The sequence below is a fragment of the Oceanobacter mangrovi genome (genome assembly GCF_019740315.1).
GTDB classification, from domain to species: domain Bacteria; phylum Pseudomonadota; class Gammaproteobacteria; order Pseudomonadales; family Oceanobacteraceae; genus Oceanobacter; species Oceanobacter mangrovi.
This window is the reverse complement of sequence record NZ_JAHXZR010000001.1, coordinates 228,937-344,279: the sequence shown is the minus strand read 5'-3', so window position 1 is coordinate 344,279 and position 115,343 is coordinate 228,937. Positions and strand designations below refer to the sequence as shown.

Below are 115,343 nucleotides of genomic sequence, written 5' to 3'. Positions count from 1 at the left end.
GGAAACCGCTGGAATCGCCGAAGCCAGCCTGCTGGTGATTGCCATCGACGAGCAGAGTCAGGTACTGAAGCTGGTGCGTTACGTCAAACGCCGTTATCCCAACCTCAAGGTGATCGCACGGGCGTTCGACCGGGGCCATCATTACCAGTTGCAGGATGCCGGGGCCGACTTTGTGATCACCGAAACCTACTACTCAGCACTGGAAGCTGGCACCCAGGCCTTGCGTATGCTGGGCTACAGCGATGCGGTTGCCGACCAGCGCAAACGTGCCTTTAACCGCACTGAAGCCCGATTCCGCGAACAGCTGTACCTCAGCTGGCGTGATCAGGGCGGTAAAAGCGCCTTCACCGATCACTATCGCGGGCTGGTGATTAACCTGCAGGAAGCGCTCTACCACGCCATGCAAGAAGCCGATGAGCAGGAAACACCAGCCGCCGCCGAAACCGTTCGCACACCTGTGCCTGCTTCCGAATACGTCAGCAGCAAGGATTTATCGGCCGCCGTCGAAGAAAAGAACGCGGCTGTTCAGGACTAGCAGGCCTGATTGGCACGGCCCATCCTGCAGACCACGTCAGACCTGTAGGTTGGGCCACGCCCAACGATGTGCTGATGGGCACGGCGCATCCTGCAAACCACGTCAGATCTGTAGGTTGGGCCACGCCCAGCGATGCCCTGATAGGCAGCACAACACCTGCTGCATGCCTGTATCCATTCTTCCTGCTTTCCGGATTACCAGATTCCTGCTGACAATCTCGCCATCTGTTTTATATATGAAATTATGATTTACATATGGATTTATAAGGTCATAATCAAATCCCATATACGAATACTAGCGTTCAAATATGAACGCACTAAAAGAGCGAGACAGCCATGACTAGTCTGAATATCGCCATCAGCGGCGCAGGTATCGGCGGCATTACCGCAGCTCTGGCACTGCAAGCGCAGGGTCACCAGGTCACTCTGTACGAGCGAGCGAAAGAATTCTTCCGCATCGGTGCTGACATCAACCTCACACCAAACGCGGTTTATGCCCTTGATGGTCTGGGCCAGGGCGTCGCCGAAGCACTGCGTAAAACCGCCGCGCAGCCAAAATTCCGCATCAGCCGCCAGTGGGACACAGGTGAAGAAACCTCCCGACTGGAAATGGCCGATGCAGCGATGGAAAAATACGGCGCACCACAGCTGACCATTCACCGTGCCGACTTGCTACAAGCGCTGGTTGATGCGGTGGGCGACAACATTCGTTACAACCACCTGACCACCAGCATCAGCCAGGATGAAACTGGCGTTACCCTGACATTTGCTGATGGCAGCGAAGCGCAGCATGACCTGCTGATTGGTGCCGACGGCATTCATTCGATTACCCGTACCACGCTATTTGGCCAGGACGCACCGGAGTTCACCGGCCTGGTGTCCTATCGTGGCGTAGTGCCAGCCAGCAAGCTGAACGTGCCCAACCTGGATTCCTTCACCAAATGGTGGGGTTCAACGCCGGACATCCAGATCGTGACCTTCCCGCTCAACAAGGGCGAAGACACCTTTGTATTTGCCACCACGCCACAAGAAGGCTGGGAAGAAGAATCCTGGACCTGCCCAGGCGACGTTGACGAACTGCGCGAAATCTACCGCGACTTCCACCCGGAAGCCTTTGCGCTGGTCGACGCCTGCGAATCCATTACCAAGTCTGCGCTGTACGTGCGCGAACCCATGAGCCAATGGTCACAAGGCCGCATCACGGTGTTGGGTGACGCTGCCCACCCGATGGTGCCTTTTATGGCTCAGGGCGCCTGTATGGCAATTGAAGATGGCGTGGTGCTGGGCCGTTGCATGGCCAACGTTGATGTTGCTGGCATCCCGGCAGCCCTGCAGCGTTATGAAGACGCCCGCAAGGAACGTACTGCCAATGTACAACGCGGTTCCCGTGGCAACGAGTGGCTCAAGAAAGGCGGTAACGCCGACTGGGTTTATGGCTATAACGCCTGGAAGGTAGAGATCTGATTCGTCTCTCACATTGAGGAAAGCCTGATGCCTGCGGATACCACCCCAACTAACGCAAGTTCGATGAACGCCACAACAACCAACAGCAACGAGACTGCGACTCCCCCCGAGCACTCGGTGCCTGCGGTTCAGCGTGCCATTCGTTTGCTGCGTTATATCGGTAGTGGCCGCAGCTGTCGTAACCTCACCAGCGCCGCAGCCGATCTCGCCATCAACCGCACCACCTTGATGCGGTTGCTGGCGACGCTGAAGGATGAAGGGCTGATTGCAACGATTCCTTCAACTACCAGCAACAGTCAGGGCGGTTACCGCCTGAGCTGGGGCGTGCTGGAGTTAAGCCAGGGCATGAATCAGCAGCAGGCGTTGCTCGACCAGGCCCAGCCGGTGCTCGAACAACTGGCTGAACAGTGCGGAATGTCGGCTTACCTGGCCGTCGCCGACGGTGGCTACTCACTCTATCTGGCACGGGCCATTGCCCGCGGCAGCCTGGTCAGCAACCTCTCCACCGGCACCCGCTTGCCACTCTATCGAACCTCGGTTGGCCGCGCCTTATTGGCCGCCATGACCGTTGAGGAAGCCAGCCAACGGCTGCAACAGCTACCGCCTGAGCACACTGCCGACATTGCGCCTACCCAGGTGTTAGACGAATTAACCCGCGACCGCGCCGCCGGACTCAGCTGGAGCCTCGGCCGTTACGAAGCCAACGTGGGCTCTTGCGCCATCGCACTCTGCCCCCAAGCCAACCAGCCCATCGCCGCCATCAACCTGGTCGGCCCGGGCCAGCGTTTTGTTGATCAACCGGAAGACGTCGCGGACGCACTCAGACGCGCTGCGGCAGAGATATTGGCGGTGATACCTGGCTAGAAAAACCTGAATCAAGTCATGTAAAGAAAAATTATAAACGTAAGCACACCATCATTATTAGTAATTGATGTAAAGTACTGCCATACAAATGAACCATTGATGGTACCGCTTATGAAAGGATTTCGCTTCCCAGCCCTTTGGGGCTTGCTGATGCTTGGCGCATTTACGTCATCTGTTCAGGCCTCCCCCTGTGGTAACCCCTCAGACCAATCCTACTCCACCGCGTGGTCCGGAATTTCATTCAGTACAGCGCTGGGCAATGCTGGCTTCAGCGCCTTCGATTACAACGCGGATGGTGTTGATGATCTGTTGCTGTCATCTGGCCATATGTCGTCCAGCCTGGTCAGCGAATACTGGTTCACCCTGTTGTCATTTGATACCGACACCAACGACTATCAGGTGGTGTGCCAGTCCAGTGTGTATACCGAAGAGATAACCAAACTCACCACCTTTCAGAGTGATGCAGGCACCTACGTCAGCCTGATTGCCATCGACGATGGCTACATTGATATTTTTGATCACAACCTTGGAATAAGTGTTGGCCAGGTTTCCACCTCGAACAGAAGCGTCAACGATTTGCTGGTTGCTGATATCGACAATGATGGTGAGCGAGAATTTGTCGCCCTGACAGACAACTTCACCATGATCTTTAACCTCAACAGCTACGAGCTGGAGCAAACCCTGTCCTGGGGCGGCAGCGCTTTCGGGGTCGGCCATATCACCACCGATAGTGAACTGCAGCTGGCGATCAGCAGTGGCGTTGTCCTGACAATTCAGGGGAGTTCAACTGAAGTAACGTGGGACTATACCGCCACGGGGTTTGCCAGCTCCCTGTTGGAAGTCGGTGATATCAACAATGACGGCTTTGATGAAATTCTGGGTGTGAATACTAGCCTGACCGCATATAGTGGTATATCGATGGGGAGTATCTGGTCTGTCCCCCCTAACAATATTCGGTTTGAAGCCCTCAGTTTATATGACCAGGATAACGATGGCGCGTTGGAGATATTTACGGGTGATGACCAGTGGGGAGAGTTATACATCCTGGACGGTGAGAGCGGCGCCACTCTGGTTGATATTCCAAATGACAACCATGGCGTCACGGACATCATCGCTGGCGATTTCAACGGTGACTCCAGTCTTGATGTCGTCTGGGGTAGTGGCTATTCAAGCAGCGGCGCTGATTACCTTTATATCTACACCCCTGAGAGTAGCAGCCTCGAATGGCAAAGTGGTGAATATTCCGGTCCATACCTTTCGATTGACCTTGGGGATATAACCGGTGATGGTATCGCCGACTTCATTTATGCCTCCATCGACAGCGAGTCTGGCTACAGTTCAGGGATATTACGTGCTATCGATGGCACTACTCTGACAGAAATCTGGACCGCAGATAGCCAGGTTTTTCCTGAAACCGCTTATTTAGATATTCACGATATTAGCATCGCTGACATCGATAATGACAGCACTCCGGAGGTTCTGGTCGCAACTAGAAACGTGTCTGATGGATATCTTTATGTAATTGATGCTGCAACAGGTGCTCTGGAAGCTGAGGTACTTGTCGATGATGATTTACAAGCTATTTATTCAATTAAATTTGACGATATTGATGATGACGGTCATAAGGAAATTCTGCTGGGTGGTGCCAGTGGCAAAATATTCAAGCTGGATGCTGAAACCCTGACACTGACCGATCAATATATAATCCCTGACATTTCAGACCCGATATGGCTTCTTGAATCTGCGGATATTAATTCTGATGGCATAAATGAAATAATTGCTATTACAGACAATCTCGTCGTGATTGATCTGGCTGAAAGCACTATTCATTCCACCGCACTGGAACCAGCAGCCATTTCGATTATTAATGACGCCACTACCGACGAGCCAATTGTTTATCTGGCAACAGAAAGCGGTGCGCTGGGTCAGCTGAACGAAGATTTTAGTAGCAGCACCCTGATCAAAATCTGTGATGATTCCCTGCAAGCGATCGAAGCTATTGATGACCAGACCCTGGCAATCATCTGCGATGGCCAGGTTGGAACGTTTGACCTGACAACCAACACGACTTCCTGGCAAGAAGACACCGGCGATACCGAATATCTGGGGATTCATGATCGCCTGCTGGTCCATCACGGTACCGATACAATCCAGCTGTTTATGGCTGGTATCAGACCCACACTGCTGGATACCTCCGACAAGACGTCGCCATTAATCGCCGGAGATTCCTCTGAAGCAGGCCCCTATAACGCTCCGCTGCACGGCCAGTTCAACGCTCAGGACAACAGCGCTGAGGCGGTCACCTATGCCATCTATCACCAGCCAGAAAATGGCGCGGTCACCATTCCGGATCCTTTGGTCGCTGAATTTATCTACACTCCGACCGGTGACAACCTGGATCCGGTTGAATTTGATTATTTCATGACCGACGGCACCGACTATTCCGGCCTGGGGACCGTAACCATAGACCTCAGCAACACTGCACCAGTCTGCAGTGATGACGAGTTCTCATTACACTGGAACAACGTCTTGCAAGCATCCATGGCGGCTTCTGATGATGACGGCGATGATCTGACCTACGAACTATTGAGCCGACCAGCATATGGCACTGTCACTCTGGCCGATCAGAGTTCGGGGGATTTCACATTCACCATCAGTGATGCAGGTTTCAACTGGCAACAATTCAGTTTTTGGGTGACTGACGGCCAGGCACGTTCTTCTCGATGCTGGATCCAGATATTTATTACCAATGCTGACCCAACAGCCCCGGATCTGACTCTGGATACTGACTTCGCCACTGGTCTTTCAGCCCAGCTCAACGGCACCGATGCAGACGATGACGCGATTATCTACCAACTTGAAGCCAATGCTGCGACTGGTAACGCGTCCCTGACGGAGGATGGCTTGCTGAGCTACGAGGTATCAGGGGAAGACGCCAGCTATCAGGATACCGTTCAGTACCGGGTATACGATGGCCGTAACTGGTCTTCCATAGGTACGGTTTATATTAACGTCACCGGAACCGAGACAGAGGATGGTTCGGACGACAGCTCTGATGATAGCTCTGGTACGGAAACAGGCGACGGCTCTGATTCAGGCTCCAGTGATAGTTCAGACACGGATACAGGCGACGGTTCTGACACAGACTCCGGTGATACTTCTGATACCGATACAGGCGACAGCTCTGATTCAGACTCCGGCGATACTTCTGATACCGATACAGGCGACAGCTCTGATTCAGACTCCAGCGATACTTCTGATAATGATTCCGACGCCAGTGATGACACATCCGATAGCAATGACAGCCCGGAGAACCCGGATAGCAGCAGTTCATCATCCGGTTCTTCAGGCAGCGGCGGCGGTAGCCTGTCAGGCTGGTTCCTGCTGGTGATGTTTGGCTTGCTGCTGTTGGCACGCCAACGATCATCACAAATTCGCCCCGGCTAATGGCGTATAGCTGAAGCCTTGATGCTCTCGTAAAAAAGCCCGGCAACTGTGCCGGGCTTATTCGTTGAGACAATCCTGTTACCGGGCAGTTATCACGCCATAAACGGATAGTCGGTATAACCGACGGCGCCCGGGGTGTAGAAGGTATCTGGATTAGGAGTATTCAGCTCAGCACCGGCTTTCACTCGTGCCGGGAAGTCCGGGTTGGCCAGTATGGCGGTGCCAAAGGCAACGGAATCCACTTTGCCAGCGTCAATATCTGCAGCAGCTTCCGCAGCGCTGTAACCCATATTCACCATCAGGTGACCCTGATAATCAGCCCGAACCGGGGTCAGCACATCAGCGGATTGCAAGCCCATAAAATCGGTACGCATCACGTGCAGATAGGCCAGTTGGTAGCGATTCAGTGCTTTGGCCAGCCAGCTGATCCAGGCTACCGGATCGGCAGTTTTCATGCTCTGGAAGCTGTTCAATGGCGACAGTCGCAAGCCGACTCGACCGGCACCGATTTCAGCAGTCACGGCGTCCAGCACTTCAAACAGGAAACGGGCCCGATTTTCAATCGGGCCGCCGTATTCGTCGGTACGCTGGTTGGCGCTTTCGCGCAGGAATTCGTCGATCAGGTAGCCGTTGGCGCCGTGCACTTCAACGCCGTCGAAGCCCGCCTTGATGGCATTGGCGGCTCCTTGGCGGAAGTCATCAACGATGGCAGCGATTTCGGCCTTGGTCAGCTCGCGCGGCACACTGTAAGGCTGTTTGCCTTCCGGTGTATGGGTTTCGCCTTCGATAGCGATGGCGCTGGCCGACACCGCTTCCTTGCCACCATTGAATGATGGGTGGGCAGCCCGGCCACCGTGCCAGATCTGCATAAAGATCTTGCCACCTTTGGCGTGTACGGCATCAGTGACCTGCTTCCAGGCTTCTACCTGCTCGTCTGAATAGATACCCGGGTCATCGCCGAAGGTGGAAGTATCCGGAGTGACCATAGTGCATTCGGTAATCACCAGACCCGCACTGGCGCGCTGACTGTAGTATTCCGCCATCAGTGCGTTGGCCAGATGGCCTGGTGCACGGCAGCGGGTCAATGGTGCCATCACAAAACGGTTGGCCAACTCAACGTCGCCAACAGCAACCGGGCTAAACAGGGAATCCAGATTCGACATGATCGTCCTCCAGTGGAATGGGTGGTAGTCTATGAACAGAGTCACTATATGGGTCTGAGACTGACGTTTTCATTCACAGTTTGGGTAACAGTGCGTTCAGCTGGCGGCCAAAATGATTTTTGTCAGGCTGTCGATTCCGCTCCGCGGCCACCACTTGCGTCTTGTCTGCCATAGCGGCACAGTGCGGGCAAAATAACCGCCAGTCGCAAAAGGAGACAGCTGATGAGCAAGAGTATACGAGCCTACCAGAATCACACCCCAAAACTGGGCGAACGGGTATTTGTGGATATCTCTGCCGTGGTGATTGGCGATGTTGAACTGGGCGACGACAGCTCGGTGTGGCCGCTGGCGGTGATTCGTGGCGACATGCACCAGATCCGCATTGGTGCCCGCACCAGCGTGCAGGACGGTGCCGTGCTGCATATCACCCACGCCTCAGACTACAACCCGGGCGGTTATCCGCTGATCATCGGCGACGATGTCACCATCGGCCACCAGGCCATGCTGCACGGTTGCACCATTGGCAGCCGGGTCCTGATCGGCATGAAGTCGATGATCATGGACGGTGCTGTGGTTGAGGACGAAGTGATCGTTGGTGCCGGAGCCACTGTAACCCCGGGCAAGGTGTTGAAAAGCGGTTTTGTTTACATGGGCTCGCCCGCCAAGCCGGTGCGTGAAATCACCGACAAAGAGCGCAGTTTCTTCACTTATGGCGCAGGTAATTATGTGCGTTTGAAAGACAAGCACATCGCCGAAGGCTACGACCGGGAAGATTGATTCGCGGTGAATGTGGGTTGTCCAGGCATGCCTGGACCCTACGCATGGATTACGTTGTACCCGGCACCGTTCGTAGGGTCACGACATGTCGTGACAAATATCCTGTCCAATATGGCCTGCAGCATGATACCGAAGCGCCCCTTGGCAGCGCCGCTGCTGGCTCGTTATAGTGTTGCCTCCACTCACGGCCACGGAGACCCACATGACGACCGAAATCTGCATGTTCCCCATCCCTGAGTGTGTCACCTTCCCCGGCACCGTTTTTCCCCTCCACGTATTTGAGCCGCGCTATCGGCAGATGATCCAGCATTGCCTGGATACCAACGCGCTGGTCGCCATTTGCCATACCGAAAAAGTCGTCAGCCTCGGTAAACCCAACGACAATCTAAAAGAAGCGCTGAAATCAAATCAGGCCACCTACAAGCCCTACCCGGTGTTTTCCGCTGGCCTATGTGAGTTGATCGAAACCACGCCGGACGGTCGACTGTATCTGAACGTGCATATCGAACAACGCTTCAAGGCGGTTGCAGAAAAGCAGACGCTGCCGTTTATGGTTTACGAGTGTGAGCCATTCGAAGATCGCCCGGCGACCGATGACGAAACAGAGCTGGCGGCCCAGCTGATGGAAAAGATTCTGGTGCGGCTGCAAGCGCTGGCGCAGAACGAACCAGCCATGCAGCAAACCTTTGCGCCAGCACGCTGGCAGGACAAAACGCCACAACAATTCAGCTTTGAATTATTTGGCTCGCTGTCGTTTGGTGCCGAGAATCAGCAACAACTGCTGGAAATGGACTCAGCCGCCGAGCGACTGGCCTTTGTACTGGAAATGCTTAATCAGATCGAACATCCGGCCTAGAGCGGGAATGCAGGCATCCTGCCTTCATAACAGCCTGGATGCGGGCGAGACGCCCGCGCTTCGTGTCAGAAGTTAATGCTTACCGCCGCCGCAACACGACGACTCCGCTTTAACCTCAACAGCTTCGGTTTTTGCTGCACCACCACAACAGGAAGATGCTGACTTAACCTCAACAGACTCCGCCTTGTCAGCACCACCACAACAGCTGGAAACCGGCGCGGCCACTGCTTCGGCGGCGACAGTGCCACAACAGGAGCTGGCAGCAGGTTTGGCAAGCTCAGGCGCTGGCGTGCTGCAACTGCTATCGCTACCACAACAGCTAATCGAAACTTCTTCACCGGTTGCCAGGCTATGACGGGCTTCGCGAATAATCCGCAGCGCCGAACGAATCACGATAATCGCCACCAGTGTCGCGATAATCCAGTCCGGCCACGGCGAGTTCAGCGCCGTCACCAGACCCGCCGCCACCAACACACCGACGTTGGCGATCATATCGTTACGGGAACAGATCCAGCTGGAACGCAGGTTGATATCGCCACTGCGTGACTTCCACAGCAGACCAAAACAAGCCGCGTTCACAATCAACGCCAGCACCGCAATCACCCCCATGGTTTCCGCTGCCGGAATCTCGTTCTGGGTAATCCGCCAAACCACGTACAGCAACACCCCGATCCCCAGCGCCAGCTGGAACGAGCCGTTCATCAGCGCGGCGCGGGCCTTTTCGGTATTCCCTCGGCCGACAGCATAAAGACTCATGCCGTACACCAGCGCATCCGCCAGCATATCAAGCGAGTCGGCCATCAGACCGCTGGAACGGGCCAGCCAACCGACACCAAACTCCACCACAAACATCGCGGCGTTCAACAACAACACCGTCCATAACAAGGTTTTCTGGCTTTGATCTGTGGCCGATGGCCCACAACAACCGGACATAGCGCCCTCCTCTCAGGCGAACCTGTTCAATAATTAACGCCATGCTAAACCTTCGAGTAACTTTAAGGTCAAGTATGAGTCTGTGTGATTCACACACAATCATCAGGCCTGAGCGCTGACTATTTTTAACGTCATGCGATTCACAAATCCGGCTGATGTTTATAAGGTCTGGATCGATGTCCGTTGCGTTTTAATTTTGGGGAGTCGCCATGAAAATCCGCCAGCTGGCCGAGCGTACCGGCCTGCCCAGCCAAACCATTCGCTATTACGAGGATATTGGCCTGCTCCCGGCAGCCAAGCGTGGTGAAAACGGCTACCGCAGTTATGCCGAGCACGACGTTGAGCGGCTGATTTTTATTCGCCGCTGCAAGGCGCTGCACATTCCGTTGGCCGATATGAAACGGCTGGTGGCGCTGAAGTCTGACCAGGCAGCACCGTGTGGCGAAGTCGATCGCATTATTCGCAACCAGCTGGTTGAAGTGCAGCACCGCCTCGACGAATTACGCCAGCTCGAACACACCTTACAGGCGTTAGCCAACAGCTGTCACAACGACACCATTTCGAGCTGCGAAATATTGCAGCGGCTGGGTACGGTGGAAACAGCTTGTGCGTCGGATGACCCCTGTAGCGAGGCTGGCAATCAGCAATGTAGGAGCGAATTTATTCGCGATAATGACTGACACCACGCCGTCAGGCGCAACGCGTAATACACCAAATCGGCTCGGTGTAATACGCCTGCGGCTATTACACCCTACGAAGCTGTAGCTAGATAAACGAGCGCAGCGAGTGCCATCTAAAACAGCACTGTGCATCGGATGGCGCAAGCTTATCCGACCTACACCCGATAGCCTTCCTCAGCCAATACCTGCTTCACCAGCGGCCGCTGGATCATTGCCTGATAATGCGCCTGACAGGCGTCTGGCAAGTTCATACCCAACCGCACCGCCCAGAATTCGTTGTAAAACAGCGCCGCATCCACCACTGAAAAACGCTCATACACCCACTTGCCCGGCGTGGCTTGCAGCCATTTGGCGACCTGATGAAAACCGTTCATCACCAGCGTACGGCCCTGCCGTTCAATCGCCTCGCGATCATCTTCGCGCAGCATATAACGGTCGGTAGTGAACAGCCGGGTGAAGCCATGTCCATGCATGTGATTCACCAGATAATTCAGGCGGTCGAGTGCCACGGCCTGAGCGTCCAGGCCTTCCGGCAGCAAACCTTTCTTTGGATACTTTTGCCCCAGCCACCAGGCAATCGCTACAAAATCCGTTAACGCGGTGCCGTCGTCCAGCACCAGAGCTGGAATCGTGCCCTTCGGATTAATCGCCAGATATTCCGGCTTTTGGCCATCGCCCGCTGGCAAATTCAGCACATGAGCCGCAAACACCAGCTCCAGCTCTTCCATCAGAATATGAATACCCGTCGAGCAGGAGCCCGGGGTCATGTAGAAGGTCATCATCGGCGTGTCTTCCTCACACAGCTAACTCAAACCCAGGCTGTTGCAACCCTGAAGCCAATTTTCGTGGCCTTGAAAAGACAAGCAAGCCTTTGATTTATCGAATGTTTCAATCACCACAGACTTGTGCAGGATCACACAAGCGACGGCCCAAAACCGGCGCTTGTGATCTTTCGCCCCTGTCGCTGGGCAACATTCGTTAACCAGCCTTCAGGGCAGTCTGGCTTGCCAGCTCGGCGGCAAGCGCTGCACCAGCTGACGCCGCGCGGCATGCCACCAGGCCGACAACAACAGCAAGGCAGAGCCCATCACCACCCCCACCAGCGCCGCACCGATCTCGATACCGGTATCGTCCAGCAGCTGATTCAGCGCGTAGATCACATACCCCAGCGACGACACCATAAAAGCCCGGCGGTCGATCACCAGCGACAGCACCACTAACACCAGATAGGCAACAATCACAAACAGTGCCTGCGACGAACTGGCACCGTCGTCAAAGAATCCCACCCCCAGAAACAGCGGATGCACAATCAGTGGTGCCGCCAGCAAATGCAGCCAGAAGGCGACATCCGCCCGATGCGTCAGCCGTTGGCGGTCGGATAGATCCCACCACATCGCCAGCATGAATACCGCCAGACCGGCCACCAGAAACAGCAGCCACTGAGTGTCTTCTGGCCAGACTTTCATGCCCAGCCCGATCAGATACAACATCAGCGTCGCAGTGCCCGCCGCCACCGTAATCGGCACCCGGAAACGCCACCAGTGCAGCCCAACCAGCAAGGCCAACACCAACAGCGGCCACACCGACATATCGTCACCAAGGGAATGCTCGCCATAGCCGAGGCCAAACACCGCGCCGCCTGCAAAACTCAGTAACAAGGCAATCGCAGGCAAGGCCATACGCCGCTTGCGCACAAAAAACTCCGCCAGCCCCCATGACAACAGCGCCACCAGCCAACCACCGGCAACCGTGTCTGACACCAGCCAGAAGGCCGACACCAGCAGCACCATGCAGGCGATCACCACAAACACATCATTAAAGCCCGACAACAGCCGGAAATTTTCCTCGTCCACCGACGGGCTCGCGCGCCGCTGCTCGACCATAGCGCGGAATCGCTCCACCGCCTGCTGATTAAAAATGCCCTGCTGAACCGCCGTGTTCAGCTCTTCATCCGTGTACATAAACGCCGTTCCTCTGAAGCTGTTCTCTGAAATCTGCCCATCACATCAGCCCACGATGGTACTGACACTGCAGCGTAAATTCAGCCGATCACTACTGACATTGGCTGTCAGGATCACTCCGCCATAGTGCTGTTGCGTTAGCCATCCGCTACGACCAACGATTGCAAACAACCAAAAGGAAACAAGACATGGAAAACCAGCAGCACAACTTCCACAGCCGCTACAGCCGCCCGCACAACGTGCTCGAACAGGTACGCTTTCGACTCGCCGAGGGTATCGACAGCCTCGATTTTCTGGCTGCCAACGAGCCAGTACAGGCATGGCTGCGCCAGCAGCCAGGCTTCCTTTATCGAACCCTCTGCCAAAACCCAGACAGTGGCGAATGGATTGATCTGGCCTACTGGGCCGACGCAGAGACTGCCACTGCCACCAACAGCCAATTCATGCAGCAGGATGCCAATCGCGAATGGGTTAGCATGATCGATCATGGCAGTATGCAGATGCAGCACAGCGAAGTGCTGTTTGCAGAAGCAGGCACGCCAGCCTGACAGGCTTGATGAGGTAACCGATGCATAAATCCGAACGGCTGTTTCAGCTCACCAACCTGCTGCGCGGCCGTCGGACTGCCATTACCGCCAAACAGCTGGCTGAACGGCTGGGCGTTAGTGAGCGCACCATCTATCGGGATATCCAGACCCTCGAGTTATCCGGCATCCCGATTGATGGCGAGGCCGGAGTCGGTTATCGCATCCGCTACGACTTTGAACTGCCGCCACTGATGTTCGACCGCGAAGAAATACTGGCGCTGGTGCTCGGCAGCCGGATGGTGAAATCCTGGGCCGACCCGCTGCTGGCCAGCGCCGCCGAACGCTCACTGGCCAAAATCAACGCCATCCTCCCGGCTGAACTGAAAACCCTCGCCGACCAGCAAAGCCTGCTGGTACCCGACTTCCGCGACCCCAAACTACCAGAAACCATTCGGCTGTTGCGGATCGCCATCGAACAACAACGCCAGATCCGGCTGCAATACACTCGCGCCGATGGCGAAATATCACAACGCACCATCGACCCGCTGGGACAGGTTTATTGGGGCGGCAAATGGACCGTGATTGGCTGGTGCCATAAACGCCAGGACTACCGCCAATTCCGGCTTGATCGTATCCAGACTCTGGAGCTACTCGACGCTGTATTCGAAACCAGCAACAGCCACTCGCTGGCGCACTTTCTGAGCCTGATTGAAAAGCCGGAGCCGTAAGGCATGGAAAATCCGTAAGGCCTGGGTAGATCAGTATGATCTGTGGTGGCGTGAGCCGAATAACCAGCTTATTCGGCTTGAATTATGAGCCGAATAGAAGCAATAATCGGCTCACTGAACAAAAAACGAGCAAGCCGATGTCTGAGACCTGGATCTGGCAACAACCTGACTGGCCGAATTTCGACTGGGATAAAAGCCTGATCGAACCCCGCTTGCGCCAGCTCAGACAACATCTGGGCATTCTGATCGGCCATAGCCAGTCCAATCTGGCAGACCAGCAAGAACGAACGCTGGATACCCTGCTGGGCAACATTCTGGCGTCTTCAGCCATCGAAAATGAAATACTGGACGCCCGTTCGGTACGTTCATCACTGGCCAACAAACTGGGCATGGATAGCAACCAGCCGTACCCGGTATCGGATCGTTCCGAAGGCATCGCCCAACTCATGCTCGACGCCATTGAAAACAGTCACGAAACCGTGACCGTAAAACGACTGTGCACATGGCACCACTGGCTGTTCCCGCAAACCGAAGCGCTGTTGTTATCCCGGCCGATCCTCGTTGGCCAACTGCGAGGCTCGGAACCGATGCAAGTGGTTTCCGGACGACTCGACAAGCCGACCGTGCATTACGAAGCCCCACCACGTGACATTCTGGAGCAGCAGCTGGACAGCTTTCTGCATTGGTTCCAGCAAAGCCTGACTGACCCGCTACTTGACCCATTGCTGCGAGCAGCCATCACCCACTTATGGTTTGTAACCCTGCACCCGTTCGATGATGGTAATGGCCGCATCACCCGCGCCCTCACCGATATGGCACTGGCACAAGCGGACCACCAAAGTATTCGCCTGTACGCCATGTCAGCCGCCATCCTTGAACGCCGCCAAAGCTACTACGACATACTTGAAAGCACCCAGCGCGGTGACATGGATATCACTCCATGGCTGCTGTGGTTCTTCGACACACTGGAACAAACCCTTGATCAGGCACTGGAAAGCATCGACCGGACCCTGAACAAACGCCGCTTCTGGATGAAATTCCACGACGCCGGGCTGAGCCCCGAGCAAATCAAGGTACTCAACCGGCTATTGGACGGAGGGGAAAAGGGATTCGAGGATGGAATCAGCTCCAGCCAATACCAGAAAGTGGCCAAGGTGAGCAAAGCCACCGCCACCCGACACCTTGCCGACTTGCTCAGCAAGGGGTGTATAGAGAAGTTGCCGGGTGGTGGGCGGAGTACCAGGTATCGGGTTACAGATTCCTACATTAGCTAAACCTGTTCAACCAACAAAAATATGCTCGCGGTGATAAGCCAAAAACTCACTATCAGGCCAGAATTTGCCCGGCTTCTGAATCGTTTTTCCTTCATAAGCAAGCAGCGCTGTTTTGAGGAAATCGTTATCCGAATGCTGTAGTTGAGAAGATATTTGCACCGTTAAATCGTCATCTAAACAGATCAGACCACGATCAAATGCTTTGTCGTGCAAGACTGATAAACACAGTCCGTTGCGGGGGTTTTTACGCTGATTAGTTTCGGCACTCCAAGGCACAATATGGCTAGCGACAAGTAGCTGAGGAATAGCAACGCCACTGATACAACATTGGCCACCATAAGCACTTATCACCGCATTACGAAAAGCTCTTTGCCCAACTCGTCTTTTAGCTTTGGTAATAACGTCTTCCCCGGAATAGTCCTGATCGTTGGGATTAGGATCACCCTCTTCTTCGTCCTGCTTTACGCCAGTTTCAAAAAATCCATGGGCTTTCTGTATTTCATCAGCAAACGTATCCCAGTCGTTGGTCATTTCAACCCACATGGCTTTATCTGCCGCTGATGAACTCGCGAGTCCACTACGTCCCGATGCTATAAAGGTTGGGTCAACGCTGGCGATATTTGAAAGTTTCATCGCCAGAGCAGACGGCGTTCTGCCAATTTTCGCAGCGAAGAAATTAATTTCTGGGTTACTGGTATGAAAGCGTCCGAAGGGGATTCGACAATACAGATCGTATGCGATTAGGAGTTGTTGACGGGTCCATCCGTTTGACTTTGCCATATTACTCACAGCTCAAAACAATACTGAAATGGTAATCCACAAATTGATTTACGCTAACCCTCAATCCTCATCAACCACCTCAACCACACCTACCGCCTCAGTCCTGGTGACGACGTAACCGACTGCTTTAACGGTGGTGAAGCCGCTTTGCAGCACGCTGCTGCCGTCGTTGTTGGCGACCAGGGTCCAGACCTGTTCCGGGGTTTCTTGCATAAAGGTCATCACGCGATGGTGTTCTGAACCGTCCATGCCGAGCAGGAAGCCATGAAATCCGGCCTGTTCGTCGAAGGGGTTGGTCATGGGGCAGTATTCTTCGATGAATTCGGCAACGGTGATGGTTTGCATGGTGGTCTCCTGCGTGAGGGTTGGGCGATGAAGCATTTATCAACGAGACCTTACGCGAAATTATGCGCGGCGTCCGGTTTCTGTCGTGTTGAATTTTCCATTTAATCAACAGCCTATATATGACACATTTATAGCTTCCAGGGGCTGTCATTCCTGTCTGGTGGTTTGTTCCGTTGAACCTGCAGTCCTGATCAGGGCCAGATGACAGGAACATGGGAAGTTTGTTGGCAAGGTGTGCCTTGCCTCTACGATGGAGCTTCATTTCATTCGTCTCAACAGACACAGGACAGGGATATGTCGGATTCACAAACAGATCTGCAAAGCCGCCTGTTTTGGGGGCTTTGGCACAATTCGCCAGACAATATGTTTATCCTGCGGGTGCAGCCGGATGACTATTATGTGATGGGTACCAATCAGTCGCTGGCGGATACGGTTGAGCAGTCCATCCCGGATATGAACGGCAAGCCGCTGCGCAGTATTCTGACGCCGGAATTTCGCGATTTTGTGGTACCCAATTACGACCGCTGCGTGAAGCTGAACAAACCCATTCAGTATGAAGAGGAAGATACCTTTTCCTGCCCGGGGATTACCCGTTACTGGAGCACCATGCTGTCTCCTATTGGCGGCGCGGATGGCAAGGTGGCGTATATTTTCGGGATTTCTCGCAATGTCACCGAGCTGAAGCGGGCGCAACGTCAGGCCCAGCAAGCGGCGATGGAGGCCGACAAGGCCAACCGGGTTAAAACCGCGTTTCTGGCCAATATGAGTCATGAACTCCGTACACCGTTAAACGGTATCCGTTCTGCTGCTGAATTGCTGATCGATAATCCCTCCGCAGAGGAACGTAATGAGCTGTGCCGGCTGATTGGTTCGGCAACGGAAGCAATGACGCGTCTGACCAGTGATGTGCTGGACTATGCCCGGCTTGATTCCGGTGTTTTACGAATGGAATCAAAGCAGTTTTCAGTGCAGAACCTGTTTGCTGACGTGCAGCAAATACTGCAGATCCAGGCCCGCGACAAGGGGCTGGATCTGCGCTGCGAGCTGGATAAAACCTTGCCACCCTTGTTGCGTGGAGATCCCGGCAGGATCAAGCAGGTGTTGCTGAATCTGGCCAGCAATGCGGTCAAGTTTACAGATGTCGGAACGGTACGACTGAGCTTGCAGGCGGGCCCTCGTGAAGGTTCCGTACAAACCTTGCTTGGTGAGGTAGCCGATAGCGGTATTGGCATTAGGCGAGCCGATCAGGCCCGTTTATTCCAGGCTTTCAGCCAGCTCGATGATTCTACCACCCGGCCGTATCAAGGCACCGGGCTGGGTCTGGCGATCAGTAAGGATCTGGTCGAAAACATGGGCGGCCATATCCATGTCGAAAGTGAATTTGGCAAAGGTTCCTGTTTTCGTTTCCAGGTGCGCTGTGAAGTACCAGAGCAACAGCCATCATTCCTGGTTCGCTCACCGGAAGTACGCCCGGATCAGCGCAGCCTGAAGGGCCTGAAAGTGCTGTTGGTTGAGGATAACTACATCAATCAGAAGGTCTCTACCCGGCTGCTTGAGCGCGAAGGTATGCGGGTGACTCCAGCGATTAATGGCCAGGTAGCGTTACAGCTGTGTCAGCAGCAGTGCTTTGATCTGGTGCTGATGGACTGGCATATGCCAGCAATGGATGGTTTGCAGGCCACCCGGGAAATTCGGCAGCTGTCGCTGCGCTGGCAGCAAATTCCGATCATTGCGCTGACGGCCAATGCGATGGAGTCGGATCGACGGATTTGTCTGGATGCGGGAATGGATGATGTGATCACCAAACCGATGGACAGCGCTGAGTTGTTTCAGGTTATTCGTCGGCTGGTGTTCAAGGTCGGTAACGGTCGTTAGGTTTTATTCGCGTGGGTTGCATGGCCCGCGCTGTATGGAGCCCGGAATGACGTGGCAGGGCCGGTTTCTGGCAAGGCATGCCTTGCCCCTACAACGCCGCATGGATTCCGGGGCAAGCCCGGAATGACGTGGAGGGGCCAGCTGGCCTACAGTGCATCAGAACTCAGAATCCTGCGCCAAAACGCAGCGACCAGATATCCAGTTGCTGGCCATCAAACATCAGCCGTTTGAGGCCGCCATCCAGTCTGTAACGATCACTCAGCTGGAAGTTCAGACCCAGACCCAGCAAGGGTGCAAAGCCTCCTTCAAAGCTGGCATTCAGCTCACTGCGACTGCTTTCAACCTGGCCATGCCAATAATACACGCCAATGGTTGCTGCCAGTCGGAGGTTGTCCGTCAGTGGTGCCAGCGGAATCGGATTCAGAAACACCTGATTGAGCATAAAGCCGTCGCCACCGACCGGATGATAACGACGCAGTTGTTGCTTCAGCTCCGCCGGATTAACCGTGCCGTCGAGGCTGGTGTCGGCATCACCCATATCGAGATAACTGAATTCAGCAGCAAAGCCCGGCATATATTCATAACCAATACCGAGATTGAGTACTCCACGGCTGGTGTCGTAGTTGGTGATTTCGACGTCCTGACCGCTGTCTTGCAGACGGGTCTGTAATTCACCTTTGCTGAGGCTGCTGTGCGCCTGGCCGATGCCTATGAATACGTAGCGGTTGTCAGAGAAGTCCGAGGCCTGGGTTTGGAGTGAGGTCACAGACATCGCCGCAGTAGCTAACGCGCCGCCACAGACCAGAGCCAGGTTGTGCAGGCATTTTTCAGGCGAGCGGCTTGCTCGCTCTGTATGCAGGCAGGCCGCCTGTGCTCCCAGATGCACTCCCGGAGATCGAGGGGAACGGCGCGCTTTACGCGCCGCTCCTGCAAGACCCAGCAGGCCAATCAGCGACAGCCAGCCCATCGCGCCACCGCTGCTTTGGGCAGAGTTATCAACACCATTCAGTTCCTGTTTATCGGCATCCAGAATGGAGACGGAACCCGGATCTTCAATTGAGCGGTTAGCCATTCCATCCGCATCGTTCGGACCACCATCTTCAATGGTGACCTGTACACAGTGGTAGCCTTCGGTCAGACCTTCTTCCCAGCTGTCGCCACCCGGAGGCGGACAATAGCCCGGTGTACCTGCTGCCGAGTGCAGTTTGTTGTTGTCATCAACCACAAAGTTACTCCAATGTCCGTTCATGTATTTGCGGTAGGCAGCATTGGCTGGAATCGCACTGACTTGCGGGAACACAACCTGCACAACCTGCCCTGCAGTTGCCAGTTCATGAATCTCAAAGTCGAATACACCACCCTCAGACTGATAACTTGGATCACTGATCAACTCATCCAGACTATCCATTTCACTGTCATACAAACGAGTGCCGCCACCACTGCCGAGCAGTGCAAAACGGCCCAGACGACAACGAACACCCGGATCACATTCCACCAGATAGCCATCGGTTTGATCAGCCAGTTCTGGTAATACATTCATGCGATTAATGTTGTCGAGGTAATCAGGAATACCGTCATGGTCACTGTCGCCAGTGCCTTCGGTTGCGTCATCCGTTCCGTCGCCATCACTGTCGTTACTGGCGAGCAGCTCTGGCAGCGTCGCAACCACACTGAAGTACAGATCCTGGGTAGTGGCGGCCAGCGCGCTGTCCATCACGCGCAGCTGCACGTGATAGAGACCATCAGAGAGGCCAGCAGGATCAAATACCAAAGTGCTGTCTGTGCTGCTGCCGTCGGTGTCAACCAGCGCAGTGTCTGTGCCGCTCCAGCGATAGCTGTGGCTATCACCACTGTTCGGATCGATCACCGTTGCGGTAATCGTCGCCATCCCTTCATCACGGGCAATCAGGCTGGTGCTGACGCCGGACTGGGTGAGGTTCAGATCAATGGAGGGTGCCACATTACCTTCGATGATCATCACCGTGATGCTGGTGTCTTCTGCCACCCCGGAATTGATGTCGTAATAATCCGGGTTGGCTGGCGCATAACCGCCTGCCAGATCATCCGCGTTGGTGGTGGCGTCATTGAGGCTAATAACCAGGGTTTCATCACCTTCGGTGATGTTGTCAGCAACCAGAGGTACGCTCAGACTGACTTCCATCTCACCCTCGTTGAAGACAACACTGCCGTCCACCAGGTCATAGTCATCGCTGCTGGCCGTACTGCTGCTGTCGATCATGTAAGGCACTTCGAACGGGTAATCCGGCGCCTGACCGTTCAGCTCGAGTCGAATGACTGCTGTTGAACCTTCAACACCAACGATATTGCTGCTGAAAGACACCAGCGGACGGATCCTCAGAGTCTGCTCAGCGGTTCCTTCGTTACCCTTATTGTCGCTGGCACGCCAGGTTACGGTGTATTTACCCGGAGCCAGATAACCGGTACCCGTGCCCAGCATGTCATGGCTGGCGACACAACAGTCACTGCCATCCACGTTATCCACCGCCAAACTGGTATCGGTAGCACCTTGTAGCAGCATGCTGGTGGTCACTTCGGTGAACAGACCAGTGGCGTCGATGGTCAGGTCGGCCGGAGCCGTCAGCACCGGCGCGGTTTCGTCGAAGTAGTCATCGGCATCGGTTGGATCGGTGCCGTCCGCTTCTTCGTCAGCATTGCTGATGGTGTCGCCGTCGGCGTCTTCCAACGCATCACTGTCGTCGTACGGATCGAAGCCATATTGCTCTTCGTAGTCGTTCGACATGCCATCGTTGTCAATATCCGGGTCTTCGCTGTCTGGAATACCGTCGGTATCGAAGTCACCAATCACGGTCAGTGTGAAGGCTGCCAGAGAGCTGCTGTTATTCACCGTCGCACCGTCGTCAACGGTGATGACAATGTTGCTGTAGTCCCCTTCATCGCCGACGGCCGGGTTTGCGGTCACCGCACCTGTGCTGCTGTCGATGCTCATCCAGTCCGGCTGGCCACTGAGGCTGAAGGTGAAGCTGCTGCTGTCGACGTCAGTAACGGTCGGCGTAAAGCTGAAGGTCGCGCCTTCCAGTACGCTGCTGGCTGGCGTGCCCGAGATTACTGGCGCGTCGTTAACCGCGTTGATGGTGATGGTCACGCTGGCAGTGTCGGAAGTACCGGCTTCGTTATCAGAAATCTGATAGCTGAAGCTGTCGCTGCCGTAATAATTCTCTGCTGGCGTATAGCTCAAGGTACCGTCGCCGTTGTCGATCAGGCTGCCGTTGGTCACATCAGTGATCAGCGTCACGCTGGTCAGATCCAGGCTGCCGTCGATATCACTGTCGTTGGCAGCGACGTCGATCAGCAATTCGGTGTCTTCATCGGTGGCGACGCTGTCGTCGTTGGCCAGCGGTGCATCGTTGACCGCTGTAATGGTCAGGGTGACGGTTGCCGTGTTGGACCACTCACCCAGATCATCCATAACCCGGTAGCTAAAGCTGTCGCTGCCGTTGAAGTCTGCTGTTGGCGTGTAGCTGATACTGCTGTCCGCGTTGACGGTCACAGTGCCATCAGTTGGACCAGTTACGATTGCAACGCCATTGATTGTGCCATCGACGTCAGTGTCATTACCCAGCGCGTTGATGTTGTGAGTGGTATCTTCCAGCAAGGTTACCGTGTCATCGTTAGCCACCGGCGCGTCGTTCACGGAGGTGATGGTCAGGCTGACGGTGGCGATGTTGGACGTGGCGTCTTCGTTGTCTTTCACCACGTAAGTGAAGCTGTCACTGCCGTTGTAGTCGGCGGTTGGGCTGTAGGTGATTTCGCCCGTAGAGTTATCCACAGCCACAGTGCCGTGAGTCGGATCGGCAATGATCGTAACCTGGCTAACATCCAGGGTGCCGTCGACATCACTGTCGTTTGCCAATACGTCGATCACTACGTCAGTGTCTTCGTCGGTAGTTGAACTGTCGTTAGCTGCGACCGGTGCATCGTTAACCCCACTGATGTTAATGATCAGGGTGGCGACGTTGGAGGTCGCGCCGTTCTGGTCATCAATCTGGTAGGTCAGGCTGTCGGAGCCGTTGAAGTCGGCGTCCGGGTTATAGAGGATTTCCCCACTCACCACCGAGGCAGTACCGTGCGCTGGCTGACTAACAATCGTCAGAGTCGCGGTATCGACACTGTCACCGCTATCCACGTCCGTGTCGTTGTCGGCAACATCAACGGTAACGTCTGTGTCTTCATCGGTCTCAACCGTATCGGAAACAGCCACCGGAGCATCGTTCACTGAATTAATCGTCACAGAGACCGTAACATCACCGGTATTACCCGTGTAGATATCGTCTACCGCGTAGGTGAAGGTATCAGTGCCGTTGTAATCCGTCGCTGGCGTATAGGTGATCACACCATTGGCGGTGTTCACACTGGTTGAGCCATGAGATGGCGCATTGGTCACGGTAACGCTGGCGGCGTTCAGCGCTGAGTCTGAATCCGAGTCGTTAGCCAGTACGTCGATGGCAACCGCGTTGTCTTCATCCGTGGTAGCGCTGTCAGCAGTGCCGACCGGTGCGTTATTAGCCACGGTGAAGTTCAGGCCGCTGCTGTCGCTAATGCCAGCCCAGGCATTACCCAGGCTGTCAGTAACGACACCAGCATCTGCGAGCAAGTAATAACTGTGAGTCGGCGTAAAGTCAGCGCTTGGCGTGACTGTCAGTACCATGCCCGCCAGAGATACCTGAGCAGAACCCACTGCCAGTGACTCCACCAGGGTATCGCCGTCGGCATCATAAATGGACAGCTGGCCAGAGCCGACTACCACAGTTTCGGAGAAAGTCAGCGCGATCAGGCTGTCATATTGCACCGAGCTGGCATCGTCTGCGGGTACTGAGCTGCTAACCGTTGGCGCAGTACCATCGTAGGTCAGGCTGAACGCGGTTGCTGCTGTGTTGGCCGTGCCGCCAGTATCCGTTGCAACACCGGCCGCAATATTAACGGTCACTGCACCATCGGCGGCCGGGGTGATATCAGCCGTGAAGGTGATGTTGTCGCTGCTGGCCAGATTGCTGGCAGTACCGTTGGTAACACTGATGTCTGTCGCCGCAAAACCGCTGACGGCTTCACTGAAGGTGATGGTCACCGCAAATGGCGAGCTGGCAGTCGGATCAGTTTCGGAACTGCTGATGGCGACCGTTGGGGCAGTCGCGTCATAGGTGATGCTGAACTGGCTGGCAGCCGTGTTGCTGTTACCTGTGCCATCCGTGGCCACGCCGGCATTCACATCCAGAGTCACCGTACCATCTGCGGTTGGGCTAACAGTCACGGTATAAACACTGCTACTGGTAGCAGCAAAGTTACTCAGGCTGGCGTTGCTGGCGCTGATATCGGTAACCGTAAAGCCAGTGACGTCTTCACTGAAGGTTACGGTCGCGGTGAACGCCGCATTGGTGGTGCCGCTGGCAGCTGAAGTAATCACAACGGTTGGTGCGGTAGCGTCATAAGTGATGCTGAATTGGCTGGCAGCCGTATTGCCGTTACCGGCACTGTCGGTTGCCACAGCTGCATTCACATCCAGCGTCACCGAGCCATCGGACAGCGGCGAAATTGTCGCTGTATACACACTGGTGCTGGTCGCAGAGAAGTTACTCAGGCTGGCATTAACCGCTGAGATATCCGCCACCGTAAAGCCGGTAACGGCCTCGCTGAAGGTGAAGGTCGCTGTGAAAGCGGCGTTGGCCGGATCGCTGACGGTCGAGCTGATCACCACCGATGGTGCGGCGGTATCAATGGTAAAGGCTGTCATGGCCAGCGCAGAGCTGCTGTTGCCCGCACTGTCGGTCACGGTCAATGCACAAGTGGTGTAAGAACCATCCGCAAGCGCACTGCTGTTATCCGACGCTGTCAGGGTGATGGTGTGATTCCCCGCGGCAGAGAGCGTTGTGGAACTTGAGGTACCACAGCTACCGGTGATCGCCAGAGTACCCACTTCAGAGGTACTGAAGGTGTAGGACGGCGTGTTGTCGTTACCTGGTGTGGTTACTGCCGTCACCTCAGCCAGCACAGGTCCTGTACTGTCCAGCGTTGCCGTATCCGTCACGGCAGTTGCGGCGTTGCCTGCAGTGTCCGTCACAGTGACAGAGAGAGTCAGCGTGCCATCGCTCAAGCCAGACAGATCCAAACTGCTAATCTGATCGGTCGCCGTTGCCAGCGTGCCAGAGCCGGTAACATTGGTGCCACCACCGCTGGAGCTGATGCTGTAGCTGTAGGAGGCCCCCACTTCGCCACCCGCAAAGGTAAAGCTGACAGAGCTGGCTTCGGAATCATTGATTGAACTGTCATCGAAGCTGACGCTATGACCCGTCGGTGCAGTGGTATCCAGCGTTGCGGTATCCGTCACGGCGGTTGCGGCGTTGCCTGCGGTGTCAGTGAGCACTACAGACAATGTCAGAGTGCCATCACCCAAGCCGGACAAATCCAGGCTGCTGATTTGATCAGTGGCGGTGCTCAGCGTGCCGGAACCCGTCACATTAGTGCCGCCGCCGTCAGACGAGATGGTGTAGCTGTAGGAAGCGCCCACTTCGCCTCCGGTAAAAGTAAAGCCAACGGTGCTGCTTTCAGAAGCATTGATTGGGCTGTCATCAAAGCTGACGCTGTGGCCGGACGGCGCTGTGGTGTCCAGCGTTGCGGTATCTGTGACTGCAGTCGCGGCGTTGCCTGCGGTGTCAGTCAGAACGACAGACAAAGTCAGTGTGCCATCACCCAGGCCAGACAAATCCAGGCTGCTGATTTGATCCGTGGCGGTGCTCAGCGTGCCCGAACCCGTCACATTAGTGCCGCCGCCGTCAGACGAAATGGTGTAGCTGTAGGAAGCGCCCACTTCGCCACCTGCAAAGGTAAAGTCAACAGAGCTGGCTTCGGAATCATTGATTGAACTGTCATCGAAGCTGACGCTATGACCTGTCGGTGCAGTGGTGTCCAGCGTTGCCGTATTCGTCACAGCCGTCGCAGCATTGCCTGCGGTGTCAGTGAGCACCACAGACAATGTCAGTGTGCCATCACCCAGGCCGGACAAATCCAGGCTGCTGATTTGATCAGTGGCGGTGCTCAGTGTGCCGGAGCCGGTGACATTGGTGCCGCCGCCGTCAGACGAGATGGTGTAGCTGTAGGACGCGCCCACTTCGCCACCTGCAAAGGTAAAGTCGACAGAGCTGGCTTCGGAATCATTGATCGAGCTGTCATTGAAGCTGACGCTATGACCTGTCGGTGCTGTAGTGTCCAGCGTTGCGGTATCCGTCACCGCGGTTGCGGCGTTGCCTGCGGTGTCAGTCAGAACCACGGACAGAGTCAGCGTGCCATCGCCAAGGCCAGATACATCCAAACTGGAGATTTGGTCCGTTGCGGTCACCAGTGTGCCGGAGCCGGTGACATTGGTGCCGCCACCGTCAGACGAAATGGTGTAGCTGTAGCTCGCCGTCGCTTCAGCGCTGGCAAAGGTAAAGCTGACAGTGCTGCTTTCAGAAGCATTGATGGCACTGTCATCGAAGCTGACGCTATGGCCGGATGGTGTGCTGGTATCTGCACTGGCGTTACTGGTATCTGCCGTGGTGGTGGTGTTACCGGCGTTATCCGTCGCGGTAGCGGCAATATTCAGGTTATCACCGTTGGCCGAACCGGCGGTCAGCGTATAGGTTGCTGTCCAGCTACCGGAACTGTTGCTGGCAGCAACTGCGCTACCACCACCAAAGGCTGAGAAATCAACTGTCAGGCTGGCAATGTTGTCGCTGTTGTTGTCACCAGTGCCGGTGTTATTCCAGCTGGCAGTGATGGTATCGCCCGTGATAAAGACGCCGCTGTTGCCACTGGCACCCGAGATGCTCAAGGCACCATCGGTCAACGTGGGGGCGATGTTATCCGCTGTAGCGCTGGTGGTATCAGGCGTTGTTTTGGTATTGCCCGCGTTATCCGTGGCAGTCAGCGAGACATTCAGGTTGGTACCGTCGATAGCACCTGCTGTGATGGTGTAGGTCGCCGTCCAGCTACCGGCGCTATTGCTGGCAGAGACCGCACTACCGCCACCAAAGGCAGAAAAGTCCACGGTCGCAGAGCTGATGGTATCACTGTTGTTATCGCCGCTGGCGGTGTTGTCCCAGCTGGCGGTAACAGTATCGCCGATTTTGTATGCACCACTGGTTCCAGAGGCCCCCGAAATACTCAGGTTGGCATCCGTCACGGTTGGAGCGATGTTATCAACGGTGGCGTTGCTGGTATCTGCGGTGGTGGTTGAGCCGGTGCTGTTAGTGGCGGTGACCGAGACATTGCGATTGCTGCTGTCGATCGCACCACTGGTGATGGTGTAGGTCGCCGTCCAGGTTTCCGAGCTGTTGCTGGCACTGACGGCAGCGCCACCACCAAACTGGCTGAAATCAACCGTAACAGCGGTGATGCCTGAATTGTTATCACCGCTGGCAGTGTTATCCCACACGGCAGTCACGGTATCGCCGACTTTAAAGGCGCCGCCGCTGCCACTGGCCCCGGAGATACTGATGTTGGCATCGGTAACGGCTGGAACATTGGTGGCGGTCAGTTGGCTACTGGTGGCTGCACTCAGGGCACCCGAACTGGCTTGCAGGTTGAAAGTCTCACTGCCAGAGCCGGAGGCTGTATAGGTCAGCACCAGTCCGCTAAAGGTCGCCACGCCCGAGCTGGGGGTCAGGGTCACGGTCGTATTGGTGCCATCGCCATCGCCGGTGCCTGTTATGGTTGCCGAACCGGCACCATTCACTTCTGCCAGCACAATGTCCGTACTGTAACCGGTATCCAGTGTGTTATTGGCATCCAATGCCTGTACCACAGGAACTGTGCTAAATGCTGTGGCGACACCACTGGCGACGGTTGTCGGTGCCGGTTGGGTCGTGAAGGCGAGCTGGGTGGCAACGACGTCGGAGGTGACAGAATTGGCGTCGACAGTACTCAGGTCTGAGCCGGTGCCATCTTCATCATCGGCGGTCAGGGTAAAGGCTTGCTGGTCAGCCGTAGCGGTATAAACCACATCGGTAAAGGTCGATACACCACTGATCGCGTTCAGCGATGTTATACCGGAAAGGCTGCCTGCGCTGGCTTCTGTCAAAGTGACCGCTTCCGTGAAATCAACGTCGGTATTGCCAAAGGCATCCTGCGCCGTCACAACGGGTTGCGTCGTCAGTGCTGAACCTGAAGTAGAACCTGCTGGTTGAGTGGTGAAGGCCAGCTGTGTGGCTGTCACATCAATGGTGGTGCCGGTGCCGTTGGTTATCGGAGAGGTCGAGGCGAACGTGGTGCCCGAGCCCACCGTAATGTCGGTATCACCGTCAATACTGAGAATATAGGTGTGATCTTCTGTCAGATTACTGGTGTCGTTGTAATGGCCCCAGATATAGAACACCGTTCCCGACCCGTTACTCATCGTCAGGCCAAGATCGCTGAAGGTCACTGTGTCTGTGCTGGCATCATAGGTGCCAGTATTGGTCGTCAGTCCATAACCAGAAAGGCGCCAGGTGACCTGGCTACGTTCTGCATCGGTACTGGTACCGGAAACGTGCATGACAATGTCAGTAGGCTTCAGAGTCTCGCCATCTGTCCCATCGTCATAGAGCATGAAATCCATCAATCGTGTGGACTCACCCTGAGTATCAATCGTTGTCGCCAGACCAACAGGCTCAGAAACCGCACCGTTAGCGTACATATAGGCGGATGCCGTGGCTGAGGAAGGAGCGTCTCCCTGTACGACTTTGAAATACAAATCCAGGGTGGGTTGCGAGCCGCCGTTGTAATACAGCTGACCACCCGAATAGATATCCGAAGGTGTCGAGCCATAGGTGTACCAGACGGAAATACAGGTTGCTGGCGTGATCTTGAATGAGTAGGTATTGCCCGCGGTAATATTAACCTGGGTCGTCAGGGGATAACTTGAAAAGCTGTAGTCCGTATAGCTATTGGCATCGCTGTTGGAAGGCACGCCAATGTTATCAGACGCTAACACCGTGCCGGTCAGGTTGGCACTATCGTACACCGTCACGGTACATTCACCGGATACGCCAGCAGGCGATACCGAATTTCCTGCTACCAGTTCAATGCTGCTCAGTACGCCAGTCTTGGTAGCAGTGAAGGATTGGCCGAATACACCGCCACCAAAACCCTCATAGTTATCCGTCAAATCGCCGTTGTCACTGACGATAGTGACGTCCGCAGCCTGTGCCAGGGGGCTAAAACCCACACAGCCTGCCAACATCAGTGACAGCAAGTCGAGTCTGGCAAGCCGTTTTCCCAACGGCACTCGCGCTGTTTCGACAGTTTTCTGACGACTACCAATCTCTCGCCATAAGGCACTCAATGATGCTGACATAAAGGATCCCTGTCGAAACCGCGGTATAAAGCGTTATAAATCTATTTGTTTAATAAAAATCAGCCGTTGCCAAAACAACGGCTGCACTTTTGCTACTTACTAGTTGCGTGATGGCACAATACCAACCGTCGCTATCACGAAATTCATCCCCAGGTAGGGATTACGTATTGAGAACGGCTGGCTGGCACCGCTATTAAAGTTGGTTACCGAAACCGTTCCCGTGGCTGCATCTTCGTTCACAAAGGCCGTGACGTTGAGACCACCGAGGCTGACGGTGTTGCCAGAATTCACAGCTGATGCCGCTGCATATTGGGGAATTTGCGCCGACTGCGACATCGCTGTTGCGATATAGTCTCCTTCGGTCGGGCTGGACAGTGTGGCGTTGTCTGTACAAGCCCTTAGAGCGCCTGTGATCGTCACATCCGATGACGACACCGGCGTAAATGTAGCGGATGCTGTATGAGTGTGAGTCGGCATCTGATCTACAGTGAGAGTGACTGATTCTGCACCCGCCGACTCCCCCCACTCAATCTCACTCATGCCAGCGCCTTCACCGATACCAATCGGCATTCGACTCTGCAGGTTTGGTAGCCCAAAGGTTGTTCTGCCATCACCGCCATAAGTGGTTCCAAGCAGGGCATACAAGGCCTGGTTTTCACTAATAGGCAACAAAGCGCCGTTGCACAAAGCCCAGCCTTTGGGGGCAAAGTTAAAGCCCAGCTGGCCCAGTTCCCCCAGTAATGCGGTATCCATATCGCCTCCTTAATACTGAAAATGTAAATCGTGTCGTCAGTTATTAACCACGAGATGGATAGATGCCGTATTCCCAGATGACGTAATTCATTCCGAGATAAGGGTTAGCGATATTGACGGAGGAACTACCACCGGTAGTATGGTTTTGCACGGTAACAGCGCCAGAAGTTTCTCCACCAGACGCTGATACGTTCAGACCTCCAAGCGCCACGGTATTGGAGTTGGTGATACTGGCAGCATCAATATAGCCAACAACCGCAGTCAAACCCGCCTGTGCGCTAGCGATGTAATCACCTTCGGAAGGGGTTGTTTTCGTAGCCGTGTCCGTACATACCTTGAAGCTGCCTTCTGCGGTAACGGGGGAAACCTCGGTTGGCGTAAAAGTCGCCGTTGCAGAGTGCGTATGCACCGGCAGATTGGTCATATTCAACCAGGCGCTTTGGCTACCGGATTTTTGCCCCATGCGAATGAGCGACAGGCCTGCGCCCTGGCCGAAACCTAACGGAGCACGACCTTGTAAATCCGGTAACGCAAAAGTGGTGCGGCCATCACCGCCATAGGTGGTTCCAATCAGGGAAAACAGCGCGCTATTCTGGGAAATAGCCAGTAACTGCCCGGCGCAAATCGCACTTCCACGCGGAGCAAAACTAAACCCCACCAACGAAATCTGACCAATATATTCTTCCATAACCCTCTCCTGCTTTTTTGTTGTTCACGATTACATTGAATTGAGCACCATGCCGGCTTCAAAGCCATTTGCTATCGCAAACTGATAGCCAGAGAAGTAGCCGCTTTGGTGAATAACAACATCCAGAGAAACACTGCCATCTCTGGTTGCGATAACCCATCCCCTGAATTTGTCGATCATTAATACAGTGCCCGGCCGGGCGCCATAGCAGGGTTGGGTTGAAACAGAGGCCTGCATCAGCTGCAACGGCCCGATAAAAGTAGAAATATTGACCCCGAAGTTGGGGTTGCCAGCCCGCGCCATAGCGACGACTTGCCGGTCGGAATAGCGATCCCAATGAAGCTGCAAATCTTCAGGTTTGACTGCCGGAGCCTGGCTGTCGGTATCAGCAAGCTCCCGCTGCGGCTGCCACTGCAAATTGCCTTGCTGCAGCAACGCCAGTGCTTCAGCAACCAGTGCCGGAGCCTGGTTCATCAGCCGGATATGGGCACTCTGGAAGGTGTCGAAAGGATGCAAATCGATAAAATGCTGCAAGCCAATAGCGCCGCTGTCGGCGGCTTCAGCAACCTGATGCAGGGTCAGCACAATACGTTCGTAGCCTGCCCGCATTTGCCAATAAACCGGCATACTGCCGCGGAAATCGGGCAGCTCCGATGCGTGCAGATTCATCAGCAAACCACCAAAGAAATCGATCAACGAAGCTGGCAGCAGATGCCCAAAACTGAAAACCACACCAATCTCAGCCCGCCAGCGATCCAGCTCGGCAAGCAAGTGATCCTGATTCGTCGGGTTATATTGCAGCGCAGGCACACCCAATTGCTGCAGGTTCGCCAATAATTGCTGACTGTCCATTTGCTGCTGCGGCTGTGAGCTGATGGTATAGACCACCCCGGCCAGCCGACCAGCCTGCTGCAAACTGACAATCAGAGGTAACGACAGACAACTGCCGGAAAACACCACCACTCCCTGTGCTGACAGACTCATTTCAGCCGCCAGCCTTTAATGGCATAAATCCGGTCAATCCGGTGAGCCGGTAAAAGAAAGCGATGGAGTCGCCCGCTTTCAGCAGCAGGTCGTCTGGCCGGGAGCTGCGGGGAACAAAGTCGATGCAGACCGACAAGTCCGGCCGGGGATGAGTAATGCCGGATAGATACTGGTCCAGCCGACCATCACCAAAAGTATCGAATTCAGAGTAAATCACCAGTACGCGCTGAGCCAGATCATCGCGATCGGCCGGGATCGCCAGCGTATTACAACCGGCGACCTGCTGGCCGTCAGCCAGGGTCAGCACCTGGGTATCAAGAATGGAATGCCGATCCAACCGCCAGATGTCACCCAATTCAATCCGATCAGCCAAAGCATCTGCACTGAGCTGTAGCGGTTGATCGACATTCGATTCCCGCCACTGTTCAACGAACTCCTGCTGACCTTTTACCAACGCCGCTTTCACCGTGATACGGGAAGGCACCATGGCACCCTCCGGTTTCAGCGAAGGTAGTAGTTGTTTGGCAATACTGAAATGGGCTTCTCTTGAGAAACCGTGATGAGAGGCCTCCAGCAACAAAATATCAACAGCTGCCGATGGCTCATAAAAACAGGCGTCGGCCGTCACTACGGATCGCACAAAATCCTGCAGGCCAAGGTCATCTACCAGCTGTTTCAACGCTTGTGTGGCGCCACTGTGAATATCAATCAGAGTGACCTGAATCTGTTCCGCCGAATACAGCCCCTCGGCTTGATAGCTGGATAATAATGGCAGTAATAAAGGCGCAAACGGTCCACAGGCGGGATATAAAATATGAATAGATGATTGATTTTCCAGCTGTTGGCCAATCAGCTGGTGCAGACCCAGCCCAAATGCGCCAATTCGACTGACGTCTTTTATGGTCCGACTACAATTCAGCGGCGATAACACCAGGCCATGAGCATGAACAAATTGGTTGGTCAGGACTTCTTCAGCCAGCCTGGCTTGCTGCAGGGACATCATGGCCTGTTCATAAGCCTGCTCATGCAACTGCAGTAACTCTTTGTAGGCAACCTGAGTCCCTGTTATCAGATGACGTGTCAGGCTGGCGAAGCTTTGCCGTAATTGCTGCAACCGCTCAGACAGCGGTATCTCAGCGCTATTCAGCTGCATTAACTGTTGTCGCAGCGATTGATTCAGCAGGCTTTGGGTGATTGGATCTGGCTCAGCTGCCGCATGTTCAGGGAACGGGGTTCGACCTGAATTATCCTCTGTTTTGGCAAACATCCTGGCATCCCTTTTCAATTCCCGATGTCCATACATCCGGTACTTCATGAGCTGATACCGACACCGCGCCGGAGTTGATAAATCCCTGTCTGATCACCATGCACTTATTATTAAAACAATGCCTGGTAATCCCATCAGCGTCTGATCCCTGGTGGCGAATAACGCTTAAAAATGAATATTTTTGCCATTCAGAAAACCGGCCACATCAATCAGCTCTAATATTTCTTACACACTGGCAACTATATTTTCCTGCATGAAATCTGAAACTACTAACAATGTATCGATAACATTTCAGCAAGCAATACTCCTTCCGATCAAAGGTCAGAATTTGTAATAAAGCTAAAAGATTTCCAAAAACAGTCTAGCAATCAGACTGTTGTTAGACTATCAGTCAAAAGGCTGAAATAAGCTAAAAAGAACACTATTTTACACTTGCCAACATAAAATGAGACTCAGGTCACACCTGGCATTAGAAATCAAATAGCAGCAATATAAAGTCCATCAAATGCTCTATTCAGGGCGAATATTCAGACACTTATTATTTGCCACTATGATAACAAAGAGAATTTGAACGCCTGGGTTTGACGTGCTTGCTGATGGGGGCTTGCAGGATAGAGAAGTGCTATTCCCTGGTGAGATTCGTAGTAAAAGCGCGGGCGCTCTGCCCGCGCTTTGGCCTCATCATAGAGGCTTGCCGCAGGCGAGATACCTGCGTTCCAACCCTGGTTTTAAAGACTAGAAGCCAATACCAAGCCGTAGTGACCAGATATCCAGCTGCTGGCGATCAAACATCAGTCGTTTGAGGCCACCACCGAGCTGGTAACGTTCCGTCAGCTGGTATTTCAGCCCCAGCCCCAGCAGTGGGGCATAACCGCCCTTGAGGCTGACATCCAGATCAGCCCGGCTGGTTTCCACTTGCCCCTGCCAGTAATAAATACCCGCTGTGGCGGTGAGGCTGAGCTGGTCGGTAAGCGGATTGAGGAGCACCTGATTGAGCATCCAGCCAGCGCCGCCGACCGGGTGGTCTCGCCGCAGTTGCGGTTTCAACTCATTCGGCACCACAGTACCTTGCAGGGCGGTGTCAGCATCCCCCATATCCAGATAACTCAATTCAAGCGCGTAACCGGGACGATATTCGTAACCGATACCGAAGTTGATGACGCCACGGGTACTGTCGTAGCGGGTGACTTCCACGTTCTGCCCGGCCGCTTGCAACTGGCCTTCGAACTCGCTGCGACTGAGACTGCTCTGGGCCTGACCACTGCCGAGGAAAAGGTAACTTTTATCGGCAAAGTCCGAGGCATGGGTCTGCGGAGCCGTCAGCGACAGTGCACTTGCTGCTGCCACTCCGGCACCAACCAAGGCCAGGCTGTGCAGGCGTCCTGACCGGGAAGCTACTCCCAGCCGGGAACGGCGCGCTTTACGCGCCGCTCCCGCTAGTCCGGCAAGGCCGATCAGCGACAACCACCCCAGTGCTCCACCGCTGTTTTGCGCCGACGTGGTTACATCCACCACTTGCGACTGGTCCGCCCGCAGCACCGATACCGCACCCGGGTCTTCGACCGAACCGTTCACTTCGCCATCAGCATCGTTCGGACCACCGTCTTCGATGGTCAGCTGCACACAGTAATAACCTTCGATCAGTCCTGCTTCCCAGCTGTCGTCTCCTGGAGGTGGGCAGTAGCCCAGCTCACCGGCAGCCGAGTGCACTTCATTATTGCTGTCAGTCACAAACGATCTCCAGCTGCCGTTCTGATATTTACGATAGATGGCATCGGCCGGGATCGCAGCGATCTGCGGCAGTACCACCTTGACGCTTTGGCCGAAGGTCGGCAGGTCGTTCAGCTCGAAGTCGAAGATACCGCCGACTGGCTGGAAGCTGCTGTCGTTACCCGCTCCCTGAGGATCAAGCTCGTCTTCGTTCAAGCGAGCACCGCCGCCACTGCCTTGCATGGCAAACTGGCCCAGGCGACAACGTACGCCCGGATCACATTCCACCAGGAAGGAGTCGGTGGTTCGAGCCTGTTCTGGCAGCAGGTTGGTGGCGCTGATGTTGTCCAGATAATCCGGGATACCATCATTGTCGTCATCGCCGGTACCTTCGTCGGCATCGTCGACGCCATCGCCATCGCTGTCAGTGCCGCTTTGCAAATCTGGCAATTCATCCACCACCAGGAAGTAGATGCGCTCAACATCCGACGCTCCCTGACTGTCGGTCACTTTCACTTCGACCTTATAGCGACCGGAACTGAGTGAGCTCGGATTGATCACCATACTGCTGTTGGTCAGACTGCCATCGGTATCTGCCAGGGTGCTGGTTGAATTGCTCCAGTCATAACTCAGGGTATCGCCCGGATTCGGATCCGTAGCACTGACACTGGCCGTTAGCAGACCACCACTACGAGTGACCTGCACGGTATTGCTGCCAGCCTGTTTCAGGGTCATGCTCGCCACCGGTGGCAGGTTTTCCTCACTGATTGAGATGGTCAACTGACTGGTCGCACCGGCATTGATATCGTGGATATCTATGTTATCCGGGTCGTAACCACCCGCCAGATCTTCACTGTTACTGGTATCGTCATCAAGTTGCAGCACCAGGATTTCAGTGCCTTCGGCAATGCCATCATCAGTCAGACTGACATCCATACTGACGCTGGTTTCACCCGCGGTGAAGGTCACACTGCTGGCAGCCATGCTGTAATCAGCGCTATCAGCGGTACTGCTGCTGGCGATCACAAAGGGCACTTCCAGTGGATAATCCGGCGCCGGACCATTGAGCAGGATCTTAAAGGTCGCGGTGGCTCCTTCAACTGTCTGGATATCCCGACTGAACGACACCAGTGGACGAATCCGCAGCACTTGTTCGGCCGTGCCGACGTTGCCCTTACGGTCGGTGGCGGTATAGGTCACCACATGGCGGCCAGGACTCATCAACAAGACGCCATTGGTCATGTCGTCCACCACGGTATTGCAGCAACCGCTACCATCAACGTTATCGCTGGTCAGTTCACTGATGTCGCCGATATCGCCCAGCAGGGTGCTGAGGCTGACACGGGTGAACAGTGCATTGGCGTCGATCGTAACGTCAGCCGGAGCAGTCACCACTGGCGCAGTTTCGTCGAAGTAGTCATCGGCATCGGTTGGATCGGTGCCGTCCGCTTCTTCGTCAGCATTACTGATGGTATCGCCGTCGGCGTCTTCCAACGCATCGCTGTCGTCGTACGGATCGAAGCCATATTGCTCTTCGTAGTCGTTGGTCATGCCGTCGTTGTCGATATCCGGGTCTTCGGAGTTGGCAATACCGTCGGTATCGAAGTCGCCAATCACACTCAGACTGAACGTCGCGACTGTGAATGTATCGCCACCGTCGTTCACCAGGATGCTGATGTTGCTGTAATCCCCTTCAGAACCCACTGGTGGTGTGCCAGTCACAGCACCCGTCGCCGAGTCGATGGTCATCCAGTCTGGCTGACCGCTGAGGCTGAACACCAGCGTCGTGGTATTGCTGTCGACATCCGTAACCGTTGGCGTAAAGCTGAAGGTCGCGCCTTCCAATACGCTGCTGGCTGGCGTGCCCGAGATTACTGGTGCGTCGTTAACCGGATTCACCGTGATGGTCACCGTGGCAGACTCAGATGCTGCTGCTTCGTTATCACTGATCTGATAAACAAAGGTGTCACTACCGTAAAAGTCCTGATCTGGCGTATAGCTCAAGGTGCCGTCGCCGTTGTCGATCAGGTTGCCGTGCAACACATTACTGATCAGCAACACGCTGGTCAGATCCAGGCTGCCGTCGATGTCACTGTCGTTGGCAGCAACGTCGATGGTGACTGCGGTGTCTTCATCGGTCGTGGCACTATCGTCGTTGGCCAGCGGTGCATCGTTGACCGCTGTAATGGTCAAGGTGACGGTTGCCGTGTTGGACCACTCGCCCAGATCATCCATCACCCGATAGCTGAGGCTGTCGCTGCCGTTGAAGTCCGCCGCTGGCGTGTAGGCAATGCTGCCGTCGCTGTTGACGGTGGCGCTGCCTTCGGTCGGTTCGGTGGTGATTTCCACGGTTGTGATGTCGAGGCTGCCGTCAACGTCGGTATCGTTACCCAGTGCGTTGATGTTGAGGGTCGCGTCTTCCATCAGCGTCACGCTGTCATCGTTGGCCACCGGTGCGTCGTTCACCGAGGTGATAGTCAGGCTGACAGTAGCAATGTTAGACGTGGCGTCTTCGTTGTCTTTCACCACATAGGTGAAGCTGTCACTGCCATTGTAGTCGGCAGTTGGGCTGTAGGTGATTTCGCCGCTGGTGGTGTCCACAGCCACAGTGCCGTGAGTCGGATCAGCAATGATCGTAACCTGGCTAACATCCAGAATGCCGTCAATATCACTGTCGTTTGCCAATACGTCGATCACTACGTCAGTGTCTTCGTCGGTAGTTGAACTGTCGTTAGCTGCGACCGGTGCATCGTTAACCCCACTGATGTTAATGATCAGGGTGGCAACGTTGGAGGTCGCGCCGTTCTGGTCATCAATCTGGTAGGTCAGGCTGTCGGAGCCGTTGAAGTCGGCGTCCGGGTTGTAGAGGATTTCCCCACTCACCACCGAGGCAGTACCGTGCGTTGGCTGACTAACAATCGTCAGAGTCGCGGTATCGACACTGTCGCCGCTATCCACGTCCGTGTCGTTGTCTGCAACGTCGATTGAGACTTCGGTGTCTTCCGCCGTGGAGGCGGTATCGGCTACGGCGACTGGTGCGTCGTTCACCGGGTTCACAGTAACAGTGACGGTGATATCACCGGAGTTACCGGAATAAATATCGTCGACTGCGTAAGCGAAGGTATCGGTGCCGTTATAGTCCGCCGCTGGCGTATAGGTGATCACACCGTTGGCAGTGTTCACACTGGTTGAGCCATGAGATGGCGCATTGGTGACGGTAACGCTGGCGGCGTTGAGAGTCGAATCCACATCGCTGTCGTTAGCCAATACGTCGATAGCAACCGCGTTGTCTTCGTTGGTGGTGCTGCTGTCGGCAGTGCCGACCGGTGCGTTATTACCGACCGTAAAGTTCAGCTCGGTCTTGTCGCTGATACCTGCCCATGAAGTCGCTGCAATATCCGCCACAATGCCGCTGTCGGCCAACAGGTAATAGCTGTGGGTCGGCGTAAAGTCACTGCTTGGCGTGATGGTAATGACCGTGCCTGCGCTGTTAAAGCTGACCTGGCCTGAACCAACAGCCAGAGATTCCACCAGGGTATCGCCGTCGGCATCGTAAAGATGGAAGCTGCCACTCACTGGCGCAACCGCCTCACTCAGGGTCAGCACCAGCGTGCTGTTGTAAGCCACATCAGTGGCGTTATCCGCCGGCACAGACGATGCCAGGCTAGGCGGCGTGGTATCCAGCAGGGTGAAATCGCCCACTTCCAAAGCATCGTTATCGGCGCTGTCCGTGACCACCACGGTCAGCGTCAGAGTGCCGTCTTCGAGCCCGGACAAGTCAATACCAGTTACCTGATCGGTCGCGCTGGTCAGAGTGCCTGAGCCAGTCACTGGCGTGCCACCAGCGGAAGAACTGATGCTGTAGCTATAGGAAGCACCCACTTCGCCACCAGCAAAACTGAAGCTCGCAGCAGTGTTGTCGGCCGAGCCGATTAATGGACTGTCGAAGCTGACGAAATGACCAAATGGTGCAGTCATATCCAGCGTACTGGTGCCGGTTACCGAGCTACCGGAGTTACCCGCGCTATCGGTCAGTTGCAACGCCACTTCAAGCGTGCCGTCCATCAGCGCAGACACATCTAGACCAGTGATTTGCTGGCTGGCTGATGTCACGGTACCGGAACCAGACAATGGCGTACCGCCCATGCTGGAGGTAATGCCATAGCTGTAGCTGGCACCGACTTCGGCACCGGCCATGCTGATGCTGACACTGGTAGCTTCGCTGGCGTTGATCAGGCTGTCGTCAAAGCTGATGCCATAAGCGGCCGGTGCAGTGGTATCCACCGTCGCAGTGTCCGAAGCCACCACAGACAGGTTGCCAGCGCTATCGGTCATGGTGACCTGCAAGGTCAGCGTGCCATCGCCGTAGGCAGACAGGTCGGTAGTAACACTTTGGTCGGTTGCTGTGGCCAGCGAGCCGGTCAAACCACTCAGCGTGATGCCATTGAGGGTGTAACTGTATTCGTAGTCAGCGCCCACCTCGCCGTTGGCAAAGGTGAAATACACACTGCTGATTTCGGAGGCGTTATAAACCGAATCACTCAGGGTCACACTGAAACCGGACGGCGCGCTGGCATCCAGCGTACTGGTGTCCGTCACACCGGTTGCCGCATTGCCTGCGGTATCGGTCAGAATCACCGACAATGTCAAAGTGCCATCACCCAGACCAGAGAGATCCAGACCGGTAATCTGATCGGCCGCCGTTGCCAGCGTGCCAGAGCCAGTGACATTGGTGCCGCCACCGCTGGAGCTGATGGTATAGCTGTAGGCAGCCCCCACTTCGCCAGCCGCAAAGGTGAAGCTGGCTAAGCTGGCTTCGCTGCTGTTAATCAGACTGTCGTCGAAGCTGACGCTGTGGCCGCTTGGCGCTGTGGCATCCAGCGTGCTGGTGTCCGTCACTGCCGTGGCTGAGTTGCCAGCCGTGTCGGTCACGCTGACCGTCAGCGTCAGTGTGCCATCCGCCAGGCCAGACAGATCCAGTCCGGTAATCTGATCGGTCGCACTGGCCAGCGTGCCGGAACCGGTGACTGCGGTACCGCCGCCAGAAGACGAGATGCTGTAGCTGAACGAAGCACCGACTTCGCCACCCGCGAAGGTGAAGCTGGCAGCACCGGCTTCGGAAGCATTCAACACAGAATCATCGAAGCTGACGCTATGGCCACTTGGCGCTGCGGTATCCAGCGTGCTGGTGTCTGTCACCGCCGTGGCTGAGTTGCCTGCCGTGTCGGTCACAGTAACAGACAGGGTCAGGGTGCCGTCGCTGAGGCCCGACAGATCCAGACTGGTAATCTGGTCGGTCGCGGTGCTGAGCGTGCCGGAGCCGGTGACGTTCGTGCCACCGCCACTGGAACTGATGGTGTAGCTGTAGGAAGCACCCACTTCGCCAGCCGCAAAGGTGAAGCTACTGTTACTGGCTTCGCTGGCGTTAATCGCGCTGTCATCAAAGCTGACGCTGTGGCCGGACGGCGCTGCGGCATCCAGCGTACTGGTGTCCGTCACGGCGGTCGCTGCGTTGCCTGCACTATCGGTCAGGGTGACAGACAGGGTCAGTGTGCCATCGCCCAGGCCAGACAAATCCAGACTGGCAACCTGATCGGTCGCCGTCGCCAACGTGCCTGAGCCGGTCACATTGGTACCGCCGCCAGACGAACTGATGGTGTAGCTGTAGGAAGCACCCACCTCGCCACCGGCAAAGGTAAAGCTGGCGGAGCTGCTTTCAGCAGCATTGATTGAGCTGTCATCAAAGCTGACGCTATGGCCGGACGGCGCATTGGTATCGGCGCTGGCGTTGCTGGTATCGGCCGTGGTGGTGCTGTTACCGGCGTTATCCGTAGCAGTCGCTGCAATATTCAGGTTGCTGCCGTTGGCGGAACCGGCGGTCAGTGTGTAGGTCGCCGTCCAGCTGTCAGAGCTGTTGCTGGCGGCAACTGCGCTACCGCCACCAAAGGCCGAGAAATTCACGCTCAGGCTGGCAATGGTATCGCTGTTATTGTCACCGCCGGCGGTGTTGCTCCAGCTGGCAGTGACTGTGTCACCCGCGATAAACACGCCGCCAGTGCCGCTGGCACCGGAGATACTCAGATTGGTATCGGTGAGCGTTGGCGCAATGTTGTCCACCGTGGCATTGCTGCCATCGGCTGTTGTCGTACTGTTACCAGCGTTGTCGGTAGCCGTCAGCGATACATTCAGGTTGCTGCTGTCGATGGCACCGGCAACGATGGTGTAGGTTGCAGTCCAGCTGCCGGAACTGTTGCTGGCGGCCACGGCACTACCGCCACCAAAGGCGGAGAAGTTGACCGTTGCAGCACTGATGGTATCGCTGTTGTTGTCGCCACTGGCGGTGTTATCCCAGCTGACGGTAACCGTATCGCCCGTTTTATAGGCACCGCCGGTGCCGGAAGCCCCCGAAATACTCAGGTTGGCATCGGTGACGGTCGGTGCGATGTTATCCACGGTGGCATTGGTGGTATCCGCTGTGGTGGTTGGACCATTGCTGTTGGTGGCGGTCACGGAAACATTACGATTGCTGGTATCAATCGCACCACTGACGATGGTGTAGGTTGCAGTCCAGCTGCCGGAACTTTCACTGGCAGCTACCGAGCTGCCACCGCCAAACTGGCTGAAATCAACGCTGACGTCTGTCACGCCGGAATTGTTGTCGCCGCTGCCAGAGTTATCCCACACGGCGGTCACGGTATCGCCAATTTTATAAGTACCTCCCGTGCCGCTGGCACCGGAAATACTGATGTTGCCATCGGTCACGGTTGGAGTATTGGTCGCCGTCAGCTGGCTGCTGTTAGCGGTGGTCAGAGCGCCAGAGCTGGCTTGCAGGTTGAAGGTTTCGCTACCGGAACCCGAAGTGGTGTAGGTGATGGTCAGGCCGGTAAAAGTCGCCACACCGGCGCTGGGCGTCAGGCTCACTGTCGAGCTGCTGCCATCGGTATCACCTGTGCCTGTTATGGTCGCCGAACCGGCGCCATTGACCTCAGCGAGGGTGATGTCGGTGCTGTAACCGGTATCGACAATGTCATTGGCATCCAATGCCTGCACAACAGGCACAGTAGTCAACGCCGTAGCAACACCGCTGCTTACGGAAAGTGGTGCTGGTTGAGTGCTGAACGACAGTTTGGTCGCGACGACGTCGGAGGTGACGGAATTGGAATCGACACTATTCAGGTCGCTGCCGACAGCATCCTGATCATTGGCGGTCAGAGTAAAGGATTGCTGATCCGCAGTGGCACTGTAAACCAGATCGGTAAAGGTCGCGACGCCAGTGCTGGCACTGGCCGATGTGGTGCCAGACAAGGTTCCGGCGCTGGCCTCAGTGACGCTGACCACTTCGCTGAAATCAACGTCGGTATTGCCAAAGGCATCCTGCGCTGTCACGACCGGTTGGGTGGTCAGTGTCGAGCCTGAAGTGGAACCGGCGGGCTGGGTGGTAAAGGCCAGCTGGGTCGCCACCACGTCAATGGTGGTGCCGCTGCCGTTGGTGACTGCCGATGTCGCCCCCATCGCTGTGCCACTGCTGGAAGTCGTCACATCAGTATCACCGTCGATACTGAGAATAATGGTCTGGTCTTCGGTGAGATTACTGGTGTCGTTGTAATAGGCATTAACCGTGTAGGTTTCTGACGCGCCGTCAGCGACCGACACACTCAGGCCGGAGAAGGTAATGGTATCCGTGCTGCTGTTATAAGTACCGGTCACATTACTGGCGTCCGGACCGTTCAGCCGCCAGGTGATCTGATTACGCACCGTGTCAGAGGCTGTGCCCGTCACATTCAGCACAATCTGGCTGATATCCATCGCCAGACTGTCGCCACCACCGCCATCAGCAAGAGTGAAGTCGAATACATCCACTGCTTCGCCAGAGGTATCGACTGTGGTGTCGAGGCCGACCGGTTCGACCACGGCTGCGGAAGCGGTCAGGTTGCCATCACTATCCGTCGTGTCATTAACCGTAATCGCAAAGGTTTTCTGGAAGGTATCGGTGCCGTCGCTGGTCTGGATACAGACATTGTAGCTACCGGCACTCAGTGACGAGGCCGTCTGCAAGGTACTGCCACTGATCTGGAAGCTGGCGTTATTATCGTCACCGGTACTGCCACAACTGCCCGAGCCAGACGCGCCATTGGTTACCAGGCTGTAGCTGTGGCTGTCGCCACTATCGGCATCGGTCGTTGACAAGGTACCAACCGTGGCCGCTGCAGCGGTCGATGTATCGTCGATTGATGAGTTGCCCAAACTGATATTGGTTGGGGCGTTGTTGGCCGCCGCGGCAGTAGAGAGCACCAGATCGTCGAGATAAAAGGTGTTCGCATTGATTTTGAAACGTACCTTGGCGGCACTGGTAAAGGACCCACTGGTGGTAATCGTTGGCGCGGAAGTATAAAAGCCATTGTTACGAACATAGCCCGCCGTCGGGCTGCTGAAATCCAGCAAATAATAGTCATCCCGATAAACCGGGCTAACGGTGATGCTACCAACCTGCGCGTTCCCACTGTCATAGGCTGTAATTGTCAGCGTATGGCGCGGCCCCTGTACCCGTATGATAGGTCCAGATTCCAATATCAACCGACGTAACCGCAAAGTTGCTGCTGTCGTTCTTGGTGAATTCGACATAACGCGGGCTACCCGCACTGCCAACGCCGCCACCTCCGAGAGCCAGAACCTTATCCGCAGTACCCGCAGAGCCATCTGAGTCGATATAGGTATTCAGGTTGGAGTTATAAACCCCGACGAGCAATGATGAACCAAAGCCTCGGGCCGTCAGGTCAGAAATGGTTGTCGTACAACTGGCGGAATAGGGAGCACTCCAATCCGAGCCATTACAACCGGTGAAGCTGTTGAAGTTATAGGTGGTATCTACCAATACATTGCTGTAACGGAGGATTTTTTCGGTATTAAAGGCGCTCAGCTGCAGGGCGGCAGTGTCTGATTCACCGGCTTCCATTTGACGACCGCCGGACAAGTACTCCAGCGTCCAGTCACCGCTTTGGCCAGCATCACCGGTAAGGTCAACGGAGCCCGCAACCTCGGCACCGGTCGAGGTTGCCAACGCATTAATGAAGTTTTTACCGGCATCCGTCCTGGCTACTTCACAGCCGAATACCTGAATTTGGCCATCTGTGTCCATTTGCTGGCCAATGGCCTGCCAGAGATCCTGCTGTAACGCCAGCGCATGGCTGTCGATACGCTGGTTCGACAGCGTTATCTCACCATCCCGACCGTGCGACACAATGTTGATTAACTCAACCCCGGGCATCTTGCTGACAGCACCCAGAATCTGTTCCACCGGATCCTGTTGTGGGTCCAGCAGCAGGATTTCACCGGTTGTAATGGCGTAATAAATGTCTTCCCAGTCCGGTACTGACTGGTCGATCACGGTAAGGATGTGACTGTCGGCGACAAAAAAGTCGTCAGCAGCGAGACCATCCCCTGAATCCGCCCTGGCTGAAACCAGATGCAACAGCTGTTTCTTCGGCATATCCGCATTACCAATAGCCAGCGGATCATGACTGCGGGCAGGCAAACTCAGCGGCTCAAGCCAATTAACCTCAGGTCTTTTTGCGCTATCGACCGCGATGGCCTGGGCATAGCCAGCAATCTGGCGATCCAGCTTTTGCGCCGTCGCATCTTCCATTTGTGCCGACGCCCAGGCGTTCTGGCCCTGCACAAACATCAAAAAGGTGGCAAACGTCAGGCTGCTGGCAACCCGGCCAAACCAGGGATAGCGGGAGAAAGATTTCTTCAGATCCCGAATCGCCTTACGCTGCAAGGCTTCCGGCACGTCGCCGTGCTTCTCCAGCAAACGCAGATATTTAACCGTCGCCCGACGGGTAGCACGGTAACGAACAAAACGGTCGTCAACCAGGTATCGGGTCAGCAGGCCTGTATCTTCAAACGGCTGTGCAGTATTTTTACTTTTCATGGAATCATCCGACACAAAGAATAAACCGGCTCACTCACCGAGCCAGCTGACGATGGAATTGGAAATAACGCCTTGCATGGCCCCGGGCGCTTTCGGATCGTGAATCGCCACACGGCGGGCATTGGCGACCACCTTGACGTCGAAAATTTCATCAACGCCGTTTGGAAAGACGATTTCGCCAACGATGCTGCGAGCCTGCAGATCGAACACCAGCACCCCGGGGCGAATCACTTTTTCAGTAATGGGAAGGAAACCGAACGAGCGGCTTTTACGCAGACGTGACACGCCGATGAAGGCATAGCGGCCACAGAAATCCAGCCCGCGCACAAAACCATCGAAGCGCTGTAAGCGCTGCAACGAATGCTTTTCAGGGTCAAACTCAAACAGTTCTTCGGTGGCGGAAGAGAAAAAATACAGTTTCTGCTGATACCAGCGAGGTGAGTGCGGCATGGTCAGACCGTCCAGCACAACACGATTGCTGCGCACGTCCATCACCACCCCGGTCTCCATCACCTGATCACGCCAGCTGGCGTCGACATCCGTTGTACTGAAGGCAGTCGCATAACGGATATTTCCTTCGTCATCCACCGCCATACCGTTCAGATGGCAGCAATCACCCGATGCTTCCTTGCTGACAAACGGCGGCTGCCAAACGCTGGAATAACTGAACTCGCCATAGGTATCGACCCGGGCAAGACACGAATAGCTCGTGTTGACCGACACCAACCCCTGACGGGTAAAGGCCAGGTCATGATGATTCAGGCCATAACTGAAAAAATCGACGGTGGGATGAAACAGCTTGTCGAAGCGGGCCTTCGGATAGAGCTCTGCCAGACGCTGGTCATGTTTGTAGAGAGATACACCCTCGTGATGGCTGATTGCCAGAAAATCACCATTCAGGGCGATCCCCATCGGCTTCTTCACGCGTATCGCACCTTGCGACAGCTGACCATCCTGAGCCGCCAGAGTGAAAACCCGACCGGCTGTGTTCGAAGTAACAATCAGGCTGATGCCCAACTGATCCAGCAAAGCGGGAACGTTATCCGTGTACCGTGCCAATGCCATAAATAAACCACCTGAAATAAGGTCAGTCTGGGCACTTGTTCAACCTGCCCTTGATTCAGTTAAGTTCGATATTGGCCAAACACAAGTGGAACAGGACCATTTATTGGCCGCTACAGAACATCACAATGATGAGAGGACGACGGATCCCAGAGGCAATGGCTATTGAGATCGCAATACGAAAATACAGGCAACGAACAACAGGCCCTCACCAGTTGGCGAACGACCCGATCACAGCGATAATCCGGCCGCTTTTGCCGATCAGGAATACACACGCTTCATGACCACCCACGAAAACTCCGTCAGCCGTCTGCGTCGCGCCGAGCTGGCCGCATCCAACCGGCCGTTTTTGGCCCGTGGTAACCGTATGGTGCGTTGTCAGGCCTGCCTGTTAAGTGAAGCCTATTGTGTCTGTGCTGCCCGCCCAACGGCAGGCGGCGAGGTGGCGGTGTGCCTGTTGTATTACAAGGGAGAGGTCTACAAGCCCAGCAACAGCGGCCGTCTGGTGGCAGACGTACTGGCCGATAACCATGCGTTTTTATGGCAACGAACCGAGCCAGACCCTGAGTTGCTGGCGCTATTGGCCAACCCGGCCTATCAACCCTTGCTGGTGTTCCCGTTTGAGTATGTTGAGGAATCGCGCCAGCTCACCGACGAGCGCCTCGGCCACTGGCTGCAGCAAGCCAGATCGACTAACGCCAAGCCCTTGATAGTGCTGCTGGACGGCACCTGGCGTGAAGCCCGCAAGATGTTCCGCAGCCCCTGGCTGGCGCATTTACCGGTGCTCGGCATCAGCCCGCAAAACAGCTCGCAGTATCAACTGCGGGAAGCCTTTCACGACCACCAGCTCGGTACCGCCGAAGTCAGCAGTCTGATTCTGCAGAAGCTGGGCGATCACCATTCTGCAGTACAGCTGCAGCAGTATTTTGAGCGCTTCCGCAGCCAGTATCTGGCCAGCAAGCCCGGCCACGGCGGCGACTGAGTTTTTCGCCAATCAAGCGCGCAATGGCAGCAAAAAGCTGCCTGAAAAACCACCAGTTCGGGTTTCAATAGCAGGCTGCTGAGGTATAGTTTCACTATTACTTCATCGATCAGCACAAGGCTGTTGCTGACAAGACTATAATGCTATTCATGATTTGCGAGCCAATGGCTCGGCCATGAGAGAGGAATTTAGGATGACAACACGCGTGTTTCTGCTCCCTGCTGCCGTACTGACCCTGACTGGGTTGCTGGCAGGCTGTGGAGCCTCCACCAAGATGGTAATGGTCAAGTCCGCACCGGAAGGTGCTGACGTCACCATCGCAGGTAAAAGCGTCGGCGCGACGCCGGTGAATAACTACGAAGTGGAATTCAAGAAGTCCGACTCCCTGGAACTGCTGGTCAGCAAGGACTATTACCTGCCGTTCACTGCCACCATCAAAAACGACGGTGCCAAGAAGGAAGCCTTCGAAGCCGTGCTGGTCAAGGTCGCGGATGCCACGCTTGATGCCACCCCGACTGCCGACGTTTATCTGGGTGCCGAAAAGCTCGGTACCACGCCGCTCGACTACCGTCTGGTCTTCAACAAGTCTGACGCCATCAGCCTGACCTTCAAGGCCGACGGTTATCAGGACATGACCAAAACCTTCGCCATCGACGGCCCGAATACCTACAGCGTCAAGGCCGACATGGACCCGCTCAAGCACAGCGAAACCGTATTTTTCGATACCGACCCGCAAGGCGCCACCATCACCATGGGCTTTGAATACCTTTGTGATACGCCATGTGAAATTGAACTCGACGACATGAACCCGAAAGCCAAGCCACAGCTGAAAATCGAGCGCCGTGGTTTTGCTTCCAAGCTGATCAATCTGGAATACAAGGGCGTCAGCTGGCGTGACCAGAACTACCCGAAAAAGATGAAAGTGCTGCTGGCTCCGGCCGCTGGCAACGAAGCCTATGACGCCAAGGCGCTGGGCATTGCACCGAAAGAATCTTCTGCCGCGCCAATGATCATTGCGCCGATGATGAGCGGCTCACAGCCAGCCCAGCAGCCGGTGTATTACCCGCAACAACAGCCGGTTTACCAACAGCAGCAACCGCAATACGTTGCTCCACAGCAGATGATGCAGCAGCCGGCTCAACAACAGCAGATGCAACAACCGGTGCAGCAACAACAAATGATGCAGCAGCCGGTCCAGCAGCAAATGCAGCAACCGGTTATGCAGCAGCCAGCGGCCGTACAAGAGCCAGAGACACCGGCTCAGTAAGCGCCGGTTGCGCAAGCCAATGCGGCAAATCAGCCGAAATCTGAGTTAAGTTGTGCAGAATAAACGGTCGGGATGTACAATCCCGACCGTTTATTTTTTTAACCCGCATCAAAAAGACAAATTCCCATGGGCAGAGCGTTTCAAAACCGTAAAGAATCCATGGCCAAAACGGCCGCGGCAAAAACCAAGGTCTACTCCAAGTACGGCCGTGAAATCTATGTAACCGCCAAAGCCGGTGGTATTGATCCGTCCGGTAACCTGGCACTGCGTTCGCTGATCGACCGCGCCAAGAAAGACCAGGTGCCAACGCACGTGATCGACAAGGCCCTCGACAAGGCCAAGGGCACCGGCGGTGAAGACTACCAGCCAGCGCTGTACGAAGGCATTGCACCGGGCGGCGCCATGGTGCTGATCAGTGCCCTGACCGACAACCCGAACCGTACCTTCGGTGAAATCCGTGGTGTGTTCTCCAAGTGCAAGGCCAAACTGGGTTCCCAGGGCTCTGTTTCCCACATGTTCGACCATCGCGCCATGTTCGTTTTCGCTGACGAAAGCGAAGAAGAAGCGATGGAGATCCTGCTGGAAGCCGACGTTGATGTGTCTGACATCGAATGTGAAGACGGCATGGTGACGGTACTGGTACCACCAACCGAATTCTTCAAAACCAAAACTGCGCTGACCGAGTGGCGTGAAGGTATTGAATTCGAGATGGAAGAAATCACCTACCTGCCACAGATGCCACACCCGATTGCAGCCGACGATGTTGACCAGTTCGAGCGTTTTGCCGGTCTGATCAACGATCTGGAAGACGTGCAGGAAATCTACCACAACGGCGAATTCCCTGGCTGATAGCGGCTGCGGACATCGTTTTGTGACAACGGCACCTGCGGGTGCCGTTTTTGTTTTTGCCTCCTCAAGCCGGGACGCCTGCATTCCCAGCGATCGTCCCACCCCAGCTGAACGTATTTCCAGCCCTACGTCCCTTACCTGATCACCTGCTTGTTGTTCTCCTGCGCCTCATACAAGCGCAATAAATGCCATCAGAGCGAGCATCAGTCCCCACCTCTTCGATACTCAATCACCAGCATCAAACGGTAAGAAAACGTTCACAAATTCGGAGAATACTTAATAACGCTCCACATCAAGAACGCCCTGTAAACCACATCGAAGGAACGATGAATGAAACGCGTTTTTCTCCCCCTTTTTGTTGCTCTTCTGGCCCTGACCGCTTGTGGTGCCGATAACAAGGCATCAGATAACGACAACATCACCGAAGACACGCTAACCATCGAATCCATGGAACTTGCCGGTGACAATTGCCCCGTAGGGGGGATGAAAATTGAGGAGGGACTCGATACCGATAGCAGTGGTGTGTTGGAGGAAGATGAAATATCCAGAACGTATTACGATTGTTATGACTCGTATTATTACAACTACGGCGCTAACCCGGACTTTGTGTTTGACCAAACGATGTATGTCGGCGCAGTGAATCCCGATGACACAGACAGCTGGTACTCATTTGCGATGGAAGGGTCATACCCGACAACTGCTGCGGACATTGACTTGCTCAGTACCGCCGCAGGTACCTTCACTGCACATGTGAGCTTCAGCCCTGATATGTCTGGAATTCAGGCAACAGAAAGCTGCCCATTAATAGCCAACAATCCTCAAGTGACCGTGACACAATCCGGCACAGTCAGCCTCGATGAACAAAGCTTCCCTGTGTGTGTTATTGCTGGCCGCTTTACCAATGACACCACCCTTTCCAATCAAGTTATCTGGTCACTGGAGGATCAGGTTCTGGTCGGTACTGGTAACGCGCTTCAATCGACCTTCACAGCGTTCGACACCACTGTTTTGACGATTGCCGAAGGCACAGTTTTTATGAATCAGGCAGCGTCTTCCCTGGTGATTACCCGTGGTTCCCGAATTGAGGCAGTAGGGACTGCCGATCATCCTATTGTGATGTCTGGTATCGCAACGCCAGACAACTTCGGTGGCGATCAGGAATGGGGTGGCCTGATCCTTCAGGGTTACGGATACAACAATACCTGCGGTTCTTACTATGACGACAGCAGCCTGTGCAACCGTATCGGTGAAGGGGACTCTGGTTATTTCGGTGGTATCAATAACGCAGACAGTTCTGGCTCGCTGAAATACGTAATCATCACCGAAGCAGGCCAGGAAGTGTCCAACGGTGATGAGCTGAACGGTATCGGTTTCATGGCTGTTGGTTACGGCACGACTATCGACTACGTACAAATCCACGGTAACAAGGATGACGGCGTTGAATTCTTCGGTGGCGCTGTTGATGCCAAACACCTGGTACTGACCGGTAACCAGGACGACGATATCGACTGGGATGAAGGTTACGTTGGTAACATCCAGTACGCTCTGGTTATCAAGTACCAGAACCAGGATCGCTCCAGCAATCACGTCTTCGAACTGGACACCCAAGGTGACGCAGCTGAATCTGCTTACCAGGAATCCAACCCGACCATTGCGAATATCACGGCGATCGTGGATCTGGACACAGCCACCTATGGATCCGGGGCTCTTGGAGATGGAATTCACCTGAAAATGGGTTCTGAGGGCAGATTCTTTAATTCCGTCTTACTGGGAGACATGGAAAACTGTGTATTCATTGAAGACGATACAGTTGAAAGCACGGTCGCTGACGACAACAACGGTGTCATCGACTCCGTGTTCCAGAACATCTATTGCAACGCGACCAACACGTTGGAAAACAACAGCACCTACGCTTTGAACAGCCTGAATACCGACACCTCGCCAACCTTGACCAATACCCTGGCCTACCCGGTTAGCAATGTGCCTGCGGTGGCAATAAGCTCGGCTGAAATGTCCGATAGCTCTGGCCGTATTCCCATAGCCTGGTAAGCAATCACTCGAGTTCACCTCACCGGCTCTCTCTTCCTCGGGGTTGGCAGAACCTTCATCGCGCGATGATCGGCAATGTCAGCCCCTGCCAGTGCTGCGTTCGGGTAGGGTTTGACTCCAATACCGGCTAAACTTGCCGCCAACCTGATTAACTCCTGCACATAACAGCGCAGTCGCGATGACGACTGCCGGTGATCTCATGCTCCAGAAAAACCAGCTCGAACTACTCAGCCCTGCCCGCGATGCCAGCATCGCCAAAGAAGCTATCCTGCATGGTGCCGACGCCGTTTATATCGGCGGCCCCGGCTTTGGTGCCCGCCATAATGCGGCCAATTCAGTGGCGGATATTGCCGGTCTGGTCGAATTCGCCCATCGGTTTCACGCCAGAGTTTTTGTCACACTCAACACCATTCTGCATGACAATGAGCTGGAACCGGCACGAGCACTGATTCACCAGCTGTATGAGATTGGCGTCGACGCACTGATTATTCAGGACATGGGCATCATGGAGCTGGATATTCCGCCGATTGAGATTCACGCCAGTACCCAGTGTGATATTCGTCGGCTGGATAAGGCGCAGTTTCTGTCACAGGCCGGTTTCTCGCAGCTGGTGCTGGCGCGTGAGCTGAACCTGCAGCAGATCCGGGAAATCAGCGACAGCGTTGATGCGGCGGTGGAATTTTTTATTCATGGCGCTCTGTGTGTCGCTTTCTCTGGCCAATGCAATATTTCCCACGCCCAGACCGGCCGCAGCGCCAACCGCGGCGACTGTTCGCAGGCCTGTCGACTGCCCTACACCCTGAAAGACAGCCAGGGCCAGGTGGTCGCCTACGACAAGCACCTGCTGTCGATGAAGGACAATAACCAGAGCGACAATCTGGGCGCGTTGGTCGACGCGGGCGTGCGTTCATTCAAGATCGAAGGCCGTTATAAAGACCTCAGCTACGTCAAAAACATCACCGCGCATTATCGTCAGCTGCTGGACCAGATTCTCACCGAACGGACTGACCTCAAACGGGCGTCCAGTGGCATTACCGGGCACTTCTTTGTCCCCAATCCAGACAAGACATTTCACCGTGGCAGCACCGATTATTTTGTTTCCGACCGCAAAATCGACATCGGTGCTTTTGATTCTCCCAAGTTTATCGGCCTGCCAGTAGGAGAACTGATCGGCCTCGGCAAGGAAAACAAAAAGGGCAAGAAAGGTAATAAGGACAAGGAAGGCAAAAATGGCAAACCAGCCAAATCAGAAATCACCGTCCAAACCACCACGGAACTGACCAACGGTGACGGCCTGAACGTGCTGGTGAAACGTGAAATCGTCGGCTTCCGAGCCAATACGGTGCAGCTGTTGTGTGATTTTCCGTCCGGTGAGGACGATGGTGTGCATTACTGGCAGTATCGGCTCGAAGTGAATGAAATGCCGGAAGAGCTGCTGCCGCCCGCGCTCAACAAGATACGCCTGCCGCTGCCCCTCAATCGGAATCTCGACCATAACTGGCAACAGGCGCTGACCAAAACCTCCGCCGAACGCAAGGTGCGGGTGAGCTGGAAGCTCAACAGCCAGGCCGACAAGCTATCTGCAACGGCCGTTAGTGAAGAAGGCATCAAAGTCTCTGCTGAGCTGGCTGGCCCGTTTGAAGCCGCCAACAATACCGACAAGGCCCACCAGCAGCTGCACGACAGCTTCGCCAAACTCGGCAACACCATCTATCACGCCAGCCAGGTTGAGATAACCGGTGACGCCCGCTTTATTCCCGCTTCACAGCTGAAGGCGTTACGCCGCGACATAATCGAACAGCTGTCAGAGGCTCGCCTGCAAGCCCATCCGCGCGGCCGCCGCAAAGCCATCAGTGAGCCAGCACCGGTTTACCCGGACAGCCAGCTGTCGTTCCTCGACAACGTCTACAACCACCGGGCTCGCAGCTTCTACAGGCGTTTTGGGGTACAGCTGATCGAAGCTGCCTTTGAGGCCCATGAAGAAACCGGCGATGTGCCGGTGATGATCACCAAACACTGTCTGCGCTTCTCGTTTAACCTGTGCCCAAAACAGGCCAAGGGCGTTACCGGAGTAATCACCAAGGTCAGCGACATGCAGCTGGTTCATGGCGATGAAGTGCTGACGCTAAAGTTCGACTGCAAACCCTGCGAAATGCATGTGGTTGGCAAGATCAAACCGCATATTTTCAACAGCGCCCTGCCCGGCAGTCTGGCAGACGGCGTCAGCAATTTTGACCCGGCCAGCCTGATCGCCAGCAGCCGTGACTAGCCTTTTTCGTGCGGGCAACAGGCCCGCACAGCTCTTTTGCAACATCGACCAATCGTCATCCAGCCGTCATCAATGAGTCAAACCCAAGTCACAGAACGGTCATAAGCTCACTTATCAGAAAAAATTCCAATACCTGATAAAGGATGAATCATGACCCTCGAAATGATGAAAAAAACCGCACTTGCGGTTGCGATGGCTTCTCTGCTGGCGGCCTGTGGCGCTGATGGTAAAGATGGCAAAGACGGTACCGATGGCGTTGACGGCGACACAGGCTCTCAAGGCACGACTGGCGAAACAGGCGCGACTGGTGAGACCGGCGCAGCTGGCTTCAGCGCCCAGCTGACTCAGGTGGGTCGTTATGAATCCGGTATTTTTGCCGACGGTGGTGCCGAAATTGTTGCCTTCGACAGCAGCACTAACAAGCTGTTCGTAGTGAACTCAGGCGCGTCCACAGTGGATGTACTGGACCTGTCAGACCCAAGTTCACCAACCCTGCTGAGCACAATTTCAGCCGCTGACGCCGGTGTCGCTGACTTCACCGTTGGCAGCGCCAACAGTGTGGCAGTCAAAAACGGTATTCTGGCTGTCGCTGTTGAAGCGGACCCCAAGCAGGATAACGGCCGTGCCTACTTCTACGACTCAGACACCCTGGCCTTTATCGCTTCCTACGAAGTCGGTGCACTGCCAGACATGATCACCTTCACCCCGGATGGCAACACCGTGCTGGTCGCCAACGAAGGTGAACCCAGCGACGATTACACCAACGACCCTGAAGGTTCGATCGCCGTGATCGATGTTTCCGGCGGCGCAGCTGCAGCCTCTGTCAGCATTGCTGACTTTACCGCCTTCAACGCCAGCGAAGCCGACCTGAAAGACGACGGCGTGCGTATCTTTGGCCCTGGCGCGACTGTCGCTATGGATCTGGAACCGGAGTACATCGCAGTTTCTGCAGACAGCGCGACGGCCTGGGTGTCGCTGCAGGAAAACAATGCCTTCGCCATCGTCGACATCGCTGCTGCGACCGTTACCGACATCGTCGCGCTGGGCTACAAGGACCACAGCCAGCAAGGCAATGGCCTCGACGCCAACAAGGAAGACAAGGTTGCGGATATCGAGACCCAGCCAATCTATGGCATGTACATGCCGGATTCTGTTGCCACCTATACCTTCAACGGCAACACCTATGTGGTATCCGCCAACGAAGGTGATGCCCGTGACTACGACGGTTTCTCTGAAGAATCTGATCTTGCTGACCTGACGCTGGATACCACCGCCTTCACCAGCGATCAGATCGCCTTCCTGCAAGACAGCGATGCCGGTTTGGGTGGTCTGACAGTGTCTGCCGTTGATGGCGATACCGATGGCGACGATGCATTCGAAGAAATCTACGCCTACGGCGGCCGTTCATTCGCCATCTGGAATGCCGCCGGTGAGCTGGTATTCGATTCCGGCGACCAGATCGAACAGATCATCGCCGATACCACGCCGTTCTACTTCAACGTTTCCAACGACAACAACAAGATCGACAACCGGTCTGACAACAAGGGCCCGGAACCAGAAGGTCTGGCGATTGGTACCGTCAACGGCAAGACTTATGCGTTTGTTGGCCTCGAGCGTCAGGGTGGCATCATGGTGTTCAACATCACCAACCCATACGCACCACAGTTCGTGTCCTATGAACAGAACCGTGATTTCTCGGTGGATATTGGTGATATCGAAGACGGTATTCTGGCCGCTGGCGCGGCTGGTGATCTGGCACCAGAAGGACTGACCTTTGTCAGCGCCGAAGACAGCCCAAGCGGCAATGCGCTGCTGATTGTGGGTAACGAAGTATCCGGCACCACCACAGTGTACGAATTCAAATAATTCGTGCGGCGCCAGCTTGCTGGCGCATAAAAAAACCGGCTGCAAAGCCGGTTTTTTTGTTTATTCAGACGGTAATCAGCAGCGCCGGCGGTCGTTGCGCAACATGGCAATCACGCCGCTGACATCCGGCCGCTTGCCGCGCCAGAGGTAGAAGGATTCTGCCGCCTGGCCGACCAGCATGCCGAGGCCATCAATGGTACGGGCGACACCACGGTCAGCCGCCCAACGGTTAAAAACCGTCAGGTCGTTGCCGTACATCATGTCGTAGGTGACGGTTTCCGCAGTGATCAGCTCGTCTTTTAACGGTGGCAATTCACCACCGAGACTGGCCGAGGTGCCATTGATGATGAGATCAAATGTACCCTGCAGGTCTGCAAAGGTACTGGCGCTGATATTGCCCAGATCACTGAAATCCTCCGCCAGCTGTTCGGCCTTGCTGACGGTGCGGTTGGCGATCACCAGCTCGGCTGGCTGTTCCTCCATCAAGGGCTGCAACACGCCACGCACGGCACCACCGGCACCCAGCACCAGAATGCGGCGACCTTGCAGCACCACACTGTGGCGTTTGAGATCGGCCACCAACCCGGCACCGTCGGTGTTGTCGCCCAGCAACGTACCATCTTCAAGCTTTTTGAGGGTGTTCACTGCCCCTGCCCGTTTGGCCCGTTCAGTGTGGCTGTCAGCCAGTTGCCAGGCCTGTTCCTTGAACGGTACGGTCACATTCATGCCCTGACCAGCACCATGGCTGAAAAACATCCGCGCTTCACGCTCAAAACCATCAAGCGGAAACAGCAAGGCGGTGTAGAGAATGTCTTCACCGGTCTCAGTGGCAAAGCTGGTATGAATCTGTGGCGACTTACTGTGACCAATGGGGTTACCGACGACAGCATAACGGTCAGTCATTTCTTCTTCTCCTTGCCGGATCTCGCTGCTGGTCAGCATCAGACCCACTCTTTATGCGGCAGAAAATCCGTGTACAAGCGTGCTTCCGGAGAACCTGGCTCGGGCTGCCAGTTGTAGTCCCAGTGCACCACTGGCGGCATCGACATCAGAATCGATTCTGTGCGACCGCCGGTCTGCAAGCCAAAGATGGTGCCACGGTCGAACACCAGGTTGAATTCCACATAACGGCCGCGGCGATAACACTGGAACTTGCGCTCCCGTTCGCCCCAGGTTTCGTGCTTGCGACGGGCCAGAATCGGTACATAGGCGTCGATATAGCCGTTGCCCACCGCCTGCATAAAGGCAAAGCTCTTGTCGAAGTCCAGCTCACCGTCCCAACGATTGAGATCGTCAAAGAACAGCCCGCCAACACCGCGGCATTCGTCGCGGTGCTTGAGGTAGAAGTATTCGTCACACCAGTGCTTGTATTTGGCAAACACACCGTCGCCAAAAGGCTCGCAGAGGTTTTTGGCAGTCTGGTGCCAATGGATCACGTCGGCTTCGTAGGGGTAGAACGGTGTCAGGTCAAAACCACCTCCAAACCACCAGACCGGCTCTTCGCCTTCCTTTTCCGCCACAAACAGCCGTACGTTGGCATGGGAGGTCGGCACATAGGGGTTCTGCGGGTGAATCACCAGCGACACGCCCAGTGCCTGAAAACTGCGCCCCGCCAGTTCTGGCCGACTGGCCGTTGCTGACGCCGGTAACTGTTCGCCCCGGACATGGGAAAAGTTGACGCCGCCCTTTTCAATTACGGCGCCGTCGGCAATCACCCGGGTACGACCACCGCCCAATAGCTGCAGCTGGCCTTCAGACTGGTCACGCTCCCAGCTCTCTTCGACAAACACGGCCTGGCCATCTTCGGCTTCAATAGCCGCACAGATACGATCTTGCAGGTCGAGCAGAAACGCCTTGACGGCAGCAACATCACAACCCTGATTGGATGCAGTCATAGTGGGGTCCTGTGGTGAGCACTGGGATTAACGCAAGCGAGCGCCGTCCAGTGTACGAATTTCAGAAGGCTGGGAACGGCCACCCAACTGGCCTGGCAGAATGTAGTCCAGCTGTTCGCCAAAGTACTGTCGCACCCGCAGCGGGGTGCGGGCGGGTTCGGCACCGGCCGGGTTGGCTGACGTCGAAACAATCGGGCCAACCTGCAAACACAGCTCACGCACCAGCGGATGATCCGGAATCCGCACCGCCAGGCTGGTGTGCTCGCCTCGCAGCAAGGGGCTGACACTGCTTCTGCACGGCAATACCCAGGAAACCGGGCCAGGCCAGCTGTCCTGTACCTGACGTTCGTCTTCGGCTTCCAGTGGCAGCAACCAGTCACCCAGCTGGGACAGCGAAGCCGCCACCACCACCAGACCTTTTTGCCACGGCCGCTGTTTTAGCGTCAGTACCTGCTCCAGCGCCATTTCATCATAGGGCAGGCAGCCCAAACCCCAGACCGCCTCGGTCGGATAGGCAATAACGCCTCCCTGTAAAAGCGCCTGACGAGCTTGCTGGATATGCCACGAACTGATGTAACTGGACACGGAAGGAGTTCCCAAATGGAGTTAAACGAGAATGCTGTACTTTATCGCCCAAACCGCCAGAAGTCAGCCCTGCTCTGCCGGCAGCATCGATTGGCGATGAAGATGGCGTGGATATTCCACGGTTCAACTACCTCAGTCGTCTACTTGAGTCGTCGATAGCCACCCGGCTCCTGCCGCAGCCAACCGTCCAGCTCCAGTTCCAGCAAGTTGACCATTAATTCCGACACCGGCCGAGCCGTACGAATCGCCAGTACATCCAGGCTGGTAACCGAGCCGTAATCCAGCTGGCTAACCAGATCCGGGGTGGCTTGTGGTGCTGTCGAGGTGGAAGCTGGTGTCTGCTGCAACTGCAACAGCCCCAGTTCCTCAATCACATCGGCCGCATGGCGCACCAACAAGGCGCCGTCCCGAATCAACTGGTGACAGCCTTGTGCCAATGGATTGTTGACCGCACCAGGCACGGCCATCACGTCACGACCCTGTTCGGCCGCCAGCCGGGCGGTGATCAGTGAGCCACTTTTGAGTGCTGCTTCAACGACTACCACAGCCTGCACCAGGCCACTGACAATACGATTACGACCGGGGAAAAACGACGGTAGTGGCAAAGTGCCGGGCGGCAGTTCAGAGAGAATCAGCCCGTGCTGCTGAATCTGCTCATACATCTGTTTGTGGCGCTTGGGATAAACCACATCAGCACCACAACCCAGTACCGCGATGGTACTGCCACCGGCTTCGAGCGCGCCTTCATGTGCCGCAGCATCAATACCCAGCGCCATACCACTGACCACACAAATACCCGCGCGCGCCAGCTGATAGGCACACTGGCGGGCCCAGTCACGGCCGTAAGGAGTCGGGTTACGACTGCCAACAATCGCCACCATTGGCTGGTCGAGACAAGCCGTATTGCCCTTCGCGAATAACCACAGCGGTGCGTCCGCCAGGCTCGCCAAAGCTTCGGGATAGTCTCCCTGCTGCCACAACAACAATTGCTGGCCAGCCGTTTGCGGCCATTGCTGTAGCTGCTCGAAGTCTTTGGTCAGAGGTTGCTGTTGCCAGGCCTGTACTGCTGCGGCAGACAATCCATGGGAAACCAGTTGGTCAGCCGACAATTGGGCCAGTGGGGCCATGCCGCCAAGGGCATCGCGCAAATGATAAAGGGTGGTTTGCCCCACCCCACGTACCTGGTGCAGACGCCACCAGGCGGCAAGCAGCTCATCCATGAGCAAGATCCTTGTCAGATCGGATTCGTCCTGAACCCGTTAATAATCAATTAATCAGTTCAACTGCCAATCAAACAGGCCTATCAGGGATTGGCAAAACGGTCGCCAACGCGCATTGGACGAGTGGCTTTCATTACCAGCGCGTAGGACAGTTTTTCAAAGGTACGGAACACCATCATGGTACCGGCACGTTCTTCCGGCAGCTGGACTTTTTCATCCGCTACCCGGTCCAGCACAATCGCACCAGCCTTGTTGATCACCAGTACGTCACCCGGCTCCAAATAGTCACGTTCGCCGCGGTTCAGTACCACTACGTCGAACTGGCCAATCTGGGTCACACCACCGGAGACTGCCATAATCTGGCCACTGACGTTACGCTTCGGCGATTTCGGGAAGAACTGGGTCATCAGTTCACGATCTTCCGTTGGCAGCAGTAAATCACCAATGGAAACCTGCTGGGAAGTACGATCCAGGTCGATAGTGGCAATGTCGTTGTTGCGGGCACGTACTCGTGCCAGACCCACATCAATAGCTTCCAGACCCAGCACTTCACCCGTCACCGGGTCGGTATAGACCTGGCTGCGACGGAAAATGCCGTAAGCATCGGCAGTATGCTCCGAGAGATCGCCGCGGGCATATACCGTGTTACCAGCGCCCATCACCAGATGTTCATCAGCACCAGCGATAATGTGCGGCGCTTTATCCAGCAGCTCTGCGTCAACAATCCGGTGTTCGGTCAAATAACCACGAATGGCACTGACCGGAATCGCCGGAATCGCTGCTTCGATCGACTCAATCCGCGCTGTTGGTTGTAATTTGACCGTTCCCGGGCTTAGCTTGACAGTGCGGCTGGCGTCGCCACGGGAGATCACACCCACGCGGGTTTCACCGTCTACGTTGATCAGACCAATCACGTCGCCAGGGAAAATAAGATGAGGGTTATTGATCTGGGTGTTCTGATACCAGATTTCTGGCCACTGCCAAGGGTCGTTGGTGAACTTGGCCGAGATGTCCCAAAGGGTATCTCCCTTCACTATAACGTACTGCTTTGGCGCATCCGGTAGCAGCTGCAGGGCTGAAGCACTGATGGAAAATCCAATCAGACCAATAGCCAGCAAGCGCATGATGGTTTTGCTCATCCTCTATTCCCTTTATCATTCCGTACTGAAATAAACTGAAATCACCGGGTTGGTGGCATGGCGTGCTGACGCATTGGCAAATTTGAGCCATTGCTTGCAAGCTGCCCAAGTGTAACAAGCCATCAGCACCAAGTTCTATAAGTACCGAGAGCTATGGCATTACTCCCAATTCTTGAATATCCGGATCCACGACTGCGCACTGTAGCGAAACCTGTCGCTCAGGTTGATGATCGAATTCGCAAGATCGTCAGTGATATGTTCGAAACCATGTACGATGCACCTGGAATTGGCCTTGCGGCGACCCAGGTCAATGTCCATGAGCGAATTATCACCATCGACGTCAGCGAAGACAAAAGCGAGCCGCTGGTGTTTATCAATCCTGAGATCACCGTTCTTGACGGTGATCTCGAGACCATGAAAGAAGGCTGTTTGTCGGTGCCCGGCTTCTACGAAGAAGTCAGCCGTATCGAACATTGCCTGGTGAAAGCCACCGACAAGGACGGCCAGCTGTTCGAACTGGAATGCACCGGCCTGCTGGCGGTCTGCATCCAGCACGAAGTCGATCACCTCGACGGCAAGCTGATGGTCGATTACATCTCGCCCTTCAAGCGTAACCGCATCAAGGACAAACTGGAGAAGAAACACAAGGCTGACGCGCGCCGGAGCGGTCGCTGATGGCCCTGAATATCATCTTCGCCGGTACGCCGGACTTCGCGGCTGCTCATTTGCAGGCGCTGATCGACAGTGAACACAACGTCATTGCGGTCTACACCCAGCCGGATCGCCCGGCTGGCCGTGGCAAAAAGCTGCAGCCGAGCCCGGTCAAACAACTGGCGTTGCAACACCAGCTGCCGGTGTATCAGCCACTCAATTTCAAACAGTCTGACGATGTTGAGCAGCTGCAGGCGCTCAACGCCGACCTGATGATTGTGGTGGCCTACGGCCTGATTCTGCCGAAAGTGATCCTGGATGCACCCAAATCCGGTTGCCTCAACGTTCATGCCTCGCTGCTGCCTCGCTGGCGTGGTGCTGCGCCGATCCAGCGCTGTATCGAAGCCGGTGACAAGGTCACCGGTATCACCATCATGCAGATGGACGTCGGCCTCGACACCGGCGACATGCTGCACAAGATCACCACTGGCATTCTGGCTGATGACACCGGCGGCAGTCTGCACGACCGTCTCGCGGAAATGGGCCCACCGGCACTGTTACAGGCACTCGAACAACTGCAGGCGGGTGAACTCAAGCCGGAAGTGCAAAACGACGCACTGGCCAACTACGCTCACAAGCTCAGCAAGGACGAAGCCCTGATCGACTGGAGCGCGGATGCCGACGAGCTGGCGCTGCGGGTACGGGCGTTCAATCCCTTCCCGATGGCCTACACCCTGCTCGGTAACGAGCGTATCAAGGTGCTGCAGGCCGAAGCCTTGCCACAAACCCTGCGCCAGCAGCCCGGCACCATTGCTGCCGTTAGCCGTGATGGTATTGATGTGGTTTGCCAGCAAGGTCTGTTACGGCTGCAACGCATCCAGCTGGCCGGTAAAAAGCCGATGGCCGTGGCTGACGTCATTAATGGCCAGCCGAATCTCTTTCAACCTAACTACGTACTGGCCAGCCAACCTTGACAGCTTCCAATCCTCCTTCGAACAGCCATTCTGCCAACCCGGCCAACAGCTCAGCCGCTGCAGCCAGCAGTCCATGGGCCAAAGCCAAACGGCTGACGTCATCAGATGCCCGGGCGCTGGCCGCCATTGGTCTGCAACGGGTGGTCGAAGGAGCCTCGCTGAACACCATTCTGCCGGACCTGGAAGCCCAGGTCGGCGACGATGACCGCGCTTTCCTGCGCGACCTGCTGCAAGGCAGCTGTCGTTATTACCAGCGCCTCAATGCCATCGCCAAAATGCTGTTGAACAACTCCTTCAACAACGACCAGGCGATTCTGCATCAGTTGTTGATCGTTGGCCTGTATCAGCTGGATATCCAGCAGAAAGCCGAACACGCGGCCGTTCACGCCACCGTGGAAGCCGTCTCCGAACTGGGTCACGACCAGGCTCGTGGTGTCATGAACGCCTGTCTGCGGCGCTTCCTGCGCGAACGCGACCAGCTGCTGCCACCACTGGCGGATAACCCGGTCACCGCCACCAGCCACCCGAAATGGCTGGTGAAGCTGCTGAGCAAGGGCTGGCCACAGCAATGGCAACAGATTCTTGCCAACAACAACGAATTACCGCCGCTGTGCCTGCGGGTCAACCAGCGTCATGGCAGCCGTGAGGCGTATCTCGAACGGCTGCAACAAGCCGGTATCGAAGCCCGTCCAGCGCCGTTCAGTCGCCATGGTATCTACCTTGCCGAACGCTGCGACATCACCCGGCTGCCCGGCTTTGCTGACGGTGACTTCAGCGTCCAGGACGAAGCCGCCCAGCTCGCTGCCGAACTGCTGGCACCGCAACACGGCGAACGCATTCTCGATGCTTGCGCCGCGCCCGGCGGCAAAAGCTGTCACCTGCTGGAACTGGCCGACATCGAACTGACCGCTGTCGATCTTGAAGCCAGCCGGATGCAGCGGGTCGAACAGAACCTGCAGCGATTACAACTGAACGCCCGGCTGATCAGTGCTGACGTGATTGATTACCAAAGCTGGTGGGACGACCAACCGTACGATGCCATTCTGCTCGACGCGCCCTGCTCCGCGACCGGCGTGATTCGTCGCCATCCAGACATCAAACTGCTGCGCCGCCGTGAAGACATCGAGCAGCTGGCCGATGTGCAGGCACGGATTCTGGAAGCCTGCTGGAACATGCTGAAACCCGGCGGGCGGCTGTTGTACGCCACCTGTTCGGTACTGCCGCAGGAAAACAGTCAGCAAATCGAGGCATTTGTTGATGCCCATGCCAAACTGGCAAACGATATCGCGCTTTTGTCACTGGACAAGCCGTGGGGAAGCGCCTGTAATGCCGGTCGACAACTATTCCCGACGCCCGCAGGTACTGACGGCTTCTATTTTGCGCTGCTACAAAAGTCAGATTCTGCCGGCGTCAGCGCTGCAAGCCTGCCTGATGGAGACGCTGAGCAAGCATGAAAATCATTATTCTGGGTGCGGGCCAGGTGGGTGGAACCCTGGCGGAAAACCTCGCGGTCGAACAGAACGACATCACCGTTGTTGATACCGACCAGGTGCGGCTGCGCGAGCTGCAGGATCGTATTGATATCAAAACCGTCGCGGGTCATGGCTCGTTTCCCCACGTATTGCGGGAAGCCGGTGCCGACGATGCCGACATGCTGGTGGCCGTCACCAACTCCGACGAAACCAATATGGTGGCCTGTCAGGTGGCCTATTCGTTGTTCCGTACGCCGACCAAGATCAGCCGCATTCGCTCCAGCGCCTATCTGAAACAGAAAGACCTGTTTCGGATCGATGCCTTTCCAATCGACGTACTGATTTCCCCGGAACAGGTCGTCACCACTTACATCCGCCGACTGCTGGAATACCCAGGCGCCCTGCAGGTGCTCGACTTCGCTGACGAACGGGTGCAGCTGGTGGCAGTAAAAGCCTATTACGGCGGCCCACTGGTGGGCCAGGCAATCAACCAGCTGAAGAGTCACCTGCCGGATGTCGATACCCGGGTGGCGGCAGTGTTCCGCCGCAACAAGGCGATCGAGCCCACCGGTGACACCATTATCGAAGCCGATGACGAAGTCTTCTTCGTGGCTGCCAAGGCCCACATCAAGAAGGTGATGGCCGAGCTGCGGCGCGAGGAAGATTCCTACAAACGCATCTTTATTGCTGGCGGCGGCAATATTGGCTACCGCCTCGCCAAGGCACTGGAAAACGATTACCACATCAAGATTCTTGAGCGTGATCGCCAGCGTGCCCGTTACCTCAGCGAAAACCTCGACCACGCCGTGGTGCTGCTGGGCACAGCGACCGACAAGGCGTTGCAGGAAGAAGAAAACATCGAAAACACCGACGTTTTCTGCGCCCTCACCAACGATGACGAAGTCAACATCATGTCGTCGCTGCTGGCCAAGCGTTCCGGTGCCCGCAAGGTGATGACCCTGATCAACAAGGCCGCCTACGTCGATCTGGTGCAGGGTGGCGCGATTGATATTGCGATCTCTCCCCAGACAGCCACCATCGGCAGCCTGCTGACCCACGTCCGCCGCGGTGACGTGGTAAACGTCCACTCACTGCGTCGTGGTGCCGCCGAAGCCATTGAAGCGGTGGCCCACGGTGACGCCATTTCTTCCAAGGTAGTGGGTCGTGCCATCAAGGACATCCAGCTGCCGCCGGGAACCACCATTGGTGCCATCGTCCGTGGTGACGAGGTCATCATGGCGACCGGCGAGGTGGTGGTGGAATCCGACGACCACGTGATCCTGTTCGTGATGGACAAACGTCACATCGCCGATGTCGAGAAACTGTTCCAGGTTGGTCTGGGATTCTTCTGAGGCAAGCGACGGGAGATTTTTGCCGCTATGCACCTTACGGTTATTGCCCGCGTTCTGGGCATATTCCTGATGCTGTTCAGCCTCACCATGTTGCCGCCCATGCTGGTGTCGATGTGGTTCAACGACGGCGCGCTGATGGCCTTCACCAGTGCCCTCGGCATCACCTTTGCGGTGGGCTTTTTCTGCTGGCTGCCCGTCCGCGATGCCCGCCATGACCTGCGTACCCGCGACGGTTTTGTGATTACCGTGCTGTTCTGGATGGTACTGGCGCTGTCGGGCTCGATTCCCTTTATGCTGTCCGAAGCCCCGGGGCTGAGTTTTACCGACGCCTTTTTCGAATCGCTGTCGGGCTGGACAACCACCGGTGCCACTATCATGACCGGCCTCGACGCCCTGCCCGAAAGCATTCTCTGGTATCGCCAGCAGCTGCAATGGCTCGGTGGTATGGGGATTATCGTGCTGGCAGTGGCGATTTTGCCGATGCTCGGTATTGGTGGCATGCAGCTGTTCCGTGCTGAAACGCCGGGGCCGCTGAAAGATTCCAAGCTGACGCCGCGCATTACCGAAACCGCCAAGGCGCTGTGGTACATCTACCTCAGTCTCACCATCGCCTGCGCCTTTGCCTACTGGCTGGCTGGCATGAATGCCTTCGACGCCATTGGCCACAGCTTTGCCACCGTCGCCATCGGCGGTTTCTCGACTCACGATGCCTCCATCGGCTATTTCGACAGCGCCGCTATCGAAATGATTGCGGTGGTGTTTATGCTGATTTCGTCGCTCAACTTTGCGCTGCACTTTTCTGCCTGGCGCTACCATTCGCTGGTGCATTACCTGCGCGATTCCGAGCTGAAATTCTTTTTCACCGTGATGGCCGGCGGCATTCTGCTGACGATTCCGGCGCTCTGGCTGACCGACACCTACGAACTGCCGAAGGCCATTCGTTACGGCATTTTCGAAACCGTATCTGTGGCAACCACCACCGGCTTTGGCACCGCCGATTTCTCGGTGTGGCCGATTTTCCTGCCGGTGCTGCTGTTTATGATGGCCTTTATCGGCGGCTGTGCCGGTTCCACCGGCGGTGGTATGAAAGTGATCCGGGTGCTGCTGATCTTCAAACAGGGTTCCCGTGAGATCAAACGGCTGATCCACCCCAATGCGGTGATTCCGGTCAAGCTCGGTCGCTCACCGGTGGCGGAACGGGTACTGGAAGCGGTGTGGGGCTTTTTTGCCCTTTATGTTGTCACCTATATGGTGATGATGATTGCGCTGCTGGCCACCGGTCTCGACCACGTTACTGCCTTCTCGGCAGTCGGTGCCTGCCTCAATAACCTTGGCCCGGGGCTGGGTGAAGTAGCCACTCACTACGGCGATATCAGTGATGCCGCCAAGTGGATCTGCTCGCTCACCATGCTGCTTGGCCGACTGGAAATTTTCACCCTGCTGGTACTGGTCAGCCCGGCCTTCTGGCGCGGCTGATTGTTCTGCTTGCCTCACTGGCAAACGCCCTGACCACTGATCAGGGCACCTTTGCTGCCTTGTAAGGATTCCGCATACCTTCAGGCTGCCGCTTGAAACGCTTGTAGGTCCACTGATACTGCGCTGGGGCTGCAGCTACCACGGCTTCAACCGAACGATTCAAGGCGGCACAGGCGGTTACAGCATCATCGCTGTAGATGGCTTCATCCGGCTGCATAAAATACAGATCAAAACCATCAGCATCAGGCCGCCGCACCGTGTAGGCAAACAGCGCCAGCGCCTTGGTGCGCTGCAACAGTTCAAACGGCATTCGTGGTGTTAATGTCGGCACTCCCAGAAACGGCGCAAACACGCCACTGCGCAGCTCGGGTTCCTGATCTGGCAGAAAGCCGGCCACGCCGCCATTCTGCAGGGTCTTGAACAAGGCCCGCACGCCGGTTGGTGTGGTTGGTACCAGAATCGCACCAGACGACTCACGGCGATTGCGCATCCACTGGTCAAACACCGGGTTCTTGGCCGGTTTGAACATCACCGTCAGCTTCAGAACGTCGCTGAGGTAATAGTTGATCAGTTCCCAGTTGCCCTGATGCGGAGCCATCATCAACAGGCCACGGCCGCTGGCGAGGGCTTCATCCAGCAGCTCGCGGTTATGCACCTGCTTGATGTATCGCAAGGCAGCCTGCTGGCCTTTACCCCAGAAACCGCCCATTTCGGCGCCGCTCATGCCATTGTGCAGCAGGGTTTCACGCAGCATGTTTTCGCGTTCGGACTCACTCAGCTGCGGGTAGGTCATGGCAAGGTTTACCCGCGCCACTTCACGTGCCCGGGTACGACTGGCGTATAGCCGCCGGCCCACCAGCTTGCCAATCGCCTGGGCCGCTTGCAGAGGTAACAATCCCAGCAAACGAATCAGAAATATGGTCAGGTATCCGCTAATCTTTTCCACACCATGCTCTCAGTGATCAGCCTATCTATCGGCCGCAGTGTAAGCCCTGAAAAACTGCTGACAAGCTTTGCCTTGGCAGAGCTCTGCTACACTCTGTTCTGAAGATTCGACAGGTGAACCATGAACAAACCCAGCGATCAGCTCAGCAGCAAGCAAATTCTTGTCATTGATGACATGGTTGAGTCCCGCGGCTCACTCAAGCGGATGCTGCTGCAGCTGGGTGCTGAAAAGATCGATACCGCGGTGGAGGGCGACGAGGCGATCGCCAAAATCCAGCAACGCGAGTACGACCTGATCGTTTCCGACTACAACCTTGGCCGCGGCAAGGACGGCCAACAGATTCTCGAAGAAGCCCGTTACAGCGGCAGCTTCAAGGCGACCTCGATCTTTGTGATGGTGACCGGTGAAAATGCCGCCGACATGGTGATGGGCGCACTGGAATACGAACCGGACGCCTACCTGACCAAACCCATCACCCCGCAAATGCTGGCGCAACGACTGAAGCGCATCATGCAAGGTAAATATCACCTGTGGGACATGCTGCAGATGATCGACGCCAGGAAATACCAGCGGGCGGTAGAGATCGCCAACCAGCTGATGGAGCGACACCCCAACCAGATTGCACCAATAGCGCGGCAAATTGGCCCGGTGTACATGCATCTGGGTGAATACAACAACGCAATCCGGGTTTATTCCAGCGTGCTGAACGAACACTACCGTTCCTGGGCCCGTCTCGGTCAGGCGATTTGCATGCACAAGCTCGGCGATTCTCTGGGCGCCTTGTCCCTGTTAAAAGACACCCTCAAGCGGCAGCCCAGATACGTTCAGTGTTACGACTGGATGGCGCGTATCTATCTGACTCTTGGTGACAAGGAATACGCCCAGCAGCTGCTGCGCAAGGCCGCCAGCATTTCCCCCAAAGCTGTATTACGCCAGCGCGAACTGGCTGAGCTGGCGCAGCAGAACGGCAACTGGCTGATCGCTGCCAATGCCTATGAACAAGCCATCCGGCTCGGCCGTCACTCCTGCTACAAAAGCGTCGATGTTTATCTGAAACTGGCTGACTGCGTACAACCGCTACTGGAACAGGATCTCGCCACCAACCGCCGGCTGGGACAGAAAGCCCAGCGGGCGCTGGCCGAATTACAAACGGACTTCAACAACCAGTTCGCGATACAATATGCCGGTTACCTGGCCGAAGCCCGGATCAACTACATCATGGGGCTACCGGACAAGGCCCGCCACTCGCTGGCGATGGCCGAAGCCATGTTCCATGAGATGGAAGCACCACAAGCAGACGATGCCCTGTCGCTGACGTCGACCCTGATCAAGTGCGGCGAACACGTCAAGGCCAACGAAGTGCTGCGCAATATGGAAGGCATGGAGCTGACCCCGGCCCAGCGCGCCAGTCTGGAAAAACAGATGCAACGGCTGGATGAAGCATCAATCAAACAAAACAGCGACCGCGTCAATGCAGAAGGTATCAGCTTCTACGAAGATGGAGACTTCCGCGCGGCCATGAAAGCCTTTGATGAAGCCGTCAACTATCCGGATGCCGGTATCAGCGTGCTGTTGAACTCGATCCAGGTACGGGTCAGCCTGATCAAACAGGGCGATTGCACTGCCGAAGAGAGCCAGCAACTGATCCGTGAATGTCGGCCGCTGTTTCAGCGGATTGGCTCTGTAGAAGAAAGCGATGGCCGCTTTGAACGTTATCAACGCCTGAAAATCAACTTCACCCGCTTGCTCCAGGAGCTGGCTACATGAAATTTGACTACATGGTCGGTGCAGTCATCCACGACCTCAAAAACCAGCTGCAAACCCTGCTGGCCTGTGAACAGGAAGCCATCAGCCAGATTCCGGCGCGCTATCACCATTTGCTCAAGCCGGTGCTGCAGAACACCAACCGGCTGCAAAACGATACCCTGCAGATGATGACGCTGTTCCGGATGGAAAAAGAACGTGATTTTCCGCTCGACGACGCCTGGCCCCACGATACCGTGCTGGATGCCATCAGCTCGATTCAGCTGCAATTCCCCAACATCAAGTTCACCAACGATATTCCGGAAGACCTGCAAGGCTTCTACAGTGACGATCTGGTCCACATGGCACTCATCACCCTGATGACCAACAGCGCCCAGGCCGGGGCCACCAGCTTGCAAGCCACCGCCGCCATCGACAACGGCTGGCTGATTTTCCGTATTCAGGACAACGGCCACGGTTTTGACCAGAGCGTACTGAACGGAGAAACCATCACCACCAAAACCGGTGGCAGCGGCCTCGGCCTGTATCTGGTTGGTGAAATCGCCCGTCATCACAAGTTTGGTGAGCAAATTGGCAAGATCAGCTGCAGCAACCTGCCCAAAGGCGGCGCCGAAGTCGCTATCTACCTGCCGTATTACTAGCCTCTACAGTGTTATGTTGTAGGTCAGCTGTGTAGGCTGGGCCGAGCCCAACAGTTGCTGGGCACGGCCCAGCCTACGCCCGGTCTGAAATTCGTAGGTCAGATAAAGACGCGCAGCGGCTGCCATCTGACAATGCCGCTCTGGCAGTGCCGTGGATGGCACTCGGCGCGCTCGATTATCCGACCTACAGAAATTCGCTGCTCCTGCAGGTTGGACCACGCCCAACTGCGCCAGCAAGCAATCGCAACGGAGCAAACCAATTGCCTCTGTGATCGTGATATATCGCTGCTATAATCCCCGCCTTTGTTTTTTCAGATACATCTCCCCAGGGGTAGAAGCTGTGAGCCAGAGTCGCCATAACGTCAAAACCTTTCAGGGCATGATTGCGGCCCTGCAAGAGTACTGGTCCGATCAGGGCTGCGTGATTAACCAACCGCTCGACCTCGAAGTCGGTGCCGGTACTTTCCATGTTCACACTTTCCTGCGTGCCGTTGGCCCGGAAACCTGGAACTCCGCCTACGTCCAGCCAAGCCGTCGTCCAACCGATGGTCGTTACGGCGAAAACCCCAACCGTCTGCAGCACTACTACCAGTTTCAGGTGGTGATGAAGCCAAACCCGGCCAACTTCCAGGATCTCTACCTGGGCTCTCTGGCAGCACTGGGCGTCGACACACTGGTACACGACGTTCGCTTCGTTGAAGACAACTGGGAATCGCCAACCCTGGGCGCCTGGGGTCTGGGCTGGGAAGTGTGGCTGAACGGTATGGAAGTCACCCAGTTCACCTACTTCCAGCAAGCCGGTGGTCTTGAGTGTTACCCGGTAACCGGTGAGATTACCTATGGTCTTGAGCGTATCGCCATGTACCTGCAGGAAGTCGATTCCGTTTACGACCTGGTCTGGACCTACGGCCCGGATGGCAAGGCCGTAACCTACGGCGACGTGTTCCACCAGAACGAAGTGGAACAGTCGACCTACAACTTCGAATACGCTGACGTCGACTTCCTGTTCCAGGCCTTCGACCAGTACGAAAAAGACTGTAACCGTCTGATCGCTGCCAACCTGCCGTTGCCAGCCTACGAACAGACCCTCAAAGCGTCCCACACTTTCAACCTGCTGGATGCCCGTGGCGCGATCTCCGTGACCGAGCGTCAGGGATATATTCTGCGCGTCCGTACCCTCGCCCGTGCCGTGGCGCACAGCTACTACGACAGCCGTGCTGAAAAAGGCTTCCCGCTGGCAGAAGAAACCATTCGTGAAGAAGTGCTGGCGAAATGGACCGCTGCCAAACAGAAAGAAGCTGAAAAAGCAGCCCAGCAAGCCGCGAAAGAGGAGAGCAAGTAATGGCGACGCAAGATTTTCTGGTTGAACTGGGTACCGAAGAACTGCCACCGATGGCGCTCAAGAGCCTGTCGGAAGCCTTTGCCAGCGGTATTGTTGACGGTCTGAAAGACGCTGGCCTAGCCGCTGACAGCGTTGCAATTTTTGCCGCGCCACGCCGTATGGCCGTGCGCATTGCGGCACTGGCTGACAAGCAGGACGATCAACAGGAAACCCTGTTTGGCCCACCCGCCAAAATCGCCTACGACGCCGACGGCAACCTCACCAAAGCGGCCATCGGTTTTGCTGAACGCGCCGGTGCCAGCGCTGCTGAGCTGCAGGAAGCCCCCGAGTCCGAAGGCAAAAACGCGGGCAAGCTGATGATCCAGCGGACGATTAAGGGCAAGGCCACCGTTGAGCTGCTGCCAGCCATCGTCCAGGCCAGCCTCGACAAGCTGCCAATTCCAAAGCGTATGCGTTGGGGTGCTTCACGGGTTGAATTCGTGCGTCCGGCACAATGGCTGGTGATGCTGTTTGGTCACGACGTCATCGACGCCAACATCCTCGGCATTCAGTCTGGCCACACCTCCCGTGGTCACCGCTTCCATGCCCCACACGAAGTGGCGATCAATACACCCGCCGAATACGAAGAAGCCCTGCGTGGTGCCTTTGTCATGGCGAGCTTTGCCGAGCGTTCCGAACTGATCGCTGCGCAGGTCAAGGCCGAAGGTGAAAAACTCGGTGGCGAAGCCGTGATCAGCGACGATCTGCTCGAAGAAGTGACCGCGCTGAACGAATGGCCAGTGGCGCTAGCGGGTTCGTTTGAAGAAGAATTCCTCACCGTGCCAGCGGAAGCACTGGTGTCTTCCATGAAAGAGCACCAGAAATACTTCCACGTGATGAAAGACGGCAAGCTGCTGAACAACTTCATCACCGTGGCCAACATCGAATCGAAAGACCCGTCGCAGGTGATTGCCGGAAACGAGAAGGTGATTCGTCCACGTCTGGCCGACGCCAAGTTCTTCTGGGATACCGACCGCAAGCAAACGCTGGAAAGCCGTTTCGCCAAGCTCGAAAACGTAGTGTGGGTCAACCAGCTCGGCTCAATCGCCGACAAGGCGCGCCGTATTTCTGCCCTGGGTCAGAAAATCGCTGCCGCCATGGGGGCCGATACCGCGCTGGTTGAGCGTGCTGCCAAACTCTGCAAAAACGACCTGGTTTCCAACATGGTGTTTGAATTTACCGACCTGCAAGGTCTGGCCGGTAAGTACTACGCTGAACACGACGGTGAAAATGCTGAAGTGGCGGAAGCCATCATCGAACAGTACATGCCAGCCTTCGCCGGTGACGCCCTGCCAGCCAGCAATACAGGTACCGCCATTGCACTGGCCGACCGTCTCGACTCACTGGCCGGTCTGTTTGGTATTGGCCAACTGCCAACCGGTTCCAAAGACCCGTATGCGCTGCGTCGTGCCTCACTGGGCGTGCTGCGTATTCTGGTTGAGAAGAAGATTGATATTGATCTGACAGAACTGCTGGGCTGGGCGCTGGACAACAACTGGGCAGTCGAACTGCAAGCCGACACCAAAGCGACCCTGACCGAATACATGCTGGATCGTTTTGCGGCCTGGTACGCCGACGAAAATATCCCCGCCGAAGTGTTCCAGTCCGTTCGCGCACTGGGCATCACCAAGCCACTGGATATCGACCGTCGCGTCAAGGCCGTACACGCCTTCTACCAACTTGAATCGGCCCAGGCACTGGCGGCCGCCAACAAGCGGGTTTCCAACATCCTCGCCAAAAACGACGGCGACAAGGTGACTGCTGCGGTTGACGCCGCGCTGCTGCAACAGGCCGAAGAACAGGCCTTGTTCGAAGAAATGACCGGCCTCGCCGACCTGACGTCACCACTGCTGCTGCGTGGCGATTATCAAGGTGCCCTCAACGCGCTGTCACAGCTGCGCAACGTGGTTGACGAATTCTTCGACAACGTGATGGTTATGGCCGACGACGAAGCCGTAAAAAACAACCGTCTGGCGCTGCTGAAGCAACTGCGCGGTATGTTTGTGGGTATCGCCGATATCGGTTTGCTGCAGGGGTAATTAGCCCTCCGCAAGCCACTCCAAAACGCCACCTGACTTGCGTCAGGTGGCGTTTTTTTATGGCTAATTATCGAACTGTCATATTATATTCAACGCTTACTCACAAAACTGACACAAGGATCTCGTGTGACACCTTTCTGGCCTCATTCAACAACACGTCTGTTGGCGTGCGCAGCGGTAGCCTCTCTGACCGCCTGCGGTGGTAGCAGCAGCAATAGCACTTCCGAACCAACAACCCTCTCGTTTCCGGCAATCAGCAATGGCTATTTGGCTTATCAGGTTAACAACGACGACTGGCAACAGATAACCACCGCCACTTCCGTTAGCCTGGGCAGCGGCGATACATTCAGCCTGGCAATAGGCTGCCTTGAGGGAGATAACGCGCAGTTCGCGATTGGTCGCTACCCGGATACCTTGTTTGGCTGGCTTGTTGACAGCTTTGGTGAAGTGCCCGAGACAGCCGAGGATCTCTGTGAAGAAGAATCAACAGAGACCGTCACCCGCAGCCTGACGTTTACTCTTACCGAAGATGACGTTGTCTTGATTGACGGCGATATAACCGACCAGATTGACGAGGATATTTACGACAGCTCCTTTACTCTGGAGACCTCAGCGACCGACGACCCGGTAGCCGTGATGCTGACCTTGCGCCAGGACGAGAACTACTACCTTTATTGCAATGACGAGCTGTCATTTAACGATGGTGACCAGTTGTTACTGAAGCTCTCCGACAGTCATGTATCCCTGGGCAGCAGCCAACAGATTACTGTGCCCGACTATACTTCGTTCTATTCCGGTGCCAGTCTGGCAGATTCCCAGTTGCTGGTACTTACTTCCAGTAGTCGGCGAGGCTCAAAACTGGTGGATTTCAGTAACAGCAGCAGTTGCGAGGTACTTAACTCGCGCTACAGCCGGATTCAACGTGGCCTAAGCGACCTGCTGGTCTACGACTATAACAAGCAACTGGACACCCAGCTGCCGGAACTGCTGGCGGACCCGGAAAACTATACGCTGTCTTTCAGTGGTGCCTTTGCAGGCGATGTTGAAGTCAGCGGTTACCAGCTGGATAGTCTCGACACCAGTACCCTTTCCCTTGATCTGACAGGCTCAGCGACGTTGGCAGACAGCCAGGAAATCAGCGTTATTCTGATGGACTATCGCCAATTGGCAGCCAGTAGCCAGACAATTGAGTTTCCGGCATTCGACGCTTTGCCGGGGCTGGATCTGGTTATTGATGAGATAGATATTGAAGAAATGTACACCTACTTCCCATCCGTCGAGGCAGTGCTCAACCCTGTCACAGACGGTGGTGGATTCGCATATACCTACTACTCCGTTGACGATACGGCATCAGCGACCATGACGGCTGCAACAGCCGCAACACCAGCCTCAACGCCAGCCCCATCTCAAAACCGTTTTCTGCAACGTTTGATGGCGCCATCCATTCGCCCAATGGGCTTATAAACTCAGGCCGGAGCTGCCCGTGTATCAGCTAATAACCCGATACACGGGCAGCTCCGGAGACCCTGCACGGATGGCTTCCCCACTCACCGCCAGCATCAGCTCCGCTTGTTCAAGACACAGTGTCTTACAGTCGTCAGGCAAATCTCCTTCGTCGACAACCTCCAGCGTCATGCGGCCAAACTCGGCCAGATCAATTCCGCGCCCTTGTTGTTTGACCCAACTTTCGTAACTGCACCACCAGCGATACCAGAGCCGCAGCTGTTCGGCTCCAGGCAATTCGGCACAGGCGTGTTGCAAGGCGGGTGCAGCATAGTCAGCCAACAGCTCTGCCAGCGATGGCCTGGGTTTGATCTGTTCGATATCAACACCAACCGGGCCAACCGCTGAAATCGCCAAAGCCAACCAGTCGCCGGAATGGGAAATAGAAACACCGATATTTTGGTGGCCCGTAGACGCCAACTGCAGTGCGCCACTGTCCAGCTGTTCGATCAGCCAGTCATTGATGCTGCCTCCAAGACAGTCGGCCAGTGCCAGCCGCAGGCCATAATGGCCGCGTAAAAAGGTCTCTCGACGGCGTGGCGAACTCAGCTTCGACAGTCGTTGCTGTTCGGAAAGGCTCAGCCAGTCCAGCTCAACCGGCAGTGGAATCTCAGCCAGCGAGCACCACAACAACCAGCCTGACGGCCTAGTGGCTGTTTCAACCATTAGCGGAATTGTTTGAAAAATTGATTTCATAAAGCTGCCAGAACCGCCACCACGCTTGCCTGACGACCGTTGGCCAGTACAATACGCGGCCAATTATATGGATGAGAGTGTTCCATGTCTGGTATCAAATTCAGCATCAGGGATTGGGCCGTCTGGATGCCTGCCGCTGAAGAAGCCGCTTGTTTTGGCCAGCGGGTCGAGGCGCCAGCACTGGGACTGATTCCGCCGATGATGCGGCGACGTCTGGGTGAACAGGGCAAAATGGCGATTTCCGCCTGTGCTGCGCTGCTTGAACCACAGCCGGTTATGCCGCTGGTGTTTTGCAGCCGTCATGGCGAAATCCAGCGCTCCATCGAAATTCTCACCGCCCTGCACAATGGCGAAACGCCATCACCAATGCAGTTCAGCCTGTCGGTGCACAATGCCATCAGCGGCATGTTGTCGATCAGCACCGGCAATACCAGCAATATCAGCGCGATTGCAGCGGGCCCGGACGGCATTGCCAATGCCATCGCCGAAACCGCCATGGTGCTGAACGATGCTGACAGTGACACGGCACTCTGTGTGATCTACGACCAGCCGTTACCGGCAATCTACGGTGACACCGAGCTGGAACCCGAACACGAATATGCACTGGCACTGCTGCTGGAAAAATCCGCCCCGCCGCAGTATCAACTGAACTTTGGCCGTGCTGCGGATGAACAGCCAGCAGTGTCATTAAGTGCCCAACTGAATGCCATGTTTGCCTTACTGAGCGGCCAGGCGGATAGCGCCCAACTGGGACAGGTGCGGCTGCAACGCTGTGACTTTTCAGAAGATGGAATCAGGCCACAATGATCCGGCTGCTGAGCATGACATGGCGAGTGCTCGCCACCAGCTTCTGCTTTGCCATGTTTGGGCTGGGAGGTGCGGTGATTGCACTGCTGATCAGCCCCTTGCTGATCCTGCTGATCCGTAATCCCCGCCAGCGCCAGCGGCTTGGCAAAGCGGTTTCCAGTGGTGCCATGTACCTGTTTATCCAGCTGATGCGAGCGGTGGGGGTGATGACCTACGAGGTGAAAAATCGCCACTGGCTGCAGCAGCCCGGCCAACTGATTCTGGCTAACCACCCATCGCTGATTGATACCATTTTCCTGATCGCGTTTGCCCGCCAGGCCGACTGTGTGGTGAAAGGCAAGCTGCTGCGCAACCCCTTTACCTGGGGGCCGATCCGGCTGGCCGGTTATATTGCCAACAGCTCTCCCGAACAGGTGATCGCTGCGGCAGGTGAGTCATTTCGGGCTGGCAACAACCTGATTGTGTTCCCGGAAGGCACTCGCACAGTCGCCGGTGAAAGCATTCAGCTAAAGCGTGGTGCTGCCAATATCGCCATCAAGACCGCGACGCCGATCCGGCCAGTGGTGATCCGTTGCGAGCCACCAGCGCTGACCAAGGAAATCAAGTGGTATCAGGTACCCGAGCGGCGTGTACGCATGACGCTGGAAGTCTTACCTGTTATACAGATCGATCAGTATGCCAGGGCGGAAAACCAGGCTATGGCGGCACGTCAGCTCACTCATGAGCTGGAGCAATTTTTTAATAAGGCAGTGACGGGTTGCGACCTTCAGAGGCAAGCAAAGTTATCGGCAAATGCAGATAATCACCCCCACACTGTGGCAGAGAGCAAAGCAGGATCCTGACATCATGAACAGAGACGAAATCCAGAACCACATCACCCGCGTCCTGTGCGACCTGTTTGGTCTGGACAAAGACCAGATCAGCCCGGAAGCACGACTGTACGAAGACCTGGATATCGACAGCATCGACGCTGTCGATATGGTGGTAGAAATGAAAAAGATCACCGGCAAGAAGATCAATCCGGAAGATTTCAAGAGCGTGCGCACCGTCGGTGACGTTATCAACGCTGTTGAGGCGCTGTACAACTAACATCGCCACCCTGCCTACCAACACCGGTACCCGGCCCGCATGAAACCGTTTTTTACCGTCCTCATCGTGCTGCTGTCGTTGTGCTACCCACTGGCGGTGTACTTCGGCCTGCAGTACTTCGATGTGCGTTACCTGGCGCTGCTGTTGCTGACGCTGGGGGTTGCCCGCAGCCTCTCAGCGGGTGCCGCCGCCTCCGGCAGTCGCTGGCTGATGGTGTTGATACTGGCAGTGCTGGCAGGCTGGACCTGGGTTTCCGGTGATGCACTGGCGCTGAAACTCTACCCGGTGCTGATCAGCTTCAACCTGCTGGTGCTGTTTGGCTGGAGCCTGCGCCAACCACAAACCGTGGTGGAAAGACTCGCCCGTCTGAAAGAACCCGAGCTGCCCCCCAGCGGGGTGACTTACACCCGTAAGGTGACCAAAGTCTGGTGCCTGTTTTTTGCGGCCAACGGCTGCATCGCCCTCGCGACGGTGCTGTACGGCGATGACGCCTTGTGGACTTTATATAATGGACTGATTTCCTATCTGTTGATGGGAACCCTGATGACGGCGGAACTGCTGGTACGCCGTCGGGTAAAACGGGAACAGCATGGCTGACAATTTCACTCGCTTCGAACAACGCTACCAATCCCCTGCCGATCCACAGGCGCTGCTGTTTTATGGCCAACAGGGTAATTTAACCGTGGCCGACTGGCTGCAACGGGTGGCCGACTGGCAACTACGGCTGCAACAGGCCAAAGCTGAAAACCCGGCGCTGCTGCGCTGTGCGGTTTATCACCCGGATCTGGCCGAATTCACCGCCATCCTGTTTGCGCTCTGGAGCCAGCAACTGATTTCCTGCGTGCCGGGTGCCAACAACCCCGGCACCGTGGAGGCACTGGCACCACTGGTCGACGCCTTTGCCGGTGACTTTGACGTCAGGACCAGCAAACCCTGGCTGGATGCTGAAGCCGGTTGTGGTGCAGAGCCTTTGACAGCGCTGGCGCAAGCGCTGGATTACCACGCGCCACTGCTGGAAATCTTTACCTCGGGTTCCTCCGGCGAACCCAAGGCGATTGCCAAGGCATTACGCCAGATGGCGGTAGAAACCACCGCGCTGGAGCAGCTGTGGGGCAGCGACCTCGACGCCGACAGCTGCAGCATTGGCACTGTCAGCCACCACCATATTTACGGCATGCTGTACCGGCAGCTGTGGCCACTGGCAGAAGGTCGGCCGATGTGGCGCGATACCTGCGCCTTTATCGAAGACGTCAGCAGTGCCTTGCCGATGCTGGCGAATCCGTCGTTCTTGCTGGTCAGCAGTCCGACCCACTTGTCACGGCTGCCAGACAACTTCGACTGGCAGGCCTTGCGCCAGCACAGCCGGATGATTTTCAGCTCCGGGGCACCGCTGCCGGAAACCGCCTCGGTGGAATCCGCCCGCCGGTTCGACACCAACGTCAACGAGATTCTCGGCAGCTCCGAAACCGGTGGTATCGCCTGGCGCCGTCAGCATCGTGCCGAACAAAGCCACTGGACTCCCGGCCCCGGCATCGACGTGCGTGTCAGCCCGGACAACCAGTGCCTGGAGATTCGCTCGCCGTTTCTGGCCGACCTCGAATGGTACGCTACCACCGACCGGGTGCAGCTGCAGCCAGACAATACCTTCACCCTGTTAGGCCGCACCGACCGGATTGCCAAAGTCGAAGGCAAGCGGCTGTCGCTGACGGCGATGGATCAGCAGCTGCAACAAAGCCCCTTTATTGAAGAAGCCCGCAGCCTGGTGCTGCATGGCCATCGCGACGAAGTCGCGGCGGTGCTGTCACTTACCGAGGCGGGTCGCCAGCAGCTGCAACAGCAGGGTCGCAAGGCCTTGCTGGAGGGCTTCAAACAGACCTTGTTGCTGCACTTCGAACGGCCGTTATTGCCACGCAAATGGCGTATCGTGCTGGAGATTCCCCGTAACTCGCAGGGCAAAACCCTGCTGCAGGATCTGCTCGACCGATTTGAGGCTTCCGAGCGCTGGCCCACCATCATGACCGAACAGCGGGTCGGTGAGGCAGACAATCCAGAGCTGCAACTCGATCTGCAGATTGGCACCGGGCTGCGCTGGTTCGACGGCCATTTCGACAACTACCCGATTCTGCCCGGCGTGGTGCAAACCGACTGGGCGATTGCGCTGGCACGGCGTTATCTGGATTTCCCGGCCCGCTTCTGTGGCATGAAAAACATCAAGTTCGCCAACCCGATTGTGCCGGGTGACCGCGTCAGCCTGACGTTATCCCTGAAAGCGCGGCAAGATGGTGTCGATCTGCAGTTCAGTTATCGCAGCGGTGACAAGGCCAATTCGTCCGGTGCTATCAGTTTTTCGGTGCCTGCGGCCAGCAGTTTTTCTGAACCAACCTCTTCCGACCATGCCCATGCTGGTACCAATGCCGCTTCAGTTACCGGACAGCCGTTATGATCAGTGCTTCTGTTGAAATCCAGGTTCCGTTTCACGACGTCGACATGATGAATGTGGTGTGGCACGGCCATTACGCCAAATACCTGGAAATCGCCCGCTGCGCCCTGCTCGACAAGATCGAATACAACTACAACGAGATGAAAGCCTCCGGCTACGCCTGGCCAGTCATCGACCTGCACATCCGTTACCCGGGACCAGCCTGTTTCGGCGAAACCGTTAGCGTCACCGCGACGCTGGCCGAATGGGTCGACCGACTGCATATTCGTTATGAAATCCGTAACGCCAGCGGCAAACGTATCACCCGTGCCACCACCACCATGGTGGCCGTTGATATGAGCACTCAAAGCATGTGTTATGAGTCCCCACAGATCCTGATCGACAAGGTCGAGGCGCATTTATGAGTCTCTTAAGCCGCTTGCGCTGCGGCCGGATCTTGCTGCTTGGAATGGCGCTGAGTCTGCCAACAGCACTGCCAGTGCAGGCCCAGACACTCGCTACCGAGCTGGATGCCGACCAGATTGCCCGAATTCTGACCCCGACAGACCAGCTGCAAGGCCAGTTCCAGCAGGACAAGTATCTGGCCGTGCTGCCACGGCCGCTGCACTCCAGCGGCCGCTTTGTGTATCAGCGCCAGCAAGGGCTGAGCTGGCAAATCGAACAGCCGATCGCCAGCACCGTGGTGATCAGCGACAGCGGTATTTCGCAAACCCAGAATGGCCAGCTGGTGTGGCAGAGCGATGCCAACAGCCCACAAACCACCACAGTCGCCAACATCATGGCGGCGATTTTTGCCGGTGATCTGGCAACCCTGCAAACCACCTTTGATATCAGCGGCGCACAGCAGCCGGATCAGCCGTGGCAGTTGCAGCTGACGCCCAAAAGCGAGGTGCTGAAAAACTTCTTCAGCCAGATCGACATGACGGGCGCCCAACAGCTGCAAGGTCTGGTGCTGCACGAAGCCAGCGGTGATCGCACCGAAATCCGTTTCACCATCGAGGCGGACTGATGTCCGCTGCTACAAGCCCAACAACCAACCGCAAGACCAGCCAAACGACCTGGTTAACCAGCTGGCTGCTGGTGATGCTGGCAGCGCTGCTGTTTTGCGGCTGGCAAATCAGTCGCGGACTGCAATTCGACACCAGCATTCTGGCGTTGCTGCCCGCCGAGGAGAACAGCGCCGCGGCCGATTTCGCCAACAATCAGCTGGCGGATAACGCCAGCCAACGGCTGATTCTGGTGGTGTCCGGCCAGCGTCAGGCAAGCGCTGCCAACGCCAGCCAATTACAACAGGCGTTACAGCAATCCGGGCTGTTCAAACAGATCACCGGCCATACCGATGCCAGCCAGCTGCAGCAAGCGCTCGAACAGCTGTACGACTGGCGTTATTACCATCTGACCAACACCGACCGCCAGCTGCTGGAAAATACGCCGACCAATAGCTCAGCAGCCAATCCACTGGTGAGCAAGGCCATCAGCCGTTTGTATTCACCACTGGGTGGCAGTCTGGCCCAGCACCTCAGCGACGACCCCTTACAGCTGTTCGATCATTGGCGCGAACAGGCACTGCCGAGTCATGGCATCAGTCTGCAGGATGACTGGCCGACCCGGCTGGAACAGACCGCAAAAGGCCAGTTATGGCACCGGATTCTGGTGGCAGACCTGAATGGCAGCCCGTTTGCAATGGGCTATCAACAGCAGGTCGGCCAGTTACTTGAGCAACTCAAAGCGTCGGTTGATGGCCTCAGTTATACCGGCCTGATCATCCACGCCAGTTATGGCGCGGCGCAGGCCAAACAGGAAATATCCACCATCGGAGCGCTGTCACTGGTCGGCATTGTGCTGCTGATACTGCTGGTGTTCCGGCGGCCGTCGTACCTGCTGCTGGTGTTCCTGCCACTGTTATGTGGCTGTTTGCTGGCGATGGCGACCTGTCTGCTGCTGTTTGAACGGGTGCATATCATTACCCTCGCTTTTGGTGCCAGCCTGGTTGGTGTCGCCATCGACTATTCGCTGCATTACCTCTGTCACCGGCTGGAACAGCCAGGCAGTGCAGACGACCGCCCAAACAACCGCCACAGCCCGGTAATGACGGCGATTACGCTGGGGATGTTTTCCAGTGTATTGGCCTATCTGGCGCAGGCTGCGGCACCCTTTCCCGGCTTGCAACAAATGGCGGTGTTTTCCGCCGCCGGTCTGATCGGTGCCTGGCTGACGGTAATTGGGCTACTACCCGTGCTGACCCGACGGCTGCCCGCCAATCCCCACGTCGCCTACCTATTGCGCGGCCTCGACCACATTCGCCAACGCTGGCCAAGGGCCAACCAGCCCAGCGTCGCCGTGGTGGTGCTGTTGTTGGCTGGCTTGTCGGTATGGCAGCTGCCGCGACTCAGTTTCGACGACAGTATCGTGCGGCTGCAAACCTCGCCGCTGGCGCTGTTAAAAGCCGATCAGCAAGTCAACCAGCTGGCTGGCGGTGTGTCCTGGTCGCGTTATTTGCTGGTGTCCGGAAACTCTGAACAGCAACTGCTGCAACACCTGCAACAGCTGCAACCAGAACTGGATCAGCTCAATCAGCACAATCCCGGTTTGTATTACCAGAGCATCAGTCAGCAGCTGGCACCGCAACAGCAGCAGCAGGCTGACTATCAGCTGTTAGCCAATCAGGTTTATGCCGCAAATGGCCTGCTGGATCAGTTCACCCAGCAGCTTGGCGCAGCCGAACTCAGCGCCGCAGCGCGGGCCGATTTCCACAGCCGCGCCAGCCACAGCATCAGCCCGGACCAATGGCAGCAGGCCGATTTTAGCGCCAGCCTGCGACATTTATGGTTGGGGCAATTCGAAAACAGCTACTACGCCGTGGTGAATTTTGGTGGCGCTGTGCCCACCAGTCTGGATCAACAATTGCAACCGCTGCTGGCTGATCCGGCCATGCGTGACTGGCTGCAACTGATCGACCGTCCGGCAGCCATCAGCCAGGTGCTGCAGCATTATCGCCACAGCATGGGTTGGTGGATTGCGCTGGCCTACGCAGCGGTGCTGGCGCTGCTGGCATTACGCTACCGCTGGCGCGCCTGGCGTATTGTTGCCGGTCCGGCGCTGGCCAGTGGCCTGACGCTGACCTTGCTGTCGTTGCTGGGAATGCAGCTGACGCTGTTTAACCTGCTGGCCTTGCTGCTGGTACTGGGCATCGGCCTGGATGCGGGAATTTTCCTGATTAACAGCCGCAACAGCCTTTATACTTGGCTGGCGGTAGCCATGTCGGCGTTAACTACCTTGCTGGCGTTTGGCCTGCTGGCACTGTCCAGCACGCCGGTGCTGATGTATTTCGGCGCTACTGTGCTCTGTGGTGTGGTGCTGGTGTGGCTGCTGACGCCGGTCTTTACGCTGGGATCCCAAGATGACTAACCACCGTATGCTTAACCCAGGTATCCGCACATCCGTGCTGCCGTTGGTCGTCTTTGCCTTTGCTCTTATCAGTATGCTGAGCAGCAGTGGTTGCAGCCTGCTAATGCCCAAAGCCGAAGATTTCCGTCCACCGCTACTCAGTCCGGCTGCCGCCGGATTTAAGGCGCAGGTGACCCAGCAGGTCAGTCAGGCAGACGATGCTTCCAGAGCCATGATCGCCAGCTGGTCGGTCGATCAGGAGCAGATGGTGCTGGTCGGGCTGGCGGCTACTGGACAGGAATTGATGCGGGCGATTTACGACGGTGAACAGCTGCAAACCCGTGTCTCGCCGCTGGTTCCTGCGCAGATTGATGTGCAGGCGATCCTGTCACAGATCCAGCTGGCCTATTGGCCACTGGCAGCCATTCAGCAGCAGCTGCAGGGTTCTGGCTGGTCGCTGCAGGCCGTGACCGGAGAACGCCGGTTATATTATGATTCCCACCTTGTTTATCGATTGATTGGCGCTGCTGGCGCGGCAGATTCCACGGTTGCGGATCAGGCTGGCGCTGAACTTGTCATCGAAATACCCGATCTGGGCCAGCAGGTCCGGATCACGACCCTGAATATGGAAATGTTGTGATGGCGGATGTTCCCGTTTATCTGAATCAGCTGGGAATGGTCTGCTCGCTTGGTCACTCACCAGAACAAATCTGGCAAACCCTGCAGGACCCAAACGCCCAGCCGCTAACGCGGTCGAGCCAGTGGAGCCCGCAACCGGTTTATGTCGGCCAGGTGCACGAGCCGCTCTGCAGCCTGGAATCGCTACCGGAGCACCAGCGTTCCCGCAACAACCAGTTGTTGTTCAGCGCCTTTGAACAGATCCGTGCGCAATTTGAACAGGCCAGCCAGCACATCGCGCCGGAACGTATCGGCATTGTGCTGGGCAGCAGCACCAGTGGTATTGCCGAAGCTGGCGACACGGTTGCCAACTGGCTCGATCATGGCATTCACGCCTCCACCAGCCGCTATTCGATTCAGGAAATTTCCGCTCCGGCATTGTCACTCGCACAGCTGGTCAACGCCTGTGGTCCAAGGCTGGTGATCTCTACCGCTTGTTCGTCTGGTGCCAAGGCGCTTGCCAGCGCTCGGCGCATGCTGCAACAGGACGTCTGTGACCTGGTGATTGCCGGTGGTGTTGACTCCCTCGCCGCCATGACGATTCAGGGCTTTGGTTCACTCGAAAGCCTGTCGGCGGACTTGTGTAACCCGTCGGGTGCCAGCCGTAATGGCATCAATATTGGTGAAGGCGCGGCGTTATTTCTGATGAGTCGAGAGCCTGGCCCGGTGATTCTCGCCGGTGCCGGTGAAAGCTCCGATGCCCATCATATTTCCGCTCCGCATCCCGAAGGTCTGGGTGCTATTGCAGCCATGCAACAGGCGTTACAGCAACGCCAGATCAAGGCGGCCGAGGTGGATTACATTAATCTGCACGGCACTGCCACGCCACAGAATGACCAGATGGAAGCCAGGGCCGTGCACCAGCTGTTTGGTGCACAGCTGCCAGTGTCGTCGACCAAACGCCTGACCGGCCACACACTGGGTGCTGCCGGAGCGATCGAAGCGGGCTTGTGCTGGCTGACGCTGCAGCAACAAGGCGAACTGCCGCCGCATCGCTGGAACGGCGATGCCGATGCCAGTCTGGCGCCAATCCAGCTGGCCGAATCCGGCAGCTGGCTGCCACAGCCGCCACGGTTTGTACTGAGTAACTCGTTTGCCTTTGGCGGCAACAATATTTCGCTGTTACTGGAGCGTGCCAGCCATGACTGATTTACAGGAACAGGCGGCTGAATACGCGGTTGCCGAGCTGGTGCCGCACAGTGGCACCATGAGTTTGCTCGACGACGTCATCAGCTATGGTAGCGACAGCCTCACCGCCATGGTGCGGGTGCATCCCGGCGCCGAGTTTTTTGCCTGCACAGCCACGGGAAGTCGCGGCATCCCTGGCTGGCTGGGCATCGAATATATGGCCCAGGCGATTGCCGCCTGGGCTGGCAGTCAGGCCAAAGCCGCCGGCGGTAAAGCCTCCGTGGGGTTTCTGCTCGGCAGCCGCAAATTCAGCAGCAGCTGTGATTTTTTCCCGGTTGGCGCTGAATTGACCATCAAGGTCGAACGGCTGTTACAGGATGCCAACGGCCTCGGCTCGTTTGAATGCAGCCTCAGTTTTATCGACCCGCTGACGCACAAGCCCCAGCAGCAGCAGGCCCGGCTGAATGTATTTCAGCCACCGAATATTGATGAATTTATGGAATCTGCAAAAGGAAATACCCATGTCTGAGTCCCTCAGCGTTCTGGTTACCGGCTCCAGCCGCGGTATCGGCAAGGCGGTCGCATTACGACTGGCCCGTGAAGGCTTCGACATTGTGCTGCATTGCCGCAGCAAGCGTGATGAAGCCGAGCAGGTTCAGCAACAGATTGAAGCCATGGGTCGGCAGGCGCGGGTACTGCAATTTGATATTGCCGACCGGCAGGCCTGCCGCGAGATTCTCGAAGCCGACGTTGAAACCCACGGTGCCTATTACGGCGTGGTCTGTAACGCCGGGCTGACCCGTGATGGCGCTTTCCCGGCGCTCAGCGACGACGACTGGGACGCCGTGATTCATACCAATCTGGACGGCTTTTTTAACGTTGTGCAGCCACTCACCATGCCGATGATCCGCCGCCGCAAGCCCGGCCGTATTGTCGCCATGGCATCTGTGTCCGGTGTCATCGGCAACCGTGGCCAGGTCAACTACAGTGCTTCCAAAGCCGGTTTGATCGGCGCCTGCAAGGCGCTGGCGGTCGAGCTGGCGAAACGCAAGATCACGGTTAACTGCGTCGCGCCCGGGCTGATCGACACCGAAATGGTAGAGCAACATGTGCTCGAAGAAGCGCTGAAAATTATTCCGGCCCAGCGTATGGGCACGCCGGAAGAGGTCGCGGCGGTAGTCAGCTTCCTGATGTCTGAGGATGCGGGTTATGTGACCCGTCAGGTTATTTCTGTTAACGGTGGTATGTGCTGATGCGACGCGTAGTAATCACTGGGATGTCGGCCATTTCACCCATCGGCGCCGACTGGGAAACCATTGCCGACAATCTGAAAAGCGGCAACACAGGTATTCGTTACATCAGCGACTGGGACAAGTACGAAGGCTTGAACACCCGTCTGGGCGGCCCGGCCGACTGCTTTGAAAAGCCGACGCATTACAGCCGCAAGGCGACCCGCAGCATGGGACGTATGTCACTGATGGCAACCCGCGCAACCGAACTGGCGCTCGAACAGGCCGGCTTGCTGGGTGATGAGTCGATTCAGGATGGCCGCATGGGAGTTGCTGTCGGTTCGTCCTCCGGTACCCCGGACGCCATTGGTGAATTCGGCCAGATGCTGTTCAACCACTCGGTCAACGGCCTCAACGCCACTTCTTACGTGCGTATGATGCCGCACACGGCACCGGTGAACATTGGCGTCTTTTTTGGTCTGAAAGGCCGGATTATCACCACCTCCAGTGCCTGTACCTCCGGCAGCCAGGGCATTGGTTATGCCTACGAGGCGATCAAATATGGCCATCAGCAAATGATGGTCGCCGGTGGTTGTGAAGAACTCAGCGCCACCCAGGCCGCGGTGTTCGACACCCTGTTCGCCACCAGTTTGCAGAACGATCACCCCGAGCTGGCTCCACGGCCGTTCGACAAGGGCCGTGACGGCCTGGTGATTGGCGAAGGTGCTGGCATCCTGATTCTGGAAGAACTTGAATCAGCGCTGCAGCGCGGTGCGCCGATTATTGCCGAGATCATTGGTTTTGGTACCAACTCTGACGGTGCCCATATCACCCAGCCAAACGCCACCACCATGCAGATTGCAATGGAAATGGCGCTGCGCGACGCGCAACTGGACGCCAGTCAGATTGGTTATGTCAGCGCCCACGGTACCGCCACAGATCGCGGCGACGTCGCTGAAACCCAGGCCACGTTCAAGGTGGTTGGCAAAAAGCCGATCAGCTCCTTCAAGGGTTTCACCGGCCATACGCTCGGTGCCTGTGGGGCGTTAGAGGCGATTGTCAGTATTAACATGATGAACGAAGGCTGGTTCCACCCTAACGTCAACCTGACCGAAGTGGACCCGGAGTGCGGCGATCTGGATTACATCGTCGGCGAGCCACGGCAGATTGAAACCGACCATGTGATGAGCAATAACTTTGCGTTTGGCGGGATTAATACCTCGCTGATTCTCAAGCGCTGGAAGGGTGAGTAATTTCGCTTTCCTGAAAAACAGCCGTCCCGGCATGCCGGGACCCTACAAGGGCGATGGTGGAAATGCAGGGCCTGGACATCTCCAGGCTCTGCCACTCAGACCCCAGCACCGCAATCAGCCGCGCACAATTTCGACGATGGTGTTTAACCGTCGTTCGGATTCCTTCACAAACGGGTTGGCCTGGTCCCAGGCATAACCGGCCAGAATCGAGCTGATCATACGGCGAATCTGGTCGCTGCCCTTGTCGTAGAAAATCACGTCCTGGAAGCGGCCGTCGTACCAGGCTTCAACATAGGTGCGGAAGGTATCAACACCGCGTTTCAGTGGTTCGGCATAGTCAGCTTCCCAACCGACCGGTTCACCGGCCAGTTGGCGGCCCAGCACGTCAGCCGCCATACCAGCGGATTTCAGCGCAATGGTGACGCCAGACGAGAACACCGGGTCGAGGAATTCCCCGGCATTGCCGAGCAGCGCGTAGCCTTCGCCGACCAGGCTTTTGACGTTGGCGGAATAACCATGAATCTGGTTTACCTCGTTGGGGTAATCGGCATTGGCCAGCAAACGGCTGAGATTGGGATCTTCAGCAACGATGGCCTGCAAGCGCTGTTTCGGCTCCAGCCCGGCGTAGTTGGCAAAAAACTCTTCTTTCGCCACCACCCCCAGTGAGCAGGTGCCGTTGGCAAACGGAATCAGCCAGAACCAGACGTCCGGCTGCTGTGGATGCACCGTCACCAGAATCTTGTTGCGGTCGTAGTTGGCGCAGTCGATGCGATCAATCACATGGGTAAACAGCGCGTTACGGACCGGGAAACCGGACGGCGCTTCCAGTTCTAACAGCCGTGGCAGTACCCGGCCAAAACCACTGGCGTCGAGCAGGAAACGGCCACTCATGCTGAACGGCTGGCCTTCGGCATCAACCCCATGCACCACGACTTGTTCAGCCGAATGCTCGACTTCACGTATCTCGTGTTGATAGTGAATACTCACACCTTGTTCCGCTGCAGCATTGGCCAGCAGCTGGTCAAAGCGGGCCCGCTGCACCTGATAGGTGGTGCCCCAACCCTCGGTAAATTTTTCGCGGAAGTCAAAAAAGGTGTCAGCGCCATTACGATGGAAAGCAGCGCCGTTCTTGAACTGGAACGCCGGTTCCGCCTCTACCGCTGCCAGCATATTGGCCTGCTCCAGCAAGGCCATGCACTGCGGCAACAGGCTTTCGCCGATCGAGAAACGCGGGAAGGTTTGCTTCTCCAGAATGGTGACCTGATAACCCTGCTGCTTCAGCAAGGCTCCCGCCACCGCACCGGATGGGCCGGCACCAATAATAATTACGTCTGCTGACTGCTCAAGCTGGGTCATGAATTGTCCTTGTCAGATCCTCTGTGGCACAGCTGCCACCAAAGCCCGCTTAAATAGCATAACGGCCGTTTACAAACCATGACACCAACGATGAGCTGGCCAATTTCAGCTTGGGTCCAGTCCAATTGGGCAACTCTGACCGCTAACGAATGCCAGACCCGACCAGCGCCGCAGGCCAATCACGCTGGTATATTGCGGCCCCGGAATGGATAATAGCCGGCCTTATTCGGCCCAACTGAACACAGCAAAAGGATGACCCTGGTGAGCAATCTTGACCTCCAGATCAAACAACTGATCATTGATTCTCTCAATCTGGAAGACATCACCCCGGACGATATCGACAGTGATGCGCCGCTGTTTGGTGACGGCCTCGGGCTGGATTCAATTGATGCGCTGGAGCTCGGCGTAGCCATCAAGAAAGCCTTCAATATCGCCCTGACCGACGATTCTGAAGAAAACCGTGAGCACTTTGCCTCCGTCAACGCGCTGGTAGCCCTGATCCAGTCCCGTACCGCCTGAGCGGAGGACACACGGACGTGAGCTACTGCTTTATTATTCCCTGCTACAACCACTCCACCACGCTGCACAGCACTATCAGCGGGCTGTTGCCGTACCAGTTGCCGGTGATCGTGGTGGACGACGGCTCAGCGCCCGAACACGCTGCCCGTATTCGCCAGGTTTGCGATGATTTTGCTCCACAGCAGGTGACCCTGCTGCGCAAGAACATCAATGGTGGTAAGGGTGAAGCCGTGATCAGTGCGATTCAGCTGGCACAGCAGCAAGGCCACAGCCATGCTCTGCAGGTGGATGCCGATGGCCAGCACAACCTCGACGATATTCCAGCCATGCTGCGGCGTTCACAGCAGCAACCGGAAGCCCTGATCAGCGGGCGGCCGCTGTACGATGAGTCCGTCCCCAAAGCGCGCCTGTACGGCCGTTATGCCACCCATGTGTGGGTCTGGATTGAAACCCTGTCGTTCAGCCTGGCCGATTCCATGTGTGGCTTCCGGGTCTACCCCGTCGCTGCCTTCACCGAACTGGTCAACAAGGTGCGTATTGGTCGGCGGATGGATTTTGACACCGAGATTATGGTGCGGCTGTACTGGCGCGGAGTGCCGGTGGAATTTATTCCGACACGGGTGATTTACCCGGAAAACGGCACCTCGAACTTCAAGGTCTGGCGCGATAACCTGATGATCAGCTGGATGCATACCAAACTCTTCTTTGGCATGTTGCTGCGGTTACCGGTATTGCTGCGACGCAAGTTGCAGAGCCGCTGATGGCAGATCGGGCTCCTACCCAGCACAAGCAGACCGGCCACGATGGCAACAGCCACTGGTCGGAAGTTGATGAGAAAGGCTCGTCGCTCGGCCTGAGCCTGCTGCTACTGGTCTACAAATACCTCGGCCGCCCGGTGTTTACGGTGATCATATTGTTTGTGATTACTTACTTCTATTGTTTTGCCGGTGAGCAAAGACGGGCTGCGCAACAGTTCCAACAGCAGGTTGCGCGGGTACGCCAGCAACGTCAGCAGGCACTCTGGAAGCCACAACCGTTGCGCCAGTTTCTCAATTTTGGCCTCTCGGCACTCGACAAGATTTCCGCCTGGACTGGCGATATCACCCAGCACGACATTCATTTCAGTCAGTTCGACGAAATGAAAGCCGCGGTCGACAGCGGCCGCGGTGGCGTTATTCTGATTTCCCACCACGGCAATATGGAAATCTTGCGGGCGATTGGCAAACACCTGCCGAACCTGCGCATCAATGCGGTAGTGCATACCCGCAACGCCGCCCGCTTTAACGAGCTGCTGCAGAAAGTCGCGCCGGATTCCGGCCTCAATCTGTTTGAAGTGACCTCGTTTGGGCCGGACACAGCTATCCGTATGCTCGACAAGATCGCCGCGGGTGAATTTATTGTGATTGTTGCCGACCGTACCTCGGTACAGCATCGCGACCGCAGCATCAGCGCCCGTTTTCTCGAACGTGATGCCTGGTTGCCGGAAGGGCCGTTTGTGCTGGCTTCGATACTGAAAAGTCCGGTCTATTTTATGTCCTGCCTGCGCACGGGCAAGCAGGCAGGCAGGCCACAATTTGAAGCGGATTTCCGTCTCTACACCAACAAGCTGGTGCTCAATCGCAAGGACCGCCAGATGTCGATTGGTCAGGCCGCGCAGGATTATGCCGACTGGCTGGAACAGCTGGTGCTGCGCTACCCCGACCAGTGGTTCAACTTTTTTGATTTCTGGCGGCAGCCGACGGCGGTTGCCAACAAACAGTCGCCACCGTCAGATCATTCCTGAATCTGAATCACCAGACCCTGATCGTCGAAATGCACCATAAAGGTGTTGAAACGGTTGTTCCAGTAACGCCAGACACTGGCTTTCAGGGACGGCGTGACATGCTGTGGCGGATAACCAATTGCCAGCGTTACGCCCAGCTTGCTCATACCTTCGTAAACCTTGCCGGCAGCCAGACCCTTGCGGTCGATTTCATTCAGCTTCGCCAGCACCGAATCGTCGCACTGGTTGCTGAAGTACTTTTTGATGTTGCGATCAAAATCGCCGGAAGCACCATGGTAAACATATTGATAACGCTGGCCCTGATAGACAAAGTTCATCTCACTGCTGCTGACATCAATCAGCTTCACTTCCGAACAACGGGGAATAAAGCCATCCTGCTGGTAGTTGATTGAAAACAGTCGTGCCAGTTTGGTATCCGGGTGGAGATTGGTCTGGGTGTAGACCGTACGGGTCTGCAGCAGCGACTGTCCATCGACCATCAATTCCGGCGTCGAGGCGCAACCGCCCAGCATGGCAGCCGTGACCGTAGCGGACACAGCCAGTGAAATATTCCCTAACTTCATTATCATTCCCTGTTTAAGCAATCAAACTTCCTGCTATTAGAGCAACGGCGGACATAGCCATGTTCCAACGGTACCCGCAGTGGCCACTGGTATAAACGCTGGCCGGATACAATTGCAAGCAGCTTCACATTTCTTTGAAAGTAGATTGATCATGAACAAACTCATCATCCTCGATCGTGACGGCGTACTCAACGAAGACTCCGACGACTACGTCAAATCCGTCGACGAGTGGATCGCTATCGATGGCAGTGCGGCAGCCGTCGGCAAACTCTGCCAGCAGGGCTTTGAAGTCGCTGTGGCGACCAACCAGAGTGGCCTCGCGCGCGGTTATTTCAGCCAGGCTGACCTCGACGCCATGCACCATAAGATGATCGCGCTGGCGGCGGCTGAAGGCGGTCAGTTCGCTCATATCGCCTGGTGCCCGCATGGCCCCGACGACGGCTGTGATTGCCGCAAGCCGTTGCCAGGGCTGATTCATCAGATCGAACAGGCGTTACATATTCCTGCCAAGGGGGCCTGGATGGTGGGTGATTCGATTCGTGATCTGGAAGCCGGGCTGGCTGCCGGTTGTCGGGTGGCGCTGGTACGCACTGGCAAAGGCGCCAAATCGGAAGCCAAACTGGCACAACACCCACAACTGGCAGATACTCCAGTGTTTAACAATTTGTCAGATTTTGCGGAATTTATTACTACGGTTTGAACCAGTCACCGACCAAATGGCTCACAGTTACTATGGCCACACAGGCCCGTTGGCAATACAGTTCTACCGTACGGACAGTATTGCCACAGTGCCCTGATGGAAATAGTCATAGGAAATGACGTAACAATCAAAACCTGCAGGCAATGGTATAAAACGCACCTGTCCGATTTTTCAACACAGGCCCGTTCAGGACATATGAGTAACTCCAGCCCATCGGCAATGAACACTGTCACTTCTCCCCCGTTCAGTCACAAGCTCCGCAGCGCGCTGTTTTACATCTGGCTGGCGCTGATGACCATTATCTGGTTCATACCGTCGATGCTGGTTGGAGCGCTGCTGCCACTGAAAACCCGCAACTTCTGGATCATGGGCATCTACTGTCGCCTGTGCATGTTTGGCCTGCGCTGGGTCGCTGGCGTGCGCTGTGAAGTAGAAGGCGCCGAAAACATTCCCCGCAATGGCCGCGGCCATGTGATTCTGAGCAAACACCAGAGCACCTGGGAAACCTTCATGCTGCCAACGCTGATTTATCCGCACGTGCAGGTAGTGAAGAAAGAGCTGGCCTATTTGCCACTGTTTGGCTGGGCACTGTCGATGATCCGGCCGATCTTTATCGACCGTTCGAAAAAAGCCAACGCGCTCAAGCAGGTGGTACAGCAGGGCTCCGAGAAACTCGATTCCGGCATCCACGTGCTGGTATTCCCGGAAGGCTCCAGAATCCCGTCAGGCAAGCGCAAGGTATTTTCCAAGGGCGGTGCCATGCTGGCCAGCAAAAGCGGCGCTCCGGTAATTATGGTGGCGCATAATAGTGGTGATCACTGGCCGAACACCAGCTGGGTGAAATCACCTGGCGTGATCAAGGTGGTATTCAGCCAGCCATTTGAATCCGAAGGTATGAGCACGGCCGAGCTGAACGCCAAAAACGAGCAATGGATCAACGATAACGTTGAGCGCATTTCCGAAGTGCCATTCAGCGGCGAATACGTTGAAGCAGCAACCAGCGGCAAACGCTTCTGATCTGCTCGCGCTGCTGTGTCTATCGCCAGCAAGCGCCCAAAAACAAAAGGCCTCCGCTTCCCTCACATTCATGGAAGCGGAGGCCTTTTTGTTGTCCGGCCAGCACAGCCAAATGCGCCGGAGCCGGGCAAATCAAACGGGCTGGATCACAGCACCATGGTTGCCAGCCAACCCGCTGCCAGCAGTGGCAGGTTAAAGTGCAGGAAGGTTGGAATCACAGTGTCACGCATATGGTTGTGCTGACCATCCGCGTTGAGGCCTGCGGTTGGCCCGAGGGTTGAATCGGATGCTGGCGAACCGGCATCACCCAGCGCACCGGCCGTACCTACCAAGGCCACAATCGCCAGCGGGCTGAAGCCCATCTGCATACACAGTGGCACATAGATGGCGGCAATAATCGGGATGGTTGAGAACGACGAACCGATACCCATGGTCAGCAGCAAGCCAACAACCAGCAACAGGAACGACGTCAGGCCCTTGTTATTGCCCAGCCAGTCCGCCGCACCGGTTACCAGCGTATTGATATCACCGGTGGCTTTCAGCACTTCCGAAAAACCATTGGCGGCGATCATGATAAAACCAATCGACGCCATCATCTTGATACCGTCCAGGATCACGCCTTCAGATTCATTCCAGCGTATAACACCTGTTGCAGAGAACAACAGGAAACCCGCCATTGCCCCTAACACCATGGAGTCGGTCAGCAGCTGAATGGCGAAGGCCCCAATAATCGCAATACCGGCCACCCACAGCGATTTGGCGTTGTATTCGTGCTGGGTATTTTCAGCGGCTTCAATCAGGCCCAGATCGTACTTCCGTGGCTTGCGATAACTGACCAGCGCCGCAATCAGCAGACCGGCCAGCATGCCCAGTGCCGGAATCGCCATCGCATGTACCACCGAAATACCGTCAACATCCAGACCGGCTGCAGCCACCTGACCGAGCAGGATCTTGTCGAGATAGATGGCGCCAAAACCAACCGGCAAAAACATGTAAGGGGTGATCAGACCAAAGGTCAGCACACAGGCAATCAAACGACGATCCAGCTTGAGCTTGGCCATCACCATCAGCAGCGGCGGTACCAGAATCGGAATAAAGGCGATATGGATCGGTACCAGATTCTGGGAACACACGGCGGCGATCATCAACATCGCCAGCAAGCCCTGGCTCAACCAGCTCGAACCCCGTTCGCTGTGCTTGCCGATTTTCTTCAGCAAGGTATCCGCTAGCAACTGCGGCAAACCAGACAGCGAGATAGCCACCGCAAACACCCCCAGCATGGCGTAGCTGAGCGCGATACCGGCACCACCGCCAATACCATTGTTAAAGGCATCCAGGGTTTGCTGAATATTCAGGCCACCAACCAGACCACCCACCAGAGCTGCGATAATCATCGACAGCATCACGTGCATACGAGCCAGACTCAGCCCCAGCATGAGGACTACGGCAATTACTACCGCGTTCATAGTTTGTTCCCCTCAGGATGTGAAAAAGCCGCGGACAATAGCACAGCTGCTGGAGGTTAAAGTTCTGTTGTGTGAACCTACTGCTAAATAATGTTCTGCCTGCGCGGGAGTTAACGTGAAATCCACTTCATCCAATAACACTGGCCGTAACCTGTTTGCCCGCTACCTGCCCACCATTCAGCCCGGTCGGCTGAGCTGGATTGGCCTGCGCACCGAACGCCGGGGCGAAGTGCTTGTGGTGGAACAAACCCGCGCCATCAAGGAACTCGGTTTGACCGGCGACCGCCGTTGCGACGGCACCCCCGGCTCCGCCCGCGTCAGGTCACCCTGATCATGGCTGAACATATCGACGTGGTAGCCAAGCTGTTACAGCGAGATCAAATCGACCCTGCCCTGCTGCGACGCAATCTGGTCGTCAGTGGCATCAACCTGCAAGCGCTACGGCACCAGCAAATCCAGATCGGCGAAGCCATCTTCGAACTCACCGCTCAATGTCATCCGTGTAATCGGATGGAAGAAGCCCTTGGCCCGGGCGGCACCGCCGCCATGCTGATGCACGGTGGACTCTGCGCCAAGGTGATTCAAAGCGGAGAAATTCGGGTTGGCGATGCGGTGGTGCCAATGTTGGAAAAAGGTGAAGAACAGCTGGGATTGTTCTGATGTTTCACGTGGAACGTGGGGTATCGTGTCGGGTGTCGTGTCGGGTGTCGTGTCGGGTGTCGTGTCGGGTGTCGGGTGTCGGGTGTCGGGTGTCGGGTGTCGGGTGTCGGGTGTCGGGTGTCGGGTGTCGGGTGTCGGGTGTCGGGTGTCGGGTGTCGGGTGTCGGGTGTCGGAAGTAGGATGTATTAGCCGAAGGCGTAATACATCAGTGAATCACTCCCCAAGACAAGCTCCCATTTCTACGAGATCCAAATAATCCCGGAATTCAATCTCACTATTTACAGAAGCACAGTGGAAAAAAGCCAATAGAAATCCTTCTTCTTCGCCTGGCTCACTTCCGTCCCAGAATTTATGATAAATCTGAGCCTTATTAGTGCTTCGTAGCTTTGAAAGAAAAGCTCTAGAAGTCCAGCTAGAGTCTATGATGACATCACACTCTAGGGTATCGACTGTATCGATAGGGACACTGATTCTTTTTGAAGCATTAGTAGTCTCCTCACAATCTGATCGTTCTAAACACCTGGTAGATACAGAGAGGGAAAAACGTCTTGCAACTGACGGTATATTCCGCGGACGTGCTTTTAGAAAGGACTCGGACTGCAACTTTGAGTACTCGGCATTAGTTAAGTATTTAGACGAACTGACCAGCCCCAGTTCTATGTAATAGAACTCCGAGTTTTGAAGCCTCATCGAAAGCAACAATGCAACGACGCCCCAATAAAAATCATCTCTATTGCTTTTGGTCGCGTAGATAGATTCTATTTGCTCCAGCCACTGGCTAGTTGTTCGCAAGTCAAAATCGGAACATTCAGCAATACCGCAGAGAAAATTAGCCAATCCACCTTCTGTCGTAGAAATTCCGCCCTCTGCAACCGTTAGAAGCCAAACTGAAAACCTCCTGAAGGACTGATGCCCTGAGATGTATTCCAATAATTCTGGAATTTTCAGAGAGTGTCTTCGATGAAAGAAGCGATTCAAATACCGATTAGCATCAAACCCTTCTCCATACACCGCCTTGATCGAGTGCTGCAGCTGATCCGTATTGGTAGCAATCACAAAGACTATGTTCTGCAACTCGAACAGATGCTTTACCGTTTCCAGCAGCTCTATCGCATAGGTCGGGCGACAACGATCCAACTCGTCGATAAAGACATACATCGGCTTGCGATAGTTGCCCCGATTAGGCCCTTCGGTAACGTCTTCAAGCCACTGGGAAATAACCTTGCGAGACGTTTCTATGTCCTGGGCTTTCTCCCGGTGTAATCCCAGCAGCTCCTGAAAAGAACCAAGACCTCTCTCATTCAATAACGTCTCTGCTGCTGCTTTTCCGAATAATTTGAGTTTGGAAAATAAACGGCTTTCATAATCCAGAGCTCTGACATTGGGGTTATTCCTGAGTGCCTCTATCACACCATCAATCACAGTCAGCAGCGGATCATCCGAGAAGTCATTCTTCCAGGCATCAATATAGGCAACCGGATGGTAGGGCTTGAGGGTTTCACACCAGCGTTTGAGGAACCAGGTTTTGCCAGCGCCCCACTCGGCGTTTAGATTCATCACATAGCCACCGTCGCGCTGGCCTGCGGTATTGAGGTAGTTGGTGAGGAATTCGGCGTAGCGCGACCGATCCAGTTTGTCGGCGCTGAGGGTTTCCTTGCCATTCCAGATTGATTCCTGCTCCCAAGCAGTCCAGTCATATGACGGGGTTTGATTGGTATCGGACATCCCTGCTCTCCTGCTGAGTTTGCGGGTTGAATCAGCAAACCTGTTCCACGTGAAACACAGCATACGCCTTTTTCTCTGCTGTGCCGCTACCCTCTATCTATCCAAGTCATCCATCGATGGGCATGGCCCATCCTACAATTACATGTTCCACGTGGAACCTGTTATCTATGTTCGCGAATAACTTCGGCCCTGCAAGCCGCCATGTAAGTTGGGCCACGCCCAACAAAGCCGCCTCAAAGATAAAACCAGAGTCAAACCCCACAAACAAAAACGCCAGCTCAATGAAATGAGCTGGCGTTTTAGAATCCAGGGTGTTTCACGTGAAACACCCGAATATTAAAGATGGGTGATTAACGAATTAATCCACCATACCTTTGATTTCAACAACCGGATTCACATCGGCTTCGTAATCAACACCGTCGATACCAAAGCCAAACAGGCGCAGGAACTCAGCCTTGTAGCCCGCGAAGTCGGTGTCGGTTTTGATGGTTTCTGTGGTGATCTTGTCCCAAGCTGCTTCAACAGCTTGCTGGACTTCAGGTTTCAGTTCCAGCTCGTCAACACGGGCGCGGCCTTCTTCGTCCAGACGAGGGCTGTCGCTGTACAGGCACTCAGCGTACAGACGGTACAGCTGTTCGATACAGCCTTCGTGAGTGCCTTCTTCCTTCATCACCTTGAACAGCAGGGACAGGTACAGTGGCATGATTGGAATCGCAGAAGATGCCTGGGTCACAACGGCTTTTAAAACCGCTACGCGAGCATCGCCACCTTTGGCGGCCAGCTTTGCGCGGATATCCAGAACCTTTTTGTCGAGGTCCTGTTTGGCCTGACCGATGGTGCCGCCCCAGTAGATGTCGCGGGTTACGTCATCACCCAGGTAGGTGAAGGCTGAAGTCTTGGCGCCGTCAGCCAGTACACCGGCTTCGTCCAATGCGTCGATCCACATCTGCCAGTCTTCGCCACCCATGACCGCAACAGTATTGCTGATGTCTTCTTCAGACGCAGCAGTCAGAGTGAATTCCTGAATTTCTTCCTTGTCGGTATTGATGCCCAGCAGGGTTACATCTTTACCGATTGGCTTCAGGGTAGAGTTGTACACCACACCGGTTTTCGGGTGAGTACGACGCGGTGCAGCCAGTGAATAAATCACCAGATCAACCTGACCCATGTCTTGCTTGATGGTGTCGATAACCTTGGCTTTCAGTTCGTCGGTGAAAGCATCGCCGTTGATGCTTTTGGCGTACAGCCCTTCCGCTTCCGCGAACTTGTGAAAAGCCGCGGAGTTGTACCAACCTGCGGTGCCGGCTTTCTTCTCGGTGCCTTCTTTTTCGAAGAACACACCCAGAGTGTCAGCGCCTGCACCAAAAGCCGCAGCAATACGAGCAGCCAGACCGTAACCGGTGGATGAACCGATCACCAGCACACGCTTGGGCATGTCGATTTTGCCCTGGGCCTTGATGAAATCGATTTGCTCTTTGACGTTTGCTTCACAACCGGTTGGGTGGGTTGTAACGCACATAAAACCGCGAACTTTTGGTTTAATAATCATGACTCATTCCTGTCGGCATGGTTGTCGATGTTTCTCCGGTGCATAAGCCATATATCGCTGCGCTGAGACCGGCCAATAGTGGTGCACATTGTAGCTGCCCTACCCTGCATTGGCAGCCATCTTTAAGGACATGGACTGTTAACCAGAGCCATGTTTCACGTGAAACCAGACGCCCAAAAATCTGTGGATAACTTGGTGGACATCTTTTTCGGCCAAGGGATTAACAGGGTCAATACCAGAGCCGGATGACATCTTTGCCATCAATAAAAAAGCCTCCGGAGCAATGTACTGCGGAGGCTTGTTGATGCGGCCCGGATCAGAAATCTAGGTTCGCTACGTTCAGGGCGTTGGACTCAATAAAGGCCCGACGCGGTTCAACTTCATCACCCATCAGGGTTGTGAACATCTTGTCGGCAGCAATCGCATCTTCGATACAAACGCGCAGCATGCGGCGACTGTTTGGATCCATGGTGGTTTCCCACAACTGATCCGGGTTCATTTCACCCAGACCTTTGTAGCGCTGAATGGTGAAACCGCGTTTGGCTTCACTCAGCAGCCACTGAACCGCATCCCAGAAATCAGTGATCGGGAACACCCGTTCGCCACGCTGGATGTAGGCATCTGCCTCCAGGGTATCCGCCAGCTTTTTGGCCATGGACGCCAGCTTGCGGTAACCAGACCCTTCGAAGAATTCCTTGTCGAGCACGAATTCCTTTTCCAGGCCGTGAGTCACAACGGTAACGACCACCTTGTAGGTGCCACGTTCTTCGTCACGTATCGGTTCCACCTGGAAATGACTACCGCTGCGACCGGCGTCTGGCAAGGCAGCGATCAGGCTGGCACACCACTCGTTCACAAACGCCTGGTCTGACAGATGGCTGGCATCAACCACAGGCAGGCTCAGCATCTGGTGCAGAACTGTACCTGGATACACGTTAGACAGACGCTGGATGGTTTCCTGCGCAGTACGGTATTCAGCCACCAGTTCAGCGAAAGCTTCGTCAGTAATCGCTGGTACGTCAGTAGACGGATACAACGCTGCTTTCTCCAATGCAACGTGCGTCAGGTATTCTTCTAACGCATTCTCGTCCTTGATGTACTGTTCCTGCTTGCCACGCTTGATCTTGTACAGCGGCGGCTGGGCAATATAGACGTGACCACGTTCGATGATTTCCGGCATCTGACGGAAGAAGAAGGTCAACAGCAGCGTACGAATGTGCGCACCGTCGACGTCCGCATCCGTCATGATGATGATGGAGTGGTAACGCAGTTTGTCCGGGTTGAATTCTTCACGGCCGATACCACAACCCAGTGCGGTAATCAGGGTGCCAACTTCCGCCGAGGACAGCATCTTGTCGAAGCGGGCTTTTTCAACGTTAAGGATCTTGCCTTTCAGCGGCAGGATTGCCTGGGTGCGCCGGTCACGACCTTGCTTGGCCGAGCCACCGGCGGAGTCACCTTCCACCAGGTACACTTCAGACAAGGCCGGGTCTTTTTCCTGACAGTCAGCCAGTTTGCCTGGCAGGCCAGCAATGTCCAGTGCGCCTTTACGACGGGTCATTTCACGGGCTTTACGAGCCGCTTCACGAGCGCGGGCAGCATCGATCATCTTGCCGACCAGGTCTTTGGCCTGCTGTGGATTTTCCAGCAGGTAATCCGAGAACAGCCGGCCCATTTCCTGCTCAACCGCTGTTTTTACTTCACTGGATACCAGCTTGTCTTTGGTCTGGGAGCTGAACTTGGGATCCGGCACCTTGACGGAAATGATGGCAGTCAGACCTTCACGGGCGTCGTCACCGGTGGTGGCGACCTTGTTCTTCTTATCCAGGCCTTCCTGGGTAATGTAGGTATTGAGCGCACGGGTCAACGCAGCACGGAAACCGGCCAGGTGAGTACCACCGTCACGCTGTGGAATGTTGTTGGTATAGCAGTGAATGTTTTCCTGGAAGCTGTCATTCCACTGCATTGCCACTTCCACACCGATACCGTCTTCGCGTTCGATGTTGAAGTGGAAGACGTCGTTGACGGCGGTTTTACCTTCGTTGAGGTACTTAACAAAGGCACCCAAGCCACCTTCAAAGTGGAACAGGTCTTCCTTGTCAGCCACACGTTCGTCTTTCAGGTGAATGCGTACACCGGAGTTCAGGAACGACAGTTCACGCAGACGCTTGGCCAAGTAGTCGTAACTGAAAATGGTTTTGGTGAAGGTTTCTTTCGATGGCAGGAAACGTACTGTGGTGCCCTTGCCTTCGGTAACGCCGACTTCCTTGAGCGGGTAATCCGGTACACCGTGGGTGTATTCCTGCTCGAACACTTTGCCCTGACGACGGATGGTCAGCTTGAGCTTTTCTGATAGTGCGTTCACCACCGACACGCCCACACCGTGCAAACCACCGGAAACCTTGTAGGAGTTATCGTCGAACTTACCACCGGCGTGCAGCACGGTCAGGATCACTTCTGCCGCTGACACACCCTCTTCCGGGTGCAGCTCGGTCGGAATACCACGACCGTTGTCAGATACCGAAACCGAGTTGTCTTCGTGGATAACCACGTCGACCTGATCACAGTGACCCGCCAGCGCTTCATCGATGGAGTTGTCGACCACCTCGAACACCATGTGGTGCAGACCAGTGCCATCGTCAGTATCACCGATGTACATACCCGGGCGCTTGCGTACAGCATCCAGGCCTTTCAGTACCTTAATACTGGACGAATCGTAATTCTGCTCACTCATTCGGTGTTCCTCTTAAACAAAACTGCCAGGTAACAAGACCTGGCAAGGGTATCAGGCAGAAGGGTCAGTGATGGGTTCTTCCCGGATCTCGCCGCGTTCCACGTGAAACACTTTGTAGTCCTGCGGGGTCCAGCTATCCATCAGCTGCTGCTTTTCGATACTTGTAATAAAGACCTGACATTTTAAATCTTCCAGCAGTTTGCATAAAGCCAAACGATGGCCGGAATCCAGCTCTGAGGCGAGATCATCCACCAGATAAATCGGTGCGGTACCGCAATGCTGTTTGAATAAAATGCCTTGTGTCAGCTTGAGGGCTGCGACCACGGTTTTTTGCTGGCCACGCGACAACACATCGGCGGCAGGCAGCTTATCAACCCGGATTCGCAACTCGGCACGGTGCGGACCAGCCTGGGTGTAACCCAGTTGCAGATCGCGTTCGCGCTGTCGCTCAAGCACTTCTTCCAGTCGGGAATCCCGTTCCCAGCCCGGGTAATAATGCAATCGCACCGCAATATTCGGGTCCAGTGCCTGCAATGTTTCTTCAAAGCAAGGCACGAACTGCTCGAGATACTGGATACGGTATTGGTGAATCTTTTCGCTGGCTTCAACGAAGCCACTGTCCCAGGCATCGAGCCAGCTTTCTTCTTTTTGTTTCAGCACGCTGTTGCGTTGCTTCAGCACTTTTTTGAAGATGCGCCATTCTTCGATAAAACCGGGCTCAACATGAAATACGCCCCAGTCGAGAAACTGCCGCCGGTCTTCCGGCGAACCAACCAGCAGCCGGAAGGTATTGGGTTCAATCACCTGTACCGGCAGATTGGTGGCCACCTCAGCTTGCGAGGTTAATACCGAGCCATTCAGACGGAATAACACGTCGCCGTTTTTCAGCCGTAAACTGTAGAGCTCCTTGTCGCCATCAGCCGCCTGCGGGTCTTCCAGCACACAACTGAGCTCAAGGCGGTCGGCGTCATGGTTGATCAACTGGCGAATCTGATTGGACCGGAAAGATTTCCCGGTCGACAGCAAGGCGATGGCTTCCAGCAGTGAGCTTTTGCCACTGCCGTTATCACCGTAAATGAAATTCACGCTGGGGTGAGCTGTCAGCTCCAGTGGTGCAAGATTCCTGACACCACTGACTGACAATTGCCGGATCGGCATACAGAGAAAACCGGGCTACTACAGACGCATTGGCATAACGACGTAGAGGGAATCACCACCTTCCGGTTCTTCCAGCAAGGCACTGCTGTTGGCATCGGACAGTGTCATCTTGACCTGTTCGGTGTTCAGCACTGACATCACGTCTTGCAGATAGGAAACGTTAAAGCCCATTTCCAGACCACTGCCGTCATAGCTGACTGCCAGTGATTCTTCCGCTTCTTCCTGCTCCGGGTTGTTGGCGAACACTTTCAGCAGGTCCGGACCAAGCACCAGGCGGACGCCGCGGTACTTCTCGTTCGACAGAATCGCCGTGCGCTGGAATACCTGACGCAGTTCCTGACGCTCCGCCAACAGCACGTTGGAGCCGTTTTTCGGAATAACACGGGTGTAGTCCGGGAACTTGCCGTCCACCAGTTTGGAGGTGAAGGTGAAGTTTTCGGTCTGCGCGCGCAGGTGGTTGTTACTGATCGACAGGGTGACGCTGTTTTCGCCTTCGGTCAGCAGCTTGGCCAGTTCCAGCACGCCCTTGCGTGGCACAATGATCTGGCTGCCGTCTTGCGGGCCGGAAATGTCGACACAACAGGTCGCCAACCGGTGGCCGTCCGTCGAGACAGTACGCAGTGAGTCAGCACCCACTTCAAACAGCATACCGTTGAGGTAATAACGCACGTCCTGCTGTGCCATGGCAAAGCTGGTACGGTCGATGACACGACGCAGCACCTGCTGCGGCATGGCAAATTGCTGTTCTTCGCCGACGGATTCGATGTTCGGGAATTCGGTCGCTGGCAGTGAGGACAGGGTAAAACGGGAGCGACCTGAACGAACGTTAACTCGTTGATCCTCAAGGGCAATTTCAATCTGGCTGCCATCCTGCAGGGAACGGCAGATATCCATCAGTTTTTTGCCCGGAACGGTAACTTCACCTTCAACCCCAACCTCATCCAGGGTAACCCGACCAATCAATTCTACTTCGAGGTCGGTACCTGTCAGAGACAGCTGTTGTCCACGCACTTCCAACAAAACATTGGAGAGCACCGGCAGGGTTTGTCGTTTTTCAACAACACCCGCTACCAGTTGCAGGGGGCGTAGCAATGCTTCCCTAGAGATTACGAATTTCATGGTTCTCCACTCAGGTCCTAGGTTGTCAGTGAACGCAGCAGGTTCTTGTAATCTTCAAGCACGTCTGCGTTGGTTTGTTGCAACTCTTTAACTTTACGACAGGCATGCAACACAGTGGTGTGATCCCGGCCACCAAACGCCTCACCGATTTCCGGCAGGCTGTGGTTGGTCAACTCCTTGCTCAACGCCATCGCCACCTGGCGTGGACGGGCAATGGAGCGGGTTCGGCGCTTAGATGATAAATCAGAGATCTTGATTTTGTAATACTCAGCCACGGTACGCTGAATATTATCGATGCTCACCTGTCGCTCCTGCAACGCCAGCAGGTCCTTGAGGGATTCTTTAATAAAAGGCAAATCGATCTTGCTGCCGGTGAACTGGGCACTGGCAATCACCCGTTTGAGCGCGCCTTCCAGTTCGCGAACGTTGGAGCGAATACGCTGGGCAACAAAGAAAGCCGCATCGTCAGGCAGGTCGATACCGCTCTGCTCGGCTTTTTTCATAAGAATGGCGACGCGGGTTTCCAGCTCCGGTGGTTCAACACCCACCGTCAGACCCCAGCCGAAACGGCTTTTCAGACGTTCTTCGAGGCCGTTGATTTCTTTTGGATAGCGGTCACAGGTCAGAATCATCTGCTGACCGCCTTCCAGCAAGGCGTTAAAGGTATGGAAGAATTCTTCCTGTGAACGCTCCTTGCCGGCAAAAAACTGGATATCGTCGATCAGCAAGGCGTCCAGACCACGATAGAAACGCTTGAATTCGTTAATCGCGTTGAGCTGCAGCGCTTTTACCATGTCCTGCACAAAGCGTTCGGAATGCACATACAACACCTTGGCGTTGGGATTCTTGCTCTGCAGGAAGTTGCCCACGGCGTGCATCAAGTGCGTCTTACCGAGACCAACACCACCATATATAAATAGAGGGTTGTAGGAGCCACCGGCATTTTCCGCGACCTGGCGGGCGGCAGCATGAGCCAGCTGGTTCGACTTGCCCTCAACAAAGGTTTTGAAGGTAAAGGCAGGGTTCAGGAAGGAACGGTGCTTCAGACCACCTTCTACCTGTACTTCGCGACGCGCCGGTTTTGGCTGTGCTGCCGGCACCGGTTCCGCGTTCACCACCGCCTGGAACTCATCCTGCGGCAATTCATCATCTTCAGCGCGGGCGCGGGTTTCGGCAAAGCTGGAGGATTCACGCAGCGGCGCCGGTGGCGGAGACGCCGGTGGCGTTGCCAGTGATTGTGGCGCGCGGAACATCGGCTGTGATTCACCCACTGTCAGATCAACGTGAGTCAGACGGCCACCATTCAGCTCGGAAAGAATTTCCTGAATGCGGCCGAGGTACTTGTCCTTCACCCAGTCCTTGACGAACCGGTTCGGCGCACTCAGTACCATGCGCTGATTATTCTCAGACGCAATCAAGGGGCGGATCCAGGTGTTGTATTGCTGGGTAGGTAATTCATGCTCCAGATACCGCAAACACTCTTCCCACAACGCCGTCACACACACCTCAACACATCAAAATCTATCGGCCGGCTAGTTTAGCCAAAGGGATTCGGCTTATCCACAGGTTAATCAGAGGAAACTCAAATTTTCATGTAGAATTCAAACCCGCACTTCAGTAACTGTGGAAAACCGGGGCGCAAAAAAATATTTTCTCCACAGATTTTCGCGGCGGCATTTGACCAGTTGGAAAAGCCAGCATCCTGTGCACCCTTTCCGGTCAGCTTAATACCATCTTCAACACTGCAAAATGACAAGGTTATTCAAAAAAAAATTTCTGTTAATTCAAAAGCTTGAATTAACAATCCACAGCTTTGCCAGCATCTAGAAATAACAACAACAGCAATCCTTTCCCTTTTCAGACAAGCATTCTTGTACAGTACTAACTGGTCATTCCGGGCCAAATCGGTCACCAAAATTGATCATAATTCCGCCATTGCCTTTGGAGAGGAATTTTCATAGAATTGCCGCCCTTAAAAAATTGACCCCAAATCATTAACCGGGTATCCGACTATGAAACGTACATTTCAACCAAGCGTTCTGAAGCGCAAGCGTACTCACGGCTTCCGTGCCCGTATGGCTACCAAGAATGGCCGTCAGGTTCTGGCACGTCGTCGTGCAAAAGGCCGTCAGAGTCTGTCTGCCTGATTGAGTTGATGCTCCCGACACAGGTTATCGAATGACCCAATATGGTTTTGGCCGTGAAGTCAGGTTACTGAAACCGGCAGAATTCAAGCGGGTGTTCGATAACACTGAATTGCGCGGGAGCACTCCTCAACTGCTTGTACTGGCTAGTGCCAATTCACAACACCAGTCTCGGCTGGGTTTTGTGCTGGCAAAAAAACAGATCAAGCACGCGGTTGATCGCAATCGCGTTAAACGACTGATTCGCGAATCCTTTCGCCATCATCAGCACAAACTGGAGTCACGTGACTACGTGATATTGGCCAGGTCGGGAGTTACCGAACTGGACAACCGCCAATTACGTGAGATGATTGACGCCCTCTGGTTCAGACTGAAGCGACCTATCCATGGCAAAGCTGGTAGCAAAAAGCAGTTTCGAAAGCGCTAGTTTTCCAGCGCGATGCCTGTTACAGCTGATTGCTTTCTATCGCTATGCGATTAGTCCCCTGCTGCCTGCCCGCTGTCGTTTTTACCCAACCTGTTCAGCCTATGCTGTTGAAGCAATTCAGAAGCATGGTGCCCTGAAAGGTGGTTCCCTGACCGTCAAACGTCTTTGTAAATGCCATCCATGGGGTGAGCACGGCGTCGATATGGTGCCTGATCCAGATCCCCAAGATTCCTCTTCCAACTGCTGTCAACGGAAACCCTGAACATGGATATCCGCCGTACGGTTATTTATATTGGCCTGGCCATTTCGAGTTATTTTCTCTTCATCAACTGGAACAATGACTACGGGCACAAGGCTGACGCCAACCTGCCGGTTAGTGAACAACAGGTCCAGTCGACTGATGCGCCGGTATCCGACGCCGCCAGCCAACACCTTGATCAACCCGCCGTCACTGCTGCCGGTCTGCCAAGCGACAGTCTGCCAGCTGCAACTGGTCAAACCATTGAAGTCAGCACTGACGTACTGACTGTCAGCATCAATCCTCGTGGTGGTGAAATCACCCAGGTACTGTTGCCGGCTTTCCCGATTTCTGTTGATCACCCGGAAACTCCGTCAGCACTGCTGGAGAACAACTCCCGTCGTCTGTACGTAGCCCAGAGTGGCCTGGTTGGCCGTGATGGTACCGACACCAATGGTGCCGCGCTGTTTGCTTCCGAGCAGACCAGCTACCAGATGCTGCCAGATCAGGATCAGCTGCAAGTTGTACTGACCACCCAGACTGACAAGGCGATTGTCGAGAAGATTTTCACCTTCAAACGGGGTGAATACCTGTTTGATATCAGCTACCGGGTGCACAACACCTCGGATTCTGACTGGTCTGGTGTGTTCTATGCCCAGCTCAAGCGTGATGGTTCTGCGGATCCTTCCAAACAAAGCTCGATGGGTATGAGCTCCTACCTCGGCGCGGCGTTGACCACCAGTGAAAACCGCTACGAGAAAATCAAGTTCAGCGACCTCGAAGACAAGCCATACAAGTCTGTTCAGGAAGGTGGCTGGGCGGCGATTCTGCAGCATTATTTCCTTGCTGCCTGGATTCCAAACCCGGATGCCAGCCATACCTATAACGGTCGTTTTGTTCGCGGTAACTACATTTTTGGTTTCTTTGATCAGCCATTCACCGTTGCTGCCGGTGAGACCGCCGAGACCGGTGCCAAGCTGTATGTTGGTCCAAAAGACCAGGATCGCCTGGGTGAAATCGCTGAAAACCTGAATCTGACCGTCGACTACGGCTGGTTGTGGTTCATTGCCCAGCCGCTGTTCCATGTGTTGACCTTCTTCCATGGTCTGGTCGGCAACTGGGGTGTGGCGATCATCCTGCTGACTTTCTGCGTCAAGCTGCTGTTCTTCTACCCGTCTGCCATGAGCTACCGTTCAATGGCCAACATGCGCAAGGTGGCGCCTGAAATGCAGGCGATCAAGGAGAAATACGGCGATAACCGCGAGAAGCTGGGTCAGGAAATGATGAAGCTGTACCGCGATAAGAAGATCAACCCGCTCGGTGGCTGTTTGCCGATCCTGATCCAGATGCCAGTGTTTATCTCACTGTACTGGGTACTGATGGAGTCAATTGAACTGCGTCAGGCACCGTTTGCACTGTGGATCAAGGATATGTCAGTGATGGATCCATACTTCATTCTGCCGCTGATCATGGGGGCCTCCATGTTCCTGCAGATGAAGCTGAATCCAACGCCGCCAGACCCGATGCAGGCCCGTGTGATGCAATTCATGCCGATTGTATTCACCATCTTCTTCCTGTGGTTCCCGGCTGGTCTGGTACTGTACTGGGTATGTAACAACGTACTCTCCATCAGCCAGCAGTACGTGATCACCAAACAGATCGAAAAGGCTAAATAAGGCCTTGTTCGACTGATCCAACGGGAGCCACTGGCTCCCGTTTTTGCTATTGGCCATCTGCTTCTGGCGGGTTGCATCCAGCCCGTCAGCCCCCTACATTGGCCCTTGTTTAGCGCCAACATCGATTTCCAGTCAGGTAGTTTTCATGATCGAAGCCATTCACCAGGACACCATTGCCGCCATTGCCACGGCCACCGGACGCGGCGGCGTCGGCATTATTCGTCTGTCTGGCCCGCAGGCACAGGCGATGGGTGAGCAGCTGGTTGGCAAGAGCCTGAAACCGCGTTTCGCCCATTACGGGCCTTTTACCGCCACCGACGGCACGGTACTGGACCAGGGCATCGCATTGTTCTTCCCCGGTCCCAATTCTTTTACCGGTGAAGATGTATTTGAACTGCAGGGCCACGGCGGCCCGGTGGTATTGGATCTGTTGCTGAAAGAAGTGGTCGCGCTGGGAGCCCGACTCGCACGCCCGGGTGAGTTTTCCGAACGGGCGTTCCTCAATGACAAGATGGACCTGACCCAGGCTGAAGCCATTGCTGACCTGATTGACTCCGCCTCTGAACAGGCAGCCCGCTGCGCCTTGCGGTCGTTACAGGGAGAGTTCTCCAAACGTGTGCAAGAACTGCTGGATGCACTGGTGCAGCTGCGGATTTTTGTTGAAGCCGCGATTGATTTTCCGGAAGAGGAAATCGACTTTCTCTCCGATGGCAAGGTTGAAGCCATGCTGCAGGACACCCGCCAGGCGCTGGCAGAAGTGCTGCAAGCGGCGAATCAGGGCACCATTTTGCGTGAAGGCATGAACGTGGTAATTGCCGGGCGCCCCAACGCTGGTAAGTCCTCACTACTGAACGCCCTCGCTGGTCAGGAACGGGCGATTGTTACCGATATTGCCGGTACCACCCGCGACGTGCTGAAAGAACATATCCATATCGATGGCATGCCGCTGCACATCATCGACACCGCGGGTTTACGTGATGCTCCGGACGAAGTTGAACGCATCGGGATTCAGCGGGCCTGGGACGAAATCCGCCGCGCTGATCGGGTGCTGTTGATGATCGACAGCAGCAGCAATGAAACCGAGCCGCAGCAGCTGTTACATGCCCTCTACGACGAAAGCGGCCTGCGCCACCAAACCGATGAATTGCTGCAGAGTGGCCGTATTACGGTGGTCCGCAACAAGGCTGATCTCAGTGGTGAAAGCGTCGGTTTTGGTCAGCGTGACGGCTACCCTACCCTGACACTGTCGGCCCGTTCGCAGGACGGCGTGCAGCAGCTGCGCCAGCACCTCAAGGACGTGATGGGCTACGAAGGGGCTTCCGAAGGCGGTTTCCTTGCCCGTCGTCGCCATATTGATGCCCTCAGACGGGCCTCAGATGCGCTGGACAACGGTTTGCAGCAGTTATTGGGCCTCGGTGCCGGTGAACTGCTGGCGGAAGATCTGCGGGCGGCGCAGAAGGCGCTGGGAGAAATCACCGGTGAATTCAGTGCTGACGATTTGCTGGGCGAGATTTTTGGCAGCTTCTGTATCGGTAAGTAGCAGTAAAACCAATAATAATACGAACCTGTTAGCAAGTACTTACAAGGACGCGAGATGACTGAATTCAATGAGTTTACCCGCCGTTTTGGTATTCAGCCGCTGATCCAGGCACCCATGGCCGGTGTCGCAACACCTGAGTTGGCGGCGGCGGTTTGCAACGCCGGTGGGCTGGGTTCGCTGGGGCTTGGTGCCAGTTCAGTGGCGCAGGCCCGACAGATGATTCAGCAAACCCGGCAACTGACCAGCAAGCCTTTCAACGTCAACGTTTTCTGTCATCAGCTGCCGCAGCGGGATGTTGGGGTGGAAGCACAGTGGCTAGCCTTTCTGGCACCGCTGTTCGAGGATTTACAGGCAAAGTTGCCTGTTGAGCTAACAGAAATCTACTCCACTTTTATCGCTGATGACGCGATTCTGGCCATGCTGCTGGAAGAACAACCCGCTGTGGTGAGTTTTCACTTTGGCCTGCCAACCCCGGCCCAGCTGGCAGCATTGCAGGCCGCCGGGATCTATACCCTGGCGTCGGCAACCAGCCTGGCGGAAGCACGGCTGATCAAGCGGGCCGGAATCAACGCTGTGATTGCCCAGGGCATCGAAGCGGGTGGTCATCGCGGCATTTTTGACCCGCAGGCTGACGATGAGCAGCTAACGACTGCCCAACTGGTGCAACTGCTGGTTGCTGAACTCAAGCTGCCGGTTATTGCAGCTGGTGGTTTGATGGATGGCAAAGATATTCGCGCCATGCTGGAACTGGGTGCCAGCGCGGCTCAACTCGGCACAGCCTTTATTCTTTGCCCGGAAAGCGCGGCCAATGCGGAATATCGCCAACAACTGGCAGCAGCAGAAGGCGCGGATACCCGTTTGACGCCGGTACTGTCGGGCCGTCCGGCGCGGGGCATCGTCAATCGGTATATTCGTTACTGCGATGCGGATAACTGCCCGCAGCTACCGGCCTATCCGCTCACCTACGACGCTACCAAACAACTGACCAGTGCCGCTGCAAAAGCAGGTTTGACTGGCTTCGCTGCCCACTGGGCGGGCCAGGGGGCTGGCCGTACCCGGCAAGTTGGCGCGGCAGATCTGGTTGGCCTGCTGCTGGATGAGTTGGCTGGCTGAAAAGCGACTAATCAGTTACCGGAGCGGACGAAACAGGACTCTTCATCGCGGTCGTGATCGGCAGGAATGCTGCTCGGTCGAGAGCTGTTGGTTGGGCTTGGCAGGATTGCTCGAATGGTCATGGCTGGTGGTTGCTCTGGCAGTTTTTGGTCGTTTGTATGGGCTAATTCTAGCGCCATTGCCAAAGTCCAGATTGCCTGTTTTTCACCCGATTTGTTCGCCAAACGAACTTTCTTGACGCTATCTAAAGCCAGATGGCCGCCTTGAGGTAGTCAGGCTGGCCATCTGTGCTGTTGCGGATAATTACAGGCTGCTGAGCCAGTCCTGTACCGAGGCCAGGTTAATGGCATCGTCACGCACACGGTCGGCCACCAGGGCCCCCTGAATGGCTGAAACCACGACACGGGCCAGCGCATCGCGGCTAACTGCAAGGAAGCGGGTGGTCGTGAGTGATTCCAGTACCCACTCATACAGGGCTTCGTAGAAATCACGGGTGGCGGTCATGCTGTCTGGCGTCAGTTCATGGCTGCCGGAGGAGTAGGCCTGCGCCATACACTGGCGGTCCTTGGTGAAAAACTCGGTGAAGACTTCGCAAAGTACAATCAGCCGCTGTTTACCAGTGGCCTCTTCTGCCCGCTCATCGAGCATGGCAAAAAAATCTTTCTGATAGTCCTTGATCAGTTCAAGTAACAAGGCATCGCGGCTTTTGAAGTGGTAATGCACCGAACTTGATTTGATACCAGCCTCTTTGCCCATTTCACGGAAACTGGCAGCAGCTAGGTTTTTGGCACAAATCTGATCGGTTGCAATGGACTTCAGGTGGTCTCTGGTATCGCTCATGAGTCAACTCCCTGTGCAGAATTTAAGCAGAGTCTATCGGTTGTTAGGAGTTATGAGAATGGGCTGATCCGAGTATTTGGTGAAAAATCGAACATTCTGAATCAAAGTTATAAGGCGCATATTTGAAGTGCGAATCCTGCATAAGAAGCAGTTTTGACAGCCCTTGCTATGGTTAAAGAATCGATATTCGGAGCTTTAACCATGCGTACGCTAGCACTTTTAATCGGTATAGCCTCTCTTGCAGGCTGTATTTCCGTCGACGACAACAATTCGGTGACCAACGAGCAAGGCGAAACCGTCAGTACCGAGACCCTCTCGCTGAACGGTTTCTGGGATGGTCAGCTGGATCAGGCCACCGACATCCGCCTGATGATCTATCAGGGCACCGTTTACGGTCTGGATGAAACCCAGGGCTATTACGGCACCGTCAAGCTCAGCCAGAGCAACCAGACCGTCAGCATGTCATTAACCGGTTATGCCATTACCGCTTCGGATACCACCGCGCTGCACTATCTGGCTGATGGTACTGCGGTTGACTACAGCCTTGATGGCCTGGTGTTCACCACCACAACCACCTCCGACACCCTGGTGGGTGACTACGAAAATGACAGTACTGCTGGCAGCTTCTACCTCACTGATGACGGCACCTGGGATACCAATTCCGCTGTCAGCCTGGTCGAAGGGGAATGGACTGCCGGAGACTATTCTCTCTACATCACCAGCCTGGGTTCGCGTGCCAGTATGAAGGCGGTTTCTTCCTCTGTGGCGGGCTGTACCTTCAGTGGCTACATCGCGCCGATGGACAAGCAGTACAACCTCTACGACGTCAGCATTACCGAGCGCAAGAACTGCGATGACTACAACGACACCAGTGTCAGCGGTTACGCCACCATTACGACCGATGGCGAGTTGGAGTTCTTCCTGCGCAAGAGTGCACTGCTCTACTACATGATTTTCCAGCGCTGATGGCGCTGAAATAACCGTTTCAGGCTGTGAATAAGTCTGTTGAAACGTGTGTTAAATCCTTGTTGTACAGTGGTAAATTCTGGTGACAACCCGATTTTTTGAAATTGACCCCGGTAATAAAAAAATTCTTTTTATCGATTTTGTTAACAGCTCAAGTTGCTGATATTTAAAGGAAAAATTAAAAACGAAGCGGCCTGTGGATAAGATTTTCAACAGCTGTAAAACAGTGATTCAGGGGTGTGAATAATCTTATTGCCTAAAAATTGTACAGGCATCTGTCTTGGGGCATGGGGAGTTGCTATACTCCGCGCCCTTTTCTCTAAGTAGTGTTGGTGAGGTAGTTGTGGAATATCCCGTTCGATATGACGTGATTGTGGTTGGCGGTGGTCATGCCGGTACCGAAGCGGCTCTGGCTGCGGCGCGTACGGGGAGCAAGACCCTGTTGCTGACGCATAACACGGATACCGTCGGCGTGATGTCCTGTAACCCGGCGATTGGTGGTATTGGCAAAAGCCATCTGGTGAAGGAGATTGATGCCCTCGGTGGTGCGATGGCGCATGCTACTGACAGAGCCGGTATCCAGTTCCGCATCCTTAACAGCCGCAAGGGGCCAGCGGTGCGGGCAACCCGAGCCCAGGCTGACCGCCAGTTGTACCGTGCGGCGATTCGCAAGATCGTTGAAAACCAGCCTAACCTGGATATTTTCCAGGCGGCCTGTGATGACCTGATGCTGGACGGTGATGGCGTCGGCGCAACGGTTTGCGGTGTGGTCACCAACACCAACATGAAAATCTTCGCCACCTCGGTGGTGCTGACGGCGGGTACCTTCCTCGGTGGCAAGATCCATATTGGTATGGAAAACCACGCCGGTGGTCGTGCCGGCGATGTGCCGTCGATTGCGTTGGCGCAGCGACTGCGGGAAATGCCGTTTGAGGTAGGTCGTCTGAAAACCGGTACGCCGGCACGCATCGATCGTCGCAGCGTCGATTTTTCGGTGATGCAGGAACAGCACGGTGATGCCCCGCTGCCAGTGATGTCCTTTATGGGCTCAGTAGCAGAACACCCTGAACAGGTGTGCTGTTACATCACACACACCAACGAAAAAACCCACGATATTATTCGCGCCAACCTCGGTCGTTCACCGATGTATGCCGGTGTGATTGAAGGGGTTGGTCCACGTTATTGCCCGTCGATAGAAGACAAGGTGATGCGTTTTGCCGACAAGGACAGCCATCAGGTATTTGTTGAGCCGGAAGGTCTGACCAGCAACGAGCTGTATCCGAATGGTATTTCCACCAGTCTGCCGTTTGATGTGCAGCTGGATTACATCCACTCGATCCGTGGCTTTGAAAACGCTCACATCACCCGCCCGGGCTACGCCATCGAATACGACTTCTTCGATCCGCAGCAGCTCAAGCATTCGCTGGAAACCCGCTGTATCAATAACCTGTTTTTTGCCGGTCAGATCAACGGCACCACGGGTTATGAAGAAGCCGGTGCACAGGGCTTGCTGGCCGGTTTGAATGCCGCCTTGCGGGCGCTCGAAAAAGACGTCTGGGTACCGCGGCGTGACCAGTCCTATATTGGCGTGCTGGTGGATGACCTGATCACCATGGGCACCAAGGAACCGTACCGGATGTTCACCAGCCGTGCCGAATACCGGCTGGTGCTACGGGAAGACAACGCCGACCTGCGCTTGACCGAGATCGGTCGTGAGCTGGGCATTGTCGATGATGAGCGCTGGGCAGCTTTCTGTCAGAAGCGCGAAGCCATTGAGCTGGAATCCCAGCGCCTGAAAACCAGCTGGATTCAGCCCAATACCGATGCTGCCAGTGCGTTGGAAGCACTGGGTGAAGCGCCGATCACTCGTGAATACAACCTTCACGACCTGCTCAAGCGTCCGGGCCTGAACTACCAGCAGGTTGCCAGCCTCAAGGGCGATGCAGAAGCGATTGATGAACGGGTGGCCGAGCAGGTTGAAATCCAGGCCAAGTACGACGGTTATATCGCCCGTCAACTGGAAGATATCGAACAGCTGCGCCGTTATGAAAACACCCTGCTGCCAGCCGATCTCGACTACAGCCAGATTGGTGGTCTGTCGAACGAAGTGAAGCAGAAGCTGCAGCAGCAACAGCCACAGACGCTTGGCGTGGCCTCACGGATTCAGGGCATTACTCCGGCAGCGATCAGCCAGATTCTGATCCATCTGAAGAAGAAAACCCTGGTCAAGCGCCAGGCCTGATTGCGTTTCTGACTCAGTCTGTCGCGGGCTGATCTGGTAAACAGATCAGCACCGCCAGACCACCTGCCAAACCGCTGGTCAGTTGCAGGTTGCCACCATAGCTGTCGACAATATCCTGGCAAATCGCCAGGCCCAGACCACTGCCTTCTATATTACGGTGTTCATCCAGTCGTGCGCCCCGTTGTAACAGCGCTTCGCGACGGTGTTGCTCGATGCCGCTGCCGTTGTCGCTGATCCGAATTTGCCAGCTGTCTGACAAGCGTTCAAATTCAGCGCTGACCTTGCCGTTGCCATACTTACAGGCGTTATCCAGCAGGTTACCAACCAGTTCCAGCAAGTCATCACGGTCCTGTGGCAGGACGCCGTCGGCAGGGAAATGCGGGCTGATCTGGCAATGGGGGTAAATACGTTCGAGCACCTGAATCAGTGGCAGCAGTTCGTCGGCCAGCACAAAGTGGCGACCCGGTGAAGACACTCCAACAATACGAGCCCGTTTTAACTCCCGTTCGACCAGTTGTTGCAGCCGGGTCAGCGCCTGACGTTGTTCCTGACCGGCTTGCTCAGGCAGGTTGGCAGCCAACAGCTGTAATTGCTGCACTGGCCGTTTCATATCGTGGGCAAGATTGCCGAGGGCATTGCGAGAACGGCTGACGCGTTTCTCCAGCTGTTGTAACAAGCGGCGGATTTCATCCAGTAACGGCCGGATTTCGTCCGGTGCACTGGTGTCGGGCAAGGCTTCACCAAAGCGCAGCTGGCGTAACTGTTGCTGGATAGGCCTGAGGCGGTCGAAACCGCGCTGCAATACGGCCAATTGCCACAGCATCAACAGCACCAGCGCCAGCACCACAAACACCAGCGCCTGATAACGAATGGTATGCACCGCCTGCTTCAGGGGCGTTACATCTTCGGCCACCCACACGGTAATGGCCTGATCCTCAATCACCACACCACTGGCGTACCAGTGCCAGCTTTGTTCGTCGGGCACCCCGACTTCACCCAATAACGGGCTATCTAGGCCTGGTTCGAGCATGCCGTCCTGGCTGGCACCGGCAGCAAGCTCTGGAGGCTTGACGTGAATATCCCACAACGAGCGACTGCTGATTTCCTGCTGTGGTGCCTCGACTACAAAGTAGTGGCCGGAATGAACCCGTCGATAGACCGCTGCCTGACGCTCGGAAGGTAACTGCCATTGATCGTTTTGCAATTCCAGTGCACTGATCAGGTTGTCGGCATCATGTTGCAGGCGGGCGTTGACAAAGTCGAAGGTCAGGTGGCGAATGCCGATGTCGAGCAATACCACTCCGCTGCCAAGCATCAACAGCAGCGCCAGCAGTAGCCGTTGCGACAGCTGGCGTTTCAGTGAACTCATGAAGCCAGTGACTCGCCATCGCGCAGCCGGTAGCCCTGGCCACGGCGGGTTTCGATATAGTCCTTGCCGAAGTGCTGGCGCAGGCGGTTGATGTACACCTCAATCACATTGCTGTCGCGCAGCTGCTCTTCTTCGTACATGCGTTCGCTGAGACTGGTTTTGGAGTGCACCTGACGGGGTTCCTGCATCAGTGCCCGCAGCAGTCGGAATTCAATCGCGGTCAGCTCGATTTCACGACCGTCACGGGTGTTGGCGCGCTGACTGTCGATATCCAGACTGACACCGTTCCAGCTCAGCTGATTGCTGGCGTGGCCTGCGCCGCGGCGACTGATGGCTTGCAGCCGGGCCAGCAGTTCTTCCGAATAGAAGGGCTTGCCAAGGTAATCGTCGGCACCGGCCTTGAGGCCATCGACCCGCTCATGCCAGGCGTCGCGAGCAGTCAGGATCAGCACGGGTGTGTCCAT

89 protein-coding genes (2 of these 89 only partly in view) are annotated in these 115,343 nt (G+C 55.7%); 55 read left to right on the top strand and 34 right to left on the bottom strand.

The window, feature by feature from the left end; translation table 11 throughout:
* The 4 genes from K6123_RS01450 to K6123_RS01435 form a co-directional block, all read left to right on the top strand.
* Positions 1 to 535: the 3' end of a monovalent cation:proton antiporter-2 (CPA2) family protein gene (locus K6123_RS01450; protein WP_343223943.1), read on the top strand. 1,529 nt of this gene lie to the left of the window's left edge; only the last 535 of its 2,064 coding nucleotides appear in the window; its start codon lies beyond the left edge, outside the window; the stop codon is at positions 533 to 535.
* 335 nt (positions 536 to 870) lie between these two features.
* Entirely contained in the window at positions 871 to 1,998 is a 1,128-nt protein-coding gene (locus K6123_RS01445; RefSeq protein ID WP_221793421.1) for an FAD-dependent monooxygenase, read from the top strand.
* A gap of 27 nt (positions 1,999 to 2,025) precedes the next feature.
* Complete coding sequence (locus K6123_RS01440) at positions 2,026 to 2,862, top strand: IclR family transcriptional regulator (RefSeq protein ID WP_221793419.1); 837 nt, start codon at positions 2,026 to 2,028, stop codon at positions 2,860 to 2,862.
* A 111-nt stretch (positions 2,863 to 2,973) separates the two neighbouring features.
* Positions 2,974 to 6,309, top strand: coding sequence for an FG-GAP-like repeat-containing protein (locus K6123_RS01435; protein WP_221793417.1), 3,336 nt, complete (start codon positions 2,974 to 2,976; stop codon positions 6,307 to 6,309).
* A 92-nt stretch (positions 6,310 to 6,401) separates the two neighbouring features.
* Here K6123_RS01435 and K6123_RS01430 read toward each other — a convergent pair whose 3' ends face one another.
* Positions 6,402 to 7,472, bottom strand: coding sequence for an alkene reductase (locus K6123_RS01430; RefSeq protein ID WP_221793416.1), 1,071 nt, complete (start codon positions 7,470 to 7,472; stop codon positions 6,402 to 6,404).
* 222 nt (positions 7,473 to 7,694) lie between these two features.
* On the opposite strand from K6123_RS01430, the gene K6123_RS01425 reads away from it, so the two are divergent.
* Positions 7,695 to 8,249: a gamma carbonic anhydrase family protein gene (locus K6123_RS01425; RefSeq protein ID WP_221793414.1), complete on the top strand. Its 555-nt coding sequence runs from the start codon at positions 7,695 to 7,697 to the stop codon at positions 8,247 to 8,249.
* Between the two features lie 202 nt (positions 8,250 to 8,451).
* Positions 8,452 to 9,105: an LON peptidase substrate-binding domain-containing protein gene (locus K6123_RS01420; RefSeq protein ID WP_221793412.1), complete on the top strand. Its 654-nt coding sequence runs from the start codon at positions 8,452 to 8,454 to the stop codon at positions 9,103 to 9,105.
* 72 nt (positions 9,106 to 9,177) lie between these two features.
* Here the strand turns inward: K6123_RS01420 and K6123_RS01415 are convergent, their stop codons facing one another.
* A complete protein-coding gene (locus tag K6123_RS01415) occupies positions 9,178 to 10,038 on the bottom strand; it encodes a cation efflux transmembrane domain-containing protein (protein ID WP_221793410.1) in 861 nt (286 codons plus the stop codon).
* Positions 10,039 to 10,247: 209 nt separating this feature from the next.
* Between K6123_RS01415 and K6123_RS01410 the strand changes: the two genes are divergently transcribed.
* The gene (locus K6123_RS01410; protein WP_221793408.1) at positions 10,248 to 10,718 is read left to right on the top strand and encodes a MerR family transcriptional regulator; all 471 of its coding nucleotides are present in this window, start codon (positions 10,248 to 10,250) and stop codon (positions 10,716 to 10,718) included.
* 155 nt (positions 10,719 to 10,873) lie between these two features.
* On the opposite strand, the gene K6123_RS01405 is transcribed toward K6123_RS01410, so the two are convergent.
* Both K6123_RS01405 and K6123_RS01400 read right to left on the bottom strand, forming a co-directional pair.
* Positions 10,874 to 11,500, bottom strand: a complete 627-nt coding sequence (locus K6123_RS01405) for a glutathione S-transferase family protein (RefSeq protein WP_221793406.1) — start codon at positions 11,498 to 11,500, stop codon at positions 10,874 to 10,876.
* A 207-nt stretch (positions 11,501 to 11,707) separates the two neighbouring features.
* Positions 11,708 to 12,679: a hypothetical protein gene (locus tag K6123_RS01400; protein ID WP_221793404.1), complete on the bottom strand. Its 972-nt coding sequence runs from the start codon at positions 12,677 to 12,679 to the stop codon at positions 11,708 to 11,710.
* Positions 12,680 to 12,867: 188 nt separating this feature from the next.
* Here K6123_RS01400 and K6123_RS01395 point away from each other — a divergent pair, with 188 nt between their 5' ends.
* The 3 genes from K6123_RS01395 to K6123_RS01385 all read left to right on the top strand — a co-directional run bounded on the left by K6123_RS01395 (position 12,868) and on the right by K6123_RS01385 (position 15,208).
* On the top strand, positions 12,868 to 13,227 hold the full coding sequence (locus tag K6123_RS01395) for a hypothetical protein (RefSeq protein ID WP_221793403.1): 360 nt from the start codon (positions 12,868 to 12,870) through the stop codon (positions 13,225 to 13,227).
* A 20-nt stretch (positions 13,228 to 13,247) separates the two neighbouring features.
* On the top strand, positions 13,248 to 13,934 hold the full coding sequence (locus K6123_RS01390; RefSeq protein WP_221793401.1) for a helix-turn-helix transcriptional regulator: 687 nt from the start codon (positions 13,248 to 13,250) through the stop codon (positions 13,932 to 13,934).
* A 137-nt stretch (positions 13,935 to 14,071) separates the two neighbouring features.
* On the top strand, positions 14,072 to 15,208 hold the full coding sequence (locus tag K6123_RS01385; RefSeq protein ID WP_221793399.1) for a Fic family protein: 1,137 nt from the start codon (positions 14,072 to 14,074) through the stop codon (positions 15,206 to 15,208).
* Between the two features lie 6 nt (positions 15,209 to 15,214).
* Here K6123_RS01385 and K6123_RS01380 read toward each other — a convergent pair whose 3' ends face one another.
* Both K6123_RS01380 and K6123_RS01375 read right to left on the bottom strand, forming a co-directional pair.
* Positions 15,215 to 15,988 carry an HNH endonuclease gene (locus tag K6123_RS01380; RefSeq protein ID WP_221793397.1) on the bottom strand — a complete coding sequence of 258 codons (774 nt, stop codon included), beginning with the start codon at positions 15,986 to 15,988 and terminating at the stop codon, positions 15,215 to 15,217.
* Positions 15,989 to 16,048: 60 nt separating this feature from the next.
* Positions 16,049 to 16,333, bottom strand: coding sequence for a hypothetical protein (locus K6123_RS01375; protein WP_221793395.1), 285 nt, complete (start codon positions 16,331 to 16,333; stop codon positions 16,049 to 16,051).
* 294 nt (positions 16,334 to 16,627) lie between these two features.
* Between K6123_RS01375 and K6123_RS01370 the strand changes: the two genes are divergently transcribed.
* Positions 16,628 to 18,208 carry a response regulator gene (locus K6123_RS01370; RefSeq protein ID WP_221793393.1) on the top strand — a complete coding sequence of 527 codons (1,581 nt, stop codon included), beginning with the start codon at positions 16,628 to 16,630 and terminating at the stop codon, positions 18,206 to 18,208.
* Positions 18,209 to 18,371: 163 nt separating this feature from the next.
* On the opposite strand, the gene K6123_RS01365 is transcribed toward K6123_RS01370, so the two are convergent.
* The 8 genes from K6123_RS01365 to K6123_RS01330 form a co-directional block, all read right to left on the bottom strand.
* Positions 18,372 to 28,553, bottom strand: coding sequence for a tandem-95 repeat protein (locus K6123_RS01365; RefSeq protein ID WP_221793391.1), 10,182 nt, complete (start codon positions 28,551 to 28,553; stop codon positions 18,372 to 18,374).
* A 99-nt stretch (positions 28,554 to 28,652) separates the two neighbouring features.
* Entirely contained in the window at positions 28,653 to 29,306 is a 654-nt protein-coding gene (locus K6123_RS01360; protein WP_221793388.1) for a phage tail protein, read from the bottom strand.
* Between the two features lie 43 nt (positions 29,307 to 29,349).
* Positions 29,350 to 29,994, bottom strand: coding sequence for a phage tail protein (locus K6123_RS01355; RefSeq protein WP_221793386.1), 645 nt, complete (start codon positions 29,992 to 29,994; stop codon positions 29,350 to 29,352).
* A gap of 30 nt (positions 29,995 to 30,024) precedes the next feature.
* Positions 30,025 to 30,978: a methionyl-tRNA formyltransferase gene (locus K6123_RS01350; protein WP_221793384.1), complete on the bottom strand. Its 954-nt coding sequence runs from the start codon at positions 30,976 to 30,978 to the stop codon at positions 30,025 to 30,027.
* Between the two features lies 1 nt (position 30,979).
* Complete coding sequence (locus K6123_RS01345; protein ID WP_221793382.1) at positions 30,980 to 32,245, bottom strand: SAM-dependent methyltransferase; 1,266 nt, start codon at positions 32,243 to 32,245, stop codon at positions 30,980 to 30,982.
* 735 nt (positions 32,246 to 32,980) lie between these two features.
* A complete protein-coding gene (locus tag K6123_RS01340; protein WP_221793380.1) occupies positions 32,981 to 42,397 on the bottom strand; it encodes a tandem-95 repeat protein in 9,417 nt (3,138 codons plus the stop codon).
* A gap of 61 nt (positions 42,398 to 42,458) precedes the next feature.
* Positions 42,459 to 43,886, bottom strand: a complete 1,428-nt coding sequence (locus K6123_RS01335) for a DUF4347 domain-containing protein (RefSeq protein ID WP_221793353.1) — start codon at positions 43,884 to 43,886, stop codon at positions 42,459 to 42,461.
* Between the two features lie 30 nt (positions 43,887 to 43,916).
* On the bottom strand, positions 43,917 to 44,951 hold the full coding sequence (locus tag K6123_RS01330) for a TIGR03032 family protein (RefSeq protein WP_221793351.1): 1,035 nt from the start codon (positions 44,949 to 44,951) through the stop codon (positions 43,917 to 43,919).
* Between the two features lie 277 nt (positions 44,952 to 45,228).
* On the opposite strand from K6123_RS01330, the gene K6123_RS01325 reads away from it, so the two are divergent.
* From K6123_RS01325 to K6123_RS01300, 6 genes are all read left to right on the top strand, one after another.
* Complete coding sequence (locus tag K6123_RS01325; protein ID WP_221793349.1) at positions 45,229 to 45,930, top strand: tRNA-uridine aminocarboxypropyltransferase; 702 nt, start codon at positions 45,229 to 45,231, stop codon at positions 45,928 to 45,930.
* Between the two features lie 193 nt (positions 45,931 to 46,123).
* The gene (locus K6123_RS01320; RefSeq protein WP_221793347.1) at positions 46,124 to 47,197 is read left to right on the top strand and encodes a PEGA domain-containing protein; all 1,074 of its coding nucleotides are present in this window, start codon (positions 46,124 to 46,126) and stop codon (positions 47,195 to 47,197) included.
* A gap of 126 nt (positions 47,198 to 47,323) precedes the next feature.
* The gene (locus tag K6123_RS01315; protein WP_221793345.1) at positions 47,324 to 48,046 is read left to right on the top strand and encodes a YebC/PmpR family DNA-binding transcriptional regulator; all 723 of its coding nucleotides are present in this window, start codon (positions 47,324 to 47,326) and stop codon (positions 48,044 to 48,046) included.
* A gap of 330 nt (positions 48,047 to 48,376) precedes the next feature.
* The gene (locus K6123_RS01310; RefSeq protein WP_221793343.1) at positions 48,377 to 50,095 is read left to right on the top strand and encodes a DUF7151 family protein; all 1,719 of its coding nucleotides are present in this window, start codon (positions 48,377 to 48,379) and stop codon (positions 50,093 to 50,095) included.
* A 199-nt stretch (positions 50,096 to 50,294) separates the two neighbouring features.
* Positions 50,295 to 52,364, top strand: a complete 2,070-nt coding sequence (locus K6123_RS01305) for a peptidase U32 family protein (RefSeq protein ID WP_281423877.1) — start codon at positions 50,295 to 50,297, stop codon at positions 52,362 to 52,364.
* A gap of 150 nt (positions 52,365 to 52,514) precedes the next feature.
* Positions 52,515 to 54,230: a choice-of-anchor I family protein gene (locus K6123_RS01300; RefSeq protein WP_221793340.1), complete on the top strand. Its 1,716-nt coding sequence runs from the start codon at positions 52,515 to 52,517 to the stop codon at positions 54,228 to 54,230.
* A gap of 75 nt (positions 54,231 to 54,305) precedes the next feature.
* Here K6123_RS01300 and aroE read toward each other — a convergent pair whose 3' ends face one another.
* The 5 genes from aroE to K6123_RS01275 form a co-directional block, all read right to left on the bottom strand.
* The gene (gene aroE, locus K6123_RS01295) at positions 54,306 to 55,133 is read right to left on the bottom strand and encodes a shikimate dehydrogenase (RefSeq protein ID WP_221794408.1); all 828 of its coding nucleotides are present in this window, start codon (positions 55,131 to 55,133) and stop codon (positions 54,306 to 54,308) included.
* A gap of 38 nt (positions 55,134 to 55,171) precedes the next feature.
* Positions 55,172 to 56,125 (bottom strand): oxygen-dependent coproporphyrinogen oxidase, encoded by a 954-nt coding sequence (hemF, locus tag K6123_RS01290; protein WP_221793338.1) that lies wholly within the window; start codon positions 56,123 to 56,125, stop codon positions 55,172 to 55,174.
* Between the two features lie 27 nt (positions 56,126 to 56,152).
* Positions 56,153 to 56,710 (bottom strand): L-threonylcarbamoyladenylate synthase type 1 TsaC, encoded by a 558-nt coding sequence (tsaC, locus tag K6123_RS01285; protein ID WP_343223942.1) that lies wholly within the window; start codon positions 56,708 to 56,710, stop codon positions 56,153 to 56,155.
* 140 nt (positions 56,711 to 56,850) lie between these two features.
* On the bottom strand, positions 56,851 to 57,930 hold the full coding sequence (dprA, locus tag K6123_RS01280; protein ID WP_221793336.1) for a DNA-processing protein DprA: 1,080 nt from the start codon (positions 57,928 to 57,930) through the stop codon (positions 56,851 to 56,853).
* A gap of 83 nt (positions 57,931 to 58,013) precedes the next feature.
* Positions 58,014 to 59,069 (bottom strand): LysM peptidoglycan-binding domain-containing protein, encoded by a 1,056-nt coding sequence (locus tag K6123_RS01275; protein WP_221793334.1) that lies wholly within the window; start codon positions 59,067 to 59,069, stop codon positions 58,014 to 58,016.
* Between the two features lie 153 nt (positions 59,070 to 59,222).
* Between K6123_RS01275 and def the strand changes: the two genes are divergently transcribed.
* From def to K6123_RS01250, 5 genes are read left to right on the top strand one after another with little or no spacing between them, the layout of a single operon-like run.
* Entirely contained in the window at positions 59,223 to 59,744 is a 522-nt protein-coding gene (gene def, locus K6123_RS01270; RefSeq protein WP_221793332.1) for a peptide deformylase, read from the top strand.
* A complete protein-coding gene (gene fmt / locus K6123_RS01265) occupies positions 59,744 to 60,694 on the top strand; it encodes a methionyl-tRNA formyltransferase (RefSeq protein WP_221793330.1) in 951 nt (316 codons plus the stop codon). The genes def and fmt overlap by 1 nt, the downstream gene beginning before the upstream one ends.
* Positions 60,691 to 62,148 carry a 16S rRNA (cytosine(967)-C(5))-methyltransferase RsmB gene (gene rsmB / locus K6123_RS01260; protein ID WP_246624555.1) on the top strand — a complete coding sequence of 486 codons (1,458 nt, stop codon included), beginning with the start codon at positions 60,691 to 60,693 and terminating at the stop codon, positions 62,146 to 62,148. The genes fmt and rsmB overlap by 4 nt, the downstream gene beginning before the upstream one ends.
* Complete coding sequence (trkA, locus tag K6123_RS01255; protein ID WP_221793328.1) at positions 62,145 to 63,518, top strand: Trk system potassium transporter TrkA; 1,374 nt, start codon at positions 62,145 to 62,147, stop codon at positions 63,516 to 63,518. The genes rsmB and trkA overlap by 4 nt, the downstream gene beginning before the upstream one ends.
* Before the next feature lie 27 nt (positions 63,519 to 63,545).
* The gene (locus tag K6123_RS01250) at positions 63,546 to 64,994 is read left to right on the top strand and encodes a TrkH family potassium uptake protein (protein WP_221793326.1); all 1,449 of its coding nucleotides are present in this window, start codon (positions 63,546 to 63,548) and stop codon (positions 64,992 to 64,994) included.
* A gap of 40 nt (positions 64,995 to 65,034) precedes the next feature.
* Here K6123_RS01250 and K6123_RS01245 read toward each other — a convergent pair whose 3' ends face one another.
* On the bottom strand, positions 65,035 to 65,940 hold the full coding sequence (locus tag K6123_RS01245; RefSeq protein WP_221793323.1) for a lysophospholipid acyltransferase family protein: 906 nt from the start codon (positions 65,938 to 65,940) through the stop codon (positions 65,035 to 65,037).
* A 120-nt stretch (positions 65,941 to 66,060) separates the two neighbouring features.
* Between K6123_RS01245 and K6123_RS01240 the strand changes: the two genes are divergently transcribed.
* From K6123_RS01240 to K6123_RS01220, 5 genes are all read left to right on the top strand, one after another.
* Complete coding sequence (locus K6123_RS01240) at positions 66,061 to 67,707, top strand: response regulator (RefSeq protein ID WP_221793322.1); 1,647 nt, start codon at positions 66,061 to 66,063, stop codon at positions 67,705 to 67,707.
* On the top strand, positions 67,704 to 68,345 hold the full coding sequence (locus K6123_RS01235; protein WP_221793320.1) for a sensor histidine kinase: 642 nt from the start codon (positions 67,704 to 67,706) through the stop codon (positions 68,343 to 68,345). Before K6123_RS01240 ends, K6123_RS01235 begins: the two co-directional genes overlap by 4 nt.
* A 340-nt stretch (positions 68,346 to 68,685) precedes the next feature.
* Positions 68,686 to 69,687: a glycine--tRNA ligase subunit alpha gene (gene glyQ, locus K6123_RS01230; RefSeq protein WP_343223941.1), complete on the top strand. Its 1,002-nt coding sequence runs from the start codon at positions 68,686 to 68,688 to the stop codon at positions 69,685 to 69,687.
* Positions 69,687 to 71,765, top strand: a complete 2,079-nt coding sequence (gene glyS, locus K6123_RS01225) for a glycine--tRNA ligase subunit beta (protein ID WP_221793318.1) — start codon at positions 69,687 to 69,689, stop codon at positions 71,763 to 71,765. The genes glyQ and glyS overlap by 1 nt, the downstream gene beginning before the upstream one ends.
* A 126-nt stretch (positions 71,766 to 71,891) precedes the next feature.
* Complete coding sequence (locus K6123_RS01220; protein ID WP_221793316.1) at positions 71,892 to 73,229, top strand: hypothetical protein; 1,338 nt, start codon at positions 71,892 to 71,894, stop codon at positions 73,227 to 73,229.
* A gap of 24 nt (positions 73,230 to 73,253) precedes the next feature.
* On the opposite strand, the gene K6123_RS01215 is transcribed toward K6123_RS01220, so the two are convergent.
* Positions 73,254 to 73,964, bottom strand: coding sequence for a 4'-phosphopantetheinyl transferase family protein (locus K6123_RS01215; protein ID WP_221793314.1), 711 nt, complete (start codon positions 73,962 to 73,964; stop codon positions 73,254 to 73,256).
* 84 nt (positions 73,965 to 74,048) lie between these two features.
* On the opposite strand from K6123_RS01215, the gene K6123_RS01210 reads away from it, so the two are divergent.
* Genes K6123_RS01210 through K6123_RS01150 form a run of 13 tightly spaced genes read left to right on the top strand, consistent with a single transcriptional unit; the run spans position 74,049 to position 85,975 of the window.
* Positions 74,049 to 74,771: a beta-ketoacyl synthase chain length factor gene (locus tag K6123_RS01210; protein WP_221793312.1), complete on the top strand. Its 723-nt coding sequence runs from the start codon at positions 74,049 to 74,051 to the stop codon at positions 74,769 to 74,771.
* A gap of 14 nt (positions 74,772 to 74,785) precedes the next feature.
* Positions 74,786 to 75,613 (top strand): lysophospholipid acyltransferase family protein, encoded by an 828-nt coding sequence (locus K6123_RS01205; protein ID WP_221793310.1) that lies wholly within the window; start codon positions 74,786 to 74,788, stop codon positions 75,611 to 75,613.
* 4 nt (positions 75,614 to 75,617) lie between these two features.
* Positions 75,618 to 75,860, top strand: coding sequence for an acyl carrier protein (locus K6123_RS01200; RefSeq protein WP_221793308.1), 243 nt, complete (start codon positions 75,618 to 75,620; stop codon positions 75,858 to 75,860).
* Positions 75,861 to 75,899: 39 nt separating this feature from the next.
* On the top strand, positions 75,900 to 76,457 hold the full coding sequence (locus K6123_RS01195) for a COG4648 family protein (RefSeq protein ID WP_221793306.1): 558 nt from the start codon (positions 75,900 to 75,902) through the stop codon (positions 76,455 to 76,457).
* Positions 76,450 to 78,303, top strand: a complete 1,854-nt coding sequence (locus K6123_RS01190; protein WP_221793304.1) for an ApeI family dehydratase — start codon at positions 76,450 to 76,452, stop codon at positions 78,301 to 78,303. The genes K6123_RS01195 and K6123_RS01190 overlap by 8 nt, the downstream gene beginning before the upstream one ends.
* Positions 78,300 to 78,704, top strand: coding sequence for an acyl-CoA thioesterase (locus tag K6123_RS01185; RefSeq protein WP_246624554.1), 405 nt, complete (start codon positions 78,300 to 78,302; stop codon positions 78,702 to 78,704). Before K6123_RS01190 ends, K6123_RS01185 begins: the two co-directional genes overlap by 4 nt.
* Positions 78,701 to 79,309 carry an outer membrane lipoprotein carrier protein LolA gene (locus K6123_RS01180; protein ID WP_221793302.1) on the top strand — a complete coding sequence of 203 codons (609 nt, stop codon included), beginning with the start codon at positions 78,701 to 78,703 and terminating at the stop codon, positions 79,307 to 79,309. Before K6123_RS01185 ends, K6123_RS01180 begins: the two co-directional genes overlap by 4 nt.
* Complete coding sequence (locus K6123_RS01175) at positions 79,309 to 81,708, top strand: MMPL family transporter (RefSeq protein WP_221793300.1); 2,400 nt, start codon at positions 79,309 to 79,311, stop codon at positions 81,706 to 81,708. Before K6123_RS01180 ends, K6123_RS01175 begins: the two co-directional genes overlap by 1 nt.
* Positions 81,701 to 82,327, top strand: coding sequence for a DUF3261 domain-containing protein (locus K6123_RS01170; protein WP_221793298.1), 627 nt, complete (start codon positions 81,701 to 81,703; stop codon positions 82,325 to 82,327). The genes K6123_RS01175 and K6123_RS01170 overlap by 8 nt, the downstream gene beginning before the upstream one ends.
* The gene (locus tag K6123_RS01165) at positions 82,327 to 83,514 is read left to right on the top strand and encodes a beta-ketoacyl-ACP synthase (RefSeq protein WP_221793296.1); all 1,188 of its coding nucleotides are present in this window, start codon (positions 82,327 to 82,329) and stop codon (positions 83,512 to 83,514) included. Before K6123_RS01170 ends, K6123_RS01165 begins: the two co-directional genes overlap by 1 nt.
* The gene (locus K6123_RS01160) at positions 83,507 to 84,022 is read left to right on the top strand and encodes a hotdog family protein (protein WP_221793294.1); all 516 of its coding nucleotides are present in this window, start codon (positions 83,507 to 83,509) and stop codon (positions 84,020 to 84,022) included. Before K6123_RS01165 ends, K6123_RS01160 begins: the two co-directional genes overlap by 8 nt.
* Positions 84,015 to 84,746: a 3-ketoacyl-ACP reductase FabG2 gene (locus K6123_RS01155; protein WP_221793292.1), complete on the top strand. Its 732-nt coding sequence runs from the start codon at positions 84,015 to 84,017 to the stop codon at positions 84,744 to 84,746. Before K6123_RS01160 ends, K6123_RS01155 begins: the two co-directional genes overlap by 8 nt.
* Positions 84,746 to 85,975 (top strand): beta-ketoacyl-ACP synthase, encoded by a 1,230-nt coding sequence (locus K6123_RS01150; protein WP_221793291.1) that lies wholly within the window; start codon positions 84,746 to 84,748, stop codon positions 85,973 to 85,975. Before K6123_RS01155 ends, K6123_RS01150 begins: the two co-directional genes overlap by 1 nt.
* A gap of 114 nt (positions 85,976 to 86,089) precedes the next feature.
* Here the strand turns inward: K6123_RS01150 and K6123_RS01145 are convergent, their stop codons facing one another.
* On the bottom strand, positions 86,090 to 87,331 hold the full coding sequence (locus tag K6123_RS01145) for an NAD(P)/FAD-dependent oxidoreductase (RefSeq protein WP_221793289.1): 1,242 nt from the start codon (positions 87,329 to 87,331) through the stop codon (positions 86,090 to 86,092).
* Positions 87,332 to 87,583: 252 nt separating this feature from the next.
* On the opposite strand from K6123_RS01145, the gene K6123_RS01140 reads away from it, so the two are divergent.
* Genes K6123_RS01140 through K6123_RS01130 form a run of 3 tightly spaced genes read left to right on the top strand, consistent with a single transcriptional unit; the run spans position 87,584 to position 89,633 of the window.
* Positions 87,584 to 87,850 (top strand): phosphopantetheine-binding protein, encoded by a 267-nt coding sequence (locus tag K6123_RS01140; RefSeq protein WP_221793287.1) that lies wholly within the window; start codon positions 87,584 to 87,586, stop codon positions 87,848 to 87,850.
* Positions 87,851 to 87,867: 17 nt separating this feature from the next.
* The gene (locus K6123_RS01135; protein ID WP_343223940.1) at positions 87,868 to 88,611 is read left to right on the top strand and encodes a glycosyltransferase family 2 protein; all 744 of its coding nucleotides are present in this window, start codon (positions 87,868 to 87,870) and stop codon (positions 88,609 to 88,611) included.
* Positions 88,611 to 89,633 carry a lysophospholipid acyltransferase family protein gene (locus tag K6123_RS01130; RefSeq protein WP_221793285.1) on the top strand — a complete coding sequence of 341 codons (1,023 nt, stop codon included), beginning with the start codon at positions 88,611 to 88,613 and terminating at the stop codon, positions 89,631 to 89,633. The genes K6123_RS01135 and K6123_RS01130 overlap by 1 nt, the downstream gene beginning before the upstream one ends.
* On the opposite strand, the gene K6123_RS01125 is transcribed toward K6123_RS01130, so the two are convergent.
* Entirely contained in the window at positions 89,624 to 90,196 is a 573-nt protein-coding gene (locus K6123_RS01125; RefSeq protein ID WP_221793283.1) for a hypothetical protein, read from the bottom strand. The two genes, K6123_RS01130 and K6123_RS01125, sit on opposite strands and share 10 nt — an antisense overlap.
* A 151-nt stretch (positions 90,197 to 90,347) precedes the next feature.
* On the opposite strand from K6123_RS01125, the gene gmhB reads away from it, so the two are divergent.
* Both gmhB and K6123_RS01115 read left to right on the top strand, forming a co-directional pair.
* Positions 90,348 to 90,896: a D-glycero-beta-D-manno-heptose 1,7-bisphosphate 7-phosphatase gene (gene gmhB / locus K6123_RS01120; RefSeq protein WP_221793280.1), complete on the top strand. Its 549-nt coding sequence runs from the start codon at positions 90,348 to 90,350 to the stop codon at positions 90,894 to 90,896.
* A gap of 195 nt (positions 90,897 to 91,091) precedes the next feature.
* The gene (locus K6123_RS01115) at positions 91,092 to 91,913 is read left to right on the top strand and encodes a lysophospholipid acyltransferase family protein (protein WP_221793278.1); all 822 of its coding nucleotides are present in this window, start codon (positions 91,092 to 91,094) and stop codon (positions 91,911 to 91,913) included.
* A 146-nt stretch (positions 91,914 to 92,059) separates the two neighbouring features.
* Here K6123_RS01115 and K6123_RS01110 read toward each other — a convergent pair whose 3' ends face one another.
* The gene (locus K6123_RS01110) at positions 92,060 to 93,379 is read right to left on the bottom strand and encodes a Na+/H+ antiporter family protein (RefSeq protein WP_221793276.1); all 1,320 of its coding nucleotides are present in this window, start codon (positions 93,377 to 93,379) and stop codon (positions 92,060 to 92,062) included.
* A 115-nt stretch (positions 93,380 to 93,494) separates the two neighbouring features.
* Between K6123_RS01110 and K6123_RS23105 the strand changes: the two genes are divergently transcribed.
* Entirely contained in the window at positions 93,495 to 93,710 is a 216-nt protein-coding gene (locus K6123_RS23105; protein WP_246624553.1) for a hypothetical protein, read from the top strand.
* Between the two features lie 2 nt (positions 93,711 to 93,712).
* Positions 93,713 to 94,039 carry an MOSC domain-containing protein gene (locus K6123_RS23100; protein ID WP_246624552.1) on the top strand — a complete coding sequence of 109 codons (327 nt, stop codon included), beginning with the start codon at positions 93,713 to 93,715 and terminating at the stop codon, positions 94,037 to 94,039.
* Between the two features lie 213 nt (positions 94,040 to 94,252).
* On the opposite strand, the gene K6123_RS01100 is transcribed toward K6123_RS23100, so the two are convergent.
* The 6 genes from K6123_RS01100 to dnaA form a co-directional block, all read right to left on the bottom strand.
* Positions 94,253 to 95,764 carry a KAP family P-loop NTPase fold protein gene (locus K6123_RS01100; RefSeq protein WP_221793274.1) on the bottom strand — a complete coding sequence of 504 codons (1,512 nt, stop codon included), beginning with the start codon at positions 95,762 to 95,764 and terminating at the stop codon, positions 94,253 to 94,255.
* A 358-nt stretch (positions 95,765 to 96,122) separates the two neighbouring features.
* On the bottom strand, positions 96,123 to 97,313 hold the full coding sequence (gene fabV / locus K6123_RS01095) for an enoyl-ACP reductase FabV (RefSeq protein ID WP_221793272.1): 1,191 nt from the start codon (positions 97,311 to 97,313) through the stop codon (positions 96,123 to 96,125).
* A 316-nt stretch (positions 97,314 to 97,629) separates the two neighbouring features.
* A complete protein-coding gene (gyrB, locus tag K6123_RS01090; protein ID WP_221793270.1) occupies positions 97,630 to 100,047 on the bottom strand; it encodes a DNA topoisomerase (ATP-hydrolyzing) subunit B in 2,418 nt (805 codons plus the stop codon).
* A gap of 51 nt (positions 100,048 to 100,098) precedes the next feature.
* Entirely contained in the window at positions 100,099 to 101,205 is a 1,107-nt protein-coding gene (recF, locus tag K6123_RS01085) for a DNA replication/repair protein RecF (RefSeq protein ID WP_221793268.1), read from the bottom strand.
* 18 nt (positions 101,206 to 101,223) lie between these two features.
* A complete protein-coding gene (gene dnaN, locus K6123_RS01080; RefSeq protein ID WP_221793266.1) occupies positions 101,224 to 102,324 on the bottom strand; it encodes a DNA polymerase III subunit beta in 1,101 nt (366 codons plus the stop codon).
* 17 nt (positions 102,325 to 102,341) lie between these two features.
* Positions 102,342 to 103,823, bottom strand: coding sequence for a chromosomal replication initiator protein DnaA (dnaA, locus tag K6123_RS01075; RefSeq protein WP_221793264.1), 1,482 nt, complete (start codon positions 103,821 to 103,823; stop codon positions 102,342 to 102,344).
* Positions 103,824 to 104,336: 513 nt separating this feature from the next.
* On the opposite strand from dnaA, the gene rpmH reads away from it, so the two are divergent.
* From rpmH to K6123_RS01045, 6 genes are all read left to right on the top strand, one after another.
* Positions 104,337 to 104,471, top strand: a complete 135-nt coding sequence (gene rpmH, locus K6123_RS01070) for a 50S ribosomal protein L34 (protein WP_221793262.1) — start codon at positions 104,337 to 104,339, stop codon at positions 104,469 to 104,471.
* A 31-nt stretch (positions 104,472 to 104,502) separates the two neighbouring features.
* Entirely contained in the window at positions 104,503 to 104,895 is a 393-nt protein-coding gene (gene rnpA, locus K6123_RS01065) for a ribonuclease P protein component (protein ID WP_221793260.1), read from the top strand.
* On the top strand, positions 104,855 to 105,157 hold the full coding sequence (gene yidD, locus K6123_RS01060) for a membrane protein insertion efficiency factor YidD (protein WP_221793258.1): 303 nt from the start codon (positions 104,855 to 104,857) through the stop codon (positions 105,155 to 105,157). Before rnpA ends, yidD begins: the two co-directional genes overlap by 41 nt.
* A gap of 2 nt (positions 105,158 to 105,159) precedes the next feature.
* Positions 105,160 to 106,809 carry a membrane protein insertase YidC gene (gene yidC / locus K6123_RS01055; protein ID WP_221793256.1) on the top strand — a complete coding sequence of 550 codons (1,650 nt, stop codon included), beginning with the start codon at positions 105,160 to 105,162 and terminating at the stop codon, positions 106,807 to 106,809.
* Between the two features lie 145 nt (positions 106,810 to 106,954).
* Positions 106,955 to 108,349: a tRNA uridine-5-carboxymethylaminomethyl(34) synthesis GTPase MnmE gene (gene mnmE / locus K6123_RS01050; RefSeq protein ID WP_221793255.1), complete on the top strand. Its 1,395-nt coding sequence runs from the start codon at positions 106,955 to 106,957 to the stop codon at positions 108,347 to 108,349.
* A 54-nt stretch (positions 108,350 to 108,403) separates the two neighbouring features.
* Positions 108,404 to 109,462, top strand: coding sequence for an NAD(P)H-dependent flavin oxidoreductase (locus K6123_RS01045; protein WP_221793253.1), 1,059 nt, complete (start codon positions 108,404 to 108,406; stop codon positions 109,460 to 109,462).
* 11 nt (positions 109,463 to 109,473) lie between these two features.
* On the opposite strand, the gene K6123_RS01040 is transcribed toward K6123_RS01045, so the two are convergent.
* Both K6123_RS01040 and K6123_RS01035 read right to left on the bottom strand, forming a co-directional pair.
* Positions 109,474 to 109,641, bottom strand: coding sequence for a hypothetical protein (locus K6123_RS01040; protein ID WP_221793251.1), 168 nt, complete (start codon positions 109,639 to 109,641; stop codon positions 109,474 to 109,476).
* Between the two features lie 124 nt (positions 109,642 to 109,765).
* Positions 109,766 to 110,302, bottom strand: a complete 537-nt coding sequence (locus K6123_RS01035; protein WP_221793249.1) for a TetR/AcrR family transcriptional regulator — start codon at positions 110,300 to 110,302, stop codon at positions 109,766 to 109,768.
* 201 nt (positions 110,303 to 110,503) lie between these two features.
* On the opposite strand from K6123_RS01035, the gene K6123_RS01030 reads away from it, so the two are divergent.
* Together K6123_RS01030 and mnmG are read left to right on the top strand one after the other, a co-directional pair.
* On the top strand, positions 110,504 to 111,268 hold the full coding sequence (locus tag K6123_RS01030; protein ID WP_221793247.1) for a hypothetical protein: 765 nt from the start codon (positions 110,504 to 110,506) through the stop codon (positions 111,266 to 111,268).
* Positions 111,269 to 111,611: 343 nt separating this feature from the next.
* Positions 111,612 to 113,510: a tRNA uridine-5-carboxymethylaminomethyl(34) synthesis enzyme MnmG gene (mnmG, locus tag K6123_RS01025; protein ID WP_221793245.1), complete on the top strand. Its 1,899-nt coding sequence runs from the start codon at positions 111,612 to 111,614 to the stop codon at positions 113,508 to 113,510.
* Between the two features lie 13 nt (positions 113,511 to 113,523).
* On the opposite strand, the gene K6123_RS01020 is transcribed toward mnmG, so the two are convergent.
* Positions 113,524 to 114,879 carry a sensor histidine kinase gene (locus K6123_RS01020; protein ID WP_221793243.1) on the bottom strand — a complete coding sequence of 452 codons (1,356 nt, stop codon included), beginning with the start codon at positions 114,877 to 114,879 and terminating at the stop codon, positions 113,524 to 113,526.
* Positions 114,876 to 115,343, bottom strand: the 3' portion of a protein-coding gene (locus K6123_RS01015) for a response regulator transcription factor (protein ID WP_221793241.1). 210 nt of this gene lie beyond the right edge of the window; 468 of the gene's 678 nt are visible here — the last part of the coding sequence; its start codon lies off the right edge, out of view — the gene reads right to left on this strand; the stop codon is at positions 114,876 to 114,878. The genes K6123_RS01020 and K6123_RS01015 overlap by 4 nt, the downstream gene beginning before the upstream one ends.

Bases quoted from the DNA above. Each gene is read 5' to 3' on its own strand.
- K6123_RS01250 (WP_221793326.1), top strand. From the start codon at position 63,546: ATGCACCTTACGGTTATTGCCCGCGTTCTGGGCATATTCCTGATGCTG.
- K6123_RS01045 (WP_221793253.1), top strand. From the start codon at position 108,404: ATGACTGAATTCAATGAGTTTACCCGCCGTTTTGGTATTCAGCCGCTG.
- K6123_RS01330 (WP_221793351.1), bottom strand. From the start codon at position 44,951: ATGGCATTGGCACGGTACACGGATAACGTTCCCGCTTTGCTGGATCAG.
- K6123_RS01440 (WP_221793419.1), top strand. From the start codon at position 2,026: ATGCCTGCGGATACCACCCCAACTAACGCAAGTTCGATGAACGCCACA.
- K6123_RS01315 (WP_221793345.1), top strand. From the start codon at position 47,324: ATGGGCAGAGCGTTTCAAAACCGTAAAGAATCCATGGCCAAAACGGCC.
- yidC (WP_221793256.1), top strand. From the start codon at position 105,160: ATGGATATCCGCCGTACGGTTATTTATATTGGCCTGGCCATTTCGAGT.
- K6123_RS01390 (WP_221793401.1), top strand. From the start codon at position 13,248: ATGCATAAATCCGAACGGCTGTTTCAGCTCACCAACCTGCTGCGCGGC.
- K6123_RS01150 (WP_221793291.1), top strand. From the start codon at position 84,746: ATGCGACGCGTAGTAATCACTGGGATGTCGGCCATTTCACCCATCGGC.
- K6123_RS01365 (WP_221793391.1), bottom strand. From the start codon at position 28,553: ATGTCAGCATCATTGAGTGCCTTATGGCGAGAGATTGGTAGTCGTCAG.
- K6123_RS01235 (WP_221793320.1), top strand. From the start codon at position 67,704: ATGAAATTTGACTACATGGTCGGTGCAGTCATCCACGACCTCAAAAAC.
- K6123_RS01430 (WP_221793416.1), bottom strand. From the start codon at position 7,472: ATGTCGAATCTGGATTCCCTGTTTAGCCCGGTTGCTGTTGGCGACGTT.
- K6123_RS01200 (WP_221793308.1), top strand. From the start codon at position 75,618: ATGAACAGAGACGAAATCCAGAACCACATCACCCGCGTCCTGTGCGAC.
- K6123_RS01240 (WP_221793322.1), top strand. From the start codon at position 66,061: ATGAACAAACCCAGCGATCAGCTCAGCAGCAAGCAAATTCTTGTCATT.
- K6123_RS01400 (WP_221793404.1), bottom strand. From the start codon at position 12,679: ATGTACACGGATGAAGAGCTGAACACGGCGGTTCAGCAGGGCATTTTT.
- K6123_RS01175 (WP_221793300.1), top strand. From the start codon at position 79,309: ATGTCCGCTGCTACAAGCCCAACAACCAACCGCAAGACCAGCCAAACG.
- K6123_RS01100 (WP_221793274.1), bottom strand. From the start codon at position 95,764: ATGTCCGATACCAATCAAACCCCGTCATATGACTGGACTGCTTGGGAG.
- recF (WP_221793268.1), bottom strand. From the start codon at position 101,205: ATGCCGATCCGGCAATTGTCAGTCAGTGGTGTCAGGAATCTTGCACCA.
- K6123_RS01370 (WP_221793393.1), top strand. From the start codon at position 16,628: ATGTCGGATTCACAAACAGATCTGCAAAGCCGCCTGTTTTGGGGGCTT.
- fmt (WP_221793330.1), top strand. From the start codon at position 59,744: ATGGCCCTGAATATCATCTTCGCCGGTACGCCGGACTTCGCGGCTGCT.
- K6123_RS01375 (WP_221793395.1), bottom strand. From the start codon at position 16,333: ATGCAAACCATCACCGTTGCCGAATTCATCGAAGAATACTGCCCCATG.
- K6123_RS01040 (WP_221793251.1), bottom strand. From the start codon at position 109,641: ATGGCGCTAGAATTAGCCCATACAAACGACCAAAAACTGCCAGAGCAA.
- K6123_RS01360 (WP_221793388.1), bottom strand. From the start codon at position 29,306: ATGGATACCGCATTACTGGGGGAACTGGGCCAGCTGGGCTTTAACTTT.
- K6123_RS01170 (WP_221793298.1), top strand. From the start codon at position 81,701: ATGACTAACCACCGTATGCTTAACCCAGGTATCCGCACATCCGTGCTG.
- K6123_RS01125 (WP_221793283.1), bottom strand. From the start codon at position 90,196: ATGAAGTTAGGGAATATTTCACTGGCTGTGTCCGCTACGGTCACGGCT.
- K6123_RS01320 (WP_221793347.1), top strand. From the start codon at position 46,124: ATGACAACACGCGTGTTTCTGCTCCCTGCTGCCGTACTGACCCTGACT.
- K6123_RS01160 (WP_221793294.1), top strand. From the start codon at position 83,507: ATGACTGATTTACAGGAACAGGCGGCTGAATACGCGGTTGCCGAGCTG.
- K6123_RS01205 (WP_221793310.1), top strand. From the start codon at position 74,786: ATGACATGGCGAGTGCTCGCCACCAGCTTCTGCTTTGCCATGTTTGGG.
- def (WP_221793332.1), top strand. From the start codon at position 59,223: ATGGCATTACTCCCAATTCTTGAATATCCGGATCCACGACTGCGCACT.
- K6123_RS01140 (WP_221793287.1), top strand. From the start codon at position 87,584: ATGACCCTGGTGAGCAATCTTGACCTCCAGATCAAACAACTGATCATT.
- K6123_RS01115 (WP_221793278.1), top strand. From the start codon at position 91,092: ATGAGTAACTCCAGCCCATCGGCAATGAACACTGTCACTTCTCCCCCG.
- K6123_RS01165 (WP_221793296.1), top strand. From the start codon at position 82,327: ATGGCGGATGTTCCCGTTTATCTGAATCAGCTGGGAATGGTCTGCTCG.
- K6123_RS01130 (WP_221793285.1), top strand. From the start codon at position 88,611: ATGGCAGATCGGGCTCCTACCCAGCACAAGCAGACCGGCCACGATGGC.
- K6123_RS01305 (WP_281423877.1), top strand. From the start codon at position 50,295: ATGCTCCAGAAAAACCAGCTCGAACTACTCAGCCCTGCCCGCGATGCC.
- K6123_RS01145 (WP_221793289.1), bottom strand. From the start codon at position 87,331: ATGACCCAGCTTGAGCAGTCAGCAGACGTAATTATTATTGGTGCCGGC.
- K6123_RS01445 (WP_221793421.1), top strand. From the start codon at position 871: ATGACTAGTCTGAATATCGCCATCAGCGGCGCAGGTATCGGCGGCATT.
- K6123_RS01030 (WP_221793247.1), top strand. From the start codon at position 110,504: ATGCGTACGCTAGCACTTTTAATCGGTATAGCCTCTCTTGCAGGCTGT.
- K6123_RS01380 (WP_221793397.1), bottom strand. From the start codon at position 15,988: ATGGCAAAGTCAAACGGATGGACCCGTCAACAACTCCTAATCGCATAC.
- dprA (WP_221793336.1), bottom strand. From the start codon at position 57,930: ATGGATGAGCTGCTTGCCGCCTGGTGGCGTCTGCACCAGGTACGTGGG.
- hemF (WP_221793338.1), bottom strand. From the start codon at position 56,125: ATGACTGCATCCAATCAGGGTTGTGATGTTGCTGCCGTCAAGGCGTTT.
- K6123_RS01350 (WP_221793384.1), bottom strand. From the start codon at position 30,978: ATGAGTCTGTCAGCACAGGGAGTGGTGGTGTTTTCCGGCAGTTGTCTG.
- K6123_RS01310 (WP_221793343.1), top strand. From the start codon at position 48,377: ATGAAACGCGTTTTTCTCCCCCTTTTTGTTGCTCTTCTGGCCCTGACC.
- K6123_RS01405 (WP_221793406.1), bottom strand. From the start codon at position 11,500: ATGATGACCTTCTACATGACCCCGGGCTCCTGCTCGACGGGTATTCAT.
- gmhB (WP_221793280.1), top strand. From the start codon at position 90,348: ATGAACAAACTCATCATCCTCGATCGTGACGGCGTACTCAACGAAGAC.
- rpmH (WP_221793262.1), top strand. From the start codon at position 104,337: ATGAAACGTACATTTCAACCAAGCGTTCTGAAGCGCAAGCGTACTCAC.
- dnaN (WP_221793266.1), bottom strand. From the start codon at position 102,324: ATGAAATTCGTAATCTCTAGGGAAGCATTGCTACGCCCCCTGCAACTG.
- K6123_RS01215 (WP_221793314.1), bottom strand. From the start codon at position 73,964: ATGAAATCAATTTTTCAAACAATTCCGCTAATGGTTGAAACAGCCACT.
- K6123_RS01410 (WP_221793408.1), top strand. From the start codon at position 10,248: ATGAAAATCCGCCAGCTGGCCGAGCGTACCGGCCTGCCCAGCCAAACC.
- K6123_RS01325 (WP_221793349.1), top strand. From the start codon at position 45,229: ATGACCACCCACGAAAACTCCGTCAGCCGTCTGCGTCGCGCCGAGCTG.
- K6123_RS01110 (WP_221793276.1), bottom strand. From the start codon at position 93,379: ATGAACGCGGTAGTAATTGCCGTAGTCCTCATGCTGGGGCTGAGTCTG.
- K6123_RS01020 (WP_221793243.1), bottom strand. From the start codon at position 114,879: ATGAGTTCACTGAAACGCCAGCTGTCGCAACGGCTACTGCTGGCGCTG.
- K6123_RS01210 (WP_221793312.1), top strand. From the start codon at position 74,049: ATGTCTGGTATCAAATTCAGCATCAGGGATTGGGCCGTCTGGATGCCT.
- K6123_RS01155 (WP_221793292.1), top strand. From the start codon at position 84,015: ATGTCTGAGTCCCTCAGCGTTCTGGTTACCGGCTCCAGCCGCGGTATC.
- K6123_RS01385 (WP_221793399.1), top strand. From the start codon at position 14,072: ATGTCTGAGACCTGGATCTGGCAACAACCTGACTGGCCGAATTTCGAC.
- K6123_RS01335 (WP_221793353.1), bottom strand. From the start codon at position 43,886: ATGAAAAGTAAAAATACTGCACAGCCGTTTGAAGATACAGGCCTGCTG.
- K6123_RS01300 (WP_221793340.1), top strand. From the start codon at position 52,515: ATGACCCTCGAAATGATGAAAAAAACCGCACTTGCGGTTGCGATGGCT.
- K6123_RS01415 (WP_221793410.1), bottom strand. From the start codon at position 10,038: ATGTCCGGTTGTTGTGGGCCATCGGCCACAGATCAAAGCCAGAAAACC.
- K6123_RS01420 (WP_221793412.1), top strand. From the start codon at position 8,452: ATGACGACCGAAATCTGCATGTTCCCCATCCCTGAGTGTGTCACCTTC.
- trkA (WP_221793328.1), top strand. From the start codon at position 62,145: ATGAAAATCATTATTCTGGGTGCGGGCCAGGTGGGTGGAACCCTGGCG.
- K6123_RS01355 (WP_221793386.1), bottom strand. From the start codon at position 29,994: ATGGAAGAATATATTGGTCAGATTTCGTTGGTGGGGTTTAGTTTTGCT.
- K6123_RS01395 (WP_221793403.1), top strand. From the start codon at position 12,868: ATGGAAAACCAGCAGCACAACTTCCACAGCCGCTACAGCCGCCCGCAC.
- K6123_RS01425 (WP_221793414.1), top strand. From the start codon at position 7,695: ATGAGCAAGAGTATACGAGCCTACCAGAATCACACCCCAAAACTGGGC.
- yidD (WP_221793258.1), top strand. From the start codon at position 104,855: ATGGCAAAGCTGGTAGCAAAAAGCAGTTTCGAAAGCGCTAGTTTTCCA.
- glyS (WP_221793318.1), top strand. From the start codon at position 69,687: ATGGCGACGCAAGATTTTCTGGTTGAACTGGGTACCGAAGAACTGCCA.
- K6123_RS01345 (WP_221793382.1), bottom strand. From the start codon at position 32,245: ATGTTTGCCAAAACAGAGGATAATTCAGGTCGAACCCCGTTCCCTGAA.
- mnmE (WP_221793255.1), top strand. From the start codon at position 106,955: ATGATCGAAGCCATTCACCAGGACACCATTGCCGCCATTGCCACGGCC.
- K6123_RS01035 (WP_221793249.1), bottom strand. From the start codon at position 110,302: ATGAGCGATACCAGAGACCACCTGAAGTCCATTGCAACCGATCAGATT.
- K6123_RS01435 (WP_221793417.1), top strand. From the start codon at position 2,974: ATGAAAGGATTTCGCTTCCCAGCCCTTTGGGGCTTGCTGATGCTTGGC.
- K6123_RS01185 (WP_246624554.1), top strand. From the start codon at position 78,300: ATGATCAGTGCTTCTGTTGAAATCCAGGTTCCGTTTCACGACGTCGAC.
- K6123_RS01190 (WP_221793304.1), top strand. From the start codon at position 76,450: ATGGCTGACAATTTCACTCGCTTCGAACAACGCTACCAATCCCCTGCC.
- fabV (WP_221793272.1), bottom strand. From the start codon at position 97,313: ATGATTATTAAACCAAAAGTTCGCGGTTTTATGTGCGTTACAACCCAC.
- K6123_RS01180 (WP_221793302.1), top strand. From the start codon at position 78,701: ATGAGTCTCTTAAGCCGCTTGCGCTGCGGCCGGATCTTGCTGCTTGGA.
- K6123_RS23100 (WP_246624552.1), top strand. From the start codon at position 93,713: ATGGCTGAACATATCGACGTGGTAGCCAAGCTGTTACAGCGAGATCAA.
- gyrB (WP_221793270.1), bottom strand. From the start codon at position 100,047: ATGAGTGAGCAGAATTACGATTCGTCCAGTATTAAGGTACTGAAAGGC.
- rnpA (WP_221793260.1), top strand. From the start codon at position 104,503: ATGACCCAATATGGTTTTGGCCGTGAAGTCAGGTTACTGAAACCGGCA.
- K6123_RS01275 (WP_221793334.1), bottom strand. From the start codon at position 59,069: ATGAGCAAAACCATCATGCGCTTGCTGGCTATTGGTCTGATTGGATTT.
- aroE (WP_221794408.1), bottom strand. From the start codon at position 55,133: ATGACTGACCGTTATGCTGTCGTCGGTAACCCCATTGGTCACAGTAAG.
- K6123_RS01195 (WP_221793306.1), top strand. From the start codon at position 75,900: ATGAAACCGTTTTTTACCGTCCTCATCGTGCTGCTGTCGTTGTGCTAC.